The organism is Pseudomonas sp. SWI7, assembly GCF_006351945.1.
Lineage (GTDB): Bacteria > Pseudomonadota > Gammaproteobacteria > Pseudomonadales > Pseudomonadaceae > Aquipseudomonas > Aquipseudomonas fulva.
Genome location: NZ_CP040930.1, coordinates 2,003,351 through 2,117,398, shown reverse-complemented (window position 1 = coordinate 2,117,398; position 114,048 = coordinate 2,003,351). Strand labels below are relative to the sequence as shown.

The following is a 114,048-nucleotide window of genomic DNA, read 5'->3' as shown; positions in this document are numbered from 1 at the left end:
CGGGAATACGCACCCGCTCCAGGTAATGCATCGCCAGGGCTTGCGCCTCGTGGCGCGGCAGCTTGCGGGCCCAGATGGGCGCGAGGGTGCAGTTCTGCAGGATGGTCAGGTGGGGGAACAGGTTGAAGTGCTGGAACACCATGCCGACTTCGCGGCGGATGGTTTCGACCTGCCGGGCGTCGTCGGTCAGTTCGACACCCTCGACGACAATGCGGCCCTGCTGGTGTTCTTCAAGGCGGTTCAGGCAGCGAATGGTGGTCGACTTGCCTGAGCCGGATGGGCCGCACAGCACGATGCGCTCACCTGGCTGCACGCTGAGGTTGATGTTCTTGAGCACCTGGAAGCTGCCGTACCACTTGCTGACGTTCTCCATCTGGATCATGGGGCGCAGGCCCGGTGAGTCCAGCGATTGGGTCGCTTGGTTCATCTGGAATACTCCTGGCTGGCGCGCAGCCACGCTTGGCCGGTGCAAGCGGGCGCACCGGCATTGGGAAGAGGATGTTCGTTCAGCGCAGGACGCTTTGCAGAAACTGCCGGGTGCGGGCCTGTTCAGGGGCGCTGAAGAGCTGCGACGGCGGCCCGGTCTCGATGACCTTGCCGGCATCGAAGAACACCACGCGGTCGGCCACTTCGCGGGCGAACCCCATTTCGTGGGTGACGACGATCATGGTCATGCCCTCGGCCGCCAGGCCCTTCATGACGTTGAGCACGTCGCCGACGGTTTCCGGGTCGAGCGCAGAGGTGGGCTCGTCGAACAGCATTAGCTTGGGTTTCATCGCCAAGGCGCGAACGATCGCCACCCGCTGCTGCTGGCCGCCTGACAGCTCGGCCGGGTAATGCCCGGCCTTGTGCTGCAGGCCGACGCGCTCGAGCAAGGCCAGGGCATGGGCCTGGGCTTGCGCCTTGGTTGCGCGCTTGAGCTTGACTGGGGCAAGCATCATGTTGGCCAGCACCGTCATGTGCGGAAACAACGTGTAGTCCTGAAACACCATGCCCACGTCCTCGCGCAGCCGGGCCAGGGCTTTACGGTTTCCCGCCTGGGTCTGATCGCCATCGCCCACCACCACGGTGCCCTTGGAGGGCGGTTCCAGGCTGTTCAGACAGCGGATGAAGGTGGACTTGCCCGAGCCGCTGGGGCCGATGATGACCACCACCTCGCCTTGGCGCACGTCCATGTCGACGCCCTTGACCACTTCATGGGTGCCAAAGCTTTTATGCAGGTCGCGCACCGTCAGGATCGTGCTCATAGGCCCGCCTGTGCCCGGGTCAGGGCTTGCAGGTTGAGGTCGGCCTCGCTCATGCGCGCGCGGCGTTGCTGGTTGGCCGTACGCTCTGCGCTTAGGCGCTCGCTGGCGCGGGCGAGGCTTGGCATCAGCGACCCAAGCGACGGGCCGCCGGCGGAGCTGCGGCCCTGCACGTTGCTGACCGGGTCCAGGCAATCACGCACTTTCTGCTCGGGTAGGTGCAGGGCATGACCCAGCTGCTCGAGGGCGCAGGCATCGACCATCTGGGTGGTGATCTGATGGGCCGGCAGGCCCTGGTCCATGGCCATGCGCACCACGCCCCCGACCACATGGTGGGCTTCGCGGAACGACAGGTCGACCTCGCGCACCATCAGGTCGGCCAAACCGGTGGCGGTGGAAAAATCCTCACCGGCGCGGCGTGCCGCCAGGTCGATGTTGGGGGTGGCGGTGCGCAGCACCAGGTCCAGCAGTTTCAGGCAGCGCAGGCTTTCTTCGGCGGCCTCCCAGAAGCCCCGCGTCCCTTCGCGGTTGCCGTCGCCGGTGTGGGAAAAATTGGTGCCCTTGATGGTCACGCTCGCACCCATCAGCAGGCCGACGATATGGCCACTGCGGCCCTTGAGGTACTCCAGCACGGTGGGGTTCTTCTTTTGCGGCATGATGCTGGACGTGGCGGCGACGCTGTCGGGGAAGTCGATGAGGTTGAACTCATGGGTACTCCACACGAAATAGTCCTGCGCGACGCGGCTCCAGAACACCGCCAGGTTGCTCAGGTGCGACAGGCTTTCGAGCAGAAAGTCCCGCGAGCCGATGGCATCCAGGGCATTGTCCAGGTAGCCGTCGAAGCCCAGCAGCTCGGCGGTGCGCGCGCGGTCGATGTCGAACGGCGTGCCGGCGAAGGCAGCGGCACCCAGCGGGCACTGGTTCATCGACTCCAGGGTCTGGGTCAGGCGCTTGCTGTCGCGCTCCAGGGCCTGTTCCACTGCGCTCAGGTAATAGCCGTAGGTGATTGGCTGGGCCGGTTGAAGATGCGTGTAGCCGGGCATCACCACTTCGGCGTAGCGCTTGGCACAGCACAGGGCCGTGGCCCGTACCGTTGCCAATTCGTCGATCAGGTCCATCAGCAGGTCGCGGCAGCGCAGGCGGTCGAGGGTGGCCAGGATGTCGTTGCGGCTGCGACCGGTGTGCAGGCGCCCGCCGATGTCAGCGCCGATATGCTCGATCAGGTGCGCCTCGTAGTTGAAGTAGGCGTCCTCGCGCGAAGGGTCCAGCTCGACCGCCTCTGGTCCTGCCTGCTCCATGTCCAGCACACCCTTGGCCAGCACGCTGGCATGTTCGCCGCGGATAAGGCCCTGTTCGGCCAGCATCAGGATGTGCGCCTTGTTGACGTTACCCAGGTTCGCGAAGCCGCTGGCAAAGCCTTCCAGGCGCGGGCGGTAGATGTACTCGTTCACTTGCGGCGCAGTGCTTTCCTTCAGGCGCCGACTGACTTTGGATGCTTGCATGCTGGAACCTCTTCAATGGAAGTACGTGCCGCCGGACGACCCAGACGACGTTCGAGATAACGGCTGAGCCAGGTCAGCGCCGAACAGATGACGAAGTACACCAGCAACACCACGCCGTAGACCGCGAAGGCAGGGCTGACGCCGGTCATGACGGTTTCACGCTCGATGATGATCTGGCCGACCTTGAGAAACTCCCCCACACCCACCAAAGCGCCCAGGGACGTGGCCTGCACCAGGATCGTTAGCAGCCCGGTGTAGGCTGGCAGAATGGCTTTCATCGACTGCGGCACAACCACGTGCAGGTAGATCTGCCAGGGGCGCAGGCCCAAGGCCCAGGCGCTTTTCCACTGGTGCCTGGACACCGACTCCAGCCCGCCACGCACGATCTCGATGCCGTTGGCGCTGCCCCACAGGGTCAGGCCCACGGTGACGGCGGCGAACGGGCTCAGGTCCACACCGAACATCGGCGCACCGAAGAAGATGAAGAACACGTTGACGATCAGCGGAATGGAGCGAAACAGCTCCACGTAGGCATGGATCGTCCACCCCAACAGGCGGTTCTTGACCGTGGCCAGCACGCCGAGCACGGCCGAGATCAGCGTGGTGAACAGCAACACCACCAAAGCCAGGTACAGGGTCATCAACAACCCTTTGCACACGAAGCTCCAGTTTTCGAGTAGGAAATTCATGGTCGCCTCACTGCCGGAAAGGGCGTTGCAGGTGGGCAGACAGCCGCGCAGTCATCAACGCGAGCACCCCCACCAGCACCAGGTACATGACGCAGATGGCCGTGAACATCTCGATGGCGCGAAAGTCCGTGGCGATGCGGTCCACCGCGACGAAGGTCAATTCCGCAAGGCCGATGGCCTGTAGATAGGAAGAGTTCTTCAGCAGTGAAATCGCGGTGTTGAGCATCGCCGGCAGGCTGGTGCGAAACGCGATGGGCATGGCGATCAGCGCGAAGTACTGCACGGGCTTGAGGCTCAGTGCCAGGCTCGCCTCGCGCATGCCGCGCTCCACCGTGGCCAGCCCGCCGCGGATGTTCTCGATCTGGTATGCACCGGCCCACAGCGACAGGCACACCACCCCCGACCAGAACAGCGACAGCCCAAGCCCAATGGCCGGCAGGCCATAGAAGATGAAGAATAACTGCACCAGGATCGGCGTATTGCGGATCAACTCCACGTACAGCGCCACTGCCTGGGACAGCACCGGGACCTTCATGACGCGCACCGCCCCGCCCAGCACCCCGATCAGCAGGGAACAGAGGATGGCCAGGGCCGTGATGCGCAGCGTCATCAGCACACCGTCGAGCAGGGCAGGCCATTGCTCGATCAGATAATGGACGTCGAACTCCATGATGGCGGCCGATCAAAGTGCTTCGGCAGGCTTGGCCTGCTCGAAGACGCTGATGTAGTAGCTCTGGATGTTTTCGGGTACGAACTGCTGCACCCAGCCTCGGAACAGGTGTTCTTCGCGCATGCGCAATACCGCCGCGCTCAGGAAGTCGCGCCATTGCGCTTCGTTCTTGCGCACGCCGATGGCCGCGTCGGAGATCTGGAACGGTTGGCCTATCAGGCGAGCATCCTGGTCGTTGTCGGCGACCACCACCAGGGTCGCGGCATCGTGGGTGTAGGCGTCGGCGCGACCTTGGCGGAAGGCTTGCAGGGCATCGGCTGCGCTGTTCATGCGCAGGGTCTTGACGTCGGGCATGTGGTCTTCGAACCACTTGGCCTGCACCGACCCCTTGAGCGTGGCAAGGGTCTTGCCCTTGAGGTCGGCGATGGTCCGGGCCGGGCTGTCCTTCTTCACGACCACGTCACTGGCACCCCACCGGTAGGGCGTGGTGAAGTCGATCACCCGTTGGCGTTCCGGGGTGACGCCCAGCGTGGCGATCAGCAAGTCCACCTTGCGGCCCAGCAGCTGCGGCACTCGGTTTTCGGCGGTGACGCAGGTGAAGCTCACCTTGTCCTTCGAGCCCAGGGCCCATAGCGAAATCTGCTTGGCCATTTCGACCTCGACGCCAGCGAATTCACCCTTGTTGTCCTGATAGCCATACGGTGGCTGGTCGCAGCGCACACCCGCGCGCAGGTGGTCCGCCTCTTTGATGGCTGCTGGAACTGCTGGCAGGTCGGCGGCCTGAACGGTGGATACCGCCGCCAACGACACGCACGTCAGGGCCAGTGCAGCGCTTAGTTTTTTATACGAGAACGACATGATGCCTCCTGATTACCGGGCTGCATCGCGCCAATGTGCTGGAGCGATGCGTGAGTACAAGGGCAGAGCTGAAGTGACGCTGGAGCACCGGTTTTATGTGTGTTGTTGCCGGTATGCGCTCGGGGGTATCGCGCTGCATCGGGGCAGACGTCGATGTGGTTGTAGTTATAAAATCTGCGCGTCATGCAATCAAATGACAATACATCAACCCGTCATGCAGAAATGATATGGCCATCAATTTCAAGCAGATCGAAACCTTCCGCGCGGTCATGCTCAGCGGCTCCATGACAGCAGCGGCCCAGGCGCTGCATACCTCCCAGCCCAATGTCAGCCGGCTTATCGCGCAACTGGAACGGGCCAATGGGTTCAAGTTGTTCGAGCGGGTAGGGGGGCGCTTGCTGCCGACCGATGAGGGCGCGCAGTTCTTCGCCGACGTGGAGCGCGCGTTCATCGGGCTGCACAGCCTGGAAACCTCCGCCGAGCACCTCAAGCGCGGGGGCACCGGGCAATTGCGCATCGGTGCGGTGCCTTCCCTGACCCATGGCTTGCTGCCCAAGATCATCCAGCGCTTTCGCCAGCAGAACCCGCACGTTCATATCTCCATCCACACCAACGACTCGCCGAACGTGGCGCACTGGGCCGCGACCCGGTTTTGCGACGTGTGCCTGGTGTCTTATGTGGCCGAGGACATGGCGGGCGTGCAGTCCCAGATCATCTGCGATGTACCGGGTGTGTGCATCTTCCCCAAGGGGCACCGGCTCGGTGCCTTGCAGGCCGTGACGCCCGCAGACCTCAAGGGCGAAGAATTCATTTCGCTGTCGCACACCGATGGCTCGCGCACTCGGCTCGACCGGCTGTTTGCCGATGACGACCCGCGGGTGCTCAACCTGGACGCTACCCATGCCGCCACCGTGTGCTCACTGGTCGGGCTTGGGCTGGGGGTGAGCGTGGTCAGTCCACTGGTCGCGGCAGAGTATTTGCACACCGGCATCGACATACGGCCGTTTGCCCCGCAGTTGCGGTTCTACACGTATCTGCTGCGCTCATCCGACCGGCCGGAGAACGTGCTGACTCGACGATTTCGGGTGTTGGCGGGGGAAATGCTGGGGCAGGCGGCGCAGGCGTGTACGGCTGGCCTTGGGTAACAGGCTCGGTACCGCGCCTCATTGCCTCGGCAGCACCAGCGCTGCCTCTAGCCCGCCCGCCGCTCGGTTTTTCAGGACCACCCGGCCACCCAGGTGCTCCATGATGGTTGCCACGATCGACAGCCCAAGGCCAGCGCCGTTGGGGCTATTGCGGCTGTAGAAACGTTCGAACACCCGTGAGAGGCTCGCCTCGTCGATGCCTGGCCCTTCGTCTTCCACCACCAACTCGACACGCTCATCGTGGCCCCGCAGCGAGACCGTGATGCGCCCCCCGAGAGGCGAGTGCTCGACCGCGTTGGACATCAGGTTCTGCAATGCAATGCCCAACGCGCTGGCGTCGACGGCTACACGGTGCTCGCCGCCCTCTATTTCCAGCGAGGGCTCCAGCCCTTTGTCCAGTATCCAAGGGGTAAGCTCGGCCAGGATGTCGGTGACCACCTCGGCAAGGTCCACAGGCTCACGGGGGCGATGGCCAATCCGAGGCTCCACGCGGGCCAGTGTCAGCAGTTGGTTGACCACTCGCGTCAACCGATCCACACCGCCCATCAGGAACGTCAAGGCCTTGTTGCGTTCGACGTCGTTGCTGGCAGCCAGTGCGTTCTGCGCATGCAGGCGCAACACCGCCAAGGGTGTTCGCATTTCGTGGGCCGCGTCGGCAATGAAGCGATGTTCACGGCGCAGCAGGTCCTTGATCTGCGCCAGCAGGCGATTGAGGGCAGCCTGCATGGGCTCGAGCTCCGATGGCAGCGGCACCAGCTGCAGCGGTTCGAGTGATTCGGCATGCCGCGCGCGAATGACGTCGGCCATGTTCTTTAACGGCTTGAGCCCCCAGCCAATGGCGGCCCATACCAGCACGGCAAGCGCCAGGGCCCCCAGCAGAAATGGCATCAAGGTGTGACGAACGATTCGGTCGATCAAGTCATAGCGCACGTCATCGCGTTCACCCACCCAGATCACCCAGCCTTTCTCGGGCACAGGTAGCACGAAGCCGCGCCATTGCTTGTCGTCGCTGGTGAAATCGTAAAACCCAGGCCGCATGGGCCGCGGGTCCAGGCGAGGTGCGCTGGGCGTCTGCACCATCAGGGTGGCGTTTTCGTCCCAGACCTGGAAGGCCAGCTTGCTCTCGTAGGGATGCCCCACTCGGTGTCGGCCCGCCTGAGCCAGCGCGGCGTTGAAGGCACGGTACAGGTCGTCACGCGCGCCGCCTTGCACTGGCATGCTCATTACTCCCTGGAGCAGGCGTGCGTTCTGGGCAAGGTGCGCGTCGTACACTTCGTTAATTTCATGGCGGCTGTCGTGGTAGTTGTACAACGCAAGCAAGCCGGTGCCGATCAGCAGCAAGAGCATGACGCGCCACAGCGTGCGCTGGCGTAGCGACCTCATACCTTGGCCTCGACCAGGTAGCCGATACCACGCACGGTGCGTATCAGGCCATTGAACAGTTTCTTGCGCAGCTGATAGATGTTCACTTCCAGGGTATTGCTCTCCGGCTCCTCGTCCCAGCCATAGAGCAACTGCGTCAGGCGTTCGCGGGTAAAGACTTTGCCGGGCTGGGCGAGTAGCTCGTGCAGCAGCCGGTACTCCTTGGGCGTGAGCACCACTTCGGCCCCCTTGAAATGCACCTGCTGGGTTGCCGGGTCCAAGCTGACACCGCCGTGCTCGATCAGCACCGTGGCGCGGCCAGCGCTGCGGCGCAGCAGTGCACGCAGGCGTGCCTTGAGTTCATTGAGGTCGAAGGGTTTGACCAGGTAGTCATCCGCCCCGGCGTCAAGCCCTGCGATGCGATCGTCCAAGGCATCGCGTGCGGTGAGAATCAGCACCGGCAGGCTGTTGCCTCCCGCGCGAAGCCGCCGCAACAATTCAATGCCGTCCAGGCGTGGGAGGCCCAGGTCCAGTATCAACACGTCGAATGCTTCATGCTGCAAGGCGTGCAAGCCACTGACGCCGTCCTGCAACCAGTCAAGGGTATAGCCCTCCTGGCGCAAACCATCGCAGATGCCTTCACCCAACGCGCTATCGTCCTCAACCAGCAGCAGGCGCATGTCTAGTCCTGTTTGTCCTTGATGGTGTCGAGTAAAGCATTGATATCGGCACGCCGGCCCTCATCGGCCAATTCCCGGCCCGGCCTGGGCGGTGCCTGCAACGCCTTGTGCAGCGCAGCCCTGGCCTCACTGTAACGCTTCTGACGCACCAAATGATCGCCCCAGAAATAGTTGCTGTCGATGCCTGCGGGATTGATTTTCAAGGCCTGCCTGAGCAGCGTGTCGGCTTTGTCGTCATCCCCGAAGCCGATGGGCCAGCCTGGAACCTGGTCATACAAGGTGCCCAGGCTGGTGTAGGCCGAGCCTTGCAGGGCTTGAGGGTCGAGGGCGATGGCCTTTTCCAGGCTGGCCTTGGCGGCCTTGACCTTGCCTAGCGCACTCAGCCCACCGGTTGCGCCAGCCCAGCTGCTGTTGATGATGCCGTCCCAGATCAGAGGCTCGGGGGTATTGGGGTTCTGGCGGACGAAAACGGCCGCCTCGTTTGCCAGCTTCTCGAACGCGCCTGCGCGTTGATCCTTGGGCAACTGATATTGGATATGCGCCCATTGTTGCTGCAAGTCGTGCAGGTGTTGGGCGCCTGTCTGATCAAGCGCCCAGCCAAACGGGGTAAATGCCAGCAGGCTGGCCAGTACGATGGGCTTCATTTGCTCGGTTCCTTTATGTGGCTGCCGATATGGCGCCGAATCAAGGGCAGTTGTTTACGCAAGGCTCGATCTACCAACCCTGGCAGGATGCCGTTCAGGCGCACGAACATTTTCTCCGGCCAGCCCAGGTAGAGCTCGCTGCGCTCGGACTGGACCGCCTGGAGCACGGCTTTGGCAACGTAGACCGGGTCGTCCATGCCTACCTTCAGCGCCTGGTTGAGGGCGGTAGCGGCGCTGCTGTTCATGCTGGTGCGGGTTGCGCGTGGCGCGACGTACAGCACATTGACCGGGGTGTCGGCCAATTCACGGCGCAGTGCTTCGGAAAACCCGCGCAGCGCGAACTTGCTGGCGCAGTAGCTGGCATAGCCGGGGTAGCCGATCGAGCCGTAAGTCGAGCCGACGTTGACGACCAACGCCTTGGGTTGCTCGCGCAGAAGAGGCAAGCAAGCCCGGGTCAGTTGCAAAGGTGCCTTCAGGTTGATGTCCAGCAGCTCATCGAGGGCCTGTTCGTCCAGTTGGTCGAGCAAGGCGAAGCGATTGACCCCGGCAGCGTTGATCAGCACATTGAAGCCGCCCAGTTCGCGCGCGCGCGTCACGACCTGTGCCCGGCCTTCCTGTGTCCGCAAGTCCGCCGACTGCCAGCGCAGGCTGCCTGGGTAGCGGTTCATCAGGCTGGCCAGTTTGCCCATGTGCCGACTCACGGCCAAAACCTGCGCGCCGGCATGGCAGAGCTGCTCGGCCAGCTCCAGGCCAATCCCGCCGCTGGCGCCGGTGAGCACCACGATCGACTCATGCAACCGCATGGCGCACCCCTGACTGGCCCGCACGGGGCAACGTTTGGAACATCTCGGCGTACAGGCGGTAGACCATCTTGGCCGCGTGAATGACCGCCTGCTGGTCTTCGGCATTGTCCAGGCGGTCCATCAACTGCCTGTATGTCACCATATGGTCCTGGTCGAGCGCGCCGTGGGACTTGAGGTAGCTCATTGCCCGGTCTGGCAGCGAAAGGCTGTGTGCAATGGCGCCGGCGGCCTGTGTGGCCAGGGCAATGCTGGTGCCTTCCAGGACGTTGACCATGCCGAACAGCCCTACCGGGTTGCCCCGTGCGATCAAGTCGTAGAGATAAGCGACCATGAGCTCGATCGACTGCGCGGGTCGGCCGTCGCGTACCGCCTCCCAGTCGCCCCCACAGGCCTCGATGTCGTTGAGGATCCACTGTTCATGGCCGTATTCTTCCTCGATGTACTCGCACACGGCACCGCGCAGCCATTCGAGCCGGGCGGGCAGGCGCGCCCCGCATGCCATCATCAGCGGGACGGTGTGGCGCACGTGGTAGTAGGCCTGGGTGAGAAATGCGATGTAGCTGTCGAGGCTGACCTGCCCAGCCATGGCCTCGCGGATCACCGGAACGCCGAACAGCGCCTGGCGCTCATGGGCGGTTTGCAGTTGCAACGTTTCAAAGAAGGACATGGCGAACTCACTCCTGGGGTATGCGGATCAGAGGTTGATAGCGTTCAAGAATCGCCTCGCGCCGAGGGCGGCCGTTGGCTGTCAGGGTTTGATCGGTGACGCTGAGCGGCGCCGTGAGGCGTCGCCAGTGGTGGGCACGTGCGTAATCGGGCAGCCGTGCATTGCACTGGCCCACTACCTGGTCGATCTGGTCGTCACTCAGGCTCGGGTCCATCGGCCAGATCAACGCCACGTTGCCTGGCAGGCTCTCGCCGTGCACGAATGCCTGGGCAATGACGCCGCTCTGGGTCAGTTCGGCCTCTACCCATTCAGGGCTGACGTTTCGGCCGAAACTGGTGATGAACTGGTGCTTCTTGCGTCCGTCGAGGTACAGGTAGCCGTCGTCATCCAAATGGCCCAGGTCCCCGGTTGCCCACCATCGACCGTCGAAAGGCGCGGCATCGAGGTAGCCCAGTAGCGTGCAACCGGCCACCAGCACCTCGCCATCCTTCGCGATGCGCACCTGCACGTGGGGCAGCGGCTTGCCCACACTGCCACGGCGGACGCTGCCCGGACGGTTGAGCGCGACCACCGACGCGCATTCAGACAGCCCATAGCCTTCGTACACCGCAAGCCCGACAGCCTCGGCACGGGCCAGCAAGCTGGGCGATACCCGAGCGCCACCTACGGCGACGAACCTCAGCTGCTCAGCGGGCATCGCCCCTTGTTCAACAGCGGCAACCAGCCCCATCAGCAGTTGCGGCACAAGGATCAGGCTCTGGGCCTGACGCTGCACAATCACACCCACTAGCCGCTTGAAGTCCACCTGGGTGGCGCCGCTGATGCCCAGGTGCTGCTGGCTGAGCAGGTGCACGCAGGCCCCGGCGATCAGCGCGGCGTATACGCCCAGGTTTTCCAGCAGAACGCCCAGTGGCAGAACGGCCAGGTGATGCATGGGTGCGCTGGCGCGGCTAGCCGCCTCAAGTTCATGGGCCACGCCCAGCAACGCCTCGGCGCTCAGGCAGACACCTTTCGGTGATCCCGTGCTGCCGGAGGTGTAGGTGATTTTTGCCGTTTCGGGCGCAATGGCCGCCGCAGCGTACGATTTACAGAGCCAGAACCCCGGCCGAGCGTGTGGGGCGTAGCCCAGCTCGACAAGGCGCGAGTCCCATCCGCTTTCGCTCAGCACCAGGGTGACGCCACTTTGCCTGAGACAATGGGACATTTGAGCGCGGGTGAAAAACGGAGGGATGACCACGCAGGGACGTTCGGCGAACAGCGCTGCAAGGTCCCACAGCAGCAGTTGCGGGCCATTGTCCAAGGCCAGGGCGAATGCGCCCTGAGGTTGGCTCCCAAGCCAGGCGGCGCGTACCTCGACCGCCTCGAACAAGGCGCGATAGGTCAGGTGCTGGTCGGCACCTTGCACGGCGATGGCGTCAGGCTGACGTTGGGCGTGTTCCTTCAGCAAGGCCTTGAAGCGGTTCAGTTCATGCCGCATGACCGGATTCCTCTGTCAGGACCGGAAAGCCAAGGCGCTGAAAGACGCCTGACCGGGTCAAGGCATCGAAGCCGTAACGGATATTTCCGGCAAACACCTGAGGGCAATGGCTGTAGTAGGTGCCCCATATTTCAGCCTGGTCCTCAAGGCGAGCAGGATCGGCTGGCGCCAGGACGACGGGCGTCAACCCCAGTCGCTGGAAGCTGTTGATCAGCGTCGCCGCGCCGGTGAATGCGACCCAGTGCAGGCCGCGTGAGGCCAGCAGCCACGTGACCGCAGCGATCATCAAGCGCGCGCTGCCGGCGCTGAGCGAGGCCAGGTTACCCACCTCGACCATACAACTGCGCGGCAGGGTTGCCCCGACCACACGGGACACGGCGTCTTCCAGAGGCATGTCGAGGTAGCGCTCCAGAAATAGGGGGCCGTCATTGGCTGGGCGAATGCCCGCGGCGGCTGTCAACCGGCCTTGGCTGTCGTGAAACGCCAGTAATTGCGGCAGGAAATGCTGAATGTCGGCCTGATGGCTTAGCGCAAAGCACTGATGTATGAACCGCTCGAGGGCCATTCGCCCCGGGTCGTCTGCCAGGTGTAGCGACAATGTTGCCTGACGATCGGCCTGGCTGCCGATGGCCAGTGGAAGCAGGTGGCTCCAGTCACGGTGGGTCATGAAACGTCTCCCAGCAGGTTCGATGGGAGACAGTGTCGAGTGCTTATCTGAAGGGAATCTGAAGTCAGGCTGTTTCGGGTTCGATTTCGACGAATGCCATTGCGATGTTTCTCCGGGGCCTACATGGCATCGCCAGCCGTTGCCGACGAGCGCCCCCTTGATGGCCACCGTCCGATTTACCGCAGACCTGGCCTGTGACCTGCTCCGCACCCTTGCCGTCAACCTGTGCATGGAACGGCACCGCTTGTGCCGACGTGGAAAGCAGGAGCATTCATGGCCAAAAAAAAACCGTTATCCCCAGGCCCGTCCTGGAACGAAAATTTCGTGGTGTTGGGAGAGATTCTTTTCTGGGGTTTTTGGGCGCCAGTCCTGTTCTTGATCGCTGCACCCTGGTTGAGCCTGGCCATCGTCAGCTACTGGCCCAAGCCTGTGCTTGCCGGATTTTTCAGCGCCATGGCATCCACCGGTTGGCTGGTCGCCTCGGTGGTGATTCTGGCAGTGATTGCCTACCAGGCGGGCATGGGTTACTACCGTCAGCACCGTAGCCGCAAGCGTACTGCCGCTGAGCTGGCTGCCAAAAGGGCCCAGGGCGACAAGCGTCTTTGATCGATCCGGCCGGCTGATTGGCCTGTGTGGGTGGCCGGCGCTAGCGGCCCGCGCGGGGCTTGCTTGGCACCCTCACATAACTGATATCGTAATGATGTCATTGCCGCGCAACCTTTGTCGTTGTGCTGCTGTCGTAGTACGCACTACCGGTCAGGCAGCAGTGATCGCGACCTGCGATTGCTGTGCGTGACCCAGTATTGAAGCCAGGGATTGGTCTTTTTCGTCTTCCTCCGAGTACCGACCCATGCTTCATCTTTTTCGTAACCGCGGCGAGCGTCAGGCGCTCACGCAGCTGGCTGCGTCCCTCCCGCAAACCCACACTGACGGTGGCCGCACTGCCCCCAGATGGACAGACGTGCAACGTGAGTGGACCTCGCGTGAGTTGCATGCCACTGCGCGTGAAGGCCGTATTGCCGAGCTCGAGCGCGAGCTGGAAAACGCCCGGCTGATGCTGGCCGAGGCCGACGCCAATGCGCGCGCCTCGGAAACCCGTTTTGACCTAGTCAACCGTGCCTCCAGCGAAGGCCTGTGGGACATGGAAGTGGTGGCAGGTGATCCGGTCAACCCGCGCAACCGCTTCTGGTGGTCGCAGCAATTTCGCGAAATGCTGGGGTTTCGCGACGAGCGCGATTTTCCCAATGTCCTGGCCAGCTGGGCTGATCGCCTGCACCCGGAAGACAAGGCCGCCACGTTGGACGCCTTTGCCCGCCACCTGAACGACAAATCAGGCATGACCCCCTACCGGGTGCGCAACCGCCTGGCCATGAAAGACGGCAGCTACCGCTGGTTCTTCGCCCAGGGCGAAACCCTGCGCGATGCACGTGGCGTGCCTTTGCGCGTTGCTGGCGCCTTGCGCGACATCCACGATGAGTTGCAACGTGAACAAGAGCACGACGTGATCATCACCCGTTTCGAACTGGCGCGGGAAATGCTCTCCGACGGGCTCTGGGACATGGAAGTGATCGCCGGTGACCCGGTCAACCCCAAGAACCCCTTCTGGTGGTCGCCCCAGTTTCGGCGTTTGCTGGGTTTCGAAACCGTCGAGGAATTTCCGGATGTGTTGGACAGCTGGGCCTCACGCCTGCACCCGGAGGACAAGGCCTACAGCCTGGAAGCCTTCCAGGCGCACCTGAACGACCGTACAGGCAAGACGCCGTTCGATATCGAGTACCGACTCAAGATGAAAAGCGGGGAGTACCGCTGGTTCCGCGCCCGTGGCCAGACCAAGCGCGACCCTTATGGCGCGCCATTACGTGTGGTCGGGGCATTGGTGGACGTGGACCTGGAGCATCAGCAGTCGGCCATGCGCGAGACGGAGGCTGCGCACCAGCGCACCCTGGAATCCAACATCACCAAGCTCACCCAGATCGTCGGCACCATTCAGAGCATTGCCAGCCAGACCAACCTGCTGGCACTCAACGCGGCCATTGAAGCAGCACGTGCCGGGGAAGCGGGCAGGGGGTTTGCAGTGGTGGCCGATGAAGTACGCAAGCTGGCCACGCGCACGACGGAGGCCACTGAACAGGCGGCCGACATGATGCGCGGCTGACAGCTGGCAGGCCAGGTGCCCAAGCTACGTCTACAGGTCCGTTGCACCCGCTCTTTTGACACTGTTGTTTTCTCTCACTTCGTTCAGGTTTCAACTCATGAATTGGTTCTACGATGCCAGGTTGTCGGTCAAGCTGTACCTCGCTTTCGCGCTGTGCGCACTGATCACCTTGAGTGTTGGAGTTGTCGGTAGCCAAGGAATCGGCTCGCTCTCGTCCAGCTTGCAACAGGTGTTTTCCAATAACCTCGTGTCCGTGGCACAAGTTGCAGAGGCACGCTCCAGTGCCATTGCCCAGAGCCGCGACCTTTACCGACTAGTGGCGGCCACCGCCATCAATGCGCCGCAAGCTGAACGCGCTGCCATTCTTGCGTCGATGAAAGAAAACCGGCAGAGCAGCGAGCAGGCATTTGCAGTCTACCGAGCCACGCCCCTGGCCGATGATGAACGCCTTGCCGGCGATCGCATGGAAAAGGACTGGCCAGCCTACCAGGCCATCATGGATCGGACGGTAGCCACCATCGCACGAGGTGATCTGGCTGAAGCCAGGCAATTGATGGCCGGCGAATTGCATCAGGCGTTTCGTACCGTGCTCGACGAATTGACCACAATGGTCGAGTCCAATAACCGGCAGATCGATGAAGGCGCGCGAGCGGCAAAACATAACGAGGCGGCGGCCAAGCTCAACCTGTACCTGGGCATCGGTGCGGCGTTCGTGGCGGCCATTTTGCTTGGCATGTTCATCAGCCGTGTCATCAGCAAACCGATCGCGCTGGCGGTGAACACGGCCGAGCGCATTGCAGGCGGCGACCTGAGCAAACCCGTGGCCACAGGTCACGCCGACGAAACCGGGCAACTGCTAAATGCCCTGGGGGGCATGCAGCAAGGCCTCAAACGCACCCTGGAGCAAATCGCCAATGCAGCGGATCAGCTCGCCTCTGCGGCCGAAGAACTCAACGCCGTCACAGATGAGAGCACCCGCGGGCTCACGCGCCAGAATGATGAAATTCAGCTCGCCGCCACGGCGGTCACGCAAATGAGTGCGGCAGTCGAGGAAGTGGCTCGCAACGCCACCTCCACTTCCGAAGCCTCCCGGCAGACGTCCGAGGAAGCGGCCAGTGGCCGCGACCAGGCCCGGGAAGCCGTGCAGGCCATCACCAGCGTGAACAGCGAAATCGGGCAGTCCACGGTCATCGTGGGGGAATTGGCCGGTAGCGTGCGCGAAATCGCCAAGGTGGTCGATGTGATCCGGGGCATTGCCGAACAGACCAATCTACTGGCGCTTAACGCGGCCATCGAGGCGGCACGCGCTGGCGAGCAGGGCCGAGGTTTTGCGGTGGTGGCAGACGAAGTACGGGCACTGGCGGCGCGTACCCAGGCCTCGACGGGTGAGATCGAAGCCATGATCACAGGCGTTCAGTCGCGTGCCGACGATGCGGTCAAGGCCATGGGCAACAGCCGAAACCTGGCCGACAGCACCCAGGCCTTGGCCCAGGCGACCGGCGAATCGCTGGAGCGGATCGCCCGGAACATCGCCCAGATCAACGATCGCAACCTGCTGATCGCCACGGCGTCCGAAGAGCAGGCCCATGTGGCCCGCGAGGTGGACCGCAACCTGATCAACATCCAGGACTTGTCGACCCAGACCTCGGCCGGTGCACATCAAACCAGCGCATCCAGCCAGGAATTGTCGCGCCTGGCTATCTCGTTCAACGACATGGTCAGCACCTTCAAGCTCTGAGCAGGGCGTAGACGATCTGTAGCGTGGCATGCCCCGCCCACCGCCGTAATGCACTTATCGGCGGTGGGCGGGGCGCAGGCTTTTTAGTCGACGCGCACGAAGACGTTCTTGGCCATGTCGCTACCGCCGACGGCCTCCAGGCGCTTGCCGCCGTCGAGCACGCGTACGTTGATCAACGCCATGCCATCCTTGTTGCGGGCGGTGACCATGTCATCCTTGCGCTCCCATTCATCCACCTTCAGCTTGTTGCCGTTGGTGATGATGTAGTCCTTGGAAAACTCCCACGTCTGTTTCGGGCTCTGGATACCCATCACGGTCGTGGTTTGCTCATAGGTGCCTTCCAGGGCGTCATTGCCGCAACCGGCGATGACGAAGAACGGCAGGGCGGCGAGGGCGAGTTTGAGTTTACGCATTGGGCTTCCTTTTCAGTGGGTCGATCTCAGACCGGGTCGATGGCAGGTGCCATGGCGCCGCGGCGTCGAGATGCAGGTGGGTATCACGTGTCGGTATGAAGGGGGTATCGAGGGTGCCAAGGGCGATCGAGATCCAATCGGCGTATTGGCCTGCACTGCGTGACCAGAACAGGCTCGAGCCGCAGGATGAACAGAATTGGCGCAGGATTGTGGGCGACGAGGCGTAAGCCGCAAGCCGGTCGGCGCCGCGCAGCATGCGCAGCGCCTCACGCGGCACACTACCGTATGAGGCATATGCAGCACCGTGGCCTTTGCGGCACTGGCTGCAATGACAGTGGCTGATGGCCCTGGGCGGGCCAAGCAGCTCATAACCTATTGCCGCGCAAAGGCAGCTTCCTTGGTATGTGCTGGACAAACGCGATTCCATGCGTACGAAAAGGCGCCAGCTTAAACGCAGCGCCAAAGGTAGTCGAGCCGGTTCTGGCCACGCGTGTCGGTAGCAGGTACCCGGGAAGCGGTTCTTGCACCCGCTGGACCGTCAGGGTGCACAGCCCTGTGCTGCGCCGTCCGACGATCGCACCGTAAGTGAAAGAACCGGACGTCGGTTTCAGAATGTGCCTGGTCGTTCGCGCGCAACCTTCTGGCGCTGCAAGTGCCATGCTTGCAGGATGCCGTCGGACCCGCGCGCAGACGCACGGTCGATGGCAAGGAGGCCGTCAGCACCACGCCACCGTGACGTGGCTGATGCGCCGCAGCAGAACACGCCGGAACCCGCCAATACAACAACAGGGGCGGGCCGTGATGCCGAGGTCCGCTGTATGCCTGATCAAATGTTCAACCTGCCCGCTGTCCAACGTATCGTGGCCGATCACCAGCAAACGCCTGGTGCGCTGCTACCGATCCTGCACGCCATTCAGCATGCCGTCGGCTACATTCCCGATGCCGCCCTCGGTGAGATCGCCCATGCACTCAACCTGAGCCGGGCCGAGGTCCAGGGCGTCATCAGCTTCTACCATGATTTCCGTACCGCTGCGCCTGCCCGGCACACCCTGCGCCTGTGCCGGGCCGAGTCGTGCCAGAGCCGTGGCGCCGAGGCCCTGGCCGCACAGCTGCGCGAGCAGTTGGCGCTCGATGACCATGGCACCAGCGCCGACGGTGCCATCAGCCTGCGCCCGGTCTATTGCCTGGGCGCCTGTGCCTGTTCGCCGGCCCTTGAGCTGGACGGTCAGGTGCACGCCCGGCTCACGCCCGAGCGGCTACGCGAGTTGGTCAAGGGTTGCCAGGAGGGCGCCACATGCTGAAGGTCCATGTACCCGGTGATTCGGTGGCCCGTGCCGTCGGCGCAGACCAAGTGGTCGAGGCGTTGCAGCGCGAGGCCGAGCGGCGCAATGTGCAGTTGGACATTCGGCGCACCAGTTCTCGTGGGCTTTATTGGCTCGAACCGCTGCTTGAGTGCGACAGTGAGCAGGGGCGCCAGGGTTTCGGGCCGGTGACGCCACAGGACGTGCCCGGCCTGCTGGATGCCATGATCGGTGCAGAGGCAGACCACCGGCTGGCGCTGGGGGCTGTCGAAGACATGCCTTATCTCAAGACCCAGCAGCGCCTGCTGTTCGCGCGCGCCGGCATCACCCGACCCTTGTCCTTGGATGATTACCGCGCCCATGGCGGCTTTGCCGGGCTGGAAGCGGCCGTTGCCCTGGACGGCGCCGAGGTGGTGGCTGCCGTGCTCGATTCCGGCCTGCGTGGTCGTGGCGGGGCTGCGTTTCCTGCCGGCATCAAGTGGCGCACCGTGCGCGACGCCAAGCCTGCCCAGAAGTATGTGGTGTGCAACGCCGACGAAGGCGACTCCGGCACGTTTGCCGACCGCATGCTGATGGAAGGCGACCCGTACCTGTTGATCGAGGGCATGATCATCGCGGGCCTCGCGGTGGGTGCCGACAAGGGCTACATCTACGTGCGCTCGGAATACCCCGACGCCATCCGCACACTTGATCAGGCATTCGTCATCGCACGCCAGGCAGGCTACCTGGGCACCAATGTGGCCGGTAGCGGCAAGGCGTTCGACCTGGAAGTGCGCGTGGGCGCAGGTGCCTACATCTGCGGTGAAGAAACCGCGCTGCTCGAATCCATCGAAGGCAAGCGCGGCATCGTCCGCGCCAAGCCGCCGCTCCCGGCCCTCGAAGGCCTGTTCGGCCTGCCGACCTTGGTGCACAACGTGCTGACCCTGGCCTCGGTGCCTATCATCCTGGCCAAGGGAGCGCCGTTCTACCGCGATTTCGGCATGGGCCGCTCGCTGGGCACCATGCCGTTCCAGTTGGCGGGCAATGTTCGCCATGGCGGCCTGGTGGAACGTGCCTTCGGCTTGACGCTGCGTGAACTGGTGGAGGACTACGGCGGTGGCACGGCCAGTGGCCGGCCGCTGAAGGCCGCACAGGTGGGTGGGCCGTTGGGCGCCTGGGTACCTCCCAGCCATTTCGACACACCGCTGGACTACGAGGCCTTCGCGGCCGTGGGCGCCATGCTCGGCCACGGCGGCGTGGTGGTTGCCGACGACACCTTGAACATGGCCAGCATGGCCCGCTTCGCCTTGCAGTTCTGTGCCGAGGAGTCCTGCGGCAAGTGCACCCCGTGCCGTATCGGCTCGACCCGTGGCATGGAAGTGGTGGACCGGCTGATCGCCAGTGATGACATCACCGAGCGCCATGACCATGCACTGCTGCTTCGCGATTTGTGCGACACCATGCAATACGGCTCGCTGTGCGCCATGGGCGGCATGACCGCTTACCCAGTCGCCAGCGCCCTCAAGTATTTCCCTGCCGATTTCGGGCTGACCCAAGCGGAGGCCGCGCAATGATCCATATCTTCGATCCGCAAACTGACCTGGGCACCCCCGCCCGCGACAGCGAGGTGCAGGTCAGCCTGAACATCGACGGCCGCGCGATCAGCGTTCCGGCTGGCACGTCGGTGATGCGTGCGGCAGCCATGCTCGGCACGACCATCCCGAAGCTGTGCGCCACCGACAGCCTCGAAGCCTTCGGCTCCTGCCGCATGTGCATGGTGGAAATCGAGGGCATGCGCGGTTACCCGGCCTCCTGCACCACGCCGGTCACCGAAGGCATGGTCGTGCGCACTGAAACGCCGCGCCTGGCGGGCCTGCGCCGTAACGTGATGGAACTCTACATCTCCGACCACCCCCTCGATTGCCTGACCTGTTCGGCCAACGGTAACTGCGAACTGCAGACCGTGGCGGGGCAGGTGGGGCTGCGCGAGGTGCGCTACGGCTATGACGGTGCGAACCATCTGACCGAAAAGAAGGACATTTCCAACCCGTACTTCGACTACGAACCCAGCAAGTGCATCGTCTGCAGCCGATGCGTGCGTGCCTGCGAAGATATCCAGGGCACCTTTGCCTTGACCATCACCGGGCGCGGCTTCGAATCCCGGGTGGCGGCGGCCGGCGGCGACAATTTCCTGACCTCCGAGTGCGTGTCTTGCGGCGCCTGCGTGCAGGCCTGTCCGACCGCGACGCTGACCGAGAAAAGCCTGGTGCAACTGGGCCAGCCGGAACGTGCGGTGATCACCACCTGCGCCTATTGCGGCGTTGGCTGCTCGTTCCGTGCCGAAATGAAGGGCGACCAACTGGTGCGCATGGTCCCGGACAAGAACGGCGGGGCCAACCACGGCCATGCCTGTGTCAAAGGCCGCTTTGCCTGGGGCTACGCCACGCACCCGGACCGCATCACCAAGCCCATGATTCGCAAGCGCCTGGAAGATCCGTGGCAGGAGGTGAGCTGGGACGAGGCGGTGGCCTATGCCGCCAGCGAGTTGCGCCGCATCCAGCTCAAGTACGGCCGGGACTCCATCGGCGGTATCACCTCCAGTCGCTGCACCAACGAGGAGGCCTATCTGGTTCAGAAGCTGGTGCGCACGGCCTTCGGCAACAACAACGTCGACACCTGCGCGCGAGTCTGCCATTCCCCCACCGGCTACGGCCTGAAACAGACACTGGGCGAGTCGGCTGGTACCCAGAGCTTCGATTCGGTGATGAAGGCCGATGTGGTGCTGGTCATTGGCGCCAACCCGACCGATGCGCACCCGGTGTTCGGCTCACAGCTCAAGCGCCGCCTGCGTGAAGGGGCGCGCCTGATCGTGATCGACCCTCGCCGCATCGACCTGGTGGACTCGCCCCATGCCCGGGCCGAGCTGCACCTGCAACTTCGTCCCGGCACCAACGTGGCCATGCTCAACGCCTTGGCCCACGTGATCGTGACTGAGGGACTACTGGCCCAGCGCTTTATCGACGAGCGCTGCGAAACCGCAGAATTCGCCCGCTGGCGCGACTTCGTCAGCCTGCCGGAAAATGCCCCTGAAGTGCTGGGCGAGGTGTGTGGCGTTGCAGCGCAACAGATTCGCGCCGCGGCCCGGCTGTATGCCACCGGCGGCAACGCGGCCATCTATTATGGCTTGGGCGTGACCGAGCACAGCCAGGGCAGCACTGCGGTGATGGGCATTGCCAACCTGGCCATGGCCACCGGCAACATCGGGCGTGAAGGGGTAGGGGTCAACCCGCTGCGCGGCCAGAACAACGTCCAGGGTTCCTGTGACATGGGCTCGTTCCCTCACGAGCTGCCGGGTTACCGGCACATTTCCAACGAAGGTGTACGGGCCGAGTTCGAGCAGGCATGGGGTGTGACGCTGCACCCTGATCCGGGGCTGCGCATCCCCAACATGTTCGAAGCAGCCCTCGATGGCAGCTTCAAGGCCTTGTACTGCCAAGGCGAGGATATCGCCCAGAGCGATCCGAATACCCAGCACGTCACCGCCGCCCTGCTGGCCATGGAGTGCGTGGTGGTGCAGGACATTTTCCTCAACGAAACCGCCAAGTTTGCCCATGTGTTCCTGCCGGGCAGTTCGTTCCTGGAAAAGGACGGCACGTTCACCAACGCCGAGCGCCGGATCTCCCGGGTTCGCAAGGTCATGGAGCCACTGGCGGGCAAGGCCGACTGGGAGGCGACCGTGGCATTGGCCAATGCGCTGGGCTACCCGATGAACTACCGGCACCCCTCCGAGATCATGGATGAGATCGCGCGCCTGACGCCGACCTTCCGCCGGGTGAGCTATGCCGAAATCGAGCGCCACGGCAGCCTGCAGTGGCCGTGCAACGATGCAGCGCCCGATGGTACTCCTACCATGCACATCGACCAGTTCGTCAGGGGCAAGGGGCGGTTCATGCTGACCGGGTACGTACCGACCGACGAGAAGGTCAACAGCCGCTATCCGCTGCTGCTGACCACCGGGCGCATCCTCAGCCAGTATAACGTCGGCGCCCAGACCCGGCGCACAGGCAACGTCGCCTGGCACGATGCCGATCGCCTCGAGATCCATCCGACTGATGCCGAAAGCCGTGGCATCCAGGACGGTGACTGGGTCGGTATCGGCAGCCGTGCCGGGCAGACCGTGCTGCGCGCCAAGGTCAGCAGCCGCGTGGCGCCAGGTGTCGTCTACACCACCTTCCACTTCCCGGAGTCGGGTGCGAACGTGATCACCACGGACAACTCGGACTGGGCGACCAACTGCCCGGAATACAAGGTCACGGCAGTGGAGGTGGTCAAGGTGTTCCAGCCATCCCAGTGGCAGAAGCGCTACCAGGACTTCAGCGACGAGCAGCGTCGGCTGTTGCAGGAACGCCGAACCGCCGAGAAAGCCGAGGTGCGCCAATGAGCCAGGACAGTTTGGTGAAGATGGCCAACCAGATTGCCCATTACTTCGACAGCGAGCCGAATCGGGACCTGGCTGTGCAGGGCGTTCGCCAGCATCTACACAACTTCTGGACGCCGGCCATGCGCCGGCAGTTGGGAGAATGGATCGAGGCCAATAAGGCGGGGGAGGGGTTGGATCCCAAGGTGAAGGAGGCGCTGGGCTGAAAGGTGCTAGCTGCCGTTGCAGTTAGCATATACAGCTCTCTGACGCCGCCTCCGGCAGCTAGCGAGGTCCCCGTGTAGATACCCTCTTGACCCTCACCTCGCAAGCGCGATTTGAGGGTCGAGACGGCACAACAGGGACTGCATACGGTTCACCCCCGCGCCGAACCCACCAGATGCGCTATCGCCTCTTCACTCTTCAATACCAGTACATCCCCCTCCAACGCATCGAGTACCACCTCGGAAGTATTGCCGATCAATGCGCCGGTAAGCCCTGTGCGGCACACGGTACCGATCACCGTCACCACCGCATCCAGCTGTTTTTCGGTATGGGGAATCAGCACATCGGCCGGGCCTTCGGCCACGTGCAAGCACTCGTCGGTGATACCGTACTGTGCCTGGAAAGCAGCGCACGCCTGGCGATAACGCTGTTCGATGGTGTCGCTCAGCTGATAGACAGGGTCGGCCGCCGACAGCATGGGCGAAGGGTGGGCACTGATCACATGCAGCGCCCCCTTGGCCAGCCTGGCAATCTCGTAGCCATGGTCGACGATGCTGGCATGCAGGCGCTGGTGATCCTCGTCCTGGTTGCCCACATCCACCGCTGCCAGAACATTGCCGCCCGTCCATGGTCGCTCGCTCTTGACCATCAGCACCGCGCACGGGCAAGCGCGCAGCAGCTTCCAGTCGCCAGGGGTGAGCAAAGCCCTCTTCAGTGGATTGTCGGGACGATGCTCCTTGATCACCAACTCGCAGCCTTCGCGCTGCTGCACGTGGATGATGGTGTCATGCAGGTTGTCTCGCCACGCCGCTTCGTGGGTGACGTGGTCAAAACCGTCTTCCTGCAACTGGTTGCCCAGCAGGCTCAACAGCGCACTGTGATCGTGCCGCTTGTCACACATCAACAAGTGCAGGCGTGCGCCCGTGACGCTGGCGATCAGCTTGGCGCGCGTCAGCGCCCGGCTGTGGGCGTGCTCGGGGTCGAGGACGACGAGAATGCTGCGAACGGCTTGCATGGGCGTGTACTCCCTGGAAGGTGGGCAGGCGGTGCCAGACTATAGGCCGCGCGCGTTGCGCTGACGCTTGATGCACATCAAGCATAGCCACTGACGCCGCTGGCTGCCGCCGCTATAATCGCCGCCCCTGCCTGTCTCCGTATGGTCGTATCGCTTATGTCCCTGATCCCTGAAATCGACGCCTTCCTGGGCTGCCCCACACCCGATGCCTGGATCGAGGCGGCGCTGGCCGATCAGGAAACGCTGCTGATCGATCACAAGAATTGCGAGTTCAAGGCGGCCAGCACGGCATTGAGCCTGATCGCCAAGTACAACACCCATCTTGACCTGATCAACATGATGTCGCGCCTGGCGCGCGAAGAGCTGGTTCATCACGAGCAGGTCTTGCGGCTGATGAAGCGTCGAGGCGTACCGCTGCGCCCTGTGTCGGCCGGTCGCTACGCCTCGGGCCTGCGTCGTCTGGTGCGCGCCCACGAGCCGGTCAAGTTGGTGGATACGCTGGTGGTCGGGGCATTCATCGAGGCACGCAGCTGCGAACGTTTTGCGGCCCTGGCGCCGCACCTGGATGAAGAGCTGGGCCGTTTCTATCACGGCCTGCTCAAAAGTGAAGCGCGCCACTATCAGGGCTACCTCAAGTTGGCGCATCACTATGGCGATGAGGCGGACATCGCGCGTCGGGTTGAACTGGTACGCGCCGCAGAAGCGGAACTCATCGCCTCAGCGGATCAAGAGCTGCGTTTTCACAGCGGCATACCGCTGGCACAGGCCGCCTGAGCTCAGCAGGCGGCAGGGTGGGTGTCAGTCGCGTCGACCCAGCAGCAGGCCCACCACCAAGCCGACGCCCGCTGAAAGAGCCACGGTCTGCCAAGGGTGGCCGCCAATGTAATCCTGGGTGGCCGCGACCATGGGCTTTGCCTTGTCACGCAGGTTACCGGCGGCTTCGCGGGCCTGACGTAGCTTGAGGCTGATCTGGGTGCGCAGGGTTTCGGCTTCTTCGCCCACCAGCGCGGCGCTGTCGTTGAGCAACCGCTCGGATTCCTCGATCAGCGCCTGTAGCTCGCTGAATACCTGGTCCTTGATCTGGTCGCTGTCGGGTACTGCGGCATTTTTACGGGCCATGCCATGCTCCTCCTGGACGGGTCGTTAGAACAATGGATACTCGTGCGCCAGAAAAGTTGCCTCGCAGTGGGCGCTGGCGCCTTGGTGTAAGATACCGGTCATTTCCATCAGGCAGGTGATCCATGAGTTTCAATCTGGCCAACATGAGCTACGAGGAACGGGCACAGATCGAGGCCGAGAAAGCCCGGCTGTTCGAGATGTGGCAAGCAAACCTGGGTAAGGCCAAGGGCGAGGCGGCCCGGCTGATCGCTGAAAAACCTCGGCGCAAGGGCAAATGGGCCGAATGGGTGCGCAATGAGCTGGACACCATGACGCCCCCTGAATACGCCAGCATGGTGCGCAGCGAAGTCAACAAGCTGATGGCCGCTGCCAGCGCTGCTCGCTAAGCCCTGCACGTGTCGCCCTACCACTCGCTGCCCTTGGGCAGGTCCAGCGTGCCTTTGTCACTGAACCGAACCGTGCCGAAGGGGCCGCTGGCCAGTTTGCCGCGCAGCGTATAGGGCAGACCTTGCAGCGTGTTCAACTTGCCTAGCCCATACGCCTGGCGCAGAAACGCAAACGCGGTGATGCTCACCGGCACTTGGACCACAGCCTCGCCATACCGGCCAATCTGTCCGCTCTGGTCGCTGACGCCCGCTGCCAAGGGCTGGCCATTGACCTCCAGGTTCACTGCAATACCGTTGTACTCGATCGGCGTTTCATTGGGGTTTTGTACCCGCAGCTTTACCGCCATGCGCACTTCCAAGTCCTGTCCAGGCAAGGGTTCCAGGCCGATTACGCTGATCGAAACCGGGTCCCGGGGTTGCAACAGCGCGCACGCGCTCAAGGTCGCCGACATCAGCAGGACAGTGAGCAGACGGGTGAGGCGCAAAGGGCGTAGGGTCATGGGGCAGGCCTTGGGAAGAATCGTCCGGCAGTGTGGCAAATGCTCGGCAGCGTTGAAAGTGTCGGTGAAGATGAAAGATACTGTTTCTCATTAACGCCCGACAATTTCTCTTACTGTGTAGTTGCCTAACCATGCTGACGTCTCACGTGCCGGGCCTGCTGGCAAGTTTCCAGGAACACTATGACGACTTGTTGCAGTTTCTGACACGGCGCATGCGTGACCGCCAGCGCGCTGCGGACGTTGCCCACGAAACTTACCTGAGGCTTGCGCAGATCGATGCGCACGGCGTGCCGGTGCTGCACCCGCGCCGCTTCATTTTTCGCGTGGCGGGAAACATTGCGATCGATGCCCTGCGTCGTGATCAGCGCCTCGCCGCGTGCCACGACGACAGCGAGGGCATGGCACACGTGGTCTGTGGCGCGCCGGCACCGGAGGCGGCGCTGCTGGCGAGCGAGCGCCTGATGATTCTTGACCAGGCCCTGCTGCAACTGCCCCCCAAAGCGCGTCAGGCGCTCTTGCTCAACCGCGTGGAAGGGTTGACGCAAAGGCAGGTCGCGCAAAGGCTCGGCGTGTCCGAAAGCATGGTGGCCAAATACATCGGCCAGGCGCTGCGGCACTGCCGGGGATGGCTGCAGAAGGCAGGCGTTGCCGCGTGCATGGCGTTGATGCTGGGCAGTTGGATGGCGTGGCAGCAGGCACCTGTGTGGTTGTCCGACTATCACACCAGTACCGGCGAGCGGCGCATGCTCACCTTGCCCGATGGCACCCGTGTCACCCTTAACAGCGCCAGTGCCATAAAGCTGGAATTCGACGCGCACGAACGTCGGGTGGTGGTCGTGGCTGGCGAAGCGCTGTTCGAGACGTCCGCCGATGCCCGTCCTTTCGTGGTCGAAACGACAGGGCTGCCGGTAGACGGCACCGGCGCGAGGTTCAGCGTGCGGCGCGACGGGCATGTGGTGCTTGGCCAGGGGGCTGCTCGGCAGGGCGCCCAACCCTTGAGCGTGGCGCCCGATGCCGAGGCGCAGCTGGCCTGGCAACGGGGCAAGTTGATCTTCAATGGCAAGCCTCTGGGGCAGGTGCTCGCTGAGCTTGAGCGCTACCGCCTTGGGCGCATCGTGTTGTCCGACCAACAGCTGGCGGGTCTTGAGGTCAGTGGCGTGTTCGACCTGGACGAACCGCAAGCCATGCTGCGCACCCTGGAGCAGCGATATGGCCTGAAAGTCTCCTACTTGCCGTGGCTCGCAGTGGTGTATTGATCCTCGCAGCGGCCGTTTCGAGACTCACCCGAAAAATTTTCCATCGGTACTGCAAGTTCTTGTGAGCTGGATCGTCGTAGTGGGGCTAAGCCGCAAACCATTCCCATTCACGACTTGCCTGGAAGCTTTTCTCGTGCCTCTCATGCCCAAGCCCTCGAATAGCCGCTGCCGTTTTCTGCCACCTGTATTGATGTCGTGCGGCGCGTTGGCCGTGTTGGCCGGCACGCTGCCTGCTCATGTCGCTGCGGCGACACAGCAAGGGCAGGTGCAGACCGCGCAGGTTCAGCTGAACGTCCCGGCGCAGCCGCTGGACCAGGCGTTGACGCGCTTTGCCGATCAGGCCGGCCTGCATTTGCTGTACACCACGGCTGATGTGGCGGGTCTGCAGAGCCCGACCTTGCAGGGCGCCTACAGTGTCGAACACGCCTTGCAGCGGTTGCTCGAAGGCAGCGGCTTGAGCTGGCAGTTCACCGATGCGCGCACGGTGACGCTGCGCAAGCGCGATTCCACCCTGGAAGCCATCAACCTCAAGCCGATCGAAGTGAGCGTGGCCTCGCGTACCAGCACCGCCATCAGCGAGATCCCAGGCACCGTGTGGGTGGTCGATCAGCAGCAGCTTCGCGAGCAGATCGACAGTGGCGTAAGCCTCAAGGAAGCCATCGGCAAACTGGTGCCTGGCCTTGACCTGGCGCCGGAGGGGCGCACCAATTACGGGCAGAACATGCGTGGGCGCAGCGTGCTGGTGATGATCGATGGCGTCAGCCAGAACAGCTCGCGAGGCCTGTCGCGCCAGTTCGACAGTATCTCGCCGTTCAACGTCCAGCGGGTCGAAGTACTGTCCGGCGCCAGCGCCATCTACGGAGGCGGTGCGACCGGGGGCATCATCAATATCGTGACCAAAAAGGGCGAGGCGGGCCCTGCGCATTTCGAAACCCAGCTCGGCGCCAGCAGCGGCTTCAACAACAGCGATGATCTGGCGACCCGCTTTGCCCAGTCGGTCAGCGGTGGCAACGAGCGCTTCACCGCCCGTCTTGGTGTGTCCGGCGAGCAGAACGAGGCGTTCTACGATGGGGCAGGCGATCAGATCTTCATCGACAATACCCAGACCGACCTGCAATACAACCGCACGCTGGACCTGCTAGGTAGCCTGGGCATGCAGTTCGATGAGCAACAGAGCCTTGACCTGCTGGCCCAGTACTACGATTCCGGCAACCATGGCAGCACCGGCATCTGGTTTCCCAACCTCAATTACAACGGCCCCTCCGACCTGGAAGAGGCCCAATTGCGCAGTGGGTACTCGTCCGACCTGAACCCACGCACCCGGCGCCTGCTGCTCAACGCCAATTACCACCACAATGATGTGCTGGGCCAGGATTTCTACCTGCAGGCTTCCTACCGCAAGGAAAACAACAACTTCTACCCTTTCCCTTACTACAACCGAGGGACACCCACCGGCTCGCGCGGGGTGTATTTTGCAGCCTCGCAGCAGAACTTCGAGGTCACCAGCCTCAAAGGGTTGTTCGCCAAGCAGTGGGACACGCTGAAGTTCACCTATGGCGTGGACATTGACCGCGAACGTTTCAACGCTGACCAAACCGTGTTCGATGCACGTGTGTCCTCCGAAAGTGGCGGGCTGGACCTGGACAAGGCCAGCAAGGCTGCGCGCTACCCCAGTTATGTCGTCGATGGGGTCTCGCTGTATGGCCAGCTCGAATGGCGCGCCACCGACAACCTGACGTTTTCCGGCGGCGCCCGGCGCCAGCAGATGGATGTGGAGGTGGGTGACTTCAAGGGCGTTCCGGGCGGCAGTAACGACTACCAGGTCAATCTCTACAACCTGGGGGCGATCTACGACTTCAAGAACGGCCATCAGCTGTGGACCAACTACGGTGAAGGCTTTGACTTGCCCGATCCGGCCAAGTACTACGGCAAGCCCGGCCTCAGTGTCGGGGACAACCCGCTGGCTGGGATCAAGAGCCGCCAGGTGGAAGTGGGCTGGCGCTATGCCGACGTGCAGTGGGACGCTCAAGCTGCGCTGTACTACATCTGGTCGGACAAGATCATCAATGTGGATTCGCAAACCCTCACCATTGACGTCGAAGACCAGAAGAGTCGCGACTTTGGCTTCGAGGGGGCACTCACGCGCCACTTCGACCAAGGTTGGGAAGCCGGCGGCACGCTGCACCTCACCCGTTCCGAGGAAGAGGCAGACGGCGGCGGGTGGCGCAAGCGCGATGCGCGTTATGCCTCCTTGTCCAAAGCCACCGCTTTCATTGGTTGGAAGGATGACGGGCGCAGTGCGCGGCTGCAGGCCAATCGCGCTTTCAGCTTGAAGGACGACGCCCAGCACAAGATCGATGGCTACACCACGCTCGATCTGCTGGGCAGCCAGGAGACCGATTACGGCACCTTCAGCGCAGGTGTCCAGAACCTGCTGGACAAGCAGTACAGCACCGTATGGGGCCAGCGTGCGACGCTGTTCTACGCGCCCACCTATGGGCCTGCCTACCTCTACGATTATCAAGGTCGAGGCAGGACCTACACACTGACCTGGAGCCTGGCCTACTGAGGCCGTTGCGCACGGCCTAACCCACACCGGCGCCCCGATCAGTGGGCGCTGGCTGAAACATCGTGAATCACCTGTAGCGTCGCCAAGCCTTTTGACTCGAACCCTTTGCGCCGTAGGCTATCAAAGCCACCAGGCCAGGCGTTTTCGTACGGAGGTGAAGCATGAAACTGACGATACCGTTGTTGGTAGTAGGCATGGCCGTCTGGCTACCTACCCATGCGACCGCGCAGCCGTGGCTGCACGTTGCCGCCAATGGCAACAACCCCTACAACAGCCCCGTACAGCGTGCCAATCCCAACAGCCGCCAGGGCAGCGTCCCGGCGACGCCGCCTGTGCGCGGTCCGTCTACCCAGCCCATACCGCGCACCCCGACGGTAGAGAACCGCGGCATCGGCAACGGTGAAAACCTGCGCCGTCAGCAGCAAACGCCCAATCTGGAGCCTGTGCGGCCCCCGCGGGATAACCCGCGCGCGCCCTGACTCCAGTACCCTGTATATGTCAAAGGAACTTCGCATGTCTCGAGCAACCTGGCTGGTTACCCTGGCCGCTGCCGCGTTATCGCCTCTGTTGGCCAATGCCGCTGCCCAGCAGACGTTCAAAAGTGAAGAGGGCACCCTTACCGTCGATACCGTGGCCAATGGTCTGCGTACGCCGTGGGCGCTGGCGTTCCTGCCTGGCGGCCAGGACATGCTGGTCACCGAACGCCCAGGCAACCTGCGCGTCATCAACGCCGAAGGCAAGGTCGGCCCGGCCATCAATGGCGTGCCTAAAGTCTGGGCCGAGGGCCAAGGCGGCTTGCTGGATGTGGCCTTGTCGCCCGAGTTCGCCAAGGACCGCACGGTCTACCTGTCCTATGCCGAGGAGGGCAGCGACGGCAAGGCGGGGACCGCTGTGGGCCGCGGCCAGCTGTCGACCGATCGTGCCCGGCTGGAAAACTTCACCGTCATCTTCCGTCAGCAACCCAAACTGTCGGTGGGTAACCATTTCGGGTCGCGCCTGGTGTTCGACCGCAACGGGTACCTGTTCATCGCCCTGGGCGAGAACAATCAGCGCTCGACGGCTCAGGATCTGGACAAGCTGCAAGGCAAGGTGGTGCGAATCCTGCCAGACGGCGAAGTACCCAAGGACAATCCGTTCTATGGCCAGAAAAACGTGCGCCCGGAAATCTGGTCGTTTGGCCACCGTAACCAGCAGGGTGCTGCGTTGAATCCTTGGACTGGCGCTTTGTGGACTAACGAACACGGTCCCCGCGGTGGTGACGAAATCAATATCCCGAAGCCGGGCAAGAACTACGGTTGGCCCATCGCAACCCACGGCATCAACTATTCGATGCTGCCTATTCCGGAGGCCAAGGGTAAACATGTCGATGGCATGGTCGATCCGAACCACGTGTGGGAAAAGTCGCCCGGGGTTAGTGGCATGGCATTTTATGACAGCCCCGTGTTCACGGCGTGGGATCACAACCTGTTCATCGGCGCGTTGGCCACGCAGGAGCTGATCCGCCTGCAGCTCGAGGGCGACAAGGTGGTACACGAAGAGCGCCTGCTGGGCGATTTGAAAGCGCGCATTCGTGATGTTCGGGTAGGACCAGACGGTTACCTGTACGTGTTGACCGATGACAAGGATGGCGAGCTGCTGAAGGTGGGGCTGGCGCAGCCAGACTGAAGCAGCACTGTCGTCGGCAAGGAGGCGACAGGTACAATGCGCCATGACCACCAATCCCTTGCAGCGCTACCAGCAAGCCCTGGAAACCCAGGGCTTTGTCGTGGACCCCGCACAGCGCCTTGCCATCGAGGCGCTCCAGGCCTGCTACGAGGCTGTCGAAGGTGGACGATCCACGCACGGCCTTTACCTTTGGGGGCCAGTAGGGCGTGGCAAGACCTGGTTGATGGATCAGTTTCATCGTTGCCTGACCGTGCCGAGTCGCCGCCAGCATTTTCACCATTTCATGGCCTGGGTGCACCGTCGGTTATTTGAGCTCAACGGCACGCCGGACCCCTTGATGGCGCTGGCAGAGGGGCTGGCAAGCGAGATTCGCGTGCTGTGCTTCGACGAGCTGTTTGTCAGCGACATTGCCGACGCGATCATCCTAGGCCGTTTGTTCCAGGTCCTGTTCGACTTGGGCGTGGTCGTGGTTGCCACGTCCAATCAACCGCCCGGCCAACTGTATTGCAACGGTTTCAACCGCGAACGTTTCTTGCCCGCCATCGCTGCCATCGAGCGGCACATGCGTGTGCTGCCGGTAGCGGGCGAGCAAGACCACCGGCAACACCCAGGTCTGCCGTGCCAGCGCTACTGGGTGACCGACGACCGGGGCAGTCACCTGGCTGCGGTCTTCGAGCGGCTGAGCCCAGACGATCCAGGCACCGACCGGCCCCTCATGTTGGGGAGTCGCCAGGTACAGGTAGTGCGCCGAAGTGCGAAGGCCATCTGGTGCCGTTTCGACGCGTTGTGCGAACAACCGATGGCTACCCAGGAATTCATGATGCTGTGTGACCGTTTCGCGGCGATCCTGGTGTCGGACATACCGGCTCTAAGTGGTCAGCAACAGACCGGACGCATTGCCCGCGGCACGGAGGACGGTGCTTCGCGTGTACTAGCGGGCGACCGCGACTTGCCGGCACTCTCGCCCAAGGACGATGCCGTGCGCCGCTTCATCGCCCTGGTCGACGAATGCTACGACCGCCGGGTGGCGCTGTACCTGGAAGCAGGAGTGCCGCTCGAGGCGCTGTACACGCAGGGGTATCTCGCCTTTCCCTACCAGCGCACCCTCAGCCGGCTGCGTGAAATGCAGCTGCAGCGCTTTGCCTGATGCGGCCGCGCCCGATCAGCGGTTCAGCCATTGGATCAGCGTGCGGTTGAAACGCTTGGGTTCCTCGATCTGCGGCGCGTGGCCCATGCCCTCGAAGGTGATCAGTTCGCCCTTGGGAATGAGCTTGGCCACCTGCGGGCCGAGCAAGGCGTAATTGCCCAGCTTGGCCCTGAGCTGCGGTGGCGCGATGTCGCTGCCAATTGCCGTAGTGTCCTTGTCACCGATCAACAAGAGGGTCGGCATCTGCAGGTCCTTGAACTCGTGATAAACCGGCTGAGTGAAGATCATGTCGTAGATCAAGGCCGAGTTCCACGCGACCCGTTCGTGACCTGGGCCCTGATTCAGGCCCACCAGCATCTGCACCCAGCGCTCATATTCAGGTTTCCAGCGGCCGGCATAGTAGGTTTTGCGCTCGTACTCGCGCACCCCGGCTGCGTCGAGCTTGAGTTCGCGGTCGTACCACTGGTCAACGGTGCGGTAGGGCACCCCCAGGGCTTTCCAGTCTTCAAGGCCGATCGGATTGACCATGGCCAGGCGCGTGACCTGCTGCGGGTACATCAAGGCGTAGCGGGTGGCGAGCATGCCCCCGGTCGAATGCCCCAGCACGATGCTCTGCTTCACGCCCAGGTGTTCGAGCAGTGCATGGGTGTTGCTGGCCAGTTGCTGGAAGCTGTACTGGTAGTGGGCAGGTTTGCTGGAGGTGCAGAAGCCGATCTGGTCAGGGGCAATGACGCGATAGCCTGCCTTGGTCAGGGCATCGATACTGGTTTCCCAGGTGGCTGCGCAAAAATTCTTGCCGTGCATGAGCACGACCGTGTGGCCATTGGCATTACCCGAAGCCGGGACGTCCATGTAACCCATCTGCAGCGATTGGCGCTGTGATTCGAAGTCGAAATGCTTGAGCGTATGCGGGTAGTCGAACCCTTCGAGCTGGGCGCCATAGGTAGGCGATTCGGCGGCAATGGCCGGGCCGCTGGCCAGGCACACCATGGCCAGGGCGGATGCTCGCAGCATGAGGCACTCCATGTCAGATCAAGTAGGAAGACTCGACTGTAGCAGCCGGGCAGTTGCCATAGAGGCGCAAGGTGTTACCAAGCGTGAAACCAGCCCCGGGTCAGTAATCGGCGACCACCGAGTCCTTGCCTTCAGTGTCGATACCGATGACCTGATAGGCATCCTTGCGCTCGCCCATTTCCATGCCCGGCGAACCGACCGGCATGCCGGGAACGGCCATGCCCTTGAGGTCACTGCGGCTAGCCAGCTCATGCACCTGGGTTGCGGGGACATGGCCCTCGACGAACTTGCCAGCGATGACGCCGGTATGACACGACGCATGCCGCTGCGGGACTTCCAGGCGTTGCTTGACGGCGCTCATGTTCGTTTCGACATGGTCGTTCACAGTGAAGCCGTTGTCTTTGAGATGACTGATCCAGGCTTTGCAGCAACCACAGTTGGGGTCGCGGTAGACATCAATGGTGTCGGTGGCCTGTGCAAGGGTGGTGAAGGCCAGCAGGCCAAGGGCCAACCGATTCGATCGCAGCATGGATGAGCTCCTGATAAACGTGTGACCTGCGCCCAGCATAGCGCACGGCCTGGTCCAAACGCGCAAGGCGCCAGGGTCGCCCCGTCTGGCTTTCAACCTGCTGACCGGCGCATTACAGTTCCGTCAGCCAGCGGCCTGGTCACCGTTCAGGTCGCGCATTAGTAGCCCGAACGCCAACGACACTTGTTCAGGTACTGGTAGGTACACCACATGGCCATCCCCGGGTGCGACTTCGATGGCCTGCTGCTGCCGGTCATGCAACTGATTCAGGTCGAAGTGGTAATTGCCGCGCGGTGTCATCAGCTCCAGGTGGTCGCCCAGGGCAAAGCGGTTCTTGACCTTGACCTCGGCCCAGCCGTCTACCCGCTGTCCGGTCAGTTCACCCACGAACTGCTGGCGCTCGGAAACCGAGCTGCCCCGCTGATAGTTCTGGTACTCGTCGTGCACATGGCGGCGCAGAAAGCCCTCGGTGTAGCCCCGCTGCGCCAAGGATTCGAGGTTGTCCATCAAGGTGCGGTCGAAAGGCTGCCCATCGGCCGCATCGTCGATGGCTTTTCGGTAGGACTGCACGGCCCGTGCGCAATAGAAATGCGACTTGGTGCGACCCTCGATCTTCAGCGAGTGCACGCCCATGCGCGCCAGTCGCTCGACATGCTGGATGGCCCGCAGGTCCTTGGCGTTCATGATGTAGGTGCCGTGCTCGTCCTCGAATGCGGGCATTTCGGTACCGGGACGCTCGCTTTCCTGCAGCAGGAACACTTGGTCGGTGGGCGCACCCTGGCCCAAGGTCGGCTGCACTTCGCGCACGATATCGCCTGTGACGCTCTCGGTTGCCGGCGTAACATCATACTTCCAGCGACAGGCGTTGGTGCAGCTGCCCTGATTGGCATCGCGCTTGTTCAGGTAGCCCGACAGCAGGCAGCGGCCTGAGTAGGCCATGCACAGTGCCCCATGCACGAATACTTCCAGCTCCATGCCAGGCACCTGCTGGCCAATTTCTTCGATTTCTTCAAGCGACAGTTCGCGCGAGAGGATGACGCGGCTGATGCCTTGCTGCTGCCAGAACTGCACGCTGGCCCAGTTGACCGTGTTGGCCTGTACCGAGAGGTGCACGGGCATCTGCGGGTAATGCTGGCGTACCAGCATGATCAGGCCCGGGTCGGACATGATCAACGCGTCCGGTGCCATGGCGATCACAGGGGCCAGGTCCTTGAGGAAGGTCCTGAGCTTGGCATTGTGAGGCGCGATGTTGACCACCACATAGAAGCGCTTGCCCAGCGCGTGCGCCTCCTGGATGCCCAACGCCAGATTGGCATGGTCGAAGGCGTTGTTGCGCACCCGCAGGCTGTAGCGGGGCTGGCCGGCATAGACCGCATCAGCACCGTAGGCGAAGGCGTAGCGCATGGTGTGGAGCGTGCCGGCAGGCGCCAGCAATTCGGGCTTGGCAACGGAGTTCATGAATACACCGGTTAAAGGGCGCGGATGCTAAGCCGCTTTCGGTTGGGCCTTATTGATCTGAATCAAGGGGCAGGTGGCACTTTTACCCCAGCACCACGCACTAATACCCCAGAACCCATCCGAGGACCGGAAATGAACGAAACTGCTTTGCAGAACAAGGCGCTGGCGGTGCTCCTGGCACTGGTCACCATTGCCTTCGTCTGGATCTTGCTGCCTTACTACGGCGCAATCTTCTGGGCGGTAATCCTTGGCATCCTGTTCGCGCCGTTGCAACGCAACCTGCTCATGCGCTTCGGGCGCCGACGCAATGTGGCCGCTGCCGTGACCACGCTCATCTGCTTACTGGTGGCGGTACTGCCGGTGATCATCATCAGCGGTCTGCTGGTGCAGGAGGGGGCAACGCTGTATCAACGCATCCAGAGCGGCCAGCTGGACATCGCAGGTTATGTCGAGCGGGGCAAGGACATGCTGCCAACGTTCGCCCAGAACGCGCTGGATAACCTGGGCATGGGCAACCTGGAAGCCTTGCGTGACAAGATCACCACCTGGGCCTCCCAAGGCAGCCAGGTTCTGGCTACCCAGGCTTTCAGCTTTGGCCAGGGCACATTCGACTTCGTGGTTGGCTTCGGCATCATGATGTACCTGCTGTTCTTCTTTCTGCGCGAGGGCGCCGAGGTCGTGCGCAAGGTGCGCATGGCCGTGCCGCTGCCTGAACACCAGAAGCGTCGACTGCAGTTGAAGTTCAAACGTGTGGTGCGCGCCACGGTCAAGGGCAACGTGCTGGTGGCCATCACCCAAGGCGCGCTGGGCGGCTTGATTTTCTGGATCCTGGGGATCCCCAGCGCGCTGGTCTGGGCGGTGATGATGGCTTTCCTTTCGCTGCTGCCTGCCGTTGGCGCAGGCATCGTCTGGGGGCCGGTGGCGATCTACTTCCTGATGACCGGCGCAATCCTGCAAGGCGTGATCCTGACCGCATTCGGCGTGCTGGTGATCGGCCTCGTAGACAACGTGCTCAGGCCTATCCTGGTCGGCAAGGACACCCGCATGCCCGACTATTTGATCCTGGTATCGACTCTGGGCGGCCTGTCGGTGTTCGGCCTCAACGGTTTCGTCATCGGCCCGCTGATCGCCGCGCTGTTCATCTCCAGTTGGGCGATCTTTGCTTCGAGCAAGCCTCAGGTGCAGCTACCGCGATAACCGCCAACCAGGTACTGGCTTTGGAGGTAAAGGGGTTGGCTGCCAGGTCTGCCCCTTGGCATCCTGCCTCGCAGAAGGGCAATGCGGCTGTGTGAGGTGATCGAGTTCCCTCTGTATTGATTCGCAAGGTTCGGTAAAGGTGCGCGGCAACCCTTAACCTGGAGCCTAGCATGGCCGTCCTCACTACGCCTTCGAACCATACCGACAGATTCATCGCACAGCACATGCCTGAGTGGCTGCGTGCCGCTTCTTTAGGGCAGATACAAGCCCTGCGCATGCACGCTGAAGAAAACCGCCGTATCGAGCAGCGCCTGGCGTCACTGTTCAAAGGCATGGTCTCGCCGAAGTGGTACGCAGAGCAGATGCTGACTGCCACGATAGAGCAGAAGCTGGGCGTGCAGGTGGATCTGACGCATGCGCTCTGGCGAGAGCGCTGGGACAGCTACAGCGTGCTTGGGGGCGAGACGCTACGTCATCACTACACGTTTCACCCTGTCATGGCTCACCTGATGCAGAATTTTCCCTCCGGATCGAGCTTCGACGCCCGCAGCGGCATCATCTCCGGGGCTCATGGCATGTCTTTGACCGCGCCACTGCTGGTGAACAGTGCGAGCCTGGCCACTGCCTGCCGCTTGGTGGATACGGGCAAGCGCTATCAGGACTACCTCAAAAGCTTCTTTGACGACGCCGCCTGCACGCTGCTCGCCCAGGGCCAGCGCGCGCGCCTTGCGTTGGCCGTTGACGTTGCCGGGCTGCGAGGCGACATCAGCGAAGTAGATGCCGCTGCCCTGGGGCAAACCTTTGACAAGGTGGTGGCGCCTGATCCGAAGCAACTGGCAGTCGTGGTCAAGCACCTTCATGTGCTCGGACATGCACTGATCGGGGCGCTGGTGATCGAACTGTCCGACGGCGGGGCCAGCGGCCTGGCCAGTCCGGGTGCAGGGGTGGTGCTCTACCTGCCCCATGGGCCTTTGAAGAAGTTTGACGATCTGGACAGTTTGAAGGCCCACATGGTGAACCTGTTCAAAACGCCAGCGCATGCCTTCGATCTATTGAGGCTAGTGGCGGCCGATGCCCGGGCAGCGTTTCAGACAGTGCTGAAAAAGCGTCTGAGTGATGCAGCCCCTGATCTTGAAGTGACCGGCAAAACCGCCGGCGCATCGCTGTTTGCCGAGCTGGCTGGGCTGCAAGTGGCCCGCATCAAAGCGGACGCCCTGTTTCTTCTGGTGCCTGTCGAAGAGGTAGATAGGCTGCAAAGGCTTCAACGGCTGCAGACGCTTGAACAGGTGGGAATGAACCTGGCACAGATGGCAGCGTTGTTCGTCCCGGAGCTGGGCGCGATGATGTTGGCCGCGACCGTAGTCGAGGTGCTGGGTGAAATTGGCGTAGCGGTGTATGACTGGTCGCGGGGCCATCAGCACGAAGCGTTGGAGCATGTACTGGGTGTGGCCGAAACGGTTGCAGTTACCGCACTGACGGCGGCAGGTGGCGCGGCGGTTGCACGCGGCTTCATGCGCAGCGCCTTCGTTGACGAGATGGTGCCAGTCGAACTGGATAATGCATCGCCTCGGCTGTGGGCTGAAGACTTGAGGCGCTATCGAGCAGTTGGCGTGCCTCACAATGCCGTACGAGGCCAGAATGGTCTGTTCCAGCACGGCGACAGGCACTGGTGGGTTCATGAAGGCGCTTATTACGCCGTCAGCAGAAAGACTGCGTCATCCCCCTGGCGCCTAGTGCGCAACGATGGCAAGACGGGCTTCGGGCCGGCGTTGGACTGGAACGGTGAGCATGGCTGGCGGCTGAACTGGCAGCGACCGCAATTGTGGAGTGGCGAGCGAGCCTTGTTGAGTCATCTCTGGCCCGTGACTGGCGACCTGGATTCGGGACGTGTGACTCAGATACTCAAGGTCGCCGACGTGGACCAGGCTCAGTTGCGCCGGGCGGTCGCTGAGCAGAGGGCGTTGCCGGTACGTCTGCGCGACACATTGGAACGGTTTGAAGCCGATAAGCGCATCGAAGACTTCTTCGCCACATTCGCAAGCCACCAGGGCAAGAACGATCCCTCTCTGTTGCAATGGTGCCTCGATCAGCTGACCGAGCAACAGCGCGCACCTGCCTCCGTATCTGCGTCGATCCTCGCGCAGGCGCCTCGCTTGCGTGAGGGCCTGATGAGCCACTTGACGCACAGGCTTGCCATGAGTCCCGAAGCGGCGGCAATCCAACGTGATTTTCCAGGGTTACCCGATGCTTACGCTGAAGGGGTAATAGCCAATGGCACTGCCGAGCAGTGTGAGCGATTGCTCGCGCAGGGCCGTCTTGATCTGGGGCTTGCCGAGAAGGCGCGCCTGGCATTACAGGAGGCCCGCGCCTGTCGCGCATTACAGGGCCTGTACCTTGAAAATGCCTATCACCCTGACCTGGCGTCGCTGGTCTTCGGGCTCTTGCGAAAAGAACCTGCATGGCCCATGGCCCACAATGTCCAAGTTCGCGAAGCGTCACCCACAGGGCGCGTATTGGCACAGCTTTACCCGGTGACGGATCCCGCCAGTGTGAAGGTACTGGTGTGGGAGCATGGGCAGATGTCGGTCTATGAGGGGGGCAAACCCGTTCCACAAGACGTGCCTGGCGCCTGCGGTTTGCTTGAGAGGCTTTGGCAGCTTCTGCCTGAAGACCAGCGTAGTCGCTTGGGGTGGTCAACAACCGATGGTGTGAAAGCGCTGCGGGAAGGCTTGCAAGCGCGCATTCCGGCACAAAGAAGGGCTGTGCAGGAACTGATGGGCATGCAGGTGAGCCAGCCGACCTTTCGCCCACCCGCCCGCCTGCCTGATCATCGCTATGGCTACTTGCTAAGTGGTCGCGGCAGCGTCAACCACCTGGCCGAGCGGACGCTTCAGGATCGCGTGCGCAGCCTGTATCCAGGTTTCAGCGCACAACAACTCGAACTCTATCTTCAAGTGCTTGAGGAGCAGCCCGGTTCGCCTTTCACCCATTTGCTGGAGCTTGAGGGCCAATACTCGCGCCTGGACCTGACCCTCGAGCAATGGACTGCACTGCCTGCCGATGCGGCCAATGTAGCGCTGCGACGTAGAGTCAGCGACCAGCTAAGGCGCTGCTGGCGCTTTCAGGGGCACGCAGGTAGGCGGCAGACCAATGGGGACCCAGGTATGCTGCTATCGCTATCGGATATTGGTGCTGGCGAGCTGCCCGACTTGAGCGCGGTGGAGGGTTTCGGCCATGTCAGCGAGGTCGTGTTGGCCAACATGCGGCTGGGTGAAGTGCCCGAACGCTTTCTCAGGCCCTTTCATGGCATTACGACGCTGAACCTGGACAACAACGCCCTGACCCGGCTCCCCTCTGGGCTTTCGCAGTTGCGTGAGCTACAGGAGCTGACGATTTCGCGCAATAGCCTGCATCTGGACGATGCTGGTTTAGAAGTGCTTGCGGGCATGCCGAGGCTGAGTGTGCTTGACCTGAGCGACAACAGTATCGGCCATTTCACGATTGCCATGGACCGATTACCTCGCCTGCGTCAGCTGGGGCTTCGTAGAGTGGGGTTGACGCAAGTCCCGGTCCATCTGGAGCGAGCGGTTTCGCTGGAGTATGTAGACCTGCGTGACAACCATATCGGCGAGCTGCCCTTGCCCTTGCGGGCTCAGCGAAACCATTGGCGAAGCAGATTGGCATTGACGGGCAACCCTCTGCCTGCCCTTTACCGCGACTTGTGGATCGATGCCAGTCGCACCTCCGAAAGCGAGGTCAGTGCCGACGGTGACGCGTTTCATCTCAGCCGTTGGGTCGAGCGCTTGAGCCCAGCACAACAGGACGCTCGTACCGCCCAGTGGAACCGTCTGGTGGATGAGTCTGGCAGTGGCGATTTCTTCACGCTCATAGGTGAACTCACTGACACGAGTGATTTTCGTCTGGCCAGGGACGATCTGGAGGCCAGGGTCTGGGCAATGCTAGACAGAATCGAGAGTAACACCGCACTGCGCGAACAAACTTTTGCCTTGGCCAGTGAACCTCGTACGTGCGTGGACAGTGTCATATCCAGTTTCGGCTTGCTTGAGATCAGGTTGCTGAGTGCGTCGGTCGAGGCGGCCGCTGGAGAACACGCAGAAGGCGAACTGTTGAGTCTGGCGCGACGTTTCTTCCGCCTGGACCAAGTGGAGGCCTACGCCCGCCAAGACATGAGTAGTCGCGAAACCCGTGGCGAGGAGGTGGATCAGATCGAAGTCAGCCTTGCCTACAGGGTGGGGCTGGCGCGGACGCTGGAGTTGCCAGGTCAGGCAACCACCATGCAGTTCAGGACGATTGCAGGGGTCACGGAAGAGCACCTGAACGCAGCCGAAGCAGCGGTTCGCGCGGCCGAGGCCAGCGATGATCTGGCCATGGACATCAGTGAGCGTGGCTTTTGGTTCGATCACCTGCAACGCCAGTACCGCACAGCCTTTGACGTTCTATGCGAGCCGTTCGTGCAGCAGATGGAGGCGCTCTATGCAGGGCGTGAGAGTCTGACAGATGCCCAGTACGATACCCAGGCCAGGGCAATCGCCAAGGCGTGTGATGAGGCGGTAAAGGCCAAGGCGCTCGAACTCACACGCCAAGCACTGGCCCGGGAGGGTGAAGCCTTACCAGGGTGATTGGGCCTGTGGTGATCAAATGCTAGCCTTTTGGCGCTGTGGTCCTAAGATGGCTGCATTCGAGCAAACTGGGCCGTCAATGAGCGACAAGGACACTATCTCCATCGAACTGGTACGCGAGGCGTTGTTGCAGGCTTGTCATCAAGCAGGCGACGCGCCTCTGGTGCTGCGCAAGGCAGGCATCGAGCCGCATCTGCTCACGATGCCAGGTGCGCGCGTGCCGGCAACTGCTTACGCACGCCTCTGGCGCCTGCTGGCGCGGCGCTGCAACGATGAGTTCTTTGCCATGGACCCGCGCGGGCTACGCAGCGGCAGCCTGGCATTTCTCTGCCGTGCCAGCAGGGGACAACCGACGATCGGAGCAGGTATCGAAACCGCACTGGCTTTCCTGTCGTTGACCCTGGATCATCTACAGCCCCACTTGATTCGGCAGCAAAGCCTGGCCGAGATCGTCATCGTCGAGCCCTGTGATGAGCCTCGACGAGCATTCACTTACTTCACATTCTGGATGATCGTCCATGGTGTAGCGTGCTGGCTGGCAGGGCGTCGCATCCCGATCCTGGCCATCGAGTTGCGCTGCACCGAACCTGCGTTCTGCGATGACTACCGTGTCATGTTCTCGGAAAACCTGCAGTTCTCGCGCCCGCGCACCCGCATGATCCTGGCAGCCGACTGCTTCGATCAGCCCATCCGGCGCAGCGACGATGAGCTGCACCGTTTTCTGGCCCAGGCGCCGGCCAATATCCTGGTCAAGTATCGGGACCCTGACAGCCTCGCTCGACGCATTCGACGCGATCTGAGCGAGCGCGACCCAGCGTCGTGGCCCGATGCGAATGAACTTGCCCGCCAGTTATGCCTGTCGGCCTCCACGCTACGGCGCAGGTTGGCAGAGGAGGGGCATAGCTATCAGGCCCTCAAGGACAGCGTGCGGCGTCAATTGGCTATCAGCTGGCTGGCTCAAGAGCAGGTGGGGATGCTGGAAATTGCAGCGCGTCTGGGCTTCGCCGACAGCAGTTCGTTCTACAAGGCCTTCCGCAAGTGGTTTGGTTGCAATCCGGGTCACTATCGAACGTTGGCCCTGGGTGCAGGGAAGGTCGGTTAGGTGGGGTTTCCGTGTGCCAGTCGCTGAGCGCCCATCACACAGTCGAGGTTGAATCAGCATCGACAGGACTACACGATGACAGCTTCTCTCACGACCGCTCCCGGCCCGAATCCCTCCTCTGCAAAGGTCGCCAGCGCTACACATGACTTCATAGCCGCGCGCCTACCTGAGTGGCTCAAGCGGGGTTCTCCCGCTCAACTCAACCGGCTGCGTGATCGCTTCAAGGCCCACCAGGGCAGCCAGGAGCGTGTGCGCGCCTTTACTCGGCGGTTGATTCCACTGCAAAGCTTCGCTGAGCTGCATATGCAGAGGCTGGTTGCACACCTGCCGGGCAGTCCGGCCCTGGATGCGCTGCAGTGGCGGGAGATACGGCGCAATTTCAAGGTCCCGCATGGCATGGTCCTGCCTGTCGATGAGGTCATCGAGGTGAGAGAGCCTGCCGTCTTGCGCCTGATGCAGAATTTTAACGAGCAGGCCAGCTTCTATCTGGGCACCGGTTTGGTGAGTACAGGTGAAGACGCCCTGCTCACTGCGGGCACGGATGCACTGGTGCAAGCGTGCCGGGACCTGGATGCGGGCGGGCGTTACCAGAAGCTCTTGTCGCAGGTATTCACCGATGACACCTGCCAAGCGCTGATTGCAGACAAGCGAGCGGCGTTTGCGTTGGCCACCGAAGTGGCGGCGCTGCGCGGTGATTTAACGGCAAGACAGCAGATTGCGTTGGCGGGCTTGGCAAACGATGAGGTCTCTCACGCTGAGCTGGGTGCCTATCCGGGTATGCTGAGCATGCTGGGGCATACCCTGAGCGATGTCGTAGTCGTCCAGTTGCGCGATCGGCAAGGTGTGGATCGAGGGATCGTACTCTACAGACCCAGCGATCCTGGCCAGGCATTGCGCCATTTCACGTCCATTCAGGAAATGAACACCGTGCTCGCGGCCGCTCTGCAGAAGGAGGATTACCGGGCTTACTTCAGTCAGTTGGTGTCTGTGGAAGAGCGCGCACGCTTCCTCGATACATTGAGCAAGCGCTTGAGCGACGCCGTGTCTGACCTTTCCCTTGAAGGCGTCACGGGACCTGAGGATATCTTCTCCAGGCTGGTCGACCAACAGGTTCAGCGAATCAAAGACGACGCCCGTCTGCTGTTGGTACCCACCGCACAGGTGGACCGAGACGCCTCTGAAGCGCGACGCAAGCAGTGGCGCTCGTTGGGCTGGAATCTGGTCAACCTGGCCGGGCTTTTCATACCTGTGGTGGGCGCGATGCTGCTTGGGCAGTTGGTGGTGCAAACGCTTTCGGAAGTCTTCGAGGGTGCAACTGATTGGTATCACGGTCATCAGCACGAGGCTCTGGAGCAGATGCTTGGCGTGGCCGAGACGCTGGCGGTGACTGCGGTTGTCGGCGCCGGAGCCAATATTCTGGCCAGAGGCTATGCGGCCACTGATTTCGTAGAAGGGCTGGAACCCGTGCGCGGGGTCGATGGGAAATCGCGGCTATGGGCCAACGACCTCAAGGTCTATGCCAGCTTGCCGGAGGACCCGCAATTGCACAGCGACGGTCTGTACAGAGACTGGGGGCGAGCCTTTTTCCGTAGTGGCAAACGTTATTTCCGGGCGCATCGCCCTGATCCAAATGAGCCATGGCGCTTGCGTCATGCTCGGCGTCCGGCAGGCTTTGGGCCAGTTCTGGAGCACTTCGGCGAGCGAAGCTGGCAGTTGAACGCTGGTCGAGCAGTGGAAATGGATCAGCCTGATCTCATGCTTGAACAGCTTTGGCCTCAGCCTAGATCGCTCACTCATCAGCAGGCCAGCAGGGTGATGCAGGCCGCCGGAATGGATGTCGCGGCACTTCGCGGGTTACTGGTGGAGACGCGGGACATTCCAGCCAGTTTGTGTGACAGCCTGGAGCGTTTCGAAGCCAGTGCGCGTGTCAGCAGGTTTTTTACCGCCCTTCAACACGGTGCGAGCCCGCGAGATGAAAGCGCGTTGGTGCAGTGGTGCCTGGAACAAACCGGTAGCGGTAGCCTTGTGCAGCTGCAGGAAAACCTACTTGAGCATGCAGATCGCTTACGTGGGCTAATGTTCCAGCACCTGTGCCAGGTGCCAGCGGTCGATGACCCGTTGTCGGCCGTCATCAGAACAGGCATGCCGGGTTTGCCCGAGCGTTACGTTCAAGCGTTGGCCGCGGACGTAGGGCGAACCGAGCGCGATCTTGCTCTGAGCATGGGAAAACTGCCGTTGCGTTGCCTACGCCAGGGTGCTTCGTTGCTGCGTGTTGCCAGGTTGACCCGGGCCATGTGCGGTGTGTACCTCCCTAACGCTTACTGCGATGAAGCGGGCGAACTCGCGTTGGCCCTGCTGCAGCGATTGGATGCATGGCCGGCCCGTCACATCGAGCTCTGGACAGACGGCCCGGGTGCGCGCCGGATTGCGGCGGTAGGTAATCAGCTGCCGGGCGCCAATCTGGTCAAGATCGTTCACAAGGAGGGGCGTTTCCGGGCGATCGAAGAGCCAGAAGCAGGCTATGGAGCCGTGGTCGATGAGTCGAACGACTTCTACCAGACGCTGCTCGCATTGCTGGAGCCTTCCCAGCGTACTGCGCTTGATCTGGATGGCGATCACGCTGCCTCGACCTTGCGTGATCGCCTGATTGAGCAGTTGCCTGAAACGCACGCCGAAGTCGAGCAACTGCTGGGTTGGCCTCGACAGGATCGTTGGTTCAATCCAGGCCGTCGTATGCCCGACGGTCGCATAGGCTACCCACTCAGTGGTAGCCCGGCTCGACGACGTAACCCCGACAGCCTGCTGCGAAGCCGTTTGCGCAACCTGTACCCTGGCCTGGACGACAGTGCGATCGACAACCGTTTGGCGCGTTTGCTTACAGGCCCTCATACTGCCTATGACGCCTTGCTGGAACTGGAAGAGGACCATGCTGACCTTGAAAGACACCTGAGCCGCTGGACAGGCTTTGAGTCCAATCCGGCCCGTCAGCGGGCTCGTCGACAGGCCGCCGATCAGATCCGCCGCGCCTGGCGACAGATGGGCGAACCTCTGGGCGATGAGACGGCTGGTCAACGGCTGAGCATTATCAACCTGAATGTCGGCAGTCTCCCCGAACTGCCTGCCCATATCGAGTTCGAGCTGACACGCTCATTGGTCATCCGTGATGTGCCGATCACGCATATGCCTACTGGGTTCCTTTCAAGCTTCACCCGCTTAAGAGAGCTGAACCTGAGCAGCACCGGCCTGCTCGGCGTGCCTACAGAAGTCGCCTACCTGGTCGATTTGCGCACCCTGCGCCTGGCACGCAACAACATTCGGCTGAACGATCAGGCCTTGAACGCATTGACCCGCCTGCCGCAGTTGACTCACCTGGATCTGAGCTACAACCCGCTGGGGGCATTCGAGATGCGCTATAACCAGTTGACGCGCCTTGTCGAATTGAACTTGCGTCGCTGCAGGTTGGGTGCGTGGCCCTCGGGGTTGGAGTTGTGCAGCACCTTGGAACGCGCCGACCTGCGTGACAACCTCTTGCACGTTGTGCCAGCGGAAATTGTACAGCTGCCACATGCCCGCCGAATGGGTTTCATGGTGGAGCGAAACCGGTTGAGCAGTGTCGAGATGCAGCGGCTGTTTGCCCTTGATTCGATCGCCGAGCATTTCCATCTTCCCGAGCCACGGCGCGTAATCGACCGGCAGGTGACCCGTGATCTATGGCTCGATGCAGGCGATCCGCATTTGCGCGTCAGCCGTCAGGCCCTTTGGTCACGCTTGGTGGCTGATCCGGGCAGCGATGGTCTGGTACGGTTGCTGGGGCTTCTCGGGGATACCGGCGACTACGACACTGCACCGTTCCAGCTGGCGGAGCGAGTGTGGGCTTTACTCGAAGCAGTTGACGCAAACGAGCAGCTGCGCCAGAGAATCCATAGTCTGGCTCGCCTGCCGTTAACCTGCATGAACACCGTTGCTGATCGGTTCAGTGAGCTTCAAGTCAGAGCACTTATCGATAGGTCTGAGCACAACGTCGCGCCGGAGCGCGGTAATGAGCTATTGGGTATCGGGCAGCAACTGTTTCGTCTGGACCGGCTTGAGCAGGTCGCCAGGCGAGATGTGTTGCAGCGCCTCGCAGCGCTGGAGAGGGTGGATCAGGCTGCCGTCAGCCTGGCTTACCGTGTGAGGTTGCGGGCTCGCCTGAACCTGCCGTGTCAGCCCCATAGCATGCTCTACGCCGATGCTGCCGAGCTGACCAGTACTCAGCTTGAGAACGCCTACCGTGAGGTGATCGCAGCGATCACCCCTGATGCGCTGTCGATGAGCCTGTCCCAACGTGTGTTCTGGGCGAATTATATCCATGAGCGGCATACCGAGGTGTTCGAGGCGCTGCACGCTCAGTTCGCCGCACGTCGATCGGCATTGGCCTTGCGACAATCAACGTTGGATGCCATCGATTATCAGCTTCTGCTAGACAGCCTGGACACCGAACAAGCCACTCAGGACCAGTCGCTGGTGTTCGAACTGACTCGGCAGTTTCTTATAGGTCGCGAACGCGGATTGTCTTAACCGCCGTTGTGGCCAAACCGATCATTCACAATGAATGGTTTGGCCATTGTGGTTACCCCTGAGCGGCGCGAACATCGTCCTGACTTGACAGTGCACTCCAACAATAAAAAGCAGGAGTCTGACGATGCGTGATTACGCCGAGGCCGTTCGCTCGTTCCATTACCTTGGGGCCGCGCAGGCTGCCCTGCAGGGCGAACTGCAGGCCCTCAACGCCTGTGTCGAATGTTGTGATCGCCACACTGGCTTCGACAAGCTGGCCCTGAACTGGCTGGACAGCGAAGGCAACTGCGAACAGATGAGTTTCGACAACCTGCAGGCACTGGCCACCCGCTTTGCCAGTGTCTTGCGCGCCCACGGGGTGAGTGCGGGCGACCGTGTAGCGGGGCTGTTGCCGCGCACCCCGCAACTGTTGATCACCATTCTAGCCACCTGGCGTCTGGGTGCCGTTTATCAGCCGTTGTTCACCGCCTTCGGGCCTGCTGCCATCGAACATCGACTGCACCAGTCGCATGCCCGTGTCGTGGTGACTGACCGCAGCAACCGGATAAAGCTCGATGACGTACACGGCTGCCCGCTCACGATAACGGTCGATGCCCGTGACGGCGAGCTGGACTTCCAGGAGTGCCTTGAAAACGCCTCGCCTGAATGTGAGCCGGTCATGCTCACAGGTGACGATCCCTTCCTCCTGATGTTCACATCCGGAACCACCGGCCCTGCCAAACCCCTTGAGGTCCCGCTACGGGCCATCGTAGCGTTCCAAGGCTACATGCGTGATGCCATCGATCTGCGCCCAGAGGATAGGTTTTGGAACCTGGCGGACCCAGGCTGGGCCTACGGACTTTATTACGCAGTGACCGGGCCGCTTTCACTCGGGCAGGCGACCACCTTCTACAACGGCCCCTTTAGTGTCGACAGCTGTACGAAGGTCATTACCCAGCTGGGCATCAACAACCTGGCCGGCTCGCCAACGGCCTTTCGCCTGCTCATTGCAGCCGGTGATCAGTTCAGCACCCCAGTCAAAGGACGCCTGCGCGTGGTGAGCAGTGCAGGAGAGCCGTTGAACCCTGAAGTGATCCGCTGGTTCGCCGAGCATGCCGGGGTAACCATTCATGACCACTATGGGCAGACGGAGCTGGGCATGGTGCTGTGTAACCATCACGGCCTGGCCCACCCGGTGCACGTGGGATCTGCAGGTTTTGCCATACCGGGGCATCGCATTGTCGTACTCGATGAGCAGGGACGCGAACTGCCCGCCGGTCAGCCGGGTATCCTGGCGGTGGATCGCGAACGATCGCCCCTGTGCTGGTTCGCCGGTTACCATGGGTTGCCAACCAAGGCCTTCGTTGGCAAGTACTACCTGAGCGGCGACACCGTCGAACTGAACCCCGATGGCAGCATCAGCTTCGTCGGGCGCAGCGATGATGTAATCACCACGTCCGGGTATCGGGTTGGGCCCTTCGATGTGGAGAGCGCACTGATTGAGCACCCGGCCGTCATCGAAGCGGCAGTGGTCGGCAAGCCTGATCCTGAACGCACCGAGGTGATCAAGGCATTCGTGGTGCTGGCCACGGGTTACGGCCCCAGCGCCGAACTTGAAGAGCAATTGCGCCAGCATGTCCGCCAGCGCCTCTACGCCCATGCCTACCCCAGAGAAGTCGAGTTCGTCAGCGAGTTGCCGAAGACACCCAGCGGCAAGCTGCAACGCTTCATCCTGCGCAATCAGGAAGTAGCTCGACAACACGCGCAGCTCGCCACCACGGCCGGCGTTTGAGAGGAAACCGATCATGCAAATAGCCAACAAACACTTCATCGTCAGCGGCGCAGCCTCCGGTCTGGGCGCCGCTACCGCGCACATGCTGATCGAGGCAGGCGCTTCGGTCATGCTCGTGGACCTCAACGGCGACGCCGTGCAAGCCAAAGCCCACGAGCTGGGCGAGCGCGCGCGCTTCAGCGTGGCCGACATCAGTGACGAAGCCGCTGCGCAGGCGGCCGTATCGGCGGCACTGGCAGCGTTCGGTAGCCTGCACGGTCTGGTGAACTGCGCAGGCATCGTGGGCGCTGAAAAGGTAGTGGGGAAGCAAGGCCCGCACCGTCTGAGCAGTTTTGCCCACGTCATCAATGTCAACCTGGTGGGCAGCTTCAACCTGCTGAGGTTATGTGCCCAGGCCATGGCCGAGGGAGGGGCGGACGACGCAGGCGAGCGGGGCGTGATCATCAACACGGCCTCCGTCGCGGCCTACGACGGCCAGATCGGGCAATGTGCCTATGCAGCGTCCAAAGGGGCCATTGCCAGCATGACGTTGCCCGCCGCGCGCGAGCTGGCGCGTTACGGTATTCGTGTAATGACAATCGCGCCAGGCATTTTCGAAACGCCGATGATGGCCGGGATGACGCCCGAGGTTCGTGACTCGCTCGCAGCGGGTGTGCCTTTTCCTCCGCGGCTTGGGCGTCCAGAGGAATACGCGGCGCTGGCGCGCCACATCATCGAGAACAGCATGCTCAATGGTGAGGTCATCCGTCTGGACGGTGCCTTGCGCATGGCAGCCAAGTGAGGATTACACCCATGAACACCCGCGAAGATCCCATCGTCATCGTCAGCGCAGTCCGAACCCCGATGGGTGGATTACAAGGCGAGCTTAGCAGTCTCTCTGCCGTGCAGTTGGGCAGCGCGGCCATTGGCGCCGCGATTGAGCGCGCGGGCGTGGAGGCGCACAGCGTCGATCAGGTGCTGTTCGGCTGCGTGTTGCCGGCTGGCCTTGGCCAGGCGCCGGCGCGTCAGGCTGCACTGGGTGCTGGCCTGGGCAAGCACACCACCTGTACCACGCTCAACAAGATGTGTGGGTCCGGCATGCAGGCCGCCATGCTCGCCCATGACCTGCTGGCGGCAGGCACCGCCGACATGGTGGTCGCCGGCGGCATGGAGAGCATGAGCAACGCCCCCTATCTACTGGACAAGGCCCGCGGCGGTTACCGCATGGGCCATGGCAAGGTGATCGATCACATGTTCATGGATGGTCTTGAGGACGCCTATGACAAGGGTCGCTTGATGGGCACGTTTGCCGAGGACTGTGCCCAGGCCAATGGTTTCAGCCGTAAAGACCAGGACGATTTCGCCATCGCATCGCTTACCCGTGCCCAACAGGCCATCCTCAGTGGCCGCTTTGCGGATGAAATCGTGCCGGTAGAGGTGACGCAAGGCAAGCAACGCCGTCTGGTCAAAGACGATGAGCAGCCGCCCAAGGCACGCCTGGACAAGATCGCCCAATTGCGCCCGGCGTTTCGAGACGGCGGTACGGTGACGGCTGCCAACGCCAGCTCCATTTCCGATGGTGCGGCAGCGCTGGTGCTGATGCGTCGCTCCGAGGCGCACAAGCGAGGCCTGAAGCCGATGGCGATCATCCACGGCCATGCGGCCTTCGCCGATGCCCCGGCCCTGTTTCCGACCGCGCCTATTGGGGCCATCGACAAGCTGATCAAGCGTACGGGATGGGCGCTGAGCGATGTCGACCTGTTCGAAATCAACGAAGCGTTCGCGGTTGTGACCCTGGCAGCCATGAAGCATCTGGACCTGCCCTACGATAAGGTCAACATTCATGGCGGCGCTTGCGCTTTGGGCCACCCGATCGGCGCCTCAGGGGCGCGCATTCTGGTCACCCTGTTGCATGCCCTGCGCCAGAACAACCTGCGTCGCGGGGTGGCGGCCATCTGCATTGGCGGTGGTGAAGCCACGGCCATGGCTGTCGAATGCCTGGAGTGAGGTGAACCATGCTGGTCAACGAGGAACAACAACAAATCGCCGATGCTGTGCGCAGCTTTGCACAGGAACGGTTGAGACCGTTTGCCGAACAATGGGACAAGGACCATCGGTTTCCGCGCGAAGCCATCGAGGAAATGGCAGCGCTCGGCTTGTTCGGCATGCTGGTGCCTGAGCAGTGGGGCGGCAGCGACACCGGTTATGTGGCCTATGCCATGGCCTTGGAGGAGATCGCTGCCGGCGATGGTGCGTGCTCGACCATCATGAGCGTGCACAACTCGGTAGGGTGTGTGCCTATTCTGCGTTTTGGCTCGGAGCAGCAAAAGCGCGAGTACCTGACGCTGCTGGCAACCGGCGCCATGCTTGGGGCGTTCGCCCTGACAGAGCCTCAGGCAGGCTCCGATGCCAGCAGCCTGAAAACCCGTGCGCGCCGCGAGGGCGACGACTACGTGCTCAGTGGCAGCAAACAGTTCATCACCTCCGGCCAGAATGCCGGGGTGGTGATCGTGTTCGCCGTGACGGATCCGCAGGCAGGCAAGCGCGGCATCAGCGCGTTCATCGTGCCGACCGACGCACCGGGGTATCAGGTGGCCCGCGTCGAGGACAAGCTCGGCCAGCATGCGTCCGACACCTGTCAGATCGTGTTCGAGAACGTGCGCGTGCCTGTGGCCAACCGACTGGGTGAGGAGGGTGAAGGCTACAAGATTGCCTTGGCCAATCTCGAGGGCGGACGCATCGGCATCGCGGCGCAGTCCGTAGGCATGGCGCGCGCCGCGTTCGAAGTGGCCCGTGACTATGCCAAGGAGCGGCAGAGTTTCGGCAAACCGCTGATCGAGCATCAGGCCGTGGCTTTCCGGTTGGCGGACATGGCAACCCAGGTCGCCGTCGCCCGGCAGATGGTGTTGCACGCTGCCGCCTTGCGCGATGCGGGGCAGCCTGCGCTGATGGAAGCGTCCATGGCCAAGCTCTTTGCCTCGGAAATGGCCGAGAAGGTTTGCTCACATGCCTTGCAGACCCTGGGCGGTTATGGCTATCTGAGCGACTTCCCGCTGGAGCGCATCTATCGTGACGTGCGGGTTTGCCAGATTTACGAAGGCACCAGCGATATTCAGCGCATGGTCATTGCGCGCAATCTTTGAAGGAGCAGACCACATGGCATTCGAAACCATCCTGTTGGACATTCATGGCAAGGTTGGCCTGATCACGCTCAATCGCCCGCAGGCGCTCAACGCCTTGAACGCGCAGATCGTCAGCGAACTGAACCAGGCCTTGGATCAGCTTGAGCGCGACCCTGGCATTGGCTGCGTGGTGCTCACAGGTTCGGCGAAGGCGTTTGCAGCTGGCGCTGACATCAAGGAAATGGCTGAGCTCAAATACCCGCAAATCTACGTGGACGACCTGTTCAGCGATGCCGACCGCATTGCCAATCGGCGCAAGCCGATCATTGCCGCAGTGTCGGGGTTTGCGCTGGGCGGTGGTTGTGAACTGGCGATGATGTGCGACTTCATTCTGGCGGGTGACAATGCCAAGTTCGGTCAGCCGGAAATCAACCTGGGGGTGTTGCCGGGCATGGGTGGAACGCAGCGCTTGACCCGTGCGGTGGGTAAGGCCAAAGCCATGGAGTTGTGCCTGACCGGTCGCCTGATGGGTGCTGAGGAAGCGGAGCGCTCAGGGCTGGTGGCGCGTGTCGTGCCGCAGGACGAGCTGTTGCAGGAGGCGCTGAACGTGGCCGCCACCATCGCTGCCAAGTCCATTCCGGTGAGCATGATGGTCAAGGAGAGCGTCAACCGCGCGTTCGAGGTCACGCTCAGCGAAGGTGTGCGGTTCGAGCGGCGAGTGTTTCATGCGGCGTTCTCGACCGAAGATCAGAAAGAGGGCATGGCCGCGTTCATTGCCAAGCGTGAAGCGCAGTTCAAGGATCGTTGACAGGGGGCGTTTTGCAGTGATTTGCACGGTGGTTCAAGGATGAAGAGGCGTCGCGCTCAGGGTGATGCCGGTGCGATAGTGTGGGTGGTCCTGTTTGTTGCTGCGCTTGGCCTGTGGGCGTCTCGCTACCCCAGCATGATCGAGCGCAGGGTTGAAGCGCGCAAGGCGCAGCAACAGGCGGTCCAGCCTGAGCGGCGGGTCTCCGAGACGACCGTTGAGATCATGTTGCCGGACGGGCGGCGTCTGCGGCAGCTGGAATCGGAGGCATTGACCAAATAGCCTAAGTGGTTTGCAATCCTTGATGCTGATGCTGATGCTGATGCTGATGCTGCCATTGCCGTTGCCGTTGCCGTTGCCGTTGCCGTTGCCGTTGCTCTTGCTTCTAAGCGCGCGATAGTCCAGGCGCCACAGATCGCGACTTCAGGAGGCCGAGCGCAGGGCTTGCGGAGGGAGGTGACGGGCATGGATGCCCGTCAAGCGCTGGGCCCCAGGATGGGGCCTGCAGCGCGGTCCTCCCGGGAGCAAGCCCGGAGCGAGGGAACCCCGGAGCGTAGCGTAGGGGCCGGATGATAGGAGCAGGCGGTTTTTGCTTACTTTTTGACAAGACAAAAAGTGAGCCGCCGTAAGGGCGGAAGGGTGACTGTGCGCCACCCGCGCCAATGAAGACCAACTCAATATATGCGCCAACGCTTTGAGGTTTGAGGTTTGAGGTTGGAAGTTGGAAGTTTGATTGGGTTTGTGTGGGTATTTGTGGGTATTGATAGAGAGCATAGTCCATTTGCGATGGCGACGCTTAATCACCTTTTCGCCCTTACGGCGAGTTACTTTTTGTCAAACGCCACAAAAAGTAACCAAAAAAGGCTGCGCTCCATTCATACGGCCCCTACGCTGCGCTTCGGGGTTCCCTCACTTCGGTCTTGCTCCCGGGAGGACCGCGCTGCAGGCCCCATCCTGGGGCCCAGCGCTTGACAGGCATCCATGCCTGTCACCTCCCTCCGCAAGACCTGCGTTCGGCCTTCTGAAGTCGCGAAGATCAAAAGCAAAAGCAAGAGCAAGAGCAAGAGCAAGAGCAAGAGCAAGAGCAAGAGCAAGAGCAAGAGCAAGAGCAAGAGCAAGATCGGGATGGGCGTGTTGATCTTGAATTTGAAGTTTCGTTGCGCTCAGTGGTTGCTGCCTCGTAATTGATTATTACAGTGAGGCTTATAAATGGCATGTATATGAAGCGCCCTTTGTAGGAGCGGGCTTGTCCCGCGATGGAGTGCGAAGCGCTCCCTCATCGCCATCCAGGTAGCACGGCATTATAGTTTCTAAGGTTACCGCTGCCTTGCAGTAAACATGTTCCCGAATCTACCCGCGCTGCTCAAACTCGCGCCTAGGCCTTCAGACGCAAGCACCGGCCGGCGGATTGTAAGCAGCGAATGCCAACGCCACCCCATTTTGCTGTTGCTCAAGGCGACGCTGCGCCTTAGACTGCCGCCCCTTGTTGAAGAGTGCCGACTGGCGCTTGAAAAAATTCCGCTGCCGATGCCTAGGCGTCGGCGGCAAACGAATCGCCTAAATGCACCTATTTTCATAGAGAAATCGATGACCAAGGAACAGTTGCTGGCCATGCCGGCCGATGACTACATGAATGCTGAACAGCTGAGCTTCTTCACTCAGCTGCTACAAGCAATGAAAGTCGAGACCCATGAACGCATCGAGCTGAGCCGTGCCACCATCGAAGGCCTGGATACCCCCTCGGATCCTGCCGATGTAGCATCGGTCGAAGAAGAGCGTAGCTGGCTGGTGAATGCCATCGATCGCGATCAGCGCCTGCTTCCCCAACTGGAGATGGCGCTGGACCGTATCGCCGACGAGAGCTTCGGCTGGTGCGACGACAGCGGTGAACCGATCGGTCTCAAGCGTTTGCTGATCAGCCCAACCACCAAATACTGCATCGAAGCACAAGAGCGCCACGAGCAGCTTGATCGCCATCAGCGTCAGGCCTGAGCCGCTCAGGTTGCCAAGCCCCATGGAGCGATTCGTGGGGCTTTTTGCATTTCAGGCATCAAACCGCAACGCCCGATGCAATTCGCCTGGAGCAGTTGCGCAGTAACCGGCAAGCCTGTTAAAACATGGCGTCTCTCTAGGATTTCACTGTTTTCGGATATCCCGCCGATGATAGTGTGTGAGCCGCCATCAGGCTCCAAGGTCATGCACCCATCCGGAATCGCATTTTCATGGGCATGCAATGTCAGACGTTACGCCGGCAGCGCTTGGGCATGGCCCAAGGGTATGTAAGCGACAACAACGCCGGCCGTTAGAGTAAAAAATCCTGCACGCTGCATCGTCAGCGGGCACAGACATGTCGCCCAGCGTTTTATTAATCTCATTGCCTATCGATTTGAAATGGCCGTGCTTCGCGAGCTCCTGCGAGGGCGGGTTGTAAACGGTTGAGGATTACTTCATTGGCAGTCAGCACTCTTGATACACACGCGTTGTTCGCCCTTGGCGATTTGCGCGGGAAACTGGCCCAGTTGTTCCAGGGTCGATTCGTCTATGTCACCGAGCAAAACCCCGAAGGCCTCTACATGGCCGAGATCGACACGGAAAGTGCGCTGGTGGTCGACGACAAGCAGCGCCTTGAATTGAAAGTCGGCGATCATTTTCGTGCCGCTGTGCTGCCCAGCCGCGAAGGCGGCAAGCTGGAAATGCGCTTTCGCGATATCAAGCTCAATGTGTATGGGATAGGCGACTACGCGTTCGTATCGGTCCCGGAAGGCGAGGGGGTCGTACTGCGTGAAGGCCATGGCGTGATGCTGGTGTTTGCCGCCGAGCAGCAAATTCAGGAAGGGCTCGGCAAGCTATTGAAAGCCGTAACCGGCAAGGTTGCTAAATGGCGCAAGGGTGAGCTGACGACGTTCAAGGCAAGCGAGTGACGCTGCCAGAACAAGCGCCTGGATCACGGGAACGCTATCACCTTGAGCACCAGGCGCGCGCCATGGCCGAGGCGCAGCGGCTGCTCGCAGCCCGTGAAGCGATGCGCGGGCGATGGTTGGATTGGGTAGCTGCCCAATTGTATACCCAAGGCCCGCCTCATTACGTCGCCATGGTCAGACGCGCACTGCAGCAGTTGAGTGAGCAACCAGGCTAACTGCGGTCAATTGCCACGGTCCAGACCGCTGCTGACCTCCTCGGGTACCGGCTCTTTGGCCTGACGCTTGCGAAACAGCCCGGCGCGCGCCAGTAACAACGTAGTCACGGGCACCGTGATCGACAGCAGCACGGGAATCAGCCACGCGTGCAGCACCAATGACTCTTTCAGCCATGAAAAGTAGATGATCGAGCCAAGCGCGACGCACCAGGCCCCGATGGTCGAGGCCAGCGCTGGGGGGTGCATGCGTTGGAAATAGTCTTTCAGGCGCAGCAGGCCAATTGCACCGATCAGTGCGAAAAGGCTGCCAGCTACCAGCAGTATGGCTGTGATCATTTCAAGCCAGAACGGCAGATTGAGTGCCTCGGTCATTCGATCACCTCACCACGCAGCAGGAACTTGGCCAAGGCGAAGGAGCCAACGAAGCCGAACAATGCAATGAGCAAGGCCCCTTCGAAATAGGTGTCACTGGCATACCTGATGCCCAGTACCAGCATGGTCAGCATTGCCAGAATGTACAGGTAATCCAGGGCCAGAACCCTGTCCTGCGCAGAAGGGCCTCGGAATAGCCGAAGCAGGGTAAGGCACATAGCCAGCGCAAAGATGAACAAGCTGGCGAGAACAGCGTTGGCGAGCAGTCCACTCATTGAAAGATCTCCATCAAGGGACGTTCGTAGACTTCCTTGAAATGCTGGATGAATGCCGCTTCATCATCCAGATCGAATACGTGCAGCAGTAGCACGCTACGGTCCAGGGCCAGTTCCGACCAGATGGTTCCAGGGATCACCGTCGTGATCATGGACAGCGCCGCAAGCCCATGGGGCTCGCGCAGATCCAGGGGAATGTGGACGAAGCCTGAGCGAGGCGGTCGCCTTCCAGCACCCAGAACGCCGCGAGCGACCTGCAGGTTGGACAGGATGACGTCCACCCCAACCCGGCCGATCAGCTTGACGATGACCCAGGGCCGTCGGACGTGGGCATGCTGCGGCCGTAATGGCGCCATCAGCAGCGGAGCCAGTGTCCCCAACACAGCGGCCAGGATGAGGTTACCCGGACTCAGCGAAAGGTTGAGCAACAGCCACAGGCCGAACAGGCATGCCGATAGCAGGGGGGCAGGAAAGAGTCGGCTCATGGCTGCACCTGAACGTCGAGCGAGGTGGGGCCAGGTTTCGGCTGCGCCGCCATGACTGCATCGATATAGGCATCTGGCGCCTGAAGGCTGGCGGCGGTGTCGAGGCTATAACGCAGCAGCGGCTCGGCCTTGAAGCTGAGCAGCATGCACAGGCCCAGCAATATCACGATCGGAAGGCATTCGAAACGCCTGAGCACCGGAGAGGGCCGCTCTTCGGGTTTCCAGAAACGTTGAATGCCGACGCGTCCGAAAGCGATCAGCGATGCCATTCCCGACAAGACCAGCAAGGCCACAAGGCCCCAGCCAGCGGCGCCCAGTGTGTATGGGCTCGGAACCCCCAGACCGTTGGGGTTGAACAGGGCACTGATCAAGTTGAGCTTGGCAACGAAGCCTGAAAGCGGTGGCATGCCGATGATCAGCAGCGCGCAAGCGATGAAGCTCAAGCCCAGAAATGCCATGGTCCATGGAATGACCTGCCCGATGACGGCTTTCTGATTGTCATCGAGGTTGATGCCTTTTGGGGGGTGAAGCGATTCCAGCAAGGCCGGCATGGCGTCTTCTTCCTCGTCCAATGGCAACTCATTGGCAGACCGCGAGCGCTCGATGAGTTCGGCCAGAAGGAACAAGGCGCACAAGGCCAGGGTAGAATTCACCAAGTAGAACAGCGCTGCTCCGGTCAACGCCAATTGTGAGAAGCCCACCGCCCCCAACAAGGTCCCAGCCGATACCAGAATACTCAACGCCGCCATGCGTTCCAGGCGCTGCGCTGCCAGGATCGACACCGCCGCCATGGCCAGGGTCGCCAGGCCTCCGTAAACCAGCCAATCCCCGCCGAAGTGGGCCGATGCCCCCGCTTGCCCGGAGAACAGCAACGTCCATACCCGCAGCACGGCATACAGCCCTACCTTGGTCATGATCGCAAAGAGTGCAGCCACTGGCGCGCTGGCAGACGCATAGGCTGGGACGAGCCAGAAGTTCAAGGGCCAGATGCCTGCTTTGACCAGAAACGCCATGGCGAGGATCGCTGCGCCTGCATGCAGCAAGCCGCGGTCGGCCTCGGGTACGAGCGGAATCTTCAGGGCCAGGTCCGCAAGGCTCAATGTACCCGTCACGCCATACAGCATTGCCGCGCCAATCAGGAACAACGACGACGCGAAAAGGTTGACGGCGATGTAATGCAAGCCGGCCCGCACGCGTGCGCGGCCGGACCCGTGCAGCAGAAGACCGTATGAAGCTGCCAGCAGCACTTCGAAGAACACGAACAGGTTGAACAGGTCTGCCGTCAGGAATGCGCCGTACAGCCCCATCAGCTGGATCTGGAACAGCGCATGAAAACTTGCACCGGCGCCATCCCAGCGTGCCCGTGCGAACAGCAGGGCGCTTAGCCCGATGACGCCGGTCAGGGTCAGCATCAGCGCCGACAGGTGGTCTAATACCAGCACGATGCCGAACGGGGCTGGCCAGTTGCCCGGCAGGTAGACGCCGATCGATTCTGCCTGGCCCTGGGTACGCACCCAGAGCAGCAGGCTGACGGCGATGCCAAGACCGGCGAAGGTCGACAGCAGGTTCAGCCGTGCCTTGATCAATCGATGCTTTTCGCCCAGCAGCAACATGACTGCCGCTGTAATCAACGGCAGCAGGATAGGGGCAACGATCAGTTGGCTCATGCCGCTCATTCCTCACGCTCCCGGCCATCTACGTGGTCGGTGCCGGTCAGGCCGCGCGATGCCAGCAGCACCACGAGGAACAGGGCGGTCATGGCGAAGCTGATGACGATTGCCGTGAGTACCAGGGCCTGTGGCAGCGGATCGGTGTAGTGCAACAGGTCCTGGGTCACGCCTTCCTTGATGATGGGCTCCTTGCCGATGAACAGGCTGCCCATGCTGAAGATGAAAAGGTTGACCCCATAGGAAAGCAGGCACAAGCCCATGATCACCTGATAGGTGCGCGGGCGTAGCACCAACCAGACCCCGGAGGCGGCAAGCACGCCAATGGCCACTGCGATCACTTCTTCCATCAGGCGGCTCCTGCTTTACGGGTCTTGCCTGGACTGGCCGGGCGATAGGCACGTACCGACTGGTGGGCCAGGGCCGTGAGTATCAAAAGGGTCGAGCCGACGACCACGGTGAACACACCGACGTCGAAGAACAATGCGCTTGCCAGATGGATGTCTCCGAGCAGAGGAAGGTGCAGGTGCGCCGTATGGGTGGTCAGGAACGGGTAGCCGAACACGATGGCGCCGCCACCGGTCAAGGTTGCGCAGAGCAGGCCGGTGCCCATCCAGCGCAAGGGCCGCAGGCGCATCTGCGCTTCTACCCACTGGGTGCCTGCGACCATGTATTGCAGGATGAACGCCACCGAAGTCACCAACCCGGCGACGAAGCCGCCGCCTGGCTGATTGTGACCACGCATGAACAGGTACATCGACACCAGCAGCGCGATTGGCAGCAACAGGCGCACCAGTACAGCGGGCACCATCATGAAGCCCAGTGCGGTATCGGCAGCGTGGCGCGGGTTGATCAGGTCGGTGACGACATCTGGTGCCAACTGGCGCTGCTGGGTCGGCAATTGCATGCTTTCCTTGGGTGGGCGGAAGCGACGCAGAAGCGCGAAAACCGTCAACCCCACCGCGACCAGCACGGTGATTTCGCCCAGGGTATCGAAGCCGCGGAAATCCACCAGCATCACATTGACCACATTGGTACCACCACCTTGTGGCAGCGCGCGGCTCAAGTAGAACGATGAGATGTCATTGGGCGTAGGGCGGGTGAGCATGGCGTAGGACAGCACGGCCATCCCTGCGCCAACCAACACCGCCAGTAGCAGGTCGCGCAAGCGACGCACGCGGGCGCGGTCGAACCTGCCGGGCAGAGGCGACACACCTTCGATACGACGTGGAAGCCAACGCAGACCAAGAAGGATCAGGACAGTGGTCACCACTTCGACGACCAACTGGGTCAGGGCCAGATCAGGCGCGGAGAACCACACAAAGGTGATACAGGTCATCAAGCCGCACACACTGACCATGGTCAGGGCCGCCAGACGGTGGTACTTGGCTTGGTACGCCGCACCGATCGCACAGGCAATGGCGATCACCCAGAGTGCGACGAATACCCCTGACCCCGGGATCTTGGGCCGTTCGCCCCAGGTAAGGCCACTGTAAAGCATGGGTGTCAGGCCGGCGAGGAAGGCGGCTACCACCAGCATGAACAGCTGCGCCTGCAGGCGCCGGCTGGTAAGCAGGTGCTCGATGCGCCGCGCCATCAGCATCAGCTGCACCTGGCCGTACTCAAACAGGCGTTTGCCGTCGAATCGGCCCATCACGGGAGGGCAGGGGAAGCGGCCCCGTCGCAGTTGCTTGCGCAACAGCAGGTACAGAACCACGCCGCCACTCATGGCCACAAGGCTCATGATCAAAGGCGCATTCCAGCCGTGCCAGATGGCCAGGCTGTACTCGGGTAGCGTACCCCCTACCACCGGCAGTGCCGCAGCGGCCAGCAACGGGCCTACGGACTGGGCGGGGAAAATGCCGACCACCAGGCATGTCAGCACCAGCAGCTCGACCGGCGCGCGCATCCAGCGCGGGGGTTCGTGTGGCGTATGCGGCAGGTCTTGGGCGGTGGGCCCGAAGAACACATCGACCGTGAAGCGCAGCGCGTAGGCCACGCTGAAAGTGCCGGCCAGGGTGGCGATCACCGGAAGCATGGCTTCGACCCAGGCGCTGGAAGTGATGAACACGGTTTCGGCGAAGAACATTTCCTTGGACAGGAAGCCGTTCATCAGCGGCACCCCCGCCATGGAGGCGCTGGCGACCATGGCCAGGGTGGCTGTGTAGGGAACCAGCCGGACCAGGCCGCTCAGGCGCCGGATGTCACGCGTACCACTTTCGTGGTCGATGATGCCAGCGGCCATGAACAACGACGCCTTGAAGGTTGCATGGTTGAGAATGTGGAAGACCGCCGCGACGGCGGCCAGCGAGCTGTTCAGGCCCAGCAAGAGCGTGATGAGGCCCAGATGGCTGATGGTCGAGTAGGCCAGGAGGCCTTTGAGGTCATTCTGGAACATCGCTGCAAAAGCACCGAGCAGCAGCGTCAGCGCACCAGCACCCCCGACGATCCAGAACCATTCGTCGGTACCCGACAGCACTGGCCACAGGCGCGCCAGCAAAAATACGCCGGCCTTGACCATGGTTGCCGAATGCAAGTACGCCGACACCGGCGTGGGTGCTGCCATGGCATGCGGTAGCCAGAAATGGAAGGGAAATTGCGCGCTTTTGCTCAGGGCGCCGATCAGGATCAGGGGCAACAGCACTGGGTAAAGCGCATGCTGGCGTATGGTGTCACCTGCAGCCAGGACCTTGTCCAGGTCATAGCTGCCCACCACATGGCCGAGCAGCAGCGCCCCCACCAGCAGGCACAAGCCTCCGGCTCCGGTAACCATCAGCGCCATGTAGGCGCCACGGCGCGCGTCGGCCCGATGATGCCAGTAGCCGATCAAGAGGAAGGAGAAGAGGCTGGTGAGCTCCCAGAAAAACACCAGTTGTAAAAGGTTGCCCGACAGCACCAGCCCCAGCATTGCGCCCATGAATGCAAGGAAAAACGCAAAAAATCGCGGCACCGGGTCCTGTGGCGACATGTAGTAGCGCGCGTACAGAGACACCAACGTACCGATGCCCAGCACCAGCAGTGAGAACAGCCAGGCAAAGCCGTCCATGCGCAGAACGAAGTTGAGCCCGAGGCTGGGCAGCCACAGGAATTCTTCACGGATGACACCGCCATGGGCCACCTGTGGATAGAGAAGTGCTACCTGGACGGTGCCGACCAAGGCCACGAGCCCGGCGAGTATGGACTCGGCGTTACGTGCGTTGTGCGGCAGCGCGGCTGCCAGCAAACTGCCCACGAACGGCAGAAGCAATAGCACTATCAAAGACATAGAGTTCTATTCTGAGAGGTTTTCCAAGGATCATACGTGCCGGACGGGTCATCGACCAACACACAACCTGTCGCAGAATCATACAAAAGGGCTGTGACAGGCTGTTTTTTTATAACAGTTTTTTACAAAGGACAGTCGGACCTTTAGAGACCGGTCTTGAGTTGACGTTCATTCTGTGCAAGTTCGGTATCGGCAGGTTCTGGCCTGCGGCGTACTCGCAACTCGCTGATGACCACGGCGATGACGATCAGCAGGCCGCCCAACAGTGCCAATCCCGGCAGGCGTTCTCCCGCTATCCGTCCGACCAGGCCGGCCCAGACTGGCTCACCGGCGTAGATCAGCGTAGCCCGTGTGGGTGATACCGATTTCTGTGCCCAATTCATCGCCACTTGGATCACCGCGCTCATCAGGCCCAAGCCAATCGCACTGCTCAGCAAAAGCCAGGAGAAGTCGGGTACCGATTCCTGGGTAGGCAGCATCATCATGAATGCCAGCACCGAGGCCGTTGCCAGTTGCACCACGGTAACGCGGCGAACGTCAACGCGCCCGGCAAAGCGACTGATCAGAATGATTTCGCCCGCGATGGCGATGGCGCTGACCAGTGTAACCAGCTCGCCTTCGCTCATGTGCAGGCTACCGGCCTGCGGGCCGGCCAGCAGCATCAGCCCAACGAAAGCCAGGCCGATCCCAAGGCTGGGCATCAGGCCCGGGCGCCGGCCCAGTATCAGCCATTGCAGCAGGGGTACGAAGGGCACGTAAAGCGCCGTGATGAACGCCGACTGGCTGCTGCTGATCGTCTGCAGGCCCATGGTTTGCAAGCCGTAGCCCAACATAATCAACACGCCAATCGACAGGCCTGCCTTGAGTTCGACAAGGGTCAACCCTGGCAAGGCGCGCGCCGAGACCATGCCGACGAACAGGGCGGCCGCGGCGAAGCGCAGACCCACGAAGAACATGGGGCCGCTGACGGCCATCACGTTGTGTACCAGCAGGAAGGTACCGCCCCAAAGCATGGTGATGAACACCAGCACCCACTCGGCTTTGCTGAGACGGAACGTAAGGGTGGGGCGTTGCGGGCGTGACTGATTCATGCGGTTGCAGGCTCGTAGGACAGGGCGCACAATCGGCGCAAAGTGGGCAGTATACTGCGCAACAACTAAGGATGAGCAATATAGTGCACAACGACGCTTCGCATCGCGCTTCGGTGCTGCAACACGTGAGCTTGAACGTTCGCAGTCTGCGTAACGCTGCTGGCATCAGCCAGGCAACCTTGGCCGAGCGGTCAGGTGTGAGTCGTCGCATGCTGGTGGCGATTGAGGTGGGCGAAAAAAATGTCAGCCTAACCACGCTCGACCTCATCGCCGAGGCACTCGGGGTGGCGTTCAGTACATTGATCCAGGCGCCTGACCAGCGTAACCCTGGTCGTATCGAAGAGTTGGCCTGGGCGGGTGAACATCCGCAAAGCCGGGCCATCCTGCTGGCAAGCAGCATGGCCCGTCGTGAAGTCGAGCTGTGGGAATGGACGCTGGCGGTCGGCGAGCACTATCGCAGCGAGGCGGATGCCGAAGGCTGGAGCGAGCAGATCTACGTGGTCGAAGGTGTACTGACGCTGATCATCGAGGGTGTCGAGCACCGACTCGAGCAGGGCCGCTTTCACGTATTCGCCAGCAATTGCCGTTACGCCTATCGCAACGATGGCGCGACGGCAGTGAAGTTCGTGCGCAACGTTGTAATCTGAGGGCCGTACTGGCCGAAAGCCGCTCAGGTGCGACCGGCAGTCTCTTCGAGCAGTGCATCAGTGCTGCGCACCGAGGCATAGGCGAACGCCAGGGCCGCCATCGATGCGTCATGCACCTGTGCAGCAGGTACCCATTTCCCGTTGAACTCCAGGGCCAGGGTGGCGCAGGCATCATGGGCGACCGTGACGACATACCCGAGGTCGGCTGCTGCGCGCACCGCCGCATCGATGCACATGTGGCTCATGCTGCCCACGACGGTCAGCGACTTGATACCCTGGCGTTCGAGCGTCGGCGCAAGATCGGTCGAGAGAAAAGCGTTGACCTTGTGCTTGAGAATCACAGCCTCTCCAGGTAACGGGTGAACACGCGGGTGAATGGCTGCGCCCGAAGAGCCTGGGGCAAAGAAGGGAGCGTCGGCGCTGTCGAACTCGTGGCGTACGTGCACGACGAAGTCTTTCGCATCGCGCGCAGCCTGGAGCAGGCGGGCCGCATTTTCAGCGGCGCGCTCGGCGCCCTCCAGTGGCCACCTTCCGCCTGGGAAATAGTCGTTCTGGATATCGATGATGATCAGTGCATGGGTGCTCATGTTGCCTCCAAGGGCAGTGGTTTTGGCGGTTGCTTAGTTATAGGCTGTCGCGCGATAGGCGTGAATCGGCGCGAAAGACACTATGCGGGGCAAAACTGACATGGCTCGTTTTCTGGAGATTGGCCTGCTTCGCTATCCCGATGCACAAGAGGCAGCGATCCACGGCCTGCAAGACCTGTTCGCCGTGGCTAACCGCATGGCTGACACCTTGGGTGCGGCCCAGGCGCCTCGTGTACGTATCAGCGTATGGCGTGTGGGTGCGGAGGGGGAGCTGCTGGCTGAGCCCCCACTAGGGGATGCCAGTGATGCTCGACTGCGTGTTCTGATCATCCCGCCAAGCCTGCATGCCATTCCCGACGACGCCTGCTTGGTTCGCCATCGTTCGGCTTTGTGCCGATTGCATCAGGAGGGCACCGTACTGGCCTGCGTGTGCATCGGGGTATTCTTCATTGCGGCCTGTGGTCTGCTGGATGGACGCACTGCATGCGCTCACCGCAATCATGTGCAGATACTCGAGGCGCGTTACCCGCACACCAGGGCCGAGGTTCAACAGGCGTTGCTCGATGACGGCGATATCGTCAGCTCCGCTGGCCTGATGGCATGGACCACTTTGGGCCTGTGCCTGGTGCAACGATTTATGGGCAATACCGTTGCAGCCGACACCGCGAACTTCCTGGCAGTAGAACCGGTACCTGACGCTTTGCCCGGTACTCGCCTCAACCCGTTGCTCGATCATGGCGATGAAGCCGTCCTGAAGGTTCAGCACTGGTTACAAGCTACAGGCGCACGCACGGCGGACCTCGCAGCGATGGCGGCGCGCGCCTGCCTGGAACCACGCACGTTCTTGAGGCGGTTTCGCTTGGCCACAGCGTTGCGCCCTACCGAATACTGTCAGCAGATAAGGGTGTGCCGGGCAGCACGTCTGCTGGAGTTCACGCGCAGTACAGTCGACCAGATCGCCTGGGATGTGGGTTATCGGGACCCGGGGGCGTTTCGCAAGGTCTTTCAGCGCGCTACAGGTGTCACCCCCAGTGCGTTTCGGCGGCAGGTGGTGGCACCACAGCCTGGAGGGCAGGTTGAAATGGACAGCGAACCTCTTGACCTCGAGATTGGTTGAGGTTTTAACCTTCCGGGCATTGCGATGTGTATCCCTTGTCAGGAGGTTGTTGATGTCAGGAAGTGTCCCTGCCATCTGGTACACCCAGATGATCGAATATCGGGTCGCCGTCGTCTTTCAGCAGGCATTGGCCCAGGCACTGGTGCTGCGCAGTGAGTCATTGGCAGCAGGCTGTGAAGACCTGCGGGCGGTCAGTGTCCAGGCCAGCGAAGATGGCTGCCGTGTGTTGCAGTCGCTGCAGTGGACCAACCGGGAGGCCAGTGAGGCGGCCATCGAGCAAGTGCTGGACGGGTCGTTTCTGAGCATGCTCCAGCAGTATCATGCCAGCGCCGTGAACTTCACTGCCTTCACGGCGCTGCGGAGTCTGGCTCGCCATCCTGACGGAGCGTTGTACTGCCAGATGGTGTGAGCTTCATGCGTACCAGGGCGCGTAGTGGGGATAGCGGTCCAGGCGAGCACCAATGACCATTTCGCTGATCCATGCCGCCAGCAGTGCGCTGTAGGCCTTCTGGCTTTCTTCGGTGGACAGGCCGTGGTCGGCGCCGTCGACGATCCGGTGGGTGAGCGAGTGGGCACTGCTGAAGGCTGAGCGGTAACTCATCAGCGTGCTGTGGGGTACGTAATCATCGTGCTCGGACTCCACCAGCAGAACATCGCCGCCAAACCCGGCGCAAGCAGCCAGTGCGCGGTTGTCAGATGGCGCCAGGGGGCGACGGCGATAGTCATTGAGCCGTTGTCGGTCCAGGGACTGCTTGGGCGTATTCCACTCCTCGTCCCAGTACATGGCCGGTACCCGCAGGGCCAGCCAGCGGACCGGGCGCATTGATGTCAACAAGGTGGCCAGGTAGCCGCCGTAGCTGCTGCCGATCACGGCGATGGCGTTGGCGTCCACGGTGGGGTGACTGACCAGCCGGTCGTAGGCCGTCAGCAGGTCCTGCAGATTCTGCTCTCGCGTCACTGTCAGACGCTGACTTTGGGTTTTTTCATGGCCACGAAGATCGAAGGTCATGCAGACGCAGCCAAGTCCTGTGATGTGCCGCGCCCTGGCAAGATCGCGTTGCTGGCTACCGCCCCAGCCGTGGACGAACAGGATGCCGGGGATTTTGCTGCCGGGGCTGACCAGGGTCGCGCAGATGGTATCCCCGTTCACCGGCAACTCGATCGTCTCACTCTGAATGGCCAACGTGTCGGAGCTGCGCGTATTTGGTGAGTTGTCCGAGTTCACTGTCATTTCCTTGATAAAAGAGAGTAGCGTGCGCGGGTAGCGCGGGCGTGCCAAACACTTCGTGGGTGCTAGCGCGCACTCGATTGACCAGGCCGTTGGCAGCGAATGCCTGCAGGGCGAGCAATTCGGCGCTGCTGGCACCGCCCATCCGCCAGGATTGCTCCAGCACGCCACTGCGGATCTGACCTTTGGTGTCGGTGCCGCGGGCAATGTCATAATTGCGGCGTGAGGCGATGAAGCCAGGTAAGTGTCGTTCGGCAGCCTGGTCATAAGCCATTGCCTGCTCGATCGCCAGGCGAACGCTGTCTTCCAAGGGCTCGCCCAGCAGAGACGCAAAGCCTCCTCGTACGAAGGTCAGGTCAGAGCCGCCGTACACCCCGATACCTTGGTGATCCTGGGTCAGTTGTTGTGTGCCGTAATAGCTGCACACCAATCCTGCAACCCGTACCTGGCCGACGCTGAACGTCTCGACGTTGTTCAGGTTCTGCTCCAGCACCAGGCCCCAGGTCATGAGTTCTTCGTCATCCACTGAACAGAGCAGGGGTTCGAATTCCTCAAGCGTAGAAAACACCACTTGCCCTCGACCCGCGCATGCGCGCACGGGTTTGAGTCGTGCGGGCCCCTCCACCAAAAGTAGTTGAGCCGCGCGCCGTGCGGTGGCCTTGTCAAACACGGTGTAGCCCTTGAGCAGCGCCTCGCACGCCTGCCGCGCAAATGCTTCAGGCCAATCAGGCTTCGGTGGAGCACCTGGCGGCAGAGGATGCGAAATGGCTTTGGTGGCCATGAAGGGGTGGGCGACGGCACCGCCGAAAAAGTCGGCCTCGCTCTCTATGCCAAGGGCTGTCAGATGGGCCGGGTCAACCAACGGTTGTGTGAGCATGTAGTAATAGGAGGCGTGCGCTTCTGGCGGTCCGTTCAGGTCAACCACGGGGCAACCCAGCAGCTGTGCGAAGCCTTCCGATAGCTTGCGGTAGACGGCGTGCTCGTGATCGGGGGTATGGGGGCGAGTGTCGAGTATCACGACGCCTTGTTTGTGCTGACAGGCATTGGGCATGGCGATCCGCCTTGCAGGGAGACTGTACTGCCTATGAATCCGGGACCTTGGTTAAGTTCAGCATGGCAGGATCGGCGGTACAGTCCGGCGTAGGACCTTTCCCAGAGGCGTGTAGCCCAGCAATTGCTGATTGCAGTACGCGGGTAGCTATTCCATCATCAATTGCTCAGGCATAACCGATGTCGCCACAGAAAAGGGCATGATCGTGCACACCACTCCCCAACAGACCACGGCCCAGCGTCTTGCCGCGATGCGTGCGACCATGGCCGCAGAAGAGCTTGATGCCCTGCTGGTTCCATCGGCCGACCCTCATCTTTCCGAGTATCTGCCAGGGTATTGGCAAGGTCGCCAATGGCTGTCGGGCTTCACCGGTTCGGTTGGCACCCTGATCATCACCCAGCAGTTTGCCGGGCTATGGGTCGATAGCCGCTATTGGGAGCAGGCTGAGCGAGAGCTGGCAGGTAGCGGCATCGAATTGATGAAATTGTCACCCGGGCAGCCGGGCGCGCTGGACTGGTTGGCTGAACAGGTTCAACCACAAGGTTGCGCCGGTGTGGATGGTCGTGCGATGGCCTTGGCTTCGGCGCGCCAATTGCGAGAGCGCCTTGGCCAACGAGGCGCAAGGCTGGTGACTGACCAGGATCTGCTGGGCCGCGTCTGGAGCGACCGGCCGGCGCTACCGTCCAGCCCGGTGTACTCACATCTTGCGCCATACGCGGTGGTGGGCCGTGCGCAGAAGCTGGCACGGGTGCGGCAGGCGATGCAGGCTAAAGGCGCGGACAGTCATTTCATCGCCACCTTGGATGACATTGCCTGGTTGTTCAACTTGCGCGGCAGTGATGTGTCCTACAATCCGGTGTTTCTGGCGTTTGCCCTGATCGATGCGCAGCGTGCGCAGCTTTTCATCGCCTCGGCAAAAGTCGATGACCCCCTTCGTCAGGCGCTGCGCCAGGATGGCATCGAAGTACGAGACTACAGCGAGGCCGCCCGCGCGCTTGGTCAACTGTCACCTGGAAATCGCTTGTTGGTGGACCCGGCGCGGGTGACGTGCGGATTGCTTGAGCCGCTTGCAGAAGGCGTAGTGCTCGTGGAAGGCCCGAATCCCAGCACCCTGAGCAAGGCGTGCAAGGCTGAGGGCGAGCTTGAGCATGTTCGTCGGGCGATGGAACAGGACGGCGCCGCCTTGTGTGAGTTTTTCGCCTGGTTTGAAGAAGCGCGAGGGAGCCAGGTGGTGACCGAGCTGACCGTCGATGAGCAACTCACTGCGGCGCGCGCCCGGCGGCCGGGCTTCGTCTCACTGAGTTTCTCGACCATTGCGGCGTTTAATGCCAATGGTGCGATGCCCCACTACCGGGCCACCGATCAGTCACACGCGGTGATCGAGGGCGACGGCCTGCTGCTCATCGACTCAGGCGGCCAATACCTCGGTGGGACGACGGATATCACGCGTATGGTCCCCATCGGGCAACCGAGCGATTTGCAGAAGCTCGACTGTACCCGTGTGCTCAAGGGCATGATTGCGCTGTCGCGGGCGACCTTCCCGCGTGGCGTGTTGTCGCCCATGCTTGATGCCATAGCCCGTGCGCCAATCTGGGCCGACCAGGTCGATTACGGCCACGGCACAGGCCATGGCGTGGGCTATTTCCTCAATGTTCATGAAGGGCCCCAGGTGATCGCCTATCTGGCAGCGCCCACGCCCCAGACCGCCATGCAGGAAGGCATGATCAGCTCAATCGAGCCTGGCACCTACCGCCCTGGGCAATGGGGGGTACGTATTGAAAACCTGGTAGCCGCGCGAAGCGTCGGGCGCAGTGCATTCGGTGAATTTCTCGATTTCGAGACGTTGACGCTGTGCCCCATCGATACGCGTTGTCTGTTGTTGGAGCGGCTGACTGAGCAAGAGGTTTGCTGGCTCAATACGTACCACTCCACGGTGCGAGAGCGATTGGCTCCGCTCCTGGAAGGAAAGGCGCTGGCCTGGCTGCTGTCACGTACCGTGGCGATTTAGTGGATGAGGGCAGCCATCAGGCTGCCCCGGTCATTTGCAAATGACGATCATGCTGCGGCTGGTGTAGCCGGCAGGGTTGATGCCGAATAGATAATCGCCGTCCTCTTCGTCGCTGTCGCCTGAGCGGGCGACGACGCGGTACCCGCGGGTGGTGCAGGCGCTCGCGGCCTTGCTGTAGCAGTTGTCCCATGAAGAAGACAGGCCAGAGCAATTGATATGCAGGCCTTTCTTGCCCCGTTTGACCTCGGTCTTAGCCGTGGCGGCACATCCAGCAATAGCCAAGATGGCCAGGATGAGCAAAATACGTTTCATTCCTGTCCTTAAATGCAGGACGGATCAGCTGGCTGGGTCCGTCGTTTTCGCTCGGGTTCGTCCTGAAGAGTACAGCGTCCCTATTCGACTGCGCTGGGACAGCTTAATCAGCGAGCGGTGACGCCACAACACCCACGCAGCCTCCGATGAAAGTTTTTCCCTGTCAATCGGCAACTATCGCGGGTCCTGGGCCATGGCGCATGGACAGAGTCGTGCCCACGGAGGCCGCGATGATTGCGCCGATGGCGAGCCATTGCGTAAATGACAGCACTTCGCCCAGGAACAGCAGCCCGGACAAGGCGCCGAAGGCAGGCTCGATGCTCATCAGGGTGCCGAAGGTGCGCGCGGGCATGCGCGTGAGCGCAACCATTTCCAGGCTATAGGGAAGGGCGGTAGACAATACCGCCACAGCGATCGCCATGGGGATGACCGCGGGCGTCAGCAGCAGGCTACCGGCATGCACGATGCCAATCGGTGCGATGAACAGTGCTGCGACCAGCACCCCCAGCGCTGCGCTTTGCACGCCATGTTCAGCACCAGCCCGTTGGCCGAAGACTATATAGAGTGCCCAGCACGCCCCCGCGCCGATTGCGTAGCAGGCGCCCAGTGGGTCCAGCGCCTCTCCGCCATGGCCTGCGGGCAGCAACATCAGTAGACCGAAAATGGCCAGCGCGATCCAGATGAAGTCGATCGCGCGGCGTGAGGCAACTATTGCCACTGCCAGTGGTCCGGTGAACTCGAGGGCCACCGCGATGCCAATCGGCACCGTCTGCAAGGACATATAGAAGAGGAAATTCATGCCGCCGAGCGCCAAGCCATAGATCACGACGTTGCGCAGGGTGCGAGTATTGAAGCGCGCCCGCCAAGGCCTTAAGAGTGCAATCATGATCAGGCTGGCGAAAATCAGGCGCAGTGAGGTCGTGCCTTGTGCGCCAATGAGCGGGAACATGCTTTTGGCGATTGAAGCGCCGGTCTGAATCGATGCCATGGCGATGAGCAGCAGGCCTATTGGGAATAGCACCGAAGCCAGGCTGCGAGGCGGTTTTGTCATGAGGGCGAATTACCTGAGGGTGTTTTTTGCGCACTATAGTGCGCAATGGTGAGAGAGACAGCAACAGCGCGTTAAGCGTTCCCCTGAAATGACATCCGGAGAAGATTAATGCTTGACGCTGAGAAATTAGTGTCTATAATTCGCCCCACTCCAGCGCAGTCGGGCATCAAGTTGACGCGCTGGACGACTGCAAGCCTTTGAAGTTGAACGAGTTTCTCGAAACAAACTTCAAAATAAACGCTTGACAGGCAATGAGGAAAGCGTAGAATGCGCGCCTCGGTTGAGACGAAACACTCTTAGCCAAACGCTCTTTAACAAATCGAATCAAGCAATTCGTGTGGGTGCTTGTGAGTGCGGACTGATAGTCAGAAAGATTATCAGCATCACAAGTGACCATGCGAGAAATCACATAGTCATTTGAGATTGCTGAGCCAAGTTTAGGGTTTCTTAAAAACCCAAGCAGTATTGAACTGAAGAGTTTGATCATGGCTCAGATTGAACGCTGGCGGCAGGCCTAACACATGCAAGTCGAGCGGATGACAGGAGCTTGCTCCTGGATTCAGCGGCGGACGGGTGAGTAATGCCTAGGAATCTGCCTGGTAGTGGGGGACAACGTTTCGAAAGGAACGCTAATACCGCATACGTCCTACGGGAGAAAGCAGGGGACCTTCGGGCCTTGCGCTATCAGATGAGCCTAGGTCGGATTAGCTTGTTGGTGAGGTAATGGCTCACCAAGGCGACGATCCGTAACTGGTCTGAGAGGATGATCAGTCACACTGGAACTGAGACACGGTCCAGACTCCTACGGGAGGCAGCAGTGGGGAATATTGGACAATGGGCGAAAGCCTGATCCAGCCATGCCGCGTGTGTGAAGAAGGTCTTCGGATTGTAAAGCACTTTAAGTTGGGAGGAAGGGTTGTAGATTAATACTCTGCAATTTTGACGTTACCGACAGAATAAGCACCGGCTAACTCTGTGCCAGCAGCCGCGGTAATACAGAGGGTGCAAGCGTTAATCGGAATTACTGGGCGTAAAGCGCGCGTAGGTGGTTTGTTAAGTTGGATGTGAAAGCCCCGGGCTCAACCTGGGAACTGCATCCAAAACTGGCAAGCTAGAGTACGGTAGAGGGTGGTGGAATTTCCTGTGTAGCGGTGAAATGCGTAGATATAGGAAGGAACACCAGTGGCGAAGGCGACCACCTGGACTGATACTGACACTGAGGTGCGAAAGCGTGGGGAGCAAACAGGATTAGATACCCTGGTAGTCCACGCCGTAAACGATGTCAACTAGCCGTTGGAATCCTTGAGATTTTAGTGGCGCAGCTAACGCATTAAGTTGACCGCCTGGGGAGTACGGCCGCAAGGTTAAAACTCAAATGAATTGACGGGGGCCCGCACAAGCGGTGGAGCATGTGGTTTAATTCGAAGCAACGCGAAGAACCTTACCAGGCCTTGACATGCAGAGAACTTTCCAGAGATGGATTGGTGCCTTCGGGAACTCTGACACAGGTGCTGCATGGCTGTCGTCAGCTCGTGTCGTGAGATGTTGGGTTAAGTCCCGTAACGAGCGCAACCCTTGTCCTTAGTTACCAGCACGTTATGGTGGGCACTCTAAGGAGACTGCCGGTGACAAACCGGAGGAAGGTGGGGATGACGTCAAGTCATCATGGCCCTTACGGCCTGGGCTACACACGTGCTACAATGGTCGGTACAGAGGGTTGCCAAGCCGCGAGGTGGAGCTAATCTCACAAAACCGATCGTAGTCCGGATCGCAGTCTGCAACTCGACTGCGTGAAGTCGGAATCGCTAGTAATCGCGAATCAGAATGTCGCGGTGAATACGTTCCCGGGCCTTGTACACACCGCCCGTCACACCATGGGAGTGGGTTGCACCAGAAGTAGCTAGTCTAACCTTCGGGGGGACGGTTACCACGGTGTGATTCATGACTGGGGTGAAGTCGTAACAAGGTAGCCGTAGGGGAACCTGCGGCTGGATCACCTCCTTAATCGACGACATCAGCCTGCTGATGAGCTCCCACACGAATTGCTTGATTCATTGTAAAAGACGATGCTGTAACGCGACCCTGTTATAGGTCTGTAGCTCAGTTGGTTAGAGCGCACCCCTGATAAGGGTGAGGTCGGCAGTTCAAATCTGCCCAGACCTACCATTACTTGGTTCAGCCGTAGAATACGGGGCCATAGCTCAGCTGGGAGAGCGCCTGCCTTGCACGCAGGAGGTCAGCGGTTCGATCCCGCTTGGCTCCACCAATCCTTCAGGTTTGCAGCACTGTTCAGAATACAGAAATGAACATTCCAGCATGAATGTTGATTTCTGACTTTTGTCAGATCGTTCTTTAAAAATTCGGATATGTGATAGAAATAGACTGAAGACCAGTTTCACTGCTGGGATTCAGGCTAAGGTAAAATTTGTGAGTTCTGCTCGTAAGAGCGACGTGCGAATTTTCGGCGAATGTCGTCTTCACAGTATAACCAGATTGCTTGGGGTTATATGGTCAAGTGAAGAAGCGCATACGGTGGATGCCTTGGCAGTCAGAGGCGATGAAAGACGTGGTAGCCTGCGAAAAGCTTTGGGGAGTCGGCAAACAGACTGTGATCCAGAGATCTCTGAATGGGGGAACCCAGCCAGCACAAGCTGGTTATCTTGTACTGAATACATAGGTGCAAGAGGCGAACCAGGGGAACTGAAACATCTAAGTACCCTGAGGAAAAGAAATCAACCGAGATTCCCTTAGTAGTGGCGAGCGAACGGGGACCAGCCCTTAAGTTGATTTGAGATTAGTGGAACGCTCTGGAAAGTGCGGCCATAGTGGGTGATAGCCCCGTACACGAAAATCTCTTATCAATGAAATCGAGTAGGACGGAGCACGAGAAACTTTGTCTGAATATGGGGGGACCATCCTCCAAGGCTAAATACTACTGACTGACCGATAGTGAACCAGTACCGTGAGGGAAAGGCGAAAAGAACCCCGGAGAGGGGGGTGAAATAGAACCTGAAACCGTATGCGTACAAGCAGTGGGAGCCTACTTTGTTAGGTGACTGCGTACCTTTTGTATAATGGGTCAGCGACTTATATTCAGTGGCGAGCTTAACCGAATAGGGGAGGCGTAGCGAAAGCGAGTCTTAATAGGGCGTTTAGTCGCTGGGTATAGACCCGAAACCGGGCGATCTATCCATGGGCAGGTTGAAGGTTAGGTAACACTGACTGGAGGACCGAACCGACTACCGTTGAAAAGTTAGCGGATGACCTGTGGATCGGAGTGAAAGGCTAATCAAGCTCGGAGATAGCTGGTTCTCCTCGAAAGCTATTTAGGTAGCGCCTCATGTATCACTGTAGGGGGTAGAGCACTGTTTCGGCTAGGGGGTCATCCCGACTTACCAAACCGATGCAAACTCCGAATACCTACAAGTGCCGAGCATGGGAGACACACGGCGGGTGCTAACGTCCGTCGTGAAAAGGGAAACAACCCAGACCGTCAGCTAAGGTCCCAAAGTCATGGTTAAGTGGGAAACGATGTGGGAAGGCTTAGACAGCTAGGAGGTTGGCTTAGAAGCAGCCACCCTTTAAAGAAAGCGTAATAGCTCACTAGTCGAGTCGGCCTGCGCGGAAGATGTAACGGGGCTCAAACCATGCACCGAAGCTACGGGTATCATCTTATGATGATGCGGTAGAGGAGCGTTCTGTAAGCCTGTGAAGGTGAGTTGAGAAGCTTGCTGGAGGTATCAGAAGTGCGAATGCTGACATGAGTAACGACAATGCGAGTGAAAAACTCGCACGCCGAAAGACCAAGGTTTCCTGCGCAACGTTAATCGACGCAGGGTTAGTCGGTCCCTAAGGCGAGGCTGAAAAGCGTAGTCGATGGAAAACAGGTTAATATTCCTGTACTTCCAGTTATTGCGATGGAGGGACGGAGAAGGTTAGGCCAGCCTGGCGTTGGTTGTCCAGGTTTAAGGTGGTAGGCTGAAATCTTAGGCAAATCCGGGATTTCAAGGCCGAGAGCTGATGACGAGTTGCCTTTAGGCGATGAAGTGGTTGATACCATGCTTCCAAGAAAAGCTCCTAAGCTTCAGATAACTGGGAACCGTACCCCAAACCGACACAGGTGGTTAGGTAGAGAATACCAAGGCGCTTGAGAGAACTCGGGTGAAGGAACTAGGCAAAATGGCACCGTAACTTCGGGAGAAGGTGCGCCGGCGAAGGTGAAGGGCTTGCCCCGTAAGCTTTTGCTGGTCGAAGATACCAGGCCGCTGCGACTGTTTATTAAAAACACAGCACTCTGCAAACACGAAAGTGGACGTATAGGGTGTGACGCCTGCCCGGTGCCGGAAGGTTAATTGATGGGGTTAGCGCAAGCGAAGCTCTTGATCGAAGCCCCGGTAAACGGCGGCCGTAACTATAACGGTCCTAAGGTAGCGAAATTCCTTGTCGGGTAAGTTCCGACCTGCACGAATGGCGTAACGATGGCGGCGCTGTCTCCACCCGAGACTCAGTGAAATTGAAATCGCTGTGAAGATGCAGTGTATCCGCGGCTAGACGGAAAGACCCCGTGAACCTTTACTATAGCTTTGCACTGGACTTTGAATTTGCTTGTGTAGGATAGGTGGGAGGCTTTGAAGTGGGGACGCCAGTTCTCATCGAGCCATCCTTGAAATACCACCCTGGCAACTTTGAGGTTCTAACTCAGGTCCGTTATCCGGATCGAGGACAGTGTATGGTGGGTAGTTTGACTGGGGCGGTCTCCTCCCAAAGAGTAACGGAGGAGTACGAAGGTGCGCTCAGACCGGTCGGAAATCGGTCGTAGAGTATAAAGGCAAAAGCGCGCTTGACTGCGAGACACACACGTCGAGCAGGTACGAAAGTAGGTCTTAGTGATCCGGTGGTTCTGTATGGAAGGGCCATCGCTCAACGGATAAAAGGTACTCCGGGGATAACAGGCTGATACCGCCCAAGAGTTCATATCGACGGCGGTGTTTGGCACCTCGATGTCGGCTCATCACATCCTGGGGCTGAAGCCGGTCCCAAGGGTATGGCTGTTCGCCATTTAAAGTGGTACGCGAGCTGGGTTTAGAACGTCGTGAGACAGTTCGGTCCCTATCTGCCGTGGACGTTTGAGATTTGAGAGGGGCTGCTCCTAGTACGAGAGGACCGGAGTGGACGAACCTCTGGTGTTCCGGTTGTCACGCCAGTGGCATTGCCGGGTAGCTATGTTCGGAAGAGATAACCGCTGAAAGCATCTAAGCGGGAAACTTGCCTCAAGATGAGATCTCACTGGGATCTTGAATCCCCTAAAGGGCCGTCGAAGACTACGACGTTGATAGGTTGGGTGTGTAAGCGCTGTGAGGCGTTGAGCTAACCAATACTAATTGCCCGTGAGGCTTGACCATATAACACCCAAGCAATTTGCTTCTGCAGATTGCGGTGGTGAAGATGACATGAACCGAAAGTTCGCAACGCATCACAAACATCACATATCCGAATTCGCTGGGCTGTCCAACAGGACATTCTGGCTACAGAATTTCTTGACGACCATAGAGCATTGGAACCACCTGATCCCATCCCGAACTCAGTAGTGAAACGATGCATCGCCGATGGTAGTGTGGGGTTTCCCCATGTGAGAGTAGGTCATCGTCAAGATTCATTTCGCAAAACCCCTATCTGCGCATGCAGGTAGGGGTTTTGTCTTTGGGCTGTGAAAAATCTCAATGCTGTGTACTCATGTGACCGTGCTCAGGACGTTTGACGATAATAAATGCCTTAGGCCAATGAATCACCTTGTGCACGCTAAGCCGATCCTGACGAGGTCATTAGAACAGTCGCCTTCCCTGTTAACCTGTTCATTCCTACACCCGAGGCCTACAAGGTGAAAGCCACTCGCCTTACCCTGATCTGCCATGGATTAACGCTGGCCCAAAAGCGCGGATATTTCCCTGAGCCGGCAGACTCACTGGTGTCCATGCCCCACCGCAGCGTACCGCACGGCGGATCTCAGATCCTCACAGCGCCGGAACAACGCGCTCAGCAAACCGCCCTGGCCTGGGGTGATGCAAAGATTGCGTCAGGATTGGCGGATTGCGACATGGGGCGATGGCAAGGGCTGCCATTGAAGCGCCTACAAGCCGAGCAGCCGTCGGCCTTGGCCGACTGGCTGGAGAACCCCGCGAGCGAGGTACATGGAGGGGAGTCCTTTCAGACGCTTTGCCAACGCATGAGCGCTTGGCTAGGAGATTTTGATTGGCCGGGCGAATGGTCCGCGGTCACTCACCCAATGGTCATGCGTGCAGTATTGGTACAGGTGCTGGGCTGCCCAATGACGGCAGGACAACGTATCGATGTCCTGCCGTTGTCACGCATCGAGTTAAGCTTCAGCGGGCAGTGGCGGTTGCGGATCAACTGCCCTCAGAACGCCAGCTTATAGCCAATCAACAGCAGCATCGTAGCGAGGCATGGGCGCAGCACTCGGTCCGATATGCGCCCAGTCAGATGGCTACCCAGGTAGATACCTGGCAGTGAACCCAGCAGCAGGTAGCCGAGCAATGACCAGTCCATGTTACCCATGCCCGCATGACCCAGCCCAGCCACCAGCGTGAGCGGGACGGCGTGGGCTATCTCGGTACCCACCAAGCGTCGTGTGATCAGAGAAGGGTAGAGCAGGAAGAGCGCGACGGTGCCCAGGGCGCCAGCCCCGATGGAAGTGAGCGTTACCATGACACCCAACACCACCCCGGTCAGAACAGTCAGAGTATTGAGGCTACGATCGCTCAGATGGTAATGGTCACCGGCATGGCGGCTGGCGAATGCCTGCAGACGCGATTTGAACAAGATAGCCAAGGCTGTGAGGATCAATACAACGGCCAGGCCCTGCTTGATAATCGCATTTACCGCCGTGGTGTCGGTGTGAAGCGTACTGAGGAACCACAACGTCAGTGCAGCGGCGGGAACGCTGCCGAGGCTCAGTAGCCCCGTGATCTTCCAGTCGATGTTCTTGTTGCGCGCATGCACCCACACGCCGCTGGCCTTGGTGATCGCCGCATAGAGTAGGTCGGTGCCTACTGCCGTTGCCGGGTTAATCCCGAACCACAGCAGGATTGGCGTCATGAGCGAGCCACCGCCTACACCCGTCATGCCAACAATGAAGCCTACGACCAATCCTGCAATGGTAAAACCGAAAGAACCTACATCCATACGCTACTCGACTGCCCAGCTTTGCCCGTTATCGGATGCAGCCAGCATATAGATTTTTTTATAGCTAAATAGACTTGTTCGTTATTAGGTTATAACTGGGGCAACCCTGCTTAAGGAGCTGCCCCCGATACGACCCTGATCGTCAGATTCGGAAGCTACCCACCAGTTGCTTCAATCGGCCGGCTTGCTGGGCCAATTGATCGCAATGGCGCAGCGTTTCATTGAGGTTTTCCACGCCCTGCTGATTCAAGGCATTGATCTGGGTGATATCCAGGTTGAGGCTTTCCACTACGGCAGTCTGTTCTTCGGTGGCAGTGGCCACTGACTGATTCATGCCGTCGATTTCGCCGATGCGCTGAGTGACGCTGGCAAGGCGCTCACCTGCCTGGTTGGCTACCTGGACGGTTTGCTCACTGGAAACCTGGCTGGTATTCATCGTATGCACCGCCTCGCGTGAGCCTACCTGCAGGCCAGTGATCATTCGATGAATTTCCTCGGCCGATTCCTGCGTACGGTGGGCAAGGTTTCGCACTTCATCGGCCACAACGGCAAAGCCACGGCCGGCCTCGCCTGCACGAGCGGCTTCGATGGCCGCGTTCAAGGCCAACAAGTTGGTTTGCTGAGAAATGCCCTTGATCACATCAAGGATCTTGCCGATTTCATCGGTGCTGGCGTTCAGGGTTTCGATTTGTGCGCACGATTCGCTGATGCGTTGCGACAGCGAGGTCATGGCGCTGATCGCTTCCTCCACCACGGCACGGCCATCGTGGGCCTGCTCACTGGCGCCGCTCGCATGCTGCGATGCATCAGCTGCGTTACGCGCGATTTCCTGGGTCGCGGCACCCAGTTCATTGATCGCTGCTGCCACGCTGTTGGTGCGCATGCTTTGTTCTTCAGAGCCGTTGATGGACGCATTGGAAGCGCTGACGACTTTTTCAGACAGGTCGTGGACCAGTCGTGTGGCCGACGACACCTCGCTGATGGAGGCATGGATACGCTCGACAAAGCGGTTGAAGGAGGTGGCCAACTCGCCGAACTCATCCTGATGCTGCACCGCCAGCCGGCGGGTCAGGTCACCTTCGCCTTCGGCGATGTCACGCATGGCACGACCCATGGTGGTCAAGGGGCGCATCAGCACAGGAATCAGCAAGCCAAGCAGGCCTGCGATAGCAGCGACCGCGATGAGCATGGCAATCAGCGCCGAAGTACGGAACTGGCTCAGGGCTACATAAGCCTTGTCCTTGTCGATCGAAAGACCGATGTACCACTTGGCCGAGGGCAGGCCCGCTACCGGCGCAAACGAAATCAAACGTTCCTGGCCATTGAGCACGACGTCCTGCATACCCGGTGCTACGCGCAGATTGGCGCCAGGGTAGATGTCCTTCAGGTTTTTCATGACCTGGTCTTTGTCGGGGCTGACGATCACCTGGCCGTCGCTGTCGGTAAGAAACGCGTGGCCTATGCCGCCAAAGTCGACACTGTTGATGATTTCGACCAGCGTATCGAGGCTGACGTCGCCGCCCACCACGCCCAATAGCTCGCCATTGGACCGACTTTTGACCGGGATGGCTACCGTCACCACCAAGCCACCCACGGCCGCTTGATAGGGTGGGGTCAGCAGGGTCTGGCCGGCATTGGCAGCTGCGCTGTACCAAGGGCGTTTACGTGGATCGTAGTCGGCAGGCATTTGCGCATCCGGGCGCTGCGTGAACACCCCGTTGGCCTGGCCCATGTAGGTGAACAGGAAGTTGCGTGTATAGGAAGGCTGATCCACCAAGCCTGCGAGGGTATCCCCCGTTCCAAGCTGGGCAATGTCTTGCGCAAGGTTTTCCAGCACGAGAATGCGCCCGCTCATCCAGTTCTGCACGCTGCTGGCGGTCAATGCGCCGGATTGTTCGACCGAAGCCTCGATGTTCTGCCGGATCGTATTGCGTTGCAGGTAATCGTTGTACAGCGTGAACAAGGCGAATGCCAATACTACTACGCCGCTGGCGCTGAGCAGAATCTTGTGGCGAAATTTCAGGTTCATGTTTCGAGACCTTGAGCCATTAACGGGAGGGCGCAGCGCGGGTGTGGTGCGCTATCAGCCCTGTCGAAAGGGGTATCGGCGTGGCGGATAAAAGGTTGATACGCCTACGGAAATTTCTCACAGCTTTCGACAAGCGGCGATCACCTCAAGGCCAGCCGCTCGACCAGCATCCTTGCAGCTTTCAGCAACGGTTGCTGCTTGCGCCAGAACACATGCACCGGGAGTTGCAGCTCATTGCGCGTGTTATGGAAGGTCAGACGTTGCAGGCGGCCCGCGTCCAGTAGAGGCGCGACCCTGGACAGCGGCAGATCACCCCAACCCAGGCCCGCCTCGACCATCTGCAGGGCGATATCGAAGCTGTCAGTCGTCCAATGCGTGGCACCAATGACCATGCGCGGATCGCTCAATGGCAGGTCGCGGCTGCGTACCAGGATCTGCCGCACGGCTGTAAGGTCTTCGAGGTTCTGGATTGCACCAGGCCGTGCGGCCGGGTGATGGGGAGCGAGGGTCGCCACCAGAGACTCGACACCCATCAGCTGAAACCCGCGCTGCGGGTCAACTTGAAGCCCTGCAAATGCCACGCACAGGTCTGCCCGACCACTGTCCAGCAAACCCAACGCTTGTTCTTGCGGCGCACTCAGTATCGCTATTTCCAGCAATGGATAACGTTCGCCGACCTCGGCAATGGCAGCTATCAAGGGCCGCTGGTCAACATCTGGAACAACCGCCAACGTGAGGTTGCTCTCCAGGCCTTGGGAAAGCTCTACAGCATGGACTTGCAGCAAACCCAACTGCTCGGCAATCAACCTCGCATGGGGCTCAAGTGCCAGGGCCTGGGCTGTGGGGCGAACCTCGCGAGGTCCGCGCTGGAACAGGTCATAACCCAGCTCGGCCTCCAGGTTGCCAATTGCCATGCTGATTGCCGAGGGCACGCGCTGCAGGCTGCGCGCGGCAGCAGAAAACGAGCCTCTGTCCAGGACGGTGAGAAAGACCTGGATGGTTTCACTGTTAAATGACATACGCTTCTCCTGTCAGTCAGGCTGAAAGCTGCTAACTTTTGCTGTCAGATCTAATGACTCACTATACCCGGCCCACGCTATTTGAATGAGGTCGATGCAGTGCAGGGTTTGAAGCGCAAACTGGTTTATGTAACGTTCTATGAGTTGATTGGGTTGTGCATGTCCACCTTGGGCTTGGCCTACCTGTCCGATACCCAGGCCTCTCACACGGGTCCGCTCGCGGTGATGATCACGACCATCGCCATGATCTGGAACCTGATCTACAACACGTTGTTTGAGTATTGGGAAAGCCGGCAAGCCACACGAGGGCGCAGCGTGGCTAGGCGCGTAGTGCACGCAGTAGGGTTTCAGCTGACCCTCGTGATCTACCTGATTCCGCTGATCGCGTGGTGGTTGGACATGAGTCTGGTCGATGCACTGTTGGTGGACATGGCATTCATCGTGCTGGTGCCTTGCTACACCTTCGTCTACAACTGGGCCTTCGACAAACTATTCGGCCTGCCCAGTTCGGCAATGGCTGCAACGTGAGGCGCCGCTGTCAGTAGGCCTTGACGACCAACCCGGCTCAGTCCAGTCGGAGCTTGGTTTCAAGCCGGTCAAGATGCTCGTTCATCAGGGCGAGGGCTGCCTGTGCATCGCCTCGCTCGAGCGCGTCGATCAGCGCTGCATGTTCTTGCCAGGCGCAATGGTCACAGCACGGTGACTCGTAGCGCGCGATGATAAGGGACGTCATGGGCACCAACCCATTGAGAAAGCGCGACAACGGTTCATTGGCAGCCATCTGGGCCAGTTTCAGATGAAACTCCCCACCCAGACGTATAGCGGCGCAGCGTTCGCCTTTTTCATGGTGCATGCGTTCACGCTCGACCAATTGGCGTAGCTGCTTGAGTTGCCCGGGACGGGCGCGCTCGGCGGCCAGGGTAATCAGCGTGGTCTCGGCAAGCCGCCGCGCGCTCAGTACCTGGCGCGCCTGATTAGGATCGGGCGCAGCCAAGTGAGCCGTGTGGCTTGGACGTTGCACCACTACCCGCTGGTCGCTCAAGCGGCCCAACACCCGGCGGATGACCGTGCGGCTCACGCCGAATGCCTGGCCCAGCGCTTGCTCTGGCAGCAAGGTGCCAGGCGGCAGGCGCTGCTCCAGAATGGCATCGAACAACCGTGGGTAGATCTGTTCAGCAGAAAGTCGGGTCTCACCGGCTGCAAGCAGATCGGGCAGGCGATGTGTACCATTCATGGTCGCTCTCCTGGATTATGGGTGCCGATGTTCGTCAGGAACATTGAGCGCAATGCCCATGCGCGAACCCTCGGCAAGAATGTGTTGGCGCATCTGGGCGCTGGCTTGTGTGCTGTTGCGCTCACGGATCGCGCGCACCACGGCTTCATTTTCCTTGAGCCGGGCAGCCAGGTGCTCGGGCGAATTGCGCAGCATGTCGGCGCTTTGTTTCAGGGCATTTCCCGTTTGCTCCACTACGCTCTGGAAGATCGGGTTGGTGGTCAGGGCAAACAGCGCCTGGTGGAAGGCAATGTAGGCGTTCATGCCTGCTTCGCTGTCATCGGCCTCCAAGGCTTCACGCATATCCATCAGGGTCAGCCGTAGCTGGCCGATGTCCTGGCTGTTGGCCGACTGAGCCACCAGTCCGACGATGAAGGGTTCGAGGGTGTAACGCAGCTCCAGCACATCGGCGAGGCTGGCCTGTGCACTGCTAGTGGGCGCCGAAGCCGAGGCAGTTGGCTCGGCATCCAGCACCAGTACACCTTTGCCAGGCAAAGCGCGCACCAGCCCAAGGGTCTCGAGCACGATGACCGCCTCACGCAGGCTCGGGCGGCTGATGCCCAGTTGTTCGGCCAGTTCTCGCTGGCCTGGGAGCATGTCGCCACTGCGCCATTGGCCACGGGCGAGGGCTTGACGCAGCTTTTCCACCACAGCGTTGACGACGGTTGATGAGCTGATCACGTTTCGCTCCTTCAGGGGCCGGCATGCGAGCCGGCCCTTTTCTTTCAGAATTCCTGTTGGTGGGCTGCAGGCTGCTTACGCGGGTTGTGCGCAAAACCAGGCTTGCCGTCGAGCACATTCTGAGCGCGCTCCAGGTCGATGTCTTTTTCCCAGCGGGCGATGGCCACGGTGGCAACGCAATTTCCGATCAGGTTGGTCAGTGCGCGCCCGATGCCCATGAACCAATCCACGGCCAGTACCAACACCAGGCCCACCACCGGGATCGCAGGGACTGCCGTCAGTGTCGCGGCAAGGATCACCAGCGCCGATCCGGGAATCCCATGCGCGCCCTTGGACGTCACCAGTGAAACCAGCAGGATCGTCAGCAGGTCGGTCATCGCCAGGGGCGTACCGGTCGCGTTGGCGATGAAGACGATGGCCAAGGTCAGGTAGATGGAGAAACCATCAAGGTTAAAGGAATAACCGGTGGGAATCACCAGCCCGACCGTCGAGCTGCCGATGCCCAGGTGTTCGAGCTTGCGCATGATTTGCGGGAGCACGGCATCGGAAGAAGCCGTACCCAGAACGATGGTCAGCTCTTCGCGCAAATACTTGATCAGGGGCAGCAGTTTCAGCCCCGACAAGCGCATGACGGTACCCAGCACGATCAGCACGAACCCTGCACACGTCAGGTAGAACAGCGCCACCAAGCCGCCCAGATGCTGCAGCGACTCCAGGCCGTACTTGCTGGTGGTGAAAGCGATGGCGCCGAACACGCCAATGGGCGCCAGGCGCACGATCATGCCCATGATGCGGAAGATCACATGGCTGAGCTCGTTGATCAGCCGTGAAATGCCCGCAGCCGAGTCGCCGACCAGATTGAGCGCGCTGCCGAACAGTACCGAGAACAACAGTACCTGCAGGATATTGTTGTCGGCGAAGGCGCCTATCACCGAGGTGGGGATCAGGTCCATGAAGAATGCTGTGGCGCCATGGATGTGCTGACCACGTTCGGCCAGGCTGCTGGCGTCAGCGCCGGACAACTGGTCGAGGTGGATATTGGCGCCGCTACCGATACCACTGGTGAATGCGAACACCAGGCCAATGATCAGGGCCAGCGTGGTAAGCACTTCGAAGTAGATGACCGATTTGAGGCCGATGCGACCGACCTTCTTTAGGTCACCGGCACCGGAAATGCCGCTGACCACTACGCAAAAGACGATCAGGCCGATCAACATCTTGATCAGCTTGATGAAACCATCGCCAAGGGGTTTGAGCTGCAAGGAAAGGTCGGGGAAACTCAGGCCGCAAGCAACGCCAAGGGCCAGCCCCAGCACGACTTGAAGGAAGATCGAACGCGAGCACCATTTGAGCATGGGAGTGATCTCAGGTCGGTGTCCTTGCTTCGTTGGCCGCACGGGGCGAATGAGCGCAGGACTTAATTATTGTGGTCTTACCGGTTTGTTCAGCGCCTGGCCATAAAACGCCTAATCGCGGAGCAATGCAAGCAGTTTTGGCCTTACCGGTCTGACCAGTCATGGTGCGCGTAGGCTCTTTATGCTCTATCAATGTGCAGTGAGCGCAAGATCACCAATCCAAGAACCCAGAGCCTAGGCGGCGGGATATAGGCAGCAATAAGCTTGCCAGTGGAGCGCAGCGTTAAGCGCGAGGGACCATGGGATACAGGCCGCGGGTGGCCTAAAGGCCCGAGCGGGCTCAGCATGTATAGCGCAGACGTGTTTCTTGCAAGCCCAATGCGGTAATGAGTTGCTAGATCATTCTGTGAAGTGGGAATTGCCGCGCGTTGGCAGGAAGGGCCAGGAGGAGTTCTGGCGTTGGATGGCAGGGGCAGTGATTAGCGATGACTACATGCGGTGGCAGGACGCCCAGGCTAACCGATAATCGAATTCGCCTGAATCAAAATGGGGCGGCCGATGACCGCCCCTCGCTCACGCAATGACGGCAGGGCCGCCATGCTCGCTCGCCTCAATCGCCGTGAAGCGTCTCGGCCGCATACAAGGTGTTTTCCAACAGGCAGGCGCGGGTCATCGGGCCCACGCCACCCGGTACCGGGGTAATCCAGCCAGCACGGGGGAGGGCGGTTTCGTAGACGACGTCGCCCACCAGCTTGCCATCTTCCTGACGGTTGATACCGACATCGATGACGATGGCGCCTTCCTTGATCCATTCACCCTTGACCAACCCGGGTTTGCCCGCGGCTACGACCACTAGGTCCGCGCGCCCAACATGTCCTGCCAGGTCCTGGGTGAAGCGGTGGCACACGGTGATCGTACATCCGCTGAGCAACAACTCCAGCGCCATTGGCCGGCCAACGATGTTGGAGGCCCCGACGATCACGGCATTCATGCCGTACAGGTCCTGCCCCGTGCTTTCAAGCAGGGTCATGATGCCTTTGGGTGTGCAGGGGCGCAGCAGCGGAATGCGTTGTGCGAGGCGACCGACGTTGTAGGGGTGGAAGCCGTCCACATCCTTGTCCGGGCGTATGCGCTCGAGCAGCAACGATGCGTCGAGATGCGCGGGCAGCGGCAGTTGCAGCAGGATGCCGTCAATGGACGGGTCGTCATTGAGACGATCGATCAGTTCAGTAAGTGCTTCTTGCGTGGTGTGACTCGGCAGGTCGAAGGCCTGCGACAGGAAGCCTACCTCTTCGCAATCCTTGCGCTTGTGCGAGACGTAAACCTGGGAGGCAGGGTCGGTGCCGACCAGAATCACTGCCAGGCCCGGCGTGCGCAGGCCCTCCTGGCGCCGCTGCGCGACACGTTGAGCGATTTGCTGGCGCAGCTTGGCGGCAATCGCCTTGCCATCGATTAGTTGTGCAGTCATAGACGCGTGATTAACCATCGGAAGGGAAACAATAAAGAACGCGTATTCTCGCACGACATGGCCGGAGGGCAAAGGCGGGCGGTCGGGCAAATGCCCTAACCCCTTCAATAATTTAAATTTTTTTTAGAAAGTTGTTGACGACCCCAGGGGTCGGCTATAAGATTCGCCGCACTTGTCGGGCACAGCCTAGCACTGGTTGGCGAAGTCGGGCAGAATGAGTCGTTTGGCAGTGAGCTGTCAGTGCCTTGTTCGGTTAGGCTTCATGCTTAAGCGCCCGTAGCTCAGCTGGATAGAGCATCCGCCTTCTAAGCGGATGGTCGCAGGTTCGAGTCCTGCCGGGTGCGCCACTTAGGCAGCTTTGGCAAGCAAGGTGATTGAACGCGTTTTGGTGGGCGTAGCTCAGTTGGTAGAGCGCTGGATTGTGATTCCAGTTGTCGTGGGTTCGATTCCCATCGTCCACCCCATATTCTTCGAAGGCGCCGCGCTGTAACTGGCGCCTTTGTTTTAAGCGTTACGCGGACGTGGTGAAATTGGTAGACACACTGGATTTAGGTTCCAGCGGCGCAAGCTGTAAGAGTTCGAGTCTCTTCGTCCGCACCATGCTTCAGTAAGGCAGTACCGTTACACCGCAATATGGTGGGCGTAGCTCAGTTGGTAGAGCGCTGGATTGTGATTCCAGTTGTCGTGGGTTCGATTCCCATCGTCCACCCCATCTTTATATGAAAGGCGCCTTGATCGTGAGATCGGGCGCCTTTTGTTTTTGGTGCGTCCGGACCCTGAGTGAGTGCGTGGCGTGGCTGATCCTGTGGTAATCAGGGCAGTCATCGCGCTCGACTCGCCCGCTCCCAAGGGGGCTGGCTCGCCACACGGGCGGCTCCGCTGCTGGCCGCACCTTTACAGGTGAACCGCCGACATGAAGCGGGGGATCAGTATTTGTTGCTAGCCGCCCTTGCAATCCGCTGGTGGCATCCCAATAAAAGCTGATAGATTTCAGCCGGTTGAAACCCGGTGAAGCGGGAAGTACCAGGACATAGCCAATGATCGCAAAAGAAGCCCGCCAGGCTGCCGCGCTGCAGCGTTTCGCCGAAGCGAACCCTCACCTGCTCGAAGAGATCCGCGCGCTGGATGCTCGTGAGCAGGCGCAGCAAATTCAGTGGGCGTTCGAGGATGCCGCTGAACAACGAGGCATCCAGCCCTGGGAGCTCGCACTTGAGCTGATCGCTGAAACCCCGGAGCAATTGCGGGCTATGCGCTTGGAGACCCATCGAGAGGTGGCCGATGCGCTTGGATTGTCCTGGGAGGAGTACTGCCAGTTCAACGAGATCGAGCTCGAATAAGGGCCGTGCGGTTCAAGGTGTATTTGTTGAGCAAGATGTTGCGGCACGTATTGGCCGGAATGTCGGGCCAGGCTTATTGGAAACAGGTCGCGCGGTGTGCCGTGCGGCCCTTGAAAGTTAATCGACCGGCGTTGTTTCAGGTCGTCCCGAGTGGGGTGACTTCTGCAGCGCGACTCACTAGAATGCTTGCCCTTGATTCTGGAGTCGGGCTAACGCCGGCTAACGTCTGTGCAACGAGGAATATCCATGCAAGTTTCTGTTGAAAACACTTCCGCTCTCGAGCGCCGCATGACCATCGCCGTTCCGGCTGAGCGCGTCGAGAACGAAGTCAACAAGCGTCTGCAGCAGACTGCCAAGCGCGCCAAGGTTGCCGGCTTCCGTCCTGGCAAGGTGCCCATGAGCGTGATCCGTCAGCGCTTCGAGGCCGATGCCCGCCAGGAAGCCTTCGGTGATCTGGTTCAGGCTTCCTTCTACGAAGCCATCGTCGAGCAGAAACTGAACCCTGCCGGCGCGCCGTCCGTAGAGCCCAAGTCTTTCGAAAAAGGCAAGGACCTGGAGTTCGTCGCGGTCTTCGAAGTGTTCCCGGAGTTCACCGTTGCCGGCCTGGAGTCGATCAACGTCGAGCGCCTGAGCGCCGAAGTCGCCGATTCCGATCTGGACAACATGCTGGAAGTGCTGCGCAAGCAGAACACGCGTTTCGAAGCCGTCGAGCGCGCCGCTCAAACCGACGATCAGCTCAACATCGACTTCGTTGGCAAGGTTGACGGTGAAACGTTCGCCGGTGGCTCGGCCAAAGGTACTCAGCTGGTGCTGGGCTCCGGCCGCATGATCCCAGGCTTCGAAGACGGCCTGGTCGGCGCCAAGGCTGGTGAAGAGCGCGTCGTCAACGTGACCTTCCCAGAGGATTACCAGAACCTGGACCTGGCCGGCAAGGCCGCCGAGTTCACCATCACCGTCAACAGCGTGTCGGCCCCTGTGCTGCCTGAGCTGAACGAAGAATTCTTCGCACAGTTCGGCATCAAGGAATCGACCCTGGAAGGCTTCCGCGCCGAAGTTCGCAAGAACATGGAGCGTGAACTGCGCCAGGCCATCAAGACCAAGGTCAAGAACCAGGTCATGGACGGTCTGCTGGCCGCCAATCCGATCGAAGCGCCAAAGGCTCTGCTGGAAAACGAAGTCAACCGTCTGCGCGTGCAGGCTGTTCAGCAGTTCGGTGGCAACATCAAGCCTGAGCAACTGCCGGCCGAGCTGTTCGAAGAGCAAGCCAAGCGCCGTGTTGCGCTGGGCCTGATCGTCGCAGAAGTGGTCAAGCAGTATGACCTCAAGCCAGACGATGCCAAGGTTCGCGAAATGATCGAGGAGATGGCCTCGGCTTACCAGGAGCCTGAGCAAGTCATCGCTTGGTACTACAAGAACGACCAGCAGATGAACGAAGTGCGTTCGGTTGTACTTGAAGAACAAGTTGTGGATACTGTTCTGCAGAAAGCGACTGTGACTGACAAGTCGGTCTCGTATGAAGAGGCCGTCAAGCCAGCCCAGGCACCTGACGAAGCCGAGTAAGCGGTCTTTTCGCAGGAAGCCCCCACAAGCCAGCCTTCGCGCTGGCTTGTGTGTATTCAAGCCATGACTATTTGGGAGTGAGCGCAGGACATGTCCCGCAATTCTTTTATTCAGCAGAGCTCTGACATCCAGGCTGCAGGCGGCCTGGTCCCTATGGTTATCGAGCAGTCCGCCCGTGGCGAGCGCGCCTACGACATCTATTCGCGCCTCCTGAAGGAGCGCGTGATCTTCCTTGTTGGCCCGGTCGAAGACTACATGGCCAACCTCGTCGTCGCACAGATGTTGTTCCTTGAGGCGGAAAACCCGGACAAGGATATCCATCTGTACATCAACTCGCCGGGTGGGTCCGTGACCGCCGGCATGTCGATCTACGACACCATGCAGTTCATCAAGCCGGACGTATCGACCATCTGCATCGGCCAGGCCTGCAGCATGGGTGCGTTCCTGCTCGCCGCCGGTGCCAAGGGCAAGCGTCACTGCCTGCCGAACTCGCGCGTGATGATTCACCAGCCACTGGGCGGGTTCCAGGGCCAGGCTACCGATATCGAGATCCATGCCCAGGAAATCCTGAACATCAAGGCGCGCCTGAACGAGCTTCTGGCCTACCACACCGGCCAGGATCTGGAAACCATCAAGCGCGACACCGAGCGTGACAACTTCATGAGCGCCTCGCGCGCAGCCGAGTACGGCCTGATCGACTCGGTATACGACAAGCGGCAACTGGCTTCCTGAAGCGGGAGGCCAGGGCAGGTAGGCGCATGACGCGCCTGCCTGCGGACTTGAAAAAGCCCGCAATTGCCTTCATCTTGTGTTGCAAGCCTACCGGATTGGATCGATCGAATGACTGACACCCGTAACGGCGAGGACAGCGGCAAATTGCTTTATTGCTCCTTCTGCGGCAAAAGCCAGCACGAAGTGCGCAAACTGATTGCCGGGCCCTCGGTATTTATCTGCGACGAGTGCGTCGACCTGTGCAATGACATCATCCGCGAGGAGGTGCAGGAAGCCCAGGCCGAAAGCAGCGCGCACAAATTACCTTCGCCGAAAGAAATCAGCGGTATCCTCGACCAGTACGTCATTGGTCAGGAACGCGCGAAAAAGGTGCTTGCCGTGGCGGTTTACAACCACTACAAGCGCTTGAACCAGCGTGACAAGAAGGGTGACGACGTCGAGCTGGGCAAGAGCAACATCCTGCTCATCGGCCCGACGGGCTCGGGTAAGACCTTGCTTGCCGAAACCCTGGCGCGCCTGTTGAACGTACCGTTCACGATCGCGGACGCCACCACCCTGACCGAAGCCGGTTATGTGGGGGAGGACGTCGAGAACATCATTCAGAAGCTGCTGCAGAAGTGCGACTACGATGTGGAAAAAGCCCAGATGGGTATTGTCTACATCGACGAAATCGACAAGATTTCGCGCAAGTCGGACAACCCGTCCATCACCCGTGACGTTTCGGGTGAAGGTGTGCAGCAAGCTTTGCTGAAGCTCATCGAGGGCACTGTTGCCTCCGTCCCTCCACAGGGCGGCCGCAAACACCCGCAGCAGGAATTCCTGCAGGTTGATACCCGCAATATCCTGTTCATCTGTGGTGGCGCGTTCTCCGGCCTTGAAAAGGTCATCCAGAACCGCTCCACCAAAGGTGGCATGGGCTTCGGTGCTGAAGTGCGCAGCAAGGAAGAGGGCAAGAAAGTCGGCGAGTCTCTGCGTGAGGTCGAGCCTGACGACTTGGTCAAGTTTGGCCTGATCCCCGAGTTTGTGGGCCGCTTGCCAGTATTGGCAACGCTTGATGAGCTGGACGAAGCAGCGCTTATCCAGATCTTGACCGAACCCAAGAACGCGCTGACCAAGCAGTACGCCAAGCTGTTCGAGATGGAAAGCGTCGACCTCGAGTTCCGCAGTGATGCGCTCAAGGCCGTTGCTCGCAAAGCGTTGGAGCGCAAGACTGGCGCCCGTGGCCTGCGTTCCATTCTGGAAGGCGTGCTGCTCGACACCATGTACGAGATTCCCTCTGCGAAGGAAGTCAGCAAGGTGGTGATCGATGAAAGCGTCATCGAGGGTACCTCGCAGCCGCTGATGATCTACGAGAACAGCGAGCCGCAAGCCAAGGCCGCGCCTGACGCCTGATCAAGGGGCAGGTCGCCTGACCGTGTAGCACAGAGGGGGCCTTGGGCCCCCTTTTTGCTTTTCCTGCGCCAGCGCTTGTAATTTCGTGGGTGTACCCCCACATTAGGTCCAAACATCAATTCCACGGTTTCCGGCCACTAAGGCCGCTGTAGAGGCGAAATCATGAAGACCACCCTCGACTTGCCTCTTTTGCCATTGCGCGACGTCGTTGTTTACCCGCACATGGTCATCCCGCTGTTTGTGGGGCGTGAGAAATCCATCGAGGCCCTCGAAGCCGCGATGACGGGCGAAAAGCAGATTCTCCTGCTCGCCCAGAAAAACCCGGCTGATGACGATCCGGGCGAAGACGCGCTATACCGCGTTGGTACCGTAGCCACCGTGCTCCAGCTGCTGAAACTGCCTGACGGTACCGTGAAAGTGCTGGTCGAAGGTGAGCAGCGGGGTACTGTCGAGCGCTTCAGTGAAGTCGATGGCCATGTGCGCGCCGGAGTGTCCCTGATCGACGAAACCGAGGCTGTAGAGCGCGAGTCGGAAGTATTTGTGCGCACACTGCTTTCGCAGTTCGAGCAGTACGTGCAACTGGGCAAGAAAGTGCCTGCCGAAGTGATGTCATCGCTCAACAGCATCGATGAGCCCGGGCGTCTGGTCGACACCATGGCCGCCCACATGGCCCTGAAGATCGAGCAGAAACAGGAAATTCTGGAAATCGTCGACCTGCCAACGCGGGTCGAGCATGTCCTGGCCCTGCTTGATGCCGAGATTGACCTGCTGCAGGTCGAAAAGCGCATCCGTGGCCGGGTGAAAAAGCAGATGGAGCGCAGCCAGCGCGAGTACTACCTGAATGAGCAGATGAAGGCCATTCAGAAAGAGCTTGGCGATGGTGATGAGGGTCACAACGAGCTCGAGGAGCTGAAAAAGCGTATCGAGGCCGCTGGCCTGCCCAAGGACGCCATGACCAAGGCCCAGGCTGAGCTGAACAAGCTCAAGCAAATGTCGCCGATGTCGGCTGAGGCCACCGTAGTGCGTTCCTACCTGGACTGGCTGGTTCAGGTGCCTTGGAAAGCGCAGAGCAAAGTGCGCCTGGACCTTGCCAAGGCCGAAGACATTCTTGATGCAGACCACTACGGTCTGGAAGAGGTCAAGGACCGTATTCTCGAGTACCTTGCCGTGCAAAAGCGCGTCAAGAAAATCCGTGGCCCAGTGCTGTGCCTGGTTGGCCCACCTGGCGTGGGCAAGACGTCCCTGGCCGAATCCATTGCCGCTGCGACCAACCGTAAATTCGTGCGCATGGCCCTGGGCGGGGTACGGGATGAAGCTGAAATTCGCGGCCACCGCCGGACCTATATCGGCTCCATGCCCGGCCGGTTGATTCAGAAGATGACCAAAGTGGGCGTTCGCAACCCGCTGTTCCTGCTCGATGAAATCGACAAGATGGGCAGCGACATGCGCGGCGATCCGGCCTCGGCACTGCTGGAGGTGCTGGACCCCGAGCAGAACCACAACTTCAACGATCACTATCTGGAGGTCGATTACGACCTGTCGGACGTGATGTTCCTGTGCACCTCCAACTCGATGAACATCCCGCCAGCGTTGCTGGACCGGATGGAGATCATTCGTCTGCCGGGTTACACCGAAGATGAAAAAATAAACATCGCAGTCAAATACCTGGTGCCCAAGCAGGTCAAGGCGAACGGCCTGAAAAAAGAAGAGCTGGAGATCGATGTCTCGGCCATTCGCGACATCATTCGTTACTACACGCGCGAAGCGGGTGTGCGTGGTCTTGAGCGTCAGATTGCCAAGGTCTGCCGTAAGGTCGTCAAGGAACATGCAGGGCAAAAGCAGGTCAACGTCAAGGTGACCGGCGAGCAGCTCGAACACCTTCTGGGCGTGCGCAAGTTCCGTTATGGCCTGGCCGAGCAGCAGGACCAGATCGGCCAGGTGACGGGTCTGGCATGGACACAAGTGGGCGGCGAATTGCTCACCATCGAGTCCGTGGTCATTCCTGGCAAGGGCCAATTGATCAAGACCGGTTCGCTCGGTGACGTCATGGTCGAGTCGATTACGGCCGCGCAGACAGTGGTGCGCAGCCGTGCCCGCAGCCTGGGGATCGCAGCAGACTTCCATGAAAAGCACGACGTTCATATTCATATGCCCGAAGGCGCCACCCCCAAGGATGGCCCGAGTGCAGGCATCGGCATGTGCACCGCGCTGGTGTCGGCACTCACTCAGATACCTGTGCGCGCGGATGTAGCGATGACAGGCGAGATCACGTTGCGCGGCCAGGTTCTGGCCATTGGCGGGCTCAAGGAAAAACTGCTGGCCGCACACCGGGGCGGCATCAAGACGGTGATCATTCCTGAGGAGAACGTGCGCGACCTGAAGGAAATCCCGGAAAATATTAAACAGGATCTGCAGATCAAACCGGTCAAATGGATTGACGAAGTCCTGCAAATTGCGCTGCAATACGCCCCGGAGCCCTTGCCAGATGTGGCTTCCGAGATTGTCGCGAAGGACGATAAGCGCGACAGTGAGGCAAAGGAAAGAATTAGCACGCACTAACAGTTTCAGCCCGGGTGGCTTTCTTGACAGTATTTTCGGCGCCTTGCTATAAAGCGGCACGTGAGTGTCATCAGGCCACCCAGCACCGTTTTCACACGCTTTTCTTTACATACTTAGAAACATACTCAATAGAGCACAAGGGGACTTACGAGTGAACAAGTCGGAACTGATTGACGCTATCGCCGCACATGCAGACATTCCCAAAGCCACTGCTGGCAGAGCGCTGGACGCAGTGATCGAAACCGTCACCGGCGCCCTGAAGCAAGGCGACTCTGTCGTTCTGGTCGGCTTCGGCACCTTCACTGTCAAGGAACGCGCTGAGCGTACTGGCCGTAACCCACAGACCGGTAAGGCGATCAAAATTGAAGCCGCCAAGGTTCCAGGTTTCAAGGCAGGTAAAGGCCTGAAAGACGCCGTCAACTAAGTCGTCTCTTTCAGCCGGACCCGGCCAGGCCAGGTCCGAGCACGCTGAAGGCGGGACGCAAACGTTACCGCCTGATTCGTATGCTAAGAAAAGGCGCATCCTCGGATGCGCCTTTCTTTTATCAGGACTCTACCCACGCTCCGCGGTTGTCGACGCAGTGGTACAGCCGTCTCTGGGGGACGCATGCTGCAAAATATCAGGGACAATTCACAAGGTTGGATTGCCAAAACCATTATCGGTCTCATTGTCGTATTAATGGCATTGACCGGGTTCGAAGCCATTTTCCAAGCCGCCAGCCACAGCCAGGATGCTGCCAAGGTCAACGGCGAAACGATCAGCCAGAACGAGCTGAGCCAGGCGGCCGACATGCAGCGCCGCCAGCTGGTGCAGCAACTGGGTAAGGACTTCGATCCTGCGCTGCTTGACGACAAGCTGCTGCGTGAAGAGGCCCTCAAGGGTCTGATCAGCCGCAAGCTGTTGCTCGAAGGTGCGAAGGATGCCAAGTTCGCGTTTTCCGATGCTGCGCTCGATCAAGTCATGCTTCAAACGCCGGAGTTCCAGGTTGACGGCAAGTTCAACAGCGACCGCTTCGACCAGGTCATCCGCCAGATGGGCTATGGGCGTATGCAGTTTCGCGAAATGCTCGGTGAAGAAATGCTCATCGGGCAGTTACGTGCCGGGATCGCCGGCAGCAGCTTCGTAACCGATCAGCAAGTCGATGCTTTTGCACGCCTTGAGAAGCAGACCCGCGATTTCGCGTCCTTGACCTTCAAGGGCGACTCAGCCGCGATCAAGATCAGCGACGAAGAGGTCAAGCAGCACTATGACGCCCATGCCAAAGAGTTCATGTCGCCTGACCAAGTCGTCATCGATTACGTAGAGCTCAAGAAATCGTCGTTCTTTGACCAGGCCAAGGTCACTGACGAGGCGCTCAAGGCTCAGTACGAGAAAGAGATCGCCAACCTGGCCGAACAGCGCCGCGCGGCGCATATCCTCATCGAGGTCAACGACAAGACCACCGATGCCCAAGCCAAGGCGCGTGCTGACGAAATCGAACAGCGCCTGGCCAAGGGTGAAGATTTTGCCGCGTTGGCGAAGGAATTTTCCCAGGACCCAGGTTCGGCCAGCAACGGCGGTGACCTTGGCTTTGCCGGCCCTGGTGTGTACGATCCGGCGTTCGAACAGGCGCTGTATCAGCTGCACGACGGTCAGGTCTCAGCCCCGGTTCGTACCGAATACGGCTATCACATCATTAAGCTGCTGGGCGTTGAAGCGCCCGAGGTGCCGAGCTTCGCGAGCCTGAAAGACAAGCTGACCCGCGACCTCAAGACGCCACTGGTCGAGCAACGCTACGTGGACGCCAGCAAGCAGTTGCAGGATGCCGCTTACGAGGCCTCCGACCTGGTGCAGCCGGCCCAGGACTTGAACCTCAAGGTGCAAACGTCCGCTCCGTTCGGTCGCGAAGGCGGCGACGGTATCACTGCCAACCGCTCCGTGGTGCAGGCAGCGTTCTCGGAGGAAGTGCTGGAAGAGGGTGCCAACAGCACCGCCATCGAGCTCGATCCGGAGACGACGGTGGTACTGCGCGTCAAGGAACACCGCAAGCCTGCACAGCTGCCACTCGAGACGGTTGCCAAGAACATTCGCGAGCATCTGGCCAAAGAGAAAGCCACCGCTGCCCTCAAGGCCAAGGCGGACAAGCTGATCGCGGGGCTGCGTGATGGCTCCATCGCCCCTGGAAGCGTTCAGGAAGGCCAGGGCTGGAAGCCCTATGAAGCCGTCTCGCGTGGTCAGGAAGGTATCGATCCTGTCGAGCTGCAGGCATTGTTCCGTCTCGGCAAGCCGCAAGCCAAGGACAAGCCCGTCTATGGCAGCGTCGTGCTGCGTGATGGCAGCCTGGTCGTGCTGCAACTCAAGGGTGTCAATGACGGTGCTGCGGCCACTGATGAAGAGAAGCAGCAGATCCGCCGCTACTTGGCGTCTCGTGCGGGTCAGCAGGACTTCGCCGCCTACCGCAAACAGCTGGAGGCCAACGCGGACATCACGCGTTACTAAAGCCGTTTGGAAACACGCGACAGGCCGCTATAAGCGGCCTGTTTTTTTTCCTGTGCGCAGGCACCGCAAGCGTTAGCGTTTGACACCCTCATGATTGTCCAATGTGTCGCGTGCGATCTCGCGGCCCAGTGCGATCAGCTCGGGCGCCTTGTAGAACTCGAAGAAGCGACACACACGCTTGGGCACGTTGATCAGTACGTCAGGCGGATAGCCGGCGATCTTGTACTGCGCCAGTGAAGTCTGCATGACTTCGAAACTCTGGTTGATCAAGTCCAGCAGCGAGGCCGGCCCTACGTTGTCGATGATGAACGAACCGGTGGCAGACTTGGGCGCGCCTTCGCTTTCGGGGGCCGCCGTAGGCTGCTGTGCCTGCGGATCTGCCGATTCGGCCAGCCACGGGTTCACGGGAGAAAAACGATCGCGCGTCATGCCTTTTTCAATACGGACCAACTCTTCGGCGGGCTTGCGGCGAAACGGCAGGTGCGAGCCAAGCGAGTTGATCAGTGCATCGAATCTCATCTTGAAGGCTGCAGGTCGCTCTATCACTGGAAGTTGATACTGCTTCTGGTTGGTGGCGTTGAGGTTGACCGCAATGATCAGGTCGCAGTGGCTCGATACCACGGGCACGATGGGTAACGGGTTGAGGATGCCGCCGTCGACCAGCATTCGGTTACCTTGAACCACGGGCGTGAATAGACTGGGTATGGCAGCCGAGGCGCGCATGGCTTGGTGCAGGCAGCCTTCCTGAAACCAGATTTCCTGTTGGTTGGTCAGGTCAGCTGCAACGGCGGTATAAGGAATGCGCAATTGCTCAATGTTGATGTCGCCTACTATCTTGCGGATCTGACCGAAGACCTTGTCGCCCCGAATAGCGCCCAGACTGAAGCTAACATCCACCAGGCGCAGGACATCCAGATAGTCCAGGCTCTCGATCCAGCGTTTGTATTGCTCAAGCTTGCCTGCAGCGTAAATGCCGCCAACGACCGCTCCCATGGAGCACCCGGCAATGCAGGCGATTTCATATCCGCGGCGTTCGATCTCCTCGATCACGCCGATGTGCGCATACCCTCTGGCCCCGCCTGATCCGAGCACCAATGCCACGCGTTTGTTCATCAACTTCCCTCAGCGTTCGCCACTTAAGCTCTACAATGCACGCATCGTACCCTTGGCAGCAATGCGCAACCTGTCGACGACCTGCTTGGTCAAAGCCAGGCGGGCACTTTTACAAGGGGTTGGCGTCGAACATGCATTGTTTCTCTCCCTCAGAGGTTTAGCTGATGAAAGCCTGGATCTGCCTGCCGTTGATTGCCCTGACCCTTGCTGGTTGCGCTGGCAAGACGGCGTACCGTGACAGCTGTGCCACACAACTGGACGCCGCCTGGAAGGAGCTTGACCTGGCCAAGGCTGAAGGCTTTGCGGGGGCCGTGAGTTATTCCAAGGCGCTGTCGCTGCTTACAGGCGCCAAGACGCAGCAGCAATTCGAGGGTTACGAAAGCTGCACGCGCAAGGCTGAAAAAGCACGCTTCTACATCCGTGAGTCCCGTGCCGGCCGTTGATCGAGGGTTGCCACATGTCTGACATGCTTGATCACCTCATCGCCCAGATCATCACCTTGCACGTCAGGCTCCTGGCGTGCCGCGAACGCCTGGCGGTCGACACTGACAGTGAAGCCCTGCACGACCTGCGCACCACCGTGCGCCGCCTGCGCAGCCTGGTACGACCACTGCGCGGGCTGCCTGGTGTGGAGCAACTCGAAAGTGCCGCCAAGGCGCTAGGGACGCTCACCACGCCGCTGCGCGATGCCGAAGTGCTGGGCGCCGCCCTCATTACCCAAGGGTTCGAGCAGGCCGGGCGCAGGCGTCTGCAAGGGCGAGGGCCATCCTACGCCAGCGTCGCACGTAGCCCGCAGCTGACCCGATTACTGGGGGCGGTGGATGCGTTTCCCGCGTTTTTGCGTGGCGCAGATCGCGATGGCCTGATTCAGGCGTTGGACAAGCGTATCGAGAAACGCTTGCGCAAACAGTGGCGCAAGCTGACCGAGGCCTTGCAGGATCCCAATCACGATCGTCACCGGTTGCGGTTGCTGATCAAACGAGCGCGGTACGCAGACGAAGCCTACCCCCAGTTCGGCCACGCCCCGAAGAAGCTCAAACGCACCCTGAAACGAGCACAGGGCGATCTGGGGGATTGGCATGACCGTCTGCAATGGTTGCTGCAAGCGCAACAGCACGCCGATCTGGCGGGCTGCATTAGCGGATGGCAACACCAGTTGGAAGAGGCCGAGCGGCGGTCGGACAGCACGCTGGACGCGTTGGGTGCTGCGTTGGCCCGTCGCAAGCCCGGACAATGACCGATATGAAGGCTGTTGCAGGGGTCAGGGCCGGCTAGGATGGGAGCACCGTTACCCGTGCAGGAGCTGCCCAATGACGTTCGAACAAGTGCTCGAGGCTGCCAGAGCTCATCCCGACAGCGTGCGCGTGCCGGCAGGCTGGGGCCAGGGGCGAGCGATTTTTGGCGGCCTGATGGCTGCCATGGTGTTCGAGGCGATGCGTTCCCGGCTAGGTCATGACCGCCCGGTGCGCTCACTGGCCATTACTTTCGTGAGTCCTGCCTCGGCAGATACCCCGATTCGGCTGGAGGTCGAGCTATTGCGCCATGGCACGGGTGTCAGCACGCTGCTGGGCCGCGCCGTGCAGCAAGGACAGGTGGTGACGCTGGTACAGGGCAGTTTCGGGGCTGCACGAAGCTCTGCCGTGTCCGTACCCGCCGTACCTGCACCAGAAATGCCGGCGCTTGAGGCGAGTGCAGCACCATTGCCTAATATCCCAGGTGTGACACCGCAATTCATGAAAAACCTGGAGTTGCGCTGGGCGATCGGTGGTCTTCCGTTCAGCGGCAATGACTCGCGCACCATGGGGGGCTGGGTGCGCCTGCGTGACCTGCAAGACGGGGAAATGAACGAGGCGCACCTGCTGGCGTTGGTAGACGCCTGGCCACCTAGCGTTCTGCCCATGCTCAGACAGCCTGCAGCCGGCAGTACACTTACCTGGACCATCGAGTTCGTCCAGTCTGTACGCTCGCTGAACGCTGGCGATTGGTGCCAGTACCGTGTGGAAACCGAATACGCACGCGAGGGATATGGCCATGCGGCCGCTGCATTATGGAGTGCAGACGGCGCATTGTTGGCCTTGAGCAGGCAAACGGTGACGGTGTTTGGGTGATGCCCGTCACCGCCGAGGCTTGTGACGGTCGCGCCAGGCCTGCCACCACGCGCCACTCACCACAAAACGCGGGAACGTGATGAACTGCTCGCTGAGTACACGTTGAACACGGTCGGTGCGGTTGATGAAGGGCTCTTGGGTATCAGCTTCCAGGCGATGGCCGTGACGTTGAAGTCCAAGGGCCGCGACCAGGGCGAGCACGCCGACCGCCAGCTGCACGATATCCAGCCCTAACAATCCGGACACGATCAACAGGACGCCCAGAATGAACAGCGGAACCGCAATCAAATGCAGCACCAGGTTTGCAGGGTGACGATGACTGTGCGGGTAGCCGCGCCATTGCCAGGCGAGCAGATTGGGTAGACGTTTGTTCATGGGCATTTCCTCTCGGTCATGCCCAAAGCGTAGTGTGCAGGTGCGGCCAGAGCCAATCGCCACTGCCTATGACCGTTATAGCTTCAGTTGACCTATAGCCTTGTTCAGCGCCCCGGCCAGTGTCGCAAGTTCCGAACTGGTGGTGGCCGAACCTACGGTCTGCTGCACGGTTTGCTCGGTCACATCACGGATGCTGACGACGGCACGGTTCATTTCCTCTGCCACCTGGCTCTGTTGTTCGGCAGCCACGGCGATCTGGGTGTTGCTTTCACGCATCTGCGCCACTGCCCCAGTGATCTCGGCCAATGCCGCTCCTGCTTCCTGGGCCTGTTTCACACAATCGTCTGCTTTGTAGGAGCTTTCCTGCATAAACTCGACCGCATCACGCGTGCCTGACTGCAGGGCAGACACCATGGTAGTGATCTCGTCGGTAGATGACTGAACGCGTTTGGCCAGGTTGCGGACCTCATCGGCCACCACGGCAAACCCACGACCCAGGTCACCGGCACGGGCCGCCTCTATGGCCGCGTTCAATGCCAGCAGGTTGGTCTGCTCGGCAATGCTGTGAATGACACTGACCACACCATTGATCTTCTGGCTGTCTTCGGCGAGTTGACGGATCATTTCGGCGGTCTGCTGAACGCCGCTGGAAAGCCCGGCAATGGACGTCTGCACGCGATTGACCACGTCTTTCCCACCGCCGGCGAGCGTGTCGGCAGTCTGGGACAGATCGCGGGTCGCCCCTGCATGCTGGGCGATATGGTAGACAGTGGCGGACATTTCATTGATGGCTGTCGCGGCTTGGTCGGTTTCGCTTTGCTGGCCGAGCATGCCGTGACGCACCTCGTTCATGCTGGCCGCAAGACGCGCGGCACCTGAGTCGAGCTGTGCTGCGGTGGTGGCGACGGTGCTGACGATACGGTGGTAGGTGCCCTGCATGGCGTTGAAGGCGCCCGCCATCTGACCGACTTCGTCACCGCCGGCCAGCGGTACACGCGCCGCCAGATCACCGGTTTTTTCCACATGCAGCATCACGTCCTTGAGCGTGTTGAGTTGGCTGAGTAGAAAGCGGATCAGCAGTTGCGAAGCGGCGAGCATGGCCAGCATCAGAATCAACACGCACACCGCGTAATGCGTAAATCGATCGATGAAGACCTGGCGCAGGCTGGGTGACTGGGCGATCACGGCAACACGCTGATCACCTCTCTGCAGCACATGAGCGCCCTGAATGGGGTCTTGTCCCAACAGTTGGTTGGAGGGCAGCGCTATCCAGCCCTGAGCGCCGCGCAAGGCCTCCAGGGGCTCGCCGGCAAAGGAGGCCATCTGCCCTGCACCCCAGGTGATGACGCTTGCCGAAAGAGGCAAAGGATGGCCTTGTGGCCACGCTGCCAGCAGGTTTGCCTGGGCGTTTGCTTGATGTTCAGCGCCTTCAGCACGGGCGCGCTGCTCCAGATGGACGGCGTACAGCACCAGCAGCAAGGTGGTCACGAAAGCGACGGCGTTGACCGCCCAGAACTTGTATTTCAGGGAAACATTGCTAAGCCAGGCACCCATGGGCAGGTCTTCTCTGAGTTGAGCGGAAACAATATTGGCAAGGTGCCATCATTGTGTCCGCGGCGACTCGAGGGGTGTTGATATGTATCAAGAGATATCAGGATTGCGACGGCAATTCGAAGAATGCCTTGGCCGTGGCAGTAGTGTGCGCGGCGATATCTTGCAGGGTTTCCCTGCGGTGCAATGCCACTTCTCGCAGGACCTCAGGCAGGTACGCCGGCTCGTTACGCCCGTTCTTGGGCTTGGGGCGCAGGCTGCGCGGCAGTAAATAGGGGGCATCGCTCTCCAGCATCAAGCGGCCGGTGGGTATACTGCCCACCAATCCATGCAGGTGCGTCCCGCGCCGTTCATCACAAATCCAGCCAGTGATGCCGATGTGCAGGTCCAGGTCCAGGTAGCTGAACAGCGCAGCACGTTCCCCGGTGAAACAGTGGACCACGGCTGCTTTTAAGTGGTCGCGATACTCTTTGAGGATGGCCAGCAGGCGCTCACTGGCGTCGCGCTCATGGAGAAACACCGGAAGCTGGCACTCCACGGCCAATGCAAGCTGGGCGTGCAAGGCCTTCTCCTGCGCAGGGCGTGGAGAGAAATCGCGGTTGAAGTCCAGGCCGCATTCGCCCACGGCGCGCACCCGCGGCTCGGCGAGCAGTTGGCGCATGTGCTGTTCGCTCTGGCTGTTCCAGCTGTTTGCATCGTGCGGGTGGACGCCAGCCGTCGCGAACAGGTGAGTCTGCGCGCTGTCCAGTTGCTGGCAAAGGACAATGGCCTGTTCACTCACAGGCAGGCTGGTGCCCGTCAGGACCATTTGCTCGACGCCCGCCTCCAAGGCGCGGTGGACCACTTCCGCTTGGCGGCCATCGAAACTGCTGTTGGTCAGGTTGACGCCAATATCGATCAATTGCATGGTGCTACCTCGTGCCGCAGGGACGCCAGCATAGCAAAAGCCCGTGCCGAACTGGCTGTCCAAGAACTTCAAGTCCAGGGCATGGTCTTTTTGACCTCAAGCCCAAACGTGGCGAACGTCATGCTGGCCACCCACTCACGACGGATACCTCAAATGCCACGCTACTGGCTCATGTTCATGCTGCTGTTAGGGTTGCCTCTGGTCAGCCAAGCGCAGACGCAGGTACGTCCACCGGGCCCGCAGCATCACATTGCGCCAGCCAATGCCCGCGACCTCCAGCACATTCGCAGCAGCAAGGTCTTGCGCGTGCTGGTCAATCAAAGCCGCAACAGCTCTGGGGAAGTGAAAGGCGAGCCAGTGGGCGTCGAGTACTACCGCTTGCGCGCGCTCGAGCACTTTCTCAATGCCCGGGTAGAGGACAGCCAGCGTATCGAGCTCAAACTGATCCCACGCGCCAAGGAGCAGCTCCTAGGCGCACTGGGGCGCGGCGAAGGCGATTTGGCTGCACCAGGGGAACTGCTCGATCCTGCCACGGTGCGTAACGTAGTAGCAACTGCCCCAGTGCGTGATCAGGTGGCGCTGGTGTTGGTTGGGCGCAAGGGGGAGCGCGCCTTCAGCCAGGCGGAACAATTGTCAGGTCGCACCATCGCGCTGACAAGCGCCAGTGCCGCGGGCCCGTTGATCGAGCAACTGAACCAGCGTCTGGCCATGCGCAAGCGTCCCCCGGTCAAGGTGGAGTGGGTCGATCCGACCCTAGCGATCGAGGATGTGCTGGAGATGGTCCAGGCCGGTATCTATCACTTGACCGTGGTCGAACAGCCGATCGCCCGCCGCTGGTCAAAGGTCATGCCGAAGCTGCGTGTCAACCTGCGCGTGCACCTGGGGCCCTCGCAAGCCATGCGCTGGTACGTTGGTCGTGACTCGCCGCAGTTGCAGGCATCGGTCGACCGCTTCCTACAGAACTATCGCGCCCCTGACAACGAGGATGCAGCATTCGAACGCATCTATCGGCGTCAGTACCGGGTACACAACCCGCTCGCCCGCCAGGACCGTCAACGGCTGGCCTCGGTCAGCGCCGTGTTGCAAAAGCATGGCCAGGCGCAGCAGATCGACTGGCTCAACCTTGCCGCCTTGGCATTCAAGGAGTCGACCCTCAACCCGGCCGCGCGGGGGGCAGGGGGCGCACACGGGTTGATGCAAATCACGCCGGCGGCTGCCCAGCGGGTCGGGGTCAGTAACATCAAGACGGTGGACGGCAATGTTCAGGCCAGTGCGCGTTACCTGGCCCTGATCCGTCGCAAGTTCTTCTCCAGCCCCCGCATCAATGAACGTGAGCGCATGGCGTTCGTGTTGGCCGCCTACAACCTGGGGCCCGAGCGCGTGCAAGCCATGCGCGCCGAAGCGCGCAAGCGTGGGCTCAACGGTAACCAATGGTTCTTCCAGACCGAACGCATCGCCATGGAGCAGGTGGGCATGGGGCCGGTCAACTTCGTCAACAGCGTGAACAAGTACTTCCTGGCGTTCAATCGGGAGCGGCGGGTGCTGGAGCCCAAGGGCAAGCACTAAGCGAGGCTGCACCGAGGCGGGCAATTGGCCAGAATCGTGCGCTTGCATGTTCGGTTCAATCGCTCTAGCATGACGCCTGCGCCGATTTAAACAGCTACTTGCGGGGCGCAGAGACGCCCGAGGGGTGTCCCGAAATACCGCTAAAGCGCTGGTTCGGTGACGCCTCCCACCGCTGCCCAGCGAGATTGGCGAGGCGGAGAATTCACCATGAGTTGCCCACGTACCAGTGTCTGTCTAAGCCCTCTGCCTGTCAGTCAGGCGTCGCGCACCCCGCGCATCCTGCTTGGGGGGGCGCACCAGCCCACACTTTTGCGCCACCTTGAAGGCTTGTCTCGTCGACGAGGCCAGGCCCGTGCATTCCTGATCCAGTTCGCTGAGACCGGCGAGCATTTCGCCCAGTACGCCAATGACCGGTTCGACCTTGCCGTGATTCAAGCGCCCGCGCCCGAGGCCTCGGCCGAAGTGATCGGCCATCTGGTCCGTATCGCGCGCCAAGGGCTGATCACGGCACGCTGAAAGTCTGCCGTCTCCTGCGACGGTGCAAAGCGATCAGGGTTTGACGAATCGTGGCGCGGCTTCGTGTGCATCGTATTGAATGTCGGTGACGTCCCAGTATGCTTCTCCCGTGGGTGTGCGCACCATGATCTCGTCCCCGACGCACTTGCCTATGCAGGCCCGGGCCATCGGTGAGTCGATGGAGATGAAGTCCTTGCGGTCGTAGATTTCATCCGCGCCAACGATTCGGAACCGCTTGCTTTGGTCGTGCTCGTTGGCGATGGTCACCCATGCTCCAAAAAACACTTTTCCTTCCTGCGCGGGCGAGTAGGGCACCACGCGCAGGTTCTCGATGCGCTTGCGAAGGTAGCGGACACGTCGGTCGATTTCCCTCAACCTTTTCTTGTTGTACTGGTAGTCCGCATTTTCACTGCGATCGCCCAGTGACGCCGCCCAGGTCACTTTGCGCGTGATCTCTGGTCGCTCATCGCGCCAAAGCCAGTCCAGTTCATCTTTCAGGGCTTGGTAGCCTGCTTCGGTGATGAGGTCAGTCGCCATGTTTGCCTTTTTTCCATATCCGAACCTGGCCAACATTGTCGCTGCGCGCACGGAGAGGTGGCACAGGGTAGCCGGGAGGCTACAGACGTTAACCGCCCAGATGCGCCATGTTCAAGCACTGGAGTCAGCGGTGAATGGTCCGTGCAGCTGAGCCACGTCATGGCCTTGGCCGAGTTCATGGTGCGTCCGCATGCTTGCAAGAAGCCCCGGACGACTGGCTGCAGATTGCGCAACTACCCAATCGACGTGGTCAGCTGTGATGGCGGTCGTCAGGGCATTGCCAGATAATGGGCGCTTTCAATGCCGACAATGACTTGCATCATTCACAGGTGAGGAACTCTCGATGGTAAATGTCCGGCCGCGTCCCGCGGTCAATGGAGTGGCTTCGGCCGACCGCGTGCTGACGGTACTTTCTGCGTTTCAGGTGGGGGACACGGCGCTGACGCTCGTCGAGCTCGTCGAGCGTACCGGGCTGATCAAAAGTACCATCATGCGCCTGATGGTTTCGCTTGAGAATCACGGCTATGTCAACCGCATGGCCGACGGTCGCTACCAGCTGGCCAGTGAAGTGATGCGGCTTAACGCCGTGTACGAAGAGGGTATCGATCTGGAGCGGCACGTGATGCCCAGGCTGCACCTTCTGGCCGAGCGTACGGGTGAAACGGCGTCGTTCTACGTGCGCCACGGCGCCTACCGCATGTGTCAGTACCGGGTGAACTCCCCCCATCGCCTACGCATGCACGTTCAACCTGGCGATATGCGTCCGATGGACGATGCTGCCGGCGCCCAGGCCTTGCGTACACCGTTTGCCAGCGGCATCACCATGCAGAAGCCGTTTTTCTCGATGGGGGCCACGGACCCGCATGCGGCTTCGGTAGCCTTTCCCGTCTACGGGGCAGGCGATGAACTGGTCGGGGCATTGGTGCTGTCAGGCCCTTCAAGCCGCTTGACGCCAGAGTGTGCCGAGGCGATCAACGAGGTCTTTCTCGACGCAACCCGCGATCTGATGCGTAGCCTGGGTTGCAAGGCCGCGTAGTTTTTCAACGCTTTTTCAGCCAACCGTTCACCGCCGTTTCACAGGCGTGGTACTCGTTCGAACGCCTGGTGATCTGCGAGGCTTCTCCAACCCGCAGGCGCCAGGTGCGTCAGGCTTGGCGACCTTCGCCCTCGGCGCTTGTCACCAATGCAAATGGCTTATCGCAATCCCCCTGCTTGACGGTGGGATGGAGCAGGTGCTCAAGCGCAGCGGAACCCCCTTCAGGCGGCCGGAACGGTTGGCGTTTGGGCTGATCGAGCCCCCAGAGCACGTGCTCCAGGCGCATAAGATGTTCATAAGCGCCGGCGCGGATCGTGACGGCCAACAGTTATGCTGTGGCGCCTTTCACCTGCGCCACGATCATAGGCGGGTGCTGCGGTATCCGCCCTGAGCATATCGAACAACTTCATGAACACATCGGGATCGAGCCAGAGGGCATCGCACCTTCAGGTGGCTGACCAAGACCAGCAGCGGTATTTGGAGAAGCACGGCCTGGGCAGCTGCTCGCCGTAAGCCTGGCACGTCGGCAAGACGGTCCCGAGTCACGCAGGGCCGCCTTGGCCTCACCCTTCACGCAGGACGGTGAGCGGTGAGGCATCAAGTGCGCGGCGAGTGCCGAGCACACCCGCGCAGCCTACCAACAGCGCGCCTGCGACGGGCATGAGCAGCAACCACGGGTGCGGGCTCCAGGGCAGTGCGAAAGCGTAGTGATACAACACCAAGGTAATCAGCTCGCACCCTAGCGCCGCCAGCAAACCGCTCAAAGCCCCCAGCAAGCCGAATTCGATGCGCCGTGTCTTGACCAGCAACTGGCGTTGGGCTCCCAGGGCACGCAAGAGCGCACCTTGGCGAATGCGCTCATCCAAGGTGGCTTGAAGGCCTGCGAACAAAACGGCCAATCCCGCGGCCAGTACGAACAGCAGCACATACTCTACTGCCAGCGTGACCTGGGCAAGTATGCTGCGCAATTGGGCGAGCAATGCATCGACCTGGAGGATGGTCACCGCAGGAAATGCGCGTGACAGGGCGACGATCTCCTGATCATGCCCGGGGGAGAGGTAAAAACTCGTCAGATAGGTCGTAGGCAGCCCTTGCAAAGTGCCGGGTTGGAAGATCATGTAGAAGTTGGGCTGGAAGCTGTCCCAATGCACGCTGCGCAGACTGATCACCTTGGCCTGACGTTGCTGGCCACCAATATCGAACGTGAGTGTGTCGCCCAACTTCAGCTGAAGACTTTCGGCGAGCTGGGCCTCTACCGATACGCCAGGTACCTCGACATCGGTTGGTGACCCTTGCCACCAATGGCCACCGGTCAATTGGTTGCCGTCAGGCAACTGCGCCGCCCACGTCAGGCTCAGGTCACGTTGCACGGCGCGTTCGCCTGCGGAGTCCTTCGTGACGATCTGTTGAACGGGCTGCTGGTTGATCTCGATCAGCCGCCCCGGGGTGACCGGGTACAGAGGAGCAGCAGCGGCGTTGATCTGTTTGAGCTGTTGGGCGAAGCGATCCTGATCGTCAGGCAGAATATTGAGTGCGAAATAATTCGGGGCGTCTTCAGGCAGCTGTGCCTGCCAGGTGTCGAGCAGCTCTGCACGCAGCAGCGCGACCAGGCCCATGGCCAGCAGGATCAGCCCGAAGGCCAGGGCCTGCCCAGCGGCGGCCGTGGGGTGGCGAAGCAGCTGGCCCAGCCCTAGCCGCCAGGCCAACGGCGCCCCTGACAGGAGCCGACGCAGGCTGCGCAAACCCAGCCACAGCAACCCGCCCAGGACCAGGGCCGCCGCCAGGCCACCTGCCAGGAGTGCGAAGGTCAGCAGCAGGTCAAGGCTTAGCCGCCACATGATAAGACCCAGGGCGAACAAGGCTGCACCGTAGACCAGCCAGCTGCTGGGAGGGACAGGGAGCAAGTCACGACGCAACACCCGCAACGGGGGCACTTTACCCAAAGCTGCAATCGGCGGCAGGGCAAAGCCTGTCAGCGCGACCAGGCCCGTGGCGATTCCAGCCAAGGCCGGCCACAGGCTGCCTGGCGGTACGTCGCTGGGCAGTAATCCGTGCAACAGCTCGAACAAACCCAGCTGCGCGAGCCAGCCTACTGCGGCCCCCACGATCGCCGCTGCAAACCCGAGCATGGCCAGCTGCAAACTGTACAGGAGCAGTGCCTGGCGCCGCGACAGTCCCAGGCAACGAAGCAGGGCGCTGGCGTCCAGGCGCCTGGCGGCATAGCGGCTGGCAGACAGCGCCACGGCGACACCGGCCAGCAATACTGCAACGAGGCTGGCAAGGTTCAGGTAGCGCTCGGCTTTGCCCAGTGCGCCGCCGATTTGCTGGTTGCCATCGCGGGTGTCGCGCAACCGCTGGCTGGCCGAAAGCGTGTTATCGACGCTGGCACGGTATTGCGCCAATGCCGCGGCAGGGCCGCTCCACAGGTCACGGTAAGTCACGCGGCTGCCGGGTTGTATCACACCGGTCGCCGGCAGGTCCGCCAGGTTCATCATCACCCGTGGGGTCAGGCTGTAGAAGTTGTTCGCCCGATCCGGTTCATAGGTCAGCACGCGGCTCATGCGCAGGGTCTTCATGCCCACATCGATGCTGTCGCCGATGTTCATGCCCAATGCCGCCAGCAGCCGGGGTTCTACCCACACCTCGCCGGCTGCCGGCCCGCCGCCTGGGTTTTCCTCGGCATAAGGCTCGGCGGCGCTGCGCACCTGGCCACGCAGTGGATAGGCGTTATCGGCGGCCTTTACCCCCGCGAGCTGGATACCGTTATCTGCGCCGACCACGCTGGTGAATTCGACCACTTGGGCGTGATGCAGCCCCAAGGCCTCGCCTACCGTAATTTGTGACGCCGCCGCTGGGGCGCTGCCTTGCAGCACCAGGTCGGCGCCCAGAAACTCACTGGCGCGCAATTGCATGGCACCGTTGAGCCGTGCGCCAAAATACCCGATGGCAGTACTGGCCGCTACGGCGACCAGGAGCGAGAAGAACAACACCCGAACTTCACTGGCCCTGAGATCACGCAGCAGCTGCCGCCAGGCCAGCCCCAGCAGGCGCGACGCCGGCATGCCCTTCATCCGGCCTCCAGGGGGCTGACCAGCTGGCCCGCGTCCAGGCGGATATGACGGTGACAACGGTGCGCCAGTCGCTCGTCGTGGGTTACCAGGACCAACGTGGTTCCGCGCTCCTGATTCAACTCGAACAGCAGGTCGCTGATACGCTCGCCCGTGTGGCTGTCGAGGTTGCCCGTCGGTTCGTCGGCAAACAGCACGGCGGGCTGAGCGGCGAAGGCTCGGGCTAGGGCCACCCGCTGTTGCTCACCGCCCGACAGTTGCCGCGGCGTATGGCTCAGCCGTTGCCCTAGGCCTACGCGTTCGAGCAAAGCGCGCGCGTGATCGCGCGCGTCTGCGCGGCCATGCAGTTCCAGCGGCAACATCACGTTTTCCAGTGCATTGAGGCTGTCGAGCAACTGGAACGACTGGAACACGAAGCCCACGTGCTCGGCCCGGATGCGCGCCCGCTGGTCCTCATCGAGCGCGCCAAGGTCGTGCCCGGCGAGCGTCACCGAACCTTCGCTGGGCTGATCAAGCCCGGCCAGCAGCCCAAGCAGGGTCGACTTGCCTGAACCTGAGGCGCCGACGATGGCAAGGCTGTCCCCCGCGGCCAGCTCCAGCGATAGGGGGTGCAGGATGGTGAGTTCACCTTCCGCGCTGGTGACCACTTTGCTAAGGTGCTGCGCAACGAGCATGCTGGGGCCCATGGAGAATCCGATGCGAATGTGGTTGATGAGTGCCGGCCTGGCCCTGTATTGCCTGGCCCAGAGCGCGACTGCGGGAACGGTGCTGATTGTCGGTGATAGTATCAGCGCAGGTTTTGGCCTGGATACCCGCTACGGGTGGGCATCCTTGTTGCAGACCCGCCTGCGCCAGGAAGGTTTCGACGACAAAGTGGTCAACGCGTCGATCAGTGGCGACACCAGCGCCGGCGGGCAAGCGCGGCTGCCTGCGTTGCTGGCGGCGCACAAGCCGGCGGTGGTGGTGCTGGAGTTGGGAGGCAACGATGGGTTGCGCGGGCAGCCGCCAGCGCAATTGCGACAAAACCTTGCCTCAATGGTCGATCAGTCGCGCCAGGCAGGTGCCAAGGTGCTGCTGTTGGGCATGCAGCTGCCTCCCAACTATGGTGTTCGCTATACCACGGCCTTTGCCAAGGTGTACGAGGAGCTGGCCAAGGAAAAGCAGGTGGCCCTGGTGCCGTTTTTCCTGGAAGGGGTAGGGGGCGTTCCTGAGTTGATGCAGGCCGACGGCATCCATCCCGCCCAGGGCGCCCAGCAGCGGCTGCTGGAAAATGCCTGGCCGGTGCTTAAACCGTTGCTCTGACGCTTTAAACGGGGGCGGGTTTGGGCTAATGTTGCGCCCCCCGTTCCGAGTACCCCCGATGCCGCGCCCTGCCTGGTCCCTTTTCGCCTACCAATTGATCGAGCCCGACGAACAGCTTGACCTGTTCGCCTGCCAGGAAAGTCGCGTTCACCTGGTCGCGCGGCAGCTCGAACTCGGCGTGCCGGTAGATAGAACATTGTGCGGGGGTTTATTGCCCGCGCACCCTCGCTGGTCCGGCGTACCACGCACCATCTATCGCGATACCCGACTGTGCGAGCTGTGCCGTGCCATTCTGGACGCGCAACGGCGGGGCATGCGGCCGATCTGGCCCCAGCTGCAGGCAGTCTAGGCGCGCACCTTTCATCATCTGTAACCGTGTCGGGCTCCGGGTGCCTCCCGCTGCTTGGGGCGGGGGTGTACAATCATGGCTTTCGTCCCACCTTCCAAAGGATTTACCGGATGTTGCCGCGCTTTCCCGCCGTCACTCGTAGCCTGTCCCTGGCCGCCTTGCTGGTAGCGGGGCCCACTGTCGCACTGGAGTTGCCACTGCCGCCACCTGGGGACGACATCGTCGGTCAGGTGCATGTGATCAAGGCCAAGTACGAGGATACATTCGCCGATATCGGTACGGCCAATGATCTGGGCTATCTGGAGATGATCGCCGCCAACCCGGGCGTCGATCCCTGGCTGCCTGGCGCCGGCACCGAAATCATCTTGCCCACGCGCTACATCCTGCCACCGGGCCCTCGCGAAGGTATCGTCATCAACCTTGCCGAATACCGCTTGTATTATTACCCCAAGGGCGAGAATGTCGTGCACACCTTCCCGCTGGGGATCGGTCGCGAAGGCTGGGGCTCGCCAATTGCCAATACCAAGATCATCGCCAAGACGCCAAACCCTACCTGGACGCCGCCGGCGTCGATTCGGGCCGAACATGCGGCCGATGGCGACATCTTGCCTGCCGTGGTTCCGGCCGGCCCGGACAACCCGCTCGGGCCCTTCAAGTTCACCCTGGGCGTACCAGGTTATCTGATCCACGGCTCAAACAAGAAATTCGGGATTGGCATGCGTACCAGCCATGGCTGCTTCCGCATGCTCAACAACAATGTGCTGGAACTGTCGGGCATGGTGCCAGTGGGTACGCCGGTTCGCATCATCAACGAACCGTACAAGTTCGGGTTGAGCGGGGGCAAGGTATACCTCGAAGCCCATACGCCGCTGGATGATCAGGGCAATCCGTCGGTGGTCGACAAGCATACGGCGGTCATCAACGCGTTGCTCAAGCGCGAAGACCTGGCCAATAACCTGCGCATGAACTGGGACATGGTCCGCGATGTCGTGGCTGCTGAAGACGGTATGCCGGTGGAGATTGCCGTGCCCGTCGACAATCAGGGCGCCACACCCATGGTCTCGACGCTTCCAGAGGAGATGCAGTAACCCGCTGTGCGAACGGCGTTGCCAAGGCGCACCAGGCGTCTTGGGCGGCGCATCGCGCCAACGTGCGATTTCGAAACCAAAAAAAAGCCGACCCCCAAGGGGGTCGGCTTGATAACAGCCCCGAAGGACTATTATTTGCGGCTGGCTTTGTCCAGCATGCGCAGTGCGCGCTCATTGGCTTCGTCAGCGGTCTGCTGAGCTTTCTGAGCGGCTGCCAGTGCGTCGTCAGCCTTGCGGTAGGCTTCATCGGCACGAGCTTGTGCGCGGGCTGCTGCGTCTTCGGTTGCAGTCAGGCGAGCTTCGGTTTCTTTGGAGACGCTGCTGCAACCGGTAGCCAGAACTGCGGCCAGAGCCAGAGCAGAGAATTTCAGAACGTTGTTCATCGTGTTCCCCTTCAAGGACTTTCTATTAATGAGCCATCTCTCAGAAAAGAGAAACTGGCCGGCGTACATAGTACCCATTACTTGTAGTAAGTAAACTGACTGAACGCAAGAACTGCAAAAAAAAACAGTGCGCAGTGTCTGCGCCCACACTGGCCAGTGGCTCCCAGCCCCGAGGCAGCGGTGCAACACGACACTAACGGCAACTTTCGTGTTGAACTAAGGGTGACTTCTACTGTCTTTGTGCGTCTTAGTCGTACATCATTTGTCGGCAAAGCTAACGTCACACTTAACAGCGTAAGCGGTTGGTAGCTTGCATTCATTCAAAGCGCTTCACTTGAGCAATCCACGGGTATGCGCCTAGTATGTGGGTTTACAGAAAGCCCGAACGAACGCAGACGTCCAGCGGTCCAACGCGCAATAGATGATGCATGTGCCAAGTGTGCCGGGTATTGACCATCGATCAGGCTAAGGGTCTGCCGGAAAGGCCCGCAAGGAGTAGTGATGAGCGAAGCGCTGACCATCCACCATGACCAGGCGGGTCATCAGTTCGAGACCAACGTGGACGGTCATCGTGCCTACCTCACCTACATGGACTTGGGTAAGCAGACGCTGGACATCTACCGCACGTTCGTACCCAACGCCTTGCGTGGACGTGGGATCGCCGCTGCCCTGACCGAGCGCGCGCTGCAGTATGCCGAGCAGATGGGCTACACGGTGATACCCTCGTGCTCGTACGTGGAACGTTACATGGAGCGTCAGCAGCGTCACGCCAGCAAGGTGTGACCACTGCTTCGGGCAACGGGGCCTGGATGGCCCCTTGAGGTCTCAGGCGCGATTGCGCTGAGGCAGTACGTCCTTCAACTTCGTGCGCATGCTGCGCAACGTCTTCTCAGTCGCTGACCAGTCGATGCAGGCGTCCGTCACGGAGACGCCGTACTGCAACTGCGACAAGTCCTTGGGAATGGACTGGCAGCCCCAGTTCAGATGGCTCTCGACCATCAACCCGATAATCGATTGGTTGCCCTCCAGAATCTGGTTCGCTACGTTTTCCATCACCAGCGGTTGCAATGCCGGATCCTTGTTGGAGTTGGCATGGCTGCAGTCGACCATGATGTTGGCCTTGATCTTGGCCTTGGCCAGGTCCTGTTCGCACAGGGCGACACTGACCGAGTCGTAATTGGGTTTACCGTTGCCGCCGCGAAGCACGACATGCCCGTAGGGGTTGCCCTTGGTGGTCACGATGGAAACGCCACCTTCCTGGTTGATCCCAAGGAACCTGTGCGGCTTGGACACCGACTGCAGGGCGTTGATGGCGACGGTCAAGCCACCGTCGGTACCGTTCTTGAAGCCGACAGCCGACGACAGGCCAGAGGCCATTTCGCGATGGGTCTGCGACTCGGTGGTACGTGCACCGATGGCTGACCAGCTGATCAGGTCCTGCAGGTATTGAGGGGAAATCGGGTCCAGTGCCTCAGTGGCTGTGGGCAGCCCCATTTCGGCGAGGTCCAGCAGCAGCTTGCGACCGATGTGCAAGCCATCCTGAATCTTGAAGGAGTCGTCCAGATAGGGGTCGTTGATCAGGCCTTTCCAGCCCACAGTGGTACGCGGCTTCTCGAAATATACACGCATGACCAGGTACAACGTGTCCGACACTTCTTCGGCCAGGGCCTTAAGGCGCTCTGCGTACTCATGCGCGGCCTTGATGTCGTGGATGGAGCAAGGGCCGACCACGACGAACAGGCGGTGATCCTTGCCATCGAGAATATTGCGCACCACGTCACGGCCAGCAGTCACGGTCTGCAGGGCCTGGGCGCTAAGGGGAATTTCCTTCTTGAGCTGGTCGGGGGTGATCAGCGTCTCGTTGGATGCAACGTTCAAGTCATCGATCGGTAAATCAGCCATCGTGTTACTCGTCAGGTCACGGGTGCCGGCCGCCAGCTATCCCCGTGCGGCCCAGCAGCAAGAATAATCGCAGCGGGGAGCCGAACCTTAGCGCGTTAGCGTTTGCGCCACAATGGGCATTGCCCCGCGCAGACGGGGTTTTTCCGGGTGGCGGGGTGGACAGCGAACATTGACCTGCGCGAAGGTGCTTGACCGGTGTGAAAACAGCCTGACATGAGAAGGAGAACCGCATGCGCGCGCGCAACCCCCGGATTGGCATCATCGGCAGTGGCGCCATAGGCGGCTTTTACGGGCTGTTGCTGGCAAAGGCCGGCTTCGATGTGCACTTTTTGCTCAGAAGCGAGTACGAAGCGGTCCGTCAGCATGGGCTGACCGTACACAGTGCTGTCCATGGGCAGCTGCAT

102 protein-coding genes, 6 tRNA genes, 3 rRNA genes and 3 pseudogenes (2 of these 114 only partly in view) are annotated in these 114,048 nt (G+C 60.8%); 64 read left to right on the top strand and 50 right to left on the bottom strand.

The window, feature by feature from the left end:
• From FH041_RS09690 to FH041_RS09665, 6 genes are all read right to left on the bottom strand, one after another.
• A protein-coding gene (locus FH041_RS09690; RefSeq protein ID WP_049696297.1) for an amino acid ABC transporter ATP-binding protein crosses the window boundary here: on the bottom strand, positions 1-427 show its 5' portion. Its footprint begins 344 nt before the window's first position; only the first 427 of its 771 coding nucleotides appear in the window; its start codon is at positions 425-427; its stop codon lies beyond the left edge, outside the window.
• A gap of 79 nt (positions 428-506) precedes the next feature.
• Positions 507-1,247: an amino acid ABC transporter ATP-binding protein gene (locus FH041_RS09685; RefSeq protein WP_027915019.1), complete on the bottom strand. Its 741-nt coding sequence runs from the start codon at positions 1,245-1,247 to the stop codon at positions 507-509.
• On the bottom strand, positions 1,244-2,746 hold the full coding sequence (gene argH / locus FH041_RS09680) for an argininosuccinate lyase (protein WP_027915018.1): 1,503 nt from the start codon (positions 2,744-2,746) through the stop codon (positions 1,244-1,246). Before argH ends, FH041_RS09685 begins: the two co-directional genes overlap by 4 nt.
• Positions 2,716-3,435 carry an amino acid ABC transporter permease gene (locus FH041_RS09675; protein ID WP_027915017.1) on the bottom strand — a complete coding sequence of 240 codons (720 nt, stop codon included), beginning with the start codon at positions 3,433-3,435 and terminating at the stop codon, positions 2,716-2,718. The genes argH and FH041_RS09675 overlap by 31 nt, the downstream gene beginning before the upstream one ends.
• 7 nt (positions 3,436-3,442) lie before the next feature.
• Positions 3,443-4,105: an amino acid ABC transporter permease gene (locus FH041_RS09670; protein WP_104926036.1), complete on the bottom strand. Its 663-nt coding sequence runs from the start codon at positions 4,103-4,105 to the stop codon at positions 3,443-3,445.
• A 12-nt stretch (positions 4,106-4,117) separates the two neighbouring features.
• Positions 4,118-4,963, bottom strand: a complete 846-nt coding sequence (locus tag FH041_RS09665) for a transporter substrate-binding domain-containing protein (protein ID WP_028687316.1) — start codon at positions 4,961-4,963, stop codon at positions 4,118-4,120.
• A 227-nt stretch (positions 4,964-5,190) separates the two neighbouring features.
• Here FH041_RS09665 and FH041_RS09660 point away from each other — a divergent pair, with 227 nt between their 5' ends.
• Entirely contained in the window at positions 5,191-6,108 is a 918-nt protein-coding gene (locus FH041_RS09660) for a LysR substrate-binding domain-containing protein (RefSeq protein ID WP_219858141.1), read from the top strand.
• Between the two features lie 18 nt (positions 6,109-6,126).
• On the opposite strand, the gene FH041_RS09655 is transcribed toward FH041_RS09660, so the two are convergent.
• The 7 genes from FH041_RS09655 to FH041_RS09625 are packed head-to-tail and all read right to left on the bottom strand — an operon-like array spanning position 6,127 to position 12,408.
• Entirely contained in the window at positions 6,127-7,491 is a 1,365-nt protein-coding gene (locus FH041_RS09655) for an ATP-binding protein (protein ID WP_111475692.1), read from the bottom strand.
• Positions 7,488-8,150 carry a response regulator gene (locus FH041_RS09650; RefSeq protein WP_027915012.1) on the bottom strand — a complete coding sequence of 221 codons (663 nt, stop codon included), beginning with the start codon at positions 8,148-8,150 and terminating at the stop codon, positions 7,488-7,490. The genes FH041_RS09655 and FH041_RS09650 overlap by 4 nt, the downstream gene beginning before the upstream one ends.
• A 2-nt stretch (positions 8,151-8,152) precedes the next feature.
• The gene (locus tag FH041_RS09645; protein WP_027915011.1) at positions 8,153-8,794 is read right to left on the bottom strand and encodes a hypothetical protein; all 642 of its coding nucleotides are present in this window, start codon (positions 8,792-8,794) and stop codon (positions 8,153-8,155) included.
• Positions 8,791-9,597, bottom strand: coding sequence for an SDR family oxidoreductase (locus tag FH041_RS09640; protein WP_028687313.1), 807 nt, complete (start codon positions 9,595-9,597; stop codon positions 8,791-8,793). The genes FH041_RS09645 and FH041_RS09640 overlap by 4 nt, the downstream gene beginning before the upstream one ends.
• Entirely contained in the window at positions 9,584-10,264 is a 681-nt protein-coding gene (locus FH041_RS09635) for a TenA family transcriptional regulator (RefSeq protein ID WP_027915009.1), read from the bottom strand. The genes FH041_RS09640 and FH041_RS09635 overlap by 14 nt, the downstream gene beginning before the upstream one ends.
• A gap of 7 nt (positions 10,265-10,271) precedes the next feature.
• The gene (locus tag FH041_RS09630) at positions 10,272-11,741 is read right to left on the bottom strand and encodes an AMP-binding protein (RefSeq protein WP_140174461.1); all 1,470 of its coding nucleotides are present in this window, start codon (positions 11,739-11,741) and stop codon (positions 10,272-10,274) included.
• Positions 11,731-12,408 carry a thermostable hemolysin gene (locus FH041_RS09625; protein WP_028687311.1) on the bottom strand — a complete coding sequence of 226 codons (678 nt, stop codon included), beginning with the start codon at positions 12,406-12,408 and terminating at the stop codon, positions 11,731-11,733. The genes FH041_RS09630 and FH041_RS09625 overlap by 11 nt, the downstream gene beginning before the upstream one ends.
• A gap of 273 nt (positions 12,409-12,681) precedes the next feature.
• Between FH041_RS09625 and FH041_RS09620 the strand changes: the two genes are divergently transcribed.
• The 4 genes and pseudogenes from FH041_RS09620 (at position 12,682) to FH041_RS09610 (ending at position 16,301) form a co-directional block, all read left to right on the top strand.
• On the top strand, positions 12,682-13,014 hold the full coding sequence (locus FH041_RS09620) for a hypothetical protein (RefSeq protein ID WP_050437996.1): 333 nt from the start codon (positions 12,682-12,684) through the stop codon (positions 13,012-13,014).
• Positions 13,015-13,258: 244 nt separating this feature from the next.
• Positions 13,259-14,221 (top strand): annotated as a pseudogene (locus FH041_RS23115) (PAS domain-containing protein); the annotation flags it as partial.
• Between the two features lie 171 nt (positions 14,222-14,392).
• A pseudogene (locus tag FH041_RS23225) lies at positions 14,393-14,539 on the top strand (methyl-accepting chemotaxis protein); the annotation flags it as partial.
• A gap of 121 nt (positions 14,540-14,660) precedes the next feature.
• Positions 14,661-16,301 (top strand): methyl-accepting chemotaxis protein, encoded by a 1,641-nt coding sequence (locus FH041_RS09610; protein WP_027915005.1) that lies wholly within the window; start codon positions 14,661-14,663, stop codon positions 16,299-16,301.
• Positions 16,302-16,384: 83 nt separating this feature from the next.
• On the opposite strand, the gene FH041_RS09605 is transcribed toward FH041_RS09610, so the two are convergent.
• Together FH041_RS09605 and FH041_RS09600 are read right to left on the bottom strand one after the other, a co-directional pair.
• The gene (locus tag FH041_RS09605; protein WP_023534182.1) at positions 16,385-16,714 is read right to left on the bottom strand and encodes a hypothetical protein; all 330 of its coding nucleotides are present in this window, start codon (positions 16,712-16,714) and stop codon (positions 16,385-16,387) included.
• Entirely contained in the window at positions 16,707-17,129 is a 423-nt protein-coding gene (locus FH041_RS09600; RefSeq protein ID WP_080992888.1) for a GFA family protein, read from the bottom strand. Before FH041_RS09600 ends, FH041_RS09605 begins: the two co-directional genes overlap by 8 nt.
• 403 nt (positions 17,130-17,532) lie before the next feature.
• Here FH041_RS09600 and FH041_RS09595 point away from each other — a divergent pair, with 403 nt between their 5' ends.
• The 4 genes from FH041_RS09595 to FH041_RS09580 are packed head-to-tail and all read left to right on the top strand — an operon-like array spanning position 17,533 to position 22,638.
• Entirely contained in the window at positions 17,533-18,015 is a 483-nt protein-coding gene (locus FH041_RS09595; RefSeq protein WP_028687310.1) for a formate dehydrogenase subunit gamma, read from the top strand.
• Complete coding sequence (locus tag FH041_RS09590) at positions 18,009-19,568, top strand: NADH-quinone oxidoreductase subunit NuoF (RefSeq protein WP_027915003.1); 1,560 nt, start codon at positions 18,009-18,011, stop codon at positions 19,566-19,568. The genes FH041_RS09595 and FH041_RS09590 overlap by 7 nt, the downstream gene beginning before the upstream one ends.
• The gene (gene fdhF / locus FH041_RS09585) at positions 19,565-22,435 is read left to right on the top strand and encodes a formate dehydrogenase subunit alpha (RefSeq protein WP_028687309.1); all 2,871 of its coding nucleotides are present in this window, start codon (positions 19,565-19,567) and stop codon (positions 22,433-22,435) included. Before FH041_RS09590 ends, fdhF begins: the two co-directional genes overlap by 4 nt.
• Positions 22,432-22,638 (top strand): formate dehydrogenase subunit delta, encoded by a 207-nt coding sequence (locus FH041_RS09580; protein ID WP_028687308.1) that lies wholly within the window; start codon positions 22,432-22,434, stop codon positions 22,636-22,638. The genes fdhF and FH041_RS09580 overlap by 4 nt, the downstream gene beginning before the upstream one ends.
• A 149-nt stretch (positions 22,639-22,787) precedes the next feature.
• On the opposite strand, the gene FH041_RS09575 is transcribed toward FH041_RS09580, so the two are convergent.
• Complete coding sequence (locus FH041_RS09575; RefSeq protein ID WP_028687307.1) at positions 22,788-23,651, bottom strand: universal stress protein; 864 nt, start codon at positions 23,649-23,651, stop codon at positions 22,788-22,790.
• A gap of 156 nt (positions 23,652-23,807) precedes the next feature.
• Between FH041_RS09575 and FH041_RS09570 the strand changes: the two genes are divergently transcribed.
• Positions 23,808-24,425 carry a tRNA-(ms[2]io[6]A)-hydroxylase gene (locus FH041_RS09570; RefSeq protein ID WP_027914999.1) on the top strand — a complete coding sequence of 206 codons (618 nt, stop codon included), beginning with the start codon at positions 23,808-23,810 and terminating at the stop codon, positions 24,423-24,425.
• 24 nt (positions 24,426-24,449) lie between these two features.
• Here the strand turns inward: FH041_RS09570 and FH041_RS09565 are convergent, their stop codons facing one another.
• Positions 24,450-24,770 carry a YqjD family protein gene (locus FH041_RS09565; protein ID WP_027914998.1) on the bottom strand — a complete coding sequence of 107 codons (321 nt, stop codon included), beginning with the start codon at positions 24,768-24,770 and terminating at the stop codon, positions 24,450-24,452.
• A 122-nt stretch (positions 24,771-24,892) separates the two neighbouring features.
• On the opposite strand from FH041_RS09565, the gene FH041_RS09560 reads away from it, so the two are divergent.
• Positions 24,893-25,156 (top strand): hypothetical protein, encoded by a 264-nt coding sequence (locus tag FH041_RS09560; RefSeq protein ID WP_027914997.1) that lies wholly within the window; start codon positions 24,893-24,895, stop codon positions 25,154-25,156.
• Positions 25,157-25,173: 17 nt separating this feature from the next.
• Here FH041_RS09560 and FH041_RS09555 read toward each other — a convergent pair whose 3' ends face one another.
• Positions 25,174-25,656, bottom strand: a complete 483-nt coding sequence (locus tag FH041_RS09555) for an LEA type 2 family protein (protein WP_104926038.1) — start codon at positions 25,654-25,656, stop codon at positions 25,174-25,176.
• 131 nt (positions 25,657-25,787) lie between these two features.
• On the opposite strand from FH041_RS09555, the gene FH041_RS09550 reads away from it, so the two are divergent.
• The 5 genes from FH041_RS09550 to zapE all read left to right on the top strand — a co-directional run bounded on the left by FH041_RS09550 (position 25,788) and on the right by zapE (position 32,293).
• Positions 25,788-26,912 (top strand): sigma-70 family RNA polymerase sigma factor, encoded by a 1,125-nt coding sequence (locus tag FH041_RS09550; protein ID WP_104926039.1) that lies wholly within the window; start codon positions 25,788-25,790, stop codon positions 26,910-26,912.
• 142 nt (positions 26,913-27,054) lie between these two features.
• A complete protein-coding gene (locus FH041_RS09545; protein WP_104926040.1) occupies positions 27,055-29,481 on the top strand; it encodes a TonB-dependent receptor in 2,427 nt (808 codons plus the stop codon).
• Positions 29,482-29,642: 161 nt separating this feature from the next.
• A complete protein-coding gene (locus FH041_RS09540) occupies positions 29,643-29,960 on the top strand; it encodes a hypothetical protein (RefSeq protein WP_027914993.1) in 318 nt (105 codons plus the stop codon).
• A gap of 34 nt (positions 29,961-29,994) precedes the next feature.
• Complete coding sequence (locus FH041_RS09535) at positions 29,995-31,146, top strand: PQQ-dependent sugar dehydrogenase (RefSeq protein ID WP_027914992.1); 1,152 nt, start codon at positions 29,995-29,997, stop codon at positions 31,144-31,146.
• A 43-nt stretch (positions 31,147-31,189) separates the two neighbouring features.
• Positions 31,190-32,293: a cell division protein ZapE gene (zapE, locus tag FH041_RS09530; protein ID WP_027914991.1), complete on the top strand. Its 1,104-nt coding sequence runs from the start codon at positions 31,190-31,192 to the stop codon at positions 32,291-32,293.
• A 15-nt stretch (positions 32,294-32,308) separates the two neighbouring features.
• Here zapE and FH041_RS09525 read toward each other — a convergent pair whose 3' ends face one another.
• The 3 genes from FH041_RS09525 to yegQ all read right to left on the bottom strand — a co-directional run bounded on the left by FH041_RS09525 (position 32,309) and on the right by yegQ (position 35,294).
• Entirely contained in the window at positions 32,309-33,307 is a 999-nt protein-coding gene (locus FH041_RS09525; RefSeq protein WP_140174459.1) for an alpha/beta fold hydrolase, read from the bottom strand.
• Between the two features lie 100 nt (positions 33,308-33,407).
• Positions 33,408-33,836, bottom strand: coding sequence for a DUF411 domain-containing protein (locus FH041_RS09520; RefSeq protein ID WP_027914989.1), 429 nt, complete (start codon positions 33,834-33,836; stop codon positions 33,408-33,410).
• Between the two features lie 123 nt (positions 33,837-33,959).
• Complete coding sequence (gene yegQ / locus FH041_RS09515; RefSeq protein WP_027914988.1) at positions 33,960-35,294, bottom strand: tRNA 5-hydroxyuridine modification protein YegQ; 1,335 nt, start codon at positions 35,292-35,294, stop codon at positions 33,960-33,962.
• A gap of 132 nt (positions 35,295-35,426) precedes the next feature.
• Between yegQ and FH041_RS09510 the strand changes: the two genes are divergently transcribed.
• From FH041_RS09510 to FH041_RS09440, 14 genes are all read left to right on the top strand, one after another.
• The gene (locus FH041_RS09510) at positions 35,427-36,491 is read left to right on the top strand and encodes an AI-2E family transporter (RefSeq protein ID WP_027914987.1); all 1,065 of its coding nucleotides are present in this window, start codon (positions 35,427-35,429) and stop codon (positions 36,489-36,491) included.
• A 170-nt stretch (positions 36,492-36,661) separates the two neighbouring features.
• A complete protein-coding gene (locus FH041_RS09505) occupies positions 36,662-41,131 on the top strand; it encodes an NEL-type E3 ubiquitin ligase domain-containing protein (RefSeq protein WP_140174457.1) in 4,470 nt (1,489 codons plus the stop codon).
• Between the two features lie 79 nt (positions 41,132-41,210).
• Positions 41,211-42,233, top strand: coding sequence for an AraC family transcriptional regulator (locus FH041_RS09500; RefSeq protein WP_027914986.1), 1,023 nt, complete (start codon positions 41,211-41,213; stop codon positions 42,231-42,233).
• 75 nt (positions 42,234-42,308) lie between these two features.
• Positions 42,309-46,790 carry an NEL-type E3 ubiquitin ligase domain-containing protein gene (locus FH041_RS09495; RefSeq protein ID WP_140174455.1) on the top strand — a complete coding sequence of 1,494 codons (4,482 nt, stop codon included), beginning with the start codon at positions 42,309-42,311 and terminating at the stop codon, positions 46,788-46,790.
• Positions 46,791-46,914: 124 nt separating this feature from the next.
• Positions 46,915-48,561 carry an AMP-binding protein gene (locus FH041_RS09490; RefSeq protein WP_027914984.1) on the top strand — a complete coding sequence of 549 codons (1,647 nt, stop codon included), beginning with the start codon at positions 46,915-46,917 and terminating at the stop codon, positions 48,559-48,561.
• A gap of 13 nt (positions 48,562-48,574) precedes the next feature.
• The gene (locus tag FH041_RS09485; protein ID WP_027914983.1) at positions 48,575-49,342 is read left to right on the top strand and encodes an SDR family NAD(P)-dependent oxidoreductase; all 768 of its coding nucleotides are present in this window, start codon (positions 48,575-48,577) and stop codon (positions 49,340-49,342) included.
• Positions 49,343-49,353: 11 nt separating this feature from the next.
• A complete protein-coding gene (locus tag FH041_RS09480; RefSeq protein WP_028687300.1) occupies positions 49,354-50,547 on the top strand; it encodes an acetyl-CoA C-acyltransferase in 1,194 nt (397 codons plus the stop codon).
• An 8-nt stretch (positions 50,548-50,555) separates the two neighbouring features.
• Positions 50,556-51,683, top strand: coding sequence for an acyl-CoA dehydrogenase (locus FH041_RS09475; protein WP_104926046.1), 1,128 nt, complete (start codon positions 50,556-50,558; stop codon positions 51,681-51,683).
• Positions 51,684-51,696: 13 nt separating this feature from the next.
• Positions 51,697-52,470, top strand: a complete 774-nt coding sequence (locus FH041_RS09470; protein WP_027914980.1) for an enoyl-CoA hydratase — start codon at positions 51,697-51,699, stop codon at positions 52,468-52,470.
• A gap of 39 nt (positions 52,471-52,509) precedes the next feature.
• The gene (locus FH041_RS09465) at positions 52,510-52,749 is read left to right on the top strand and encodes a hypothetical protein (protein WP_027914979.1); all 240 of its coding nucleotides are present in this window, start codon (positions 52,510-52,512) and stop codon (positions 52,747-52,749) included.
• A gap of 699 nt (positions 52,750-53,448) precedes the next feature.
• Positions 53,449-53,655 (top strand): hypothetical protein, encoded by a 207-nt coding sequence (locus FH041_RS22750; protein ID WP_028687298.1) that lies wholly within the window; start codon positions 53,449-53,451, stop codon positions 53,653-53,655.
• 399 nt (positions 53,656-54,054) lie between these two features.
• A complete protein-coding gene (locus tag FH041_RS09450; protein ID WP_023534004.1) occupies positions 54,055-54,459 on the top strand; it encodes a TraR/DksA C4-type zinc finger protein in 405 nt (134 codons plus the stop codon).
• Positions 54,460-54,917: 458 nt separating this feature from the next.
• Positions 54,918-55,388, top strand: coding sequence for a hypothetical protein (locus FH041_RS09445; protein ID WP_028687297.1), 471 nt, complete (start codon positions 54,918-54,920; stop codon positions 55,386-55,388).
• A complete protein-coding gene (locus FH041_RS09440; RefSeq protein WP_028687296.1) occupies positions 55,385-55,603 on the top strand; it encodes a hypothetical protein in 219 nt (72 codons plus the stop codon). The genes FH041_RS09445 and FH041_RS09440 overlap by 4 nt, the downstream gene beginning before the upstream one ends.
• A gap of 6 nt (positions 55,604-55,609) precedes the next feature.
• On the opposite strand, the gene FH041_RS09435 is transcribed toward FH041_RS09440, so the two are convergent.
• The 7 genes from FH041_RS09435 to FH041_RS09405 form a co-directional block, all read right to left on the bottom strand.
• Positions 55,610-55,975, bottom strand: coding sequence for a Na+/H+ antiporter subunit G (locus FH041_RS09435; RefSeq protein ID WP_027915744.1), 366 nt, complete (start codon positions 55,973-55,975; stop codon positions 55,610-55,612).
• Complete coding sequence (locus tag FH041_RS09430; RefSeq protein WP_027915743.1) at positions 55,972-56,250, bottom strand: K+/H+ antiporter subunit F; 279 nt, start codon at positions 56,248-56,250, stop codon at positions 55,972-55,974. Before FH041_RS09430 ends, FH041_RS09435 begins: the two co-directional genes overlap by 4 nt.
• Positions 56,247-56,735 (bottom strand): Na+/H+ antiporter subunit E, encoded by a 489-nt coding sequence (locus tag FH041_RS09425; protein ID WP_028687295.1) that lies wholly within the window; start codon positions 56,733-56,735, stop codon positions 56,247-56,249. Before FH041_RS09425 ends, FH041_RS09430 begins: the two co-directional genes overlap by 4 nt.
• Positions 56,732-58,411, bottom strand: coding sequence for a monovalent cation/H+ antiporter subunit D (locus tag FH041_RS09420; protein ID WP_028687294.1), 1,680 nt, complete (start codon positions 58,409-58,411; stop codon positions 56,732-56,734). The genes FH041_RS09425 and FH041_RS09420 overlap by 4 nt, the downstream gene beginning before the upstream one ends.
• The gene (locus FH041_RS09415; RefSeq protein ID WP_023534014.1) at positions 58,408-58,752 is read right to left on the bottom strand and encodes a Na+/H+ antiporter subunit C; all 345 of its coding nucleotides are present in this window, start codon (positions 58,750-58,752) and stop codon (positions 58,408-58,410) included. Before FH041_RS09415 ends, FH041_RS09420 begins: the two co-directional genes overlap by 4 nt.
• Positions 58,752-61,667, bottom strand: a complete 2,916-nt coding sequence (locus FH041_RS09410) for a monovalent cation/H+ antiporter subunit A (protein WP_027915740.1) — start codon at positions 61,665-61,667, stop codon at positions 58,752-58,754. Before FH041_RS09410 ends, FH041_RS09415 begins: the two co-directional genes overlap by 1 nt.
• 143 nt (positions 61,668-61,810) lie before the next feature.
• Positions 61,811-62,758, bottom strand: coding sequence for a DMT family transporter (locus tag FH041_RS09405; RefSeq protein WP_028687292.1), 948 nt, complete (start codon positions 62,756-62,758; stop codon positions 61,811-61,813).
• Between the two features lie 83 nt (positions 62,759-62,841).
• On the opposite strand from FH041_RS09405, the gene FH041_RS09400 reads away from it, so the two are divergent.
• Positions 62,842-63,405: a helix-turn-helix domain-containing protein gene (locus FH041_RS09400; RefSeq protein ID WP_028687291.1), complete on the top strand. Its 564-nt coding sequence runs from the start codon at positions 62,842-62,844 to the stop codon at positions 63,403-63,405.
• 23 nt (positions 63,406-63,428) lie between these two features.
• On the opposite strand, the gene FH041_RS09395 is transcribed toward FH041_RS09400, so the two are convergent.
• Positions 63,429-63,992, bottom strand: a complete 564-nt coding sequence (locus tag FH041_RS09395; RefSeq protein WP_027915737.1) for a cysteine hydrolase family protein — start codon at positions 63,990-63,992, stop codon at positions 63,429-63,431.
• An 82-nt stretch (positions 63,993-64,074) separates the two neighbouring features.
• Between FH041_RS09395 and FH041_RS09390 the strand changes: the two genes are divergently transcribed.
• Positions 64,075-65,109 (top strand): GlxA family transcriptional regulator, encoded by a 1,035-nt coding sequence (locus tag FH041_RS09390; protein WP_028687290.1) that lies wholly within the window; start codon positions 64,075-64,077, stop codon positions 65,107-65,109.
• 52 nt (positions 65,110-65,161) lie between these two features.
• Complete coding sequence (locus FH041_RS09385; protein ID WP_027915735.1) at positions 65,162-65,518, top strand: hypothetical protein; 357 nt, start codon at positions 65,162-65,164, stop codon at positions 65,516-65,518.
• A gap of 3 nt (positions 65,519-65,521) precedes the next feature.
• Here FH041_RS09385 and FH041_RS09380 read toward each other — a convergent pair whose 3' ends face one another.
• Positions 65,522-66,292: a S9 family peptidase gene (locus tag FH041_RS09380; RefSeq protein WP_027915734.1), complete on the bottom strand. Its 771-nt coding sequence runs from the start codon at positions 66,290-66,292 to the stop codon at positions 65,522-65,524.
• Positions 66,276-67,394 carry a DUF3182 family protein gene (locus FH041_RS09375; RefSeq protein ID WP_028687289.1) on the bottom strand — a complete coding sequence of 373 codons (1,119 nt, stop codon included), beginning with the start codon at positions 67,392-67,394 and terminating at the stop codon, positions 66,276-66,278. The genes FH041_RS09380 and FH041_RS09375 overlap by 17 nt, the downstream gene beginning before the upstream one ends.
• Positions 67,395-67,587: 193 nt before the next feature.
• Between FH041_RS09375 and FH041_RS09370 the strand changes: the two genes are divergently transcribed.
• Positions 67,588-69,396 (top strand): aminopeptidase P family protein, encoded by a 1,809-nt coding sequence (locus FH041_RS09370; RefSeq protein WP_059184100.1) that lies wholly within the window; start codon positions 67,588-67,590, stop codon positions 69,394-69,396.
• 30 nt (positions 69,397-69,426) lie between these two features.
• Here FH041_RS09370 and FH041_RS09365 read toward each other — a convergent pair whose 3' ends face one another.
• Positions 69,427-69,708 carry a hypothetical protein gene (locus tag FH041_RS09365; protein ID WP_023534016.1) on the bottom strand — a complete coding sequence of 94 codons (282 nt, stop codon included), beginning with the start codon at positions 69,706-69,708 and terminating at the stop codon, positions 69,427-69,429.
• Positions 69,709-69,871: 163 nt separating this feature from the next.
• Positions 69,872-70,759, bottom strand: a complete 888-nt coding sequence (rhtA, locus tag FH041_RS09360) for a threonine/homoserine exporter RhtA (RefSeq protein WP_140174453.1) — start codon at positions 70,757-70,759, stop codon at positions 69,872-69,874.
• Between the two features lie 467 nt (positions 70,760-71,226).
• Here rhtA and FH041_RS09355 point away from each other — a divergent pair.
• From FH041_RS09355 to FH041_RS09330, 6 genes are all read left to right on the top strand, one after another.
• Positions 71,227-72,763: ribosomal RNA gene (locus FH041_RS09355) — 16S ribosomal RNA — on the top strand.
• A gap of 85 nt (positions 72,764-72,848) precedes the next feature.
• Positions 72,849-72,925: transfer RNA gene (locus FH041_RS09350), tRNA-Ile, on the top strand.
• 24 nt (positions 72,926-72,949) lie between these two features.
• Positions 72,950-73,025 (top strand) — tRNA-Ala (locus tag FH041_RS09345).
• Between the two features lie 243 nt (positions 73,026-73,268).
• Positions 73,269-76,161, top strand: a 23S ribosomal RNA gene (locus FH041_RS09340).
• A gap of 134 nt (positions 76,162-76,295) precedes the next feature.
• A 5S ribosomal RNA gene (gene rrf, locus FH041_RS09335) occupies positions 76,296-76,411 on the top strand.
• Together the 16S, 23S and 5S rRNA genes with 2 tRNA genes alongside form the textbook arrangement of a ribosomal RNA operon.
• Positions 76,412-76,637: 226 nt before the next feature.
• The gene (locus tag FH041_RS09330; protein WP_027914573.1) at positions 76,638-77,192 is read left to right on the top strand and encodes a histidine phosphatase family protein; all 555 of its coding nucleotides are present in this window, start codon (positions 76,638-76,640) and stop codon (positions 77,190-77,192) included.
• Here FH041_RS09330 and FH041_RS09325 read toward each other — a convergent pair.
• The 4 genes and pseudogenes from FH041_RS09325 to FH041_RS09315 all read right to left on the bottom strand — a co-directional run bounded on the left by FH041_RS09325 (position 77,174) and on the right by FH041_RS09315 (position 81,007).
• Positions 77,174-77,959, bottom strand: coding sequence for a sulfite exporter TauE/SafE family protein (locus FH041_RS09325; protein ID WP_027914574.1), 786 nt, complete (start codon positions 77,957-77,959; stop codon positions 77,174-77,176). The genes FH041_RS09330 and FH041_RS09325 overlap by 19 nt on opposite strands.
• Before the next feature lie 142 nt (positions 77,960-78,101).
• Entirely contained in the window at positions 78,102-78,842 is a 741-nt protein-coding gene (locus tag FH041_RS23220) for a methyl-accepting chemotaxis protein (RefSeq protein ID WP_371259668.1), read from the bottom strand.
• 162 nt (positions 78,843-79,004) lie between these two features.
• Positions 79,005-79,988, bottom strand: a pseudogene (locus FH041_RS23215) (cache domain-containing protein); the annotation flags it as partial.
• 140 nt (positions 79,989-80,128) lie between these two features.
• Positions 80,129-81,007: a LysR family transcriptional regulator gene (locus tag FH041_RS09315; RefSeq protein WP_027914576.1), complete on the bottom strand. Its 879-nt coding sequence runs from the start codon at positions 81,005-81,007 to the stop codon at positions 80,129-80,131.
• Between the two features lie 99 nt (positions 81,008-81,106).
• Between FH041_RS09315 and FH041_RS09310 the strand changes: the two genes are divergently transcribed.
• Positions 81,107-81,535, top strand: a complete 429-nt coding sequence (locus FH041_RS09310) for a PACE efflux transporter (protein WP_027914577.1) — start codon at positions 81,107-81,109, stop codon at positions 81,533-81,535.
• Positions 81,536-81,572: 37 nt separating this feature from the next.
• Here the strand turns inward: FH041_RS09310 and FH041_RS09305 are convergent, their stop codons facing one another.
• From FH041_RS09305 to folD, 4 genes are all read right to left on the bottom strand, one after another.
• On the bottom strand, positions 81,573-82,241 hold the full coding sequence (locus FH041_RS09305; protein ID WP_027914578.1) for a GntR family transcriptional regulator: 669 nt from the start codon (positions 82,239-82,241) through the stop codon (positions 81,573-81,575).
• Between the two features lie 15 nt (positions 82,242-82,256).
• Positions 82,257-82,961 (bottom strand): FadR/GntR family transcriptional regulator, encoded by a 705-nt coding sequence (locus tag FH041_RS09300; RefSeq protein ID WP_027914579.1) that lies wholly within the window; start codon positions 82,959-82,961, stop codon positions 82,257-82,259.
• Positions 82,962-83,005: 44 nt separating this feature from the next.
• Positions 83,006-84,316: a C4-dicarboxylate transporter DctA gene (locus tag FH041_RS09295; RefSeq protein WP_027914580.1), complete on the bottom strand. Its 1,311-nt coding sequence runs from the start codon at positions 84,314-84,316 to the stop codon at positions 83,006-83,008.
• Between the two features lie 610 nt (positions 84,317-84,926).
• Positions 84,927-85,784 carry a bifunctional methylenetetrahydrofolate dehydrogenase/methenyltetrahydrofolate cyclohydrolase FolD gene (folD, locus tag FH041_RS09290; RefSeq protein ID WP_027914581.1) on the bottom strand — a complete coding sequence of 286 codons (858 nt, stop codon included), beginning with the start codon at positions 85,782-85,784 and terminating at the stop codon, positions 84,927-84,929.
• A 270-nt stretch (positions 85,785-86,054) separates the two neighbouring features.
• On the opposite strand from folD, the gene FH041_RS09285 reads away from it, so the two are divergent.
• The 11 genes from FH041_RS09285 to FH041_RS09235 all read left to right on the top strand — a co-directional run bounded on the left by FH041_RS09285 (position 86,055) and on the right by FH041_RS09235 (position 95,843).
• Positions 86,055-86,131, top strand: a tRNA-Arg gene (locus FH041_RS09285).
• A gap of 41 nt (positions 86,132-86,172) precedes the next feature.
• A tRNA-His gene (locus FH041_RS09280) sits at positions 86,173-86,248 on the top strand.
• Positions 86,249-86,299: 51 nt separating this feature from the next.
• A tRNA-Leu gene (locus tag FH041_RS09275) sits at positions 86,300-86,384 on the top strand.
• 36 nt (positions 86,385-86,420) lie between these two features.
• Positions 86,421-86,496: transfer RNA gene (locus FH041_RS09270), tRNA-His, on the top strand.
• Between the two features lie 325 nt (positions 86,497-86,821).
• Positions 86,822-87,121, top strand: coding sequence for a DUF6388 family protein (locus FH041_RS09265; RefSeq protein WP_027914582.1), 300 nt, complete (start codon positions 86,822-86,824; stop codon positions 87,119-87,121).
• A 246-nt stretch (positions 87,122-87,367) separates the two neighbouring features.
• The gene (gene tig, locus FH041_RS09260; RefSeq protein WP_028686925.1) at positions 87,368-88,681 is read left to right on the top strand and encodes a trigger factor; all 1,314 of its coding nucleotides are present in this window, start codon (positions 87,368-87,370) and stop codon (positions 88,679-88,681) included.
• A 90-nt stretch (positions 88,682-88,771) separates the two neighbouring features.
• The gene (clpP, locus tag FH041_RS09255) at positions 88,772-89,413 is read left to right on the top strand and encodes an ATP-dependent Clp endopeptidase proteolytic subunit ClpP (protein ID WP_023536171.1); all 642 of its coding nucleotides are present in this window, start codon (positions 88,772-88,774) and stop codon (positions 89,411-89,413) included.
• 108 nt (positions 89,414-89,521) lie between these two features.
• Positions 89,522-90,805: an ATP-dependent Clp protease ATP-binding subunit ClpX gene (clpX, locus tag FH041_RS09250; RefSeq protein WP_023536000.1), complete on the top strand. Its 1,284-nt coding sequence runs from the start codon at positions 89,522-89,524 to the stop codon at positions 90,803-90,805.
• 162 nt (positions 90,806-90,967) lie between these two features.
• Positions 90,968-93,364: an endopeptidase La gene (gene lon, locus FH041_RS09245; RefSeq protein WP_140174451.1), complete on the top strand. Its 2,397-nt coding sequence runs from the start codon at positions 90,968-90,970 to the stop codon at positions 93,362-93,364.
• Positions 93,365-93,515: 151 nt separating this feature from the next.
• Positions 93,516-93,788: an HU family DNA-binding protein gene (locus tag FH041_RS09240; RefSeq protein ID WP_028686926.1), complete on the top strand. Its 273-nt coding sequence runs from the start codon at positions 93,516-93,518 to the stop codon at positions 93,786-93,788.
• Positions 93,789-93,971: 183 nt separating this feature from the next.
• On the top strand, positions 93,972-95,843 hold the full coding sequence (locus tag FH041_RS09235; RefSeq protein ID WP_104926054.1) for a SurA N-terminal domain-containing protein: 1,872 nt from the start codon (positions 93,972-93,974) through the stop codon (positions 95,841-95,843).
• A 72-nt stretch (positions 95,844-95,915) separates the two neighbouring features.
• On the opposite strand, the gene FH041_RS09230 is transcribed toward FH041_RS09235, so the two are convergent.
• Positions 95,916-96,956 carry a patatin-like phospholipase family protein gene (locus tag FH041_RS09230; RefSeq protein ID WP_027914587.1) on the bottom strand — a complete coding sequence of 347 codons (1,041 nt, stop codon included), beginning with the start codon at positions 96,954-96,956 and terminating at the stop codon, positions 95,916-95,918.
• A gap of 164 nt (positions 96,957-97,120) precedes the next feature.
• On the opposite strand from FH041_RS09230, the gene FH041_RS09225 reads away from it, so the two are divergent.
• From FH041_RS09225 to FH041_RS09215, 3 genes are all read left to right on the top strand, one after another.
• Positions 97,121-97,399 carry a hypothetical protein gene (locus FH041_RS09225; RefSeq protein WP_023536014.1) on the top strand — a complete coding sequence of 93 codons (279 nt, stop codon included), beginning with the start codon at positions 97,121-97,123 and terminating at the stop codon, positions 97,397-97,399.
• 14 nt (positions 97,400-97,413) lie between these two features.
• Complete coding sequence (locus FH041_RS09220; RefSeq protein WP_027914588.1) at positions 97,414-98,193, top strand: CHAD domain-containing protein; 780 nt, start codon at positions 97,414-97,416, stop codon at positions 98,191-98,193.
• Between the two features lie 73 nt (positions 98,194-98,266).
• Entirely contained in the window at positions 98,267-99,064 is a 798-nt protein-coding gene (locus FH041_RS09215) for an acyl-CoA thioesterase II (RefSeq protein WP_049696273.1), read from the top strand.
• 6 nt (positions 99,065-99,070) lie between these two features.
• Here the strand turns inward: FH041_RS09215 and FH041_RS09210 are convergent, their stop codons facing one another.
• The 3 genes from FH041_RS09210 to FH041_RS09200 all read right to left on the bottom strand — a co-directional run bounded on the left by FH041_RS09210 (position 99,071) and on the right by FH041_RS09200 (position 101,897).
• Entirely contained in the window at positions 99,071-99,439 is a 369-nt protein-coding gene (locus tag FH041_RS09210) for a hypothetical protein (protein WP_027914590.1), read from the bottom strand.
• 75 nt (positions 99,440-99,514) lie between these two features.
• Positions 99,515-100,993 carry a methyl-accepting chemotaxis protein gene (locus tag FH041_RS09205; protein WP_088523002.1) on the bottom strand — a complete coding sequence of 493 codons (1,479 nt, stop codon included), beginning with the start codon at positions 100,991-100,993 and terminating at the stop codon, positions 99,515-99,517.
• 97 nt (positions 100,994-101,090) lie between these two features.
• Positions 101,091-101,897: a TatD family hydrolase gene (locus tag FH041_RS09200; protein WP_088523001.1), complete on the bottom strand. Its 807-nt coding sequence runs from the start codon at positions 101,895-101,897 to the stop codon at positions 101,091-101,093.
• A gap of 153 nt (positions 101,898-102,050) precedes the next feature.
• On the opposite strand from FH041_RS09200, the gene FH041_RS09195 reads away from it, so the two are divergent.
• Positions 102,051-103,463 carry a transglycosylase SLT domain-containing protein gene (locus FH041_RS09195; protein ID WP_088523000.1) on the top strand — a complete coding sequence of 471 codons (1,413 nt, stop codon included), beginning with the start codon at positions 102,051-102,053 and terminating at the stop codon, positions 103,461-103,463.
• A gap of 207 nt (positions 103,464-103,670) precedes the next feature.
• The gene (locus tag FH041_RS09190) at positions 103,671-103,979 is read left to right on the top strand and encodes a hypothetical protein (RefSeq protein ID WP_027914594.1); all 309 of its coding nucleotides are present in this window, start codon (positions 103,671-103,673) and stop codon (positions 103,977-103,979) included.
• Positions 103,980-104,012: 33 nt separating this feature from the next.
• Here FH041_RS09190 and greB read toward each other — a convergent pair whose 3' ends face one another.
• Positions 104,013-104,516 carry a transcription elongation factor GreB gene (gene greB / locus FH041_RS09185; RefSeq protein ID WP_049696270.1) on the bottom strand — a complete coding sequence of 168 codons (504 nt, stop codon included), beginning with the start codon at positions 104,514-104,516 and terminating at the stop codon, positions 104,013-104,015.
• A 343-nt stretch (positions 104,517-104,859) separates the two neighbouring features.
• On the opposite strand from greB, the gene FH041_RS09180 reads away from it, so the two are divergent.
• Both FH041_RS09180 and FH041_RS23210 read left to right on the top strand, forming a co-directional pair.
• Positions 104,860-105,552: an IclR family transcriptional regulator gene (locus FH041_RS09180; RefSeq protein WP_027914595.1), complete on the top strand. Its 693-nt coding sequence runs from the start codon at positions 104,860-104,862 to the stop codon at positions 105,550-105,552.
• A gap of 314 nt (positions 105,553-105,866) precedes the next feature.
• Entirely contained in the window at positions 105,867-106,010 is a 144-nt protein-coding gene (locus tag FH041_RS23210) for a homocysteine S-methyltransferase family protein (protein ID WP_158545152.1), read from the top strand.
• Between the two features lie 105 nt (positions 106,011-106,115).
• Here the strand turns inward: FH041_RS23210 and FH041_RS09170 are convergent, their stop codons facing one another.
• Both FH041_RS09170 and FH041_RS09165 read right to left on the bottom strand, forming a co-directional pair.
• The gene (locus tag FH041_RS09170; RefSeq protein ID WP_140174449.1) at positions 106,116-108,623 is read right to left on the bottom strand and encodes an ABC transporter permease; all 2,508 of its coding nucleotides are present in this window, start codon (positions 108,621-108,623) and stop codon (positions 106,116-106,118) included.
• Positions 108,620-109,306, bottom strand: a complete 687-nt coding sequence (locus FH041_RS09165) for an ABC transporter ATP-binding protein (protein WP_028686934.1) — start codon at positions 109,304-109,306, stop codon at positions 108,620-108,622. Before FH041_RS09165 ends, FH041_RS09170 begins: the two co-directional genes overlap by 4 nt.
• A 10-nt stretch (positions 109,307-109,316) precedes the next feature.
• On the opposite strand from FH041_RS09165, the gene FH041_RS09160 reads away from it, so the two are divergent.
• The 3 genes from FH041_RS09160 (at position 109,317) to FH041_RS09150 (ending at position 111,359) form a co-directional block, all read left to right on the top strand.
• Positions 109,317-109,922 carry an arylesterase gene (locus tag FH041_RS09160; RefSeq protein ID WP_104926058.1) on the top strand — a complete coding sequence of 202 codons (606 nt, stop codon included), beginning with the start codon at positions 109,317-109,319 and terminating at the stop codon, positions 109,920-109,922.
• A 58-nt stretch (positions 109,923-109,980) separates the two neighbouring features.
• Entirely contained in the window at positions 109,981-110,271 is a 291-nt protein-coding gene (locus FH041_RS09155) for a hypothetical protein (protein WP_027914600.1), read from the top strand.
• Between the two features lie 110 nt (positions 110,272-110,381).
• Positions 110,382-111,359, top strand: coding sequence for a L,D-transpeptidase family protein (locus FH041_RS09150; RefSeq protein WP_027914601.1), 978 nt, complete (start codon positions 110,382-110,384; stop codon positions 111,357-111,359).
• A 131-nt stretch (positions 111,360-111,490) separates the two neighbouring features.
• Here the strand turns inward: FH041_RS09150 and oprI are convergent, their stop codons facing one another.
• Positions 111,491-111,742 (bottom strand): outer membrane lipoprotei OprI, encoded by a 252-nt coding sequence (oprI, locus tag FH041_RS09145; RefSeq protein WP_003259780.1) that lies wholly within the window; start codon positions 111,740-111,742, stop codon positions 111,491-111,493.
• A gap of 501 nt (positions 111,743-112,243) precedes the next feature.
• Here oprI and FH041_RS09140 point away from each other — a divergent pair.
• On the top strand, positions 112,244-112,525 hold the full coding sequence (locus tag FH041_RS09140) for a GNAT family N-acetyltransferase (RefSeq protein ID WP_023536046.1): 282 nt from the start codon (positions 112,244-112,246) through the stop codon (positions 112,523-112,525).
• A gap of 42 nt (positions 112,526-112,567) precedes the next feature.
• Here the strand turns inward: FH041_RS09140 and FH041_RS09135 are convergent, their stop codons facing one another.
• Complete coding sequence (locus FH041_RS09135; protein WP_027914602.1) at positions 112,568-113,644, bottom strand: 3-deoxy-7-phosphoheptulonate synthase; 1,077 nt, start codon at positions 113,642-113,644, stop codon at positions 112,568-112,570.
• A gap of 230 nt (positions 113,645-113,874) precedes the next feature.
• On the opposite strand from FH041_RS09135, the gene FH041_RS09130 reads away from it, so the two are divergent.
• Positions 113,875-114,048, top strand: the 5' portion of a protein-coding gene (locus FH041_RS09130; protein WP_110606824.1) for a putative 2-dehydropantoate 2-reductase. 780 nt of this gene lie beyond the right edge of the window; the window shows 174 of its 954 coding nt (coding positions 1-174); the start codon lies at positions 113,875-113,877; its stop codon lies beyond the right edge, outside the window.

Bases quoted from the DNA above. Each gene is read 5' to 3' on its own strand.
- FH041_RS09650 (WP_027915012.1), bottom strand. From the start codon at position 8,150: ATGCGCCTGCTGCTGGTTGAGGACGATAGCGCGTTGGGTGAAGGCATC.
- rhtA (WP_140174453.1), bottom strand. From the start codon at position 70,759: ATGACAAAACCGCCTCGCAGCCTGGCTTCGGTGCTATTCCCAATAGGC.
- FH041_RS09165 (WP_028686934.1), bottom strand. From the start codon at position 109,306: ATGGGCCCCAGCATGCTCGTTGCGCAGCACCTTAGCAAAGTGGTCACC.
- FH041_RS09575 (WP_028687307.1), bottom strand. From the start codon at position 23,651: ATGCAAGCCGTTCGCAGCATTCTCGTCGTCCTCGACCCCGAGCACGCC.
- FH041_RS09230 (WP_027914587.1), bottom strand. From the start codon at position 96,956: ATGAACAAACGCGTGGCATTGGTGCTCGGATCAGGCGGGGCCAGAGGG.
- FH041_RS09640 (WP_028687313.1), bottom strand. From the start codon at position 9,597: ATGCGGTTGCATGAGTCGATCGTGGTGCTCACCGGCGCCAGCGGCGGG.
- FH041_RS09420 (WP_028687294.1), bottom strand. From the start codon at position 58,411: ATGAGCGGCATGAGCCAACTGATCGTTGCCCCTATCCTGCTGCCGTTG.
- FH041_RS09475 (WP_104926046.1), top strand. From the start codon at position 50,556: ATGCTGGTCAACGAGGAACAACAACAAATCGCCGATGCTGTGCGCAGC.
- FH041_RS09635 (WP_027915009.1), bottom strand. From the start codon at position 10,264: ATGTCCTTCTTTGAAACGTTGCAACTGCAAACCGCCCATGAGCGCCAG.
- FH041_RS09200 (WP_088523001.1), bottom strand. From the start codon at position 101,897: ATGCAATTGATCGATATTGGCGTCAACCTGACCAACAGCAGTTTCGAT.
- FH041_RS09645 (WP_027915011.1), bottom strand. From the start codon at position 8,794: ATGAAGCCCATCGTACTGGCCAGCCTGCTGGCATTTACCCCGTTTGGC.
- FH041_RS09465 (WP_027914979.1), top strand. From the start codon at position 52,510: ATGAAGAGGCGTCGCGCTCAGGGTGATGCCGGTGCGATAGTGTGGGTG.
- FH041_RS09235 (WP_104926054.1), top strand. From the start codon at position 93,972: ATGCTGCAAAATATCAGGGACAATTCACAAGGTTGGATTGCCAAAACC.
- FH041_RS09595 (WP_028687310.1), top strand. From the start codon at position 17,533: ATGCCTGATCAAATGTTCAACCTGCCCGCTGTCCAACGTATCGTGGCC.
- FH041_RS09670 (WP_104926036.1), bottom strand. From the start codon at position 4,105: ATGGAGTTCGACGTCCATTATCTGATCGAGCAATGGCCTGCCCTGCTC.
- FH041_RS09605 (WP_023534182.1), bottom strand. From the start codon at position 16,714: ATGCGTAAACTCAAACTCGCCCTCGCCGCCCTGCCGTTCTTCGTCATC.
- fdhF (WP_028687309.1), top strand. From the start codon at position 19,565: ATGATCCATATCTTCGATCCGCAAACTGACCTGGGCACCCCCGCCCGC.
- FH041_RS09660 (WP_219858141.1), top strand. From the start codon at position 5,191: ATGGCCATCAATTTCAAGCAGATCGAAACCTTCCGCGCGGTCATGCTC.
- FH041_RS09480 (WP_028687300.1), top strand. From the start codon at position 49,354: ATGAACACCCGCGAAGATCCCATCGTCATCGTCAGCGCAGTCCGAACC.
- FH041_RS09170 (WP_140174449.1), bottom strand. From the start codon at position 108,623: ATGAAGGGCATGCCGGCGTCGCGCCTGCTGGGGCTGGCCTGGCGGCAG.
- FH041_RS09365 (WP_023534016.1), bottom strand. From the start codon at position 69,708: ATGAAACGTATTTTGCTCATCCTGGCCATCTTGGCTATTGCTGGATGT.
- FH041_RS09295 (WP_027914580.1), bottom strand. From the start codon at position 84,316: ATGCTCAAATGGTGCTCGCGTTCGATCTTCCTTCAAGTCGTGCTGGGG.
- FH041_RS09610 (WP_027915005.1), top strand. From the start codon at position 14,661: ATGAATTGGTTCTACGATGCCAGGTTGTCGGTCAAGCTGTACCTCGCT.
- FH041_RS09505 (WP_140174457.1), top strand. From the start codon at position 36,662: ATGGCCGTCCTCACTACGCCTTCGAACCATACCGACAGATTCATCGCA.
- FH041_RS09525 (WP_140174459.1), bottom strand. From the start codon at position 33,307: ATGCTGCGAGCATCCGCCCTGGCCATGGTGTGCCTGGCCAGCGGCCCG.
- FH041_RS09665 (WP_028687316.1), bottom strand. From the start codon at position 4,963: ATGTCGTTCTCGTATAAAAAACTAAGCGCTGCACTGGCCCTGACGTGC.
- FH041_RS09500 (WP_027914986.1), top strand. From the start codon at position 41,211: ATGAGCGACAAGGACACTATCTCCATCGAACTGGTACGCGAGGCGTTG.
- FH041_RS09625 (WP_028687311.1), bottom strand. From the start codon at position 12,408: ATGACCCACCGTGACTGGAGCCACCTGCTTCCACTGGCCATCGGCAGC.
- FH041_RS09405 (WP_028687292.1), bottom strand. From the start codon at position 62,758: ATGAATCAGTCACGCCCGCAACGCCCCACCCTTACGTTCCGTCTCAGC.
- FH041_RS09430 (WP_027915743.1), bottom strand. From the start codon at position 56,250: ATGAGTGGACTGCTCGCCAACGCTGTTCTCGCCAGCTTGTTCATCTTT.
- FH041_RS09220 (WP_027914588.1), top strand. From the start codon at position 97,414: ATGTCTGACATGCTTGATCACCTCATCGCCCAGATCATCACCTTGCAC.
- FH041_RS09620 (WP_050437996.1), top strand. From the start codon at position 12,682: ATGGCCAAAAAAAAACCGTTATCCCCAGGCCCGTCCTGGAACGAAAAT.
- FH041_RS09415 (WP_023534014.1), bottom strand. From the start codon at position 58,752: ATGGAAGAAGTGATCGCAGTGGCCATTGGCGTGCTTGCCGCCTCCGGG.
- FH041_RS09495 (WP_140174455.1), top strand. From the start codon at position 42,309: ATGACAGCTTCTCTCACGACCGCTCCCGGCCCGAATCCCTCCTCTGCA.
- oprI (WP_003259780.1), bottom strand. From the start codon at position 111,742: ATGAACAACGTTCTGAAATTCTCTGCTCTGGCTCTGGCCGCAGTTCTG.
- FH041_RS09450 (WP_023534004.1), top strand. From the start codon at position 54,055: ATGACCAAGGAACAGTTGCTGGCCATGCCGGCCGATGACTACATGAAT.
- FH041_RS09395 (WP_027915737.1), bottom strand. From the start codon at position 63,992: ATGAGCACCCATGCACTGATCATCATCGATATCCAGAACGACTATTTC.
- FH041_RS09550 (WP_104926039.1), top strand. From the start codon at position 25,788: ATGCTGACGTCTCACGTGCCGGGCCTGCTGGCAAGTTTCCAGGAACAC.
- FH041_RS09205 (WP_088523002.1), bottom strand. From the start codon at position 100,993: ATGGGTGCCTGGCTTAGCAATGTTTCCCTGAAATACAAGTTCTGGGCG.
- FH041_RS09590 (WP_027915003.1), top strand. From the start codon at position 18,009: ATGCTGAAGGTCCATGTACCCGGTGATTCGGTGGCCCGTGCCGTCGGC.
- FH041_RS09520 (WP_027914989.1), bottom strand. From the start codon at position 33,836: ATGCTGCGATCGAATCGGTTGGCCCTTGGCCTGCTGGCCTTCACCACC.
- FH041_RS09655 (WP_111475692.1), bottom strand. From the start codon at position 7,491: ATGAGGTCGCTACGCCAGCGCACGCTGTGGCGCGTCATGCTCTTGCTG.
- FH041_RS09410 (WP_027915740.1), bottom strand. From the start codon at position 61,667: ATGTCTTTGATAGTGCTATTGCTTCTGCCGTTCGTGGGCAGTTTGCTG.
- FH041_RS09570 (WP_027914999.1), top strand. From the start codon at position 23,808: ATGTCCCTGATCCCTGAAATCGACGCCTTCCTGGGCTGCCCCACACCC.
- FH041_RS09560 (WP_027914997.1), top strand. From the start codon at position 24,893: ATGAGTTTCAATCTGGCCAACATGAGCTACGAGGAACGGGCACAGATC.
- lon (WP_140174451.1), top strand. From the start codon at position 90,968: ATGAAGACCACCCTCGACTTGCCTCTTTTGCCATTGCGCGACGTCGTT.
- tig (WP_028686925.1), top strand. From the start codon at position 87,368: ATGCAAGTTTCTGTTGAAAACACTTCCGCTCTCGAGCGCCGCATGACC.
- FH041_RS09435 (WP_027915744.1), bottom strand. From the start codon at position 55,975: ATGACCGAGGCACTCAATCTGCCGTTCTGGCTTGAAATGATCACAGCC.
- clpX (WP_023536000.1), top strand. From the start codon at position 89,522: ATGACTGACACCCGTAACGGCGAGGACAGCGGCAAATTGCTTTATTGC.
- FH041_RS09555 (WP_104926038.1), bottom strand. From the start codon at position 25,656: ATGACCCTACGCCCTTTGCGCCTCACCCGTCTGCTCACTGTCCTGCTG.
- FH041_RS09140 (WP_023536046.1), top strand. From the start codon at position 112,244: ATGAGCGAAGCGCTGACCATCCACCATGACCAGGCGGGTCATCAGTTC.
- FH041_RS09490 (WP_027914984.1), top strand. From the start codon at position 46,915: ATGCGTGATTACGCCGAGGCCGTTCGCTCGTTCCATTACCTTGGGGCC.
- FH041_RS09315 (WP_027914576.1), bottom strand. From the start codon at position 81,007: ATGTCATTTAACAGTGAAACCATCCAGGTCTTTCTCACCGTCCTGGAC.
- FH041_RS09630 (WP_140174461.1), bottom strand. From the start codon at position 11,741: ATGCGGCATGAACTGAACCGCTTCAAGGCCTTGCTGAAGGAACACGCC.
- FH041_RS09325 (WP_027914574.1), bottom strand. From the start codon at position 77,959: ATGGATGTAGGTTCTTTCGGTTTTACCATTGCAGGATTGGTCGTAGGC.
- FH041_RS09510 (WP_027914987.1), top strand. From the start codon at position 35,427: ATGAACGAAACTGCTTTGCAGAACAAGGCGCTGGCGGTGCTCCTGGCA.
- FH041_RS09190 (WP_027914594.1), top strand. From the start codon at position 103,671: ATGAGTTGCCCACGTACCAGTGTCTGTCTAAGCCCTCTGCCTGTCAGT.
- yegQ (WP_027914988.1), bottom strand. From the start codon at position 35,294: ATGAACTCCGTTGCCAAGCCCGAATTGCTGGCGCCTGCCGGCACGCTC.
- FH041_RS09215 (WP_049696273.1), top strand. From the start codon at position 98,267: ATGACGTTCGAACAAGTGCTCGAGGCTGCCAGAGCTCATCCCGACAGC.
- FH041_RS09535 (WP_027914992.1), top strand. From the start codon at position 29,995: ATGTCTCGAGCAACCTGGCTGGTTACCCTGGCCGCTGCCGCGTTATCG.
- FH041_RS09150 (WP_027914601.1), top strand. From the start codon at position 110,382: ATGTTGCCGCGCTTTCCCGCCGTCACTCGTAGCCTGTCCCTGGCCGCC.
- FH041_RS09385 (WP_027915735.1), top strand. From the start codon at position 65,162: ATGTCAGGAAGTGTCCCTGCCATCTGGTACACCCAGATGATCGAATAT.
- FH041_RS09470 (WP_027914980.1), top strand. From the start codon at position 51,697: ATGGCATTCGAAACCATCCTGTTGGACATTCATGGCAAGGTTGGCCTG.
- greB (WP_049696270.1), bottom strand. From the start codon at position 104,516: ATGGCGACTGACCTCATCACCGAAGCAGGCTACCAAGCCCTGAAAGAT.
- FH041_RS09540 (WP_027914993.1), top strand. From the start codon at position 29,643: ATGAAACTGACGATACCGTTGTTGGTAGTAGGCATGGCCGTCTGGCTA.
- FH041_RS09305 (WP_027914578.1), bottom strand. From the start codon at position 82,241: ATGAATGGTACACATCGCCTGCCCGATCTGCTTGCAGCCGGTGAGACC.
- FH041_RS09265 (WP_027914582.1), top strand. From the start codon at position 86,822: ATGATCGCAAAAGAAGCCCGCCAGGCTGCCGCGCTGCAGCGTTTCGCC.
- FH041_RS09155 (WP_027914600.1), top strand. From the start codon at position 109,981: ATGCCGCGCCCTGCCTGGTCCCTTTTCGCCTACCAATTGATCGAGCCC.
- zapE (WP_027914991.1), top strand. From the start codon at position 31,190: ATGACCACCAATCCCTTGCAGCGCTACCAGCAAGCCCTGGAAACCCAG.
- FH041_RS22750 (WP_028687298.1), top strand. From the start codon at position 53,449: ATGCCTGTCACCTCCCTCCGCAAGACCTGCGTTCGGCCTTCTGAAGTC.
- FH041_RS09425 (WP_028687295.1), bottom strand. From the start codon at position 56,735: ATGAGCCGACTCTTTCCTGCCCCCCTGCTATCGGCATGCCTGTTCGGC.
- FH041_RS23220 (WP_371259668.1), bottom strand. From the start codon at position 78,842: ATGCGCACCAACAGCGTGGCAGCAGCGATCAATGAACTGGGTGCCGCG.
- argH (WP_027915018.1), bottom strand. From the start codon at position 2,746: ATGCAAGCATCCAAAGTCAGTCGGCGCCTGAAGGAAAGCACTGCGCCG.
- FH041_RS09210 (WP_027914590.1), bottom strand. From the start codon at position 99,439: ATGAACAAACGTCTACCCAATCTGCTCGCCTGGCAATGGCGCGGCTAC.
- FH041_RS09675 (WP_027915017.1), bottom strand. From the start codon at position 3,435: ATGAATTTCCTACTCGAAAACTGGAGCTTCGTGTGCAAAGGGTTGTTG.
- clpP (WP_023536171.1), top strand. From the start codon at position 88,772: ATGTCCCGCAATTCTTTTATTCAGCAGAGCTCTGACATCCAGGCTGCA.
- FH041_RS09580 (WP_028687308.1), top strand. From the start codon at position 22,432: ATGAGCCAGGACAGTTTGGTGAAGATGGCCAACCAGATTGCCCATTAC.
- FH041_RS09565 (WP_027914998.1), bottom strand. From the start codon at position 24,770: ATGGCCCGTAAAAATGCCGCAGTACCCGACAGCGACCAGATCAAGGAC.
- FH041_RS09180 (WP_027914595.1), top strand. From the start codon at position 104,860: ATGGTAAATGTCCGGCCGCGTCCCGCGGTCAATGGAGTGGCTTCGGCC.
- FH041_RS09135 (WP_027914602.1), bottom strand. From the start codon at position 113,644: ATGGCTGATTTACCGATCGATGACTTGAACGTTGCATCCAACGAGACG.
- FH041_RS09545 (WP_104926040.1), top strand. From the start codon at position 27,055: ATGCCCAAGCCCTCGAATAGCCGCTGCCGTTTTCTGCCACCTGTATTG.
- FH041_RS09370 (WP_059184100.1), top strand. From the start codon at position 67,588: ATGATCGTGCACACCACTCCCCAACAGACCACGGCCCAGCGTCTTGCC.
- folD (WP_027914581.1), bottom strand. From the start codon at position 85,784: ATGACTGCACAACTAATCGATGGCAAGGCGATTGCCGCCAAGCTGCGC.
- FH041_RS09485 (WP_027914983.1), top strand. From the start codon at position 48,575: ATGCAAATAGCCAACAAACACTTCATCGTCAGCGGCGCAGCCTCCGGT.
- FH041_RS09390 (WP_028687290.1), top strand. From the start codon at position 64,075: ATGCGGGGCAAAACTGACATGGCTCGTTTTCTGGAGATTGGCCTGCTT.
- FH041_RS09195 (WP_088523000.1), top strand. From the start codon at position 102,051: ATGCCACGCTACTGGCTCATGTTCATGCTGCTGTTAGGGTTGCCTCTG.
- FH041_RS09160 (WP_104926058.1), top strand. From the start codon at position 109,317: ATGCGAATGTGGTTGATGAGTGCCGGCCTGGCCCTGTATTGCCTGGCC.
- FH041_RS09685 (WP_027915019.1), bottom strand. From the start codon at position 1,247: ATGAGCACGATCCTGACGGTGCGCGACCTGCATAAAAGCTTTGGCACC.
- FH041_RS09225 (WP_023536014.1), top strand. From the start codon at position 97,121: ATGAAAGCCTGGATCTGCCTGCCGTTGATTGCCCTGACCCTTGCTGGT.